At 54.5% G+C, this 96,998-nt stretch carries 84 protein-coding genes, 5 pseudogenes and 1 riboswitch (1 of these 90 running past the window's edge); of the genes and pseudogenes, 41 read left to right on the top strand and 48 right to left on the bottom strand.

The window, feature by feature from the left end; translation table 11 throughout:
- Positions 1-347 (bottom strand): IS5/IS1182 family transposase (locus HMPREF1487_RS20620; RefSeq protein WP_010798667.1); only part of this gene is annotated, 347 nt, incomplete at its 3' end.
- Between the two features lie 705 nt (positions 348-1,052).
- On the opposite strand from HMPREF1487_RS20620, the pseudogene HMPREF1487_RS28490 reads away from it, so the two are divergent.
- Both HMPREF1487_RS28490 and HMPREF1487_RS28485 read left to right on the top strand, forming a co-directional pair.
- Positions 1,053-1,421, top strand: a pseudogene (locus HMPREF1487_RS28490) (GrpB family protein); the annotation flags it as partial.
- Complete coding sequence (locus HMPREF1487_RS28485) at positions 1,388-1,564, top strand: GrpB family protein (protein WP_371106398.1); 177 nt, start codon at positions 1,388-1,390, stop codon at positions 1,562-1,564. The pseudogene HMPREF1487_RS28490 and the gene HMPREF1487_RS28485, both read left to right, overlap by 34 nt.
- Before the next feature lie 1,281 nt (positions 1,565-2,845).
- Here HMPREF1487_RS28485 and HMPREF1487_RS20605 read toward each other — a convergent pair.
- From HMPREF1487_RS20605 to HMPREF1487_RS20595, 3 genes are all read right to left on the bottom strand, one after another.
- Positions 2,846-3,040 carry a helix-turn-helix transcriptional regulator gene (locus HMPREF1487_RS20605; RefSeq protein ID WP_010798664.1) on the bottom strand — a complete coding sequence of 65 codons (195 nt, stop codon included), beginning with the start codon at positions 3,038-3,040 and terminating at the stop codon, positions 2,846-2,848.
- Positions 3,037-3,411, bottom strand: a complete 375-nt coding sequence (locus tag HMPREF1487_RS20600; RefSeq protein WP_010798663.1) for a hypothetical protein — start codon at positions 3,409-3,411, stop codon at positions 3,037-3,039. The genes HMPREF1487_RS20605 and HMPREF1487_RS20600 overlap by 4 nt, the downstream gene beginning before the upstream one ends.
- 311 nt (positions 3,412-3,722) lie before the next feature.
- Entirely contained in the window at positions 3,723-4,811 is a 1,089-nt protein-coding gene (locus tag HMPREF1487_RS20595) for an NADH:flavin oxidoreductase (RefSeq protein WP_010798662.1), read from the bottom strand.
- 156 nt (positions 4,812-4,967) lie between these two features.
- On the opposite strand from HMPREF1487_RS20595, the gene HMPREF1487_RS20590 reads away from it, so the two are divergent.
- The 8 genes from HMPREF1487_RS20590 (at position 4,968) to HMPREF1487_RS20555 (ending at position 13,065) form a co-directional block, all read left to right on the top strand.
- Complete coding sequence (locus HMPREF1487_RS20590) at positions 4,968-5,846, top strand: LysR substrate-binding domain-containing protein (RefSeq protein WP_010798661.1); 879 nt, start codon at positions 4,968-4,970, stop codon at positions 5,844-5,846.
- A 154-nt stretch (positions 5,847-6,000) separates the two neighbouring features.
- Positions 6,001-6,189 carry a hypothetical protein gene (locus HMPREF1487_RS20585; RefSeq protein WP_010798660.1) on the top strand — a complete coding sequence of 63 codons (189 nt, stop codon included), beginning with the start codon at positions 6,001-6,003 and terminating at the stop codon, positions 6,187-6,189.
- Positions 6,173-6,526 (top strand): hypothetical protein, encoded by a 354-nt coding sequence (locus HMPREF1487_RS20580; RefSeq protein ID WP_010798659.1) that lies wholly within the window; start codon positions 6,173-6,175, stop codon positions 6,524-6,526. The genes HMPREF1487_RS20585 and HMPREF1487_RS20580 overlap by 17 nt, the downstream gene beginning before the upstream one ends.
- Positions 6,523-7,140: a translesion DNA synthesis-associated protein ImuA gene (gene imuA, locus HMPREF1487_RS20575; RefSeq protein ID WP_010798658.1), complete on the top strand. Its 618-nt coding sequence runs from the start codon at positions 6,523-6,525 to the stop codon at positions 7,138-7,140. The genes HMPREF1487_RS20580 and imuA overlap by 4 nt, the downstream gene beginning before the upstream one ends.
- A 10-nt stretch (positions 7,141-7,150) precedes the next feature.
- Positions 7,151-8,566: a Y-family DNA polymerase gene (locus tag HMPREF1487_RS20570; protein WP_010798657.1), complete on the top strand. Its 1,416-nt coding sequence runs from the start codon at positions 7,151-7,153 to the stop codon at positions 8,564-8,566.
- Positions 8,542-11,634, top strand: coding sequence for an error-prone DNA polymerase (locus tag HMPREF1487_RS20565; protein ID WP_218186945.1), 3,093 nt, complete (start codon positions 8,542-8,544; stop codon positions 11,632-11,634). The genes HMPREF1487_RS20570 and HMPREF1487_RS20565 overlap by 25 nt, the downstream gene beginning before the upstream one ends.
- 397 nt (positions 11,635-12,031) lie before the next feature.
- Entirely contained in the window at positions 12,032-12,211 is a 180-nt protein-coding gene (locus HMPREF1487_RS20560; protein WP_010798655.1) for a hypothetical protein, read from the top strand.
- Between the two features lie 92 nt (positions 12,212-12,303).
- The gene (locus HMPREF1487_RS20555) at positions 12,304-13,065 is read left to right on the top strand and encodes a ParA family protein (RefSeq protein ID WP_010798654.1); all 762 of its coding nucleotides are present in this window, start codon (positions 12,304-12,306) and stop codon (positions 13,063-13,065) included.
- Between the two features lie 86 nt (positions 13,066-13,151).
- Here the strand turns inward: HMPREF1487_RS20555 and HMPREF1487_RS20550 are convergent, their stop codons facing one another.
- The 8 genes and pseudogenes from HMPREF1487_RS20550 to HMPREF1487_RS27405 form a co-directional block, all read right to left on the bottom strand.
- Complete coding sequence (locus tag HMPREF1487_RS20550) at positions 13,152-13,805, bottom strand: oxygen-insensitive NAD(P)H nitroreductase (RefSeq protein WP_010798653.1); 654 nt, start codon at positions 13,803-13,805, stop codon at positions 13,152-13,154.
- A gap of 17 nt (positions 13,806-13,822) precedes the next feature.
- Positions 13,823-14,482 carry a glycine betaine ABC transporter substrate-binding protein gene (locus HMPREF1487_RS20545; protein WP_245960708.1) on the bottom strand — a complete coding sequence of 220 codons (660 nt, stop codon included), beginning with the start codon at positions 14,480-14,482 and terminating at the stop codon, positions 13,823-13,825.
- Between the two features lie 4 nt (positions 14,483-14,486).
- Positions 14,487-14,600: pseudogene (locus tag HMPREF1487_RS28480) on the bottom strand (hypothetical protein); the annotation flags it as partial.
- Between the two features lie 16 nt (positions 14,601-14,616).
- A complete protein-coding gene (locus HMPREF1487_RS20540; protein ID WP_010798651.1) occupies positions 14,617-15,786 on the bottom strand; it encodes an L-dopachrome tautomerase-related protein in 1,170 nt (389 codons plus the stop codon).
- Positions 15,783-16,298 carry a DJ-1/PfpI family protein gene (locus HMPREF1487_RS26385; RefSeq protein ID WP_010798650.1) on the bottom strand — a complete coding sequence of 172 codons (516 nt, stop codon included), beginning with the start codon at positions 16,296-16,298 and terminating at the stop codon, positions 15,783-15,785. Before HMPREF1487_RS26385 ends, HMPREF1487_RS20540 begins: the two co-directional genes overlap by 4 nt.
- 21 nt (positions 16,299-16,319) lie before the next feature.
- Entirely contained in the window at positions 16,320-17,327 is a 1,008-nt protein-coding gene (locus HMPREF1487_RS20530) for a zinc-binding alcohol dehydrogenase family protein (RefSeq protein ID WP_010798649.1), read from the bottom strand.
- Between the two features lie 252 nt (positions 17,328-17,579).
- Positions 17,580-18,131 carry an ester cyclase gene (locus HMPREF1487_RS20525; protein WP_010798648.1) on the bottom strand — a complete coding sequence of 184 codons (552 nt, stop codon included), beginning with the start codon at positions 18,129-18,131 and terminating at the stop codon, positions 17,580-17,582.
- Between the two features lie 40 nt (positions 18,132-18,171).
- Positions 18,172-18,345: a hypothetical protein gene (locus HMPREF1487_RS27405; RefSeq protein WP_010798647.1), complete on the bottom strand. Its 174-nt coding sequence runs from the start codon at positions 18,343-18,345 to the stop codon at positions 18,172-18,174.
- Between the two features lie 145 nt (positions 18,346-18,490).
- Between HMPREF1487_RS27405 and HMPREF1487_RS20515 the strand changes: the two genes are divergently transcribed.
- Both HMPREF1487_RS20515 and HMPREF1487_RS20510 read left to right on the top strand, forming a co-directional pair.
- Positions 18,491-19,426: a LysR family transcriptional regulator gene (locus tag HMPREF1487_RS20515; protein WP_010798646.1), complete on the top strand. Its 936-nt coding sequence runs from the start codon at positions 18,491-18,493 to the stop codon at positions 19,424-19,426.
- Positions 19,427-19,578: 152 nt separating this feature from the next.
- Positions 19,579-19,920, top strand: a complete 342-nt coding sequence (locus HMPREF1487_RS20510; protein WP_026003721.1) for a carboxymuconolactone decarboxylase family protein — start codon at positions 19,579-19,581, stop codon at positions 19,918-19,920.
- A 100-nt stretch (positions 19,921-20,020) separates the two neighbouring features.
- Here HMPREF1487_RS20510 and HMPREF1487_RS20505 read toward each other — a convergent pair whose 3' ends face one another.
- A complete protein-coding gene (locus tag HMPREF1487_RS20505) occupies positions 20,021-20,398 on the bottom strand; it encodes a VOC family protein (RefSeq protein ID WP_010798644.1) in 378 nt (125 codons plus the stop codon).
- Positions 20,399-20,723: 325 nt separating this feature from the next.
- Between HMPREF1487_RS20505 and HMPREF1487_RS28475 the strand changes: the two are divergent.
- Positions 20,724-21,494: pseudogene (locus HMPREF1487_RS28475) on the top strand (PAS domain-containing protein); the annotation flags it as partial.
- An 18-nt stretch (positions 21,495-21,512) separates the two neighbouring features.
- Positions 21,513-22,034, top strand: coding sequence for a methyl-accepting chemotaxis protein (locus HMPREF1487_RS28470; protein ID WP_371106397.1), 522 nt, complete (start codon positions 21,513-21,515; stop codon positions 22,032-22,034).
- A gap of 352 nt (positions 22,035-22,386) precedes the next feature.
- Here HMPREF1487_RS28470 and HMPREF1487_RS20495 read toward each other — a convergent pair whose 3' ends face one another.
- A complete protein-coding gene (locus tag HMPREF1487_RS20495; RefSeq protein WP_010798642.1) occupies positions 22,387-23,163 on the bottom strand; it encodes an AraC family transcriptional regulator in 777 nt (258 codons plus the stop codon).
- Positions 23,164-23,268: 105 nt separating this feature from the next.
- Between HMPREF1487_RS20495 and HMPREF1487_RS20490 the strand changes: the two genes are divergently transcribed.
- The 4 genes from HMPREF1487_RS20490 to HMPREF1487_RS20475 all read left to right on the top strand — a co-directional run bounded on the left by HMPREF1487_RS20490 (position 23,269) and on the right by HMPREF1487_RS20475 (position 29,824).
- The gene (locus HMPREF1487_RS20490; RefSeq protein WP_010798641.1) at positions 23,269-24,231 is read left to right on the top strand and encodes a bifunctional Delta(1)-pyrroline-2-carboxylate/Delta(1)-piperideine-2-carboxylate reductase; all 963 of its coding nucleotides are present in this window, start codon (positions 23,269-23,271) and stop codon (positions 24,229-24,231) included.
- 7 nt (positions 24,232-24,238) lie between these two features.
- Positions 24,239-25,495: an NAD(P)/FAD-dependent oxidoreductase gene (locus HMPREF1487_RS20485; RefSeq protein WP_010798640.1), complete on the top strand. Its 1,257-nt coding sequence runs from the start codon at positions 24,239-24,241 to the stop codon at positions 25,493-25,495.
- Between the two features lie 84 nt (positions 25,496-25,579).
- Positions 25,580-27,214, top strand: coding sequence for an APC family permease (locus HMPREF1487_RS20480; protein ID WP_010798639.1), 1,635 nt, complete (start codon positions 25,580-25,582; stop codon positions 27,212-27,214).
- 390 nt (positions 27,215-27,604) lie between these two features.
- Positions 27,605-29,824, top strand: coding sequence for a beta-glucosidase (locus HMPREF1487_RS20475; protein WP_010798638.1), 2,220 nt, complete (start codon positions 27,605-27,607; stop codon positions 29,822-29,824).
- Between the two features lie 86 nt (positions 29,825-29,910).
- Here HMPREF1487_RS20475 and HMPREF1487_RS20470 read toward each other — a convergent pair whose 3' ends face one another.
- From HMPREF1487_RS20470 to HMPREF1487_RS20460, 3 genes are all read right to left on the bottom strand, one after another.
- Entirely contained in the window at positions 29,911-30,573 is a 663-nt protein-coding gene (locus HMPREF1487_RS20470; protein ID WP_010798637.1) for an HAD-IA family hydrolase, read from the bottom strand.
- Positions 30,574-31,053: 480 nt separating this feature from the next.
- Positions 31,054-34,101, bottom strand: a complete 3,048-nt coding sequence (locus HMPREF1487_RS20465) for a hybrid sensor histidine kinase/response regulator (RefSeq protein WP_010798636.1) — start codon at positions 34,099-34,101, stop codon at positions 31,054-31,056.
- A gap of 816 nt (positions 34,102-34,917) precedes the next feature.
- Positions 34,918-35,826 (bottom strand): LysR family transcriptional regulator, encoded by a 909-nt coding sequence (locus tag HMPREF1487_RS20460; RefSeq protein WP_010798634.1) that lies wholly within the window; start codon positions 35,824-35,826, stop codon positions 34,918-34,920.
- Positions 35,827-35,939: 113 nt separating this feature from the next.
- Between HMPREF1487_RS20460 and HMPREF1487_RS20455 the strand changes: the two genes are divergently transcribed.
- From HMPREF1487_RS20455 to HMPREF1487_RS20435, 5 genes are all read left to right on the top strand, one after another.
- On the top strand, positions 35,940-36,365 hold the full coding sequence (locus tag HMPREF1487_RS20455) for a VOC family protein (RefSeq protein WP_010798633.1): 426 nt from the start codon (positions 35,940-35,942) through the stop codon (positions 36,363-36,365).
- A complete protein-coding gene (locus HMPREF1487_RS20450) occupies positions 36,365-36,952 on the top strand; it encodes a glutathione S-transferase family protein (RefSeq protein WP_019364123.1) in 588 nt (195 codons plus the stop codon). Before HMPREF1487_RS20455 ends, HMPREF1487_RS20450 begins: the two co-directional genes overlap by 1 nt.
- Positions 36,953-37,140: 188 nt before the next feature.
- Entirely contained in the window at positions 37,141-37,761 is a 621-nt protein-coding gene (locus HMPREF1487_RS20445; protein ID WP_010798631.1) for a LysE family translocator, read from the top strand.
- A gap of 766 nt (positions 37,762-38,527) precedes the next feature.
- Complete coding sequence (locus HMPREF1487_RS20440) at positions 38,528-40,921, top strand: TonB-dependent siderophore receptor (protein ID WP_010798629.1); 2,394 nt, start codon at positions 38,528-38,530, stop codon at positions 40,919-40,921.
- Between the two features lie 748 nt (positions 40,922-41,669).
- On the top strand, positions 41,670-42,869 hold the full coding sequence (locus tag HMPREF1487_RS20435) for an N-acetylmuramoyl-L-alanine amidase (protein ID WP_010798628.1): 1,200 nt from the start codon (positions 41,670-41,672) through the stop codon (positions 42,867-42,869).
- A 163-nt stretch (positions 42,870-43,032) separates the two neighbouring features.
- On the opposite strand, the gene HMPREF1487_RS20430 is transcribed toward HMPREF1487_RS20435, so the two are convergent.
- Complete coding sequence (locus HMPREF1487_RS20430; protein ID WP_010798627.1) at positions 43,033-44,109, bottom strand: hypothetical protein; 1,077 nt, start codon at positions 44,107-44,109, stop codon at positions 43,033-43,035.
- A gap of 18 nt (positions 44,110-44,127) precedes the next feature.
- Positions 44,128-44,277: pseudogene (locus HMPREF1487_RS28465) on the bottom strand (hypothetical protein); the annotation flags it as partial.
- Between the two features lie 348 nt (positions 44,278-44,625).
- Between HMPREF1487_RS28465 and HMPREF1487_RS20425 the strand changes: the two are divergent.
- Positions 44,626-45,006: a c-type cytochrome gene (locus tag HMPREF1487_RS20425; RefSeq protein ID WP_010798626.1), complete on the top strand. Its 381-nt coding sequence runs from the start codon at positions 44,626-44,628 to the stop codon at positions 45,004-45,006.
- A gap of 23 nt (positions 45,007-45,029) precedes the next feature.
- On the opposite strand, the gene HMPREF1487_RS27800 is transcribed toward HMPREF1487_RS20425, so the two are convergent.
- Entirely contained in the window at positions 45,030-45,359 is a 330-nt protein-coding gene (locus tag HMPREF1487_RS27800; protein WP_256205766.1) for a ribosomal maturation YjgA family protein, read from the bottom strand.
- A 453-nt stretch (positions 45,360-45,812) separates the two neighbouring features.
- Between HMPREF1487_RS27800 and HMPREF1487_RS20415 the strand changes: the two genes are divergently transcribed.
- From HMPREF1487_RS20415 to ddlA, 5 genes are all read left to right on the top strand, one after another.
- Positions 45,813-46,706: an SDR family oxidoreductase gene (locus tag HMPREF1487_RS20415; RefSeq protein ID WP_010798624.1), complete on the top strand. Its 894-nt coding sequence runs from the start codon at positions 45,813-45,815 to the stop codon at positions 46,704-46,706.
- An 11-nt stretch (positions 46,707-46,717) separates the two neighbouring features.
- A complete protein-coding gene (locus HMPREF1487_RS20410) occupies positions 46,718-48,520 on the top strand; it encodes a glycoside hydrolase family 15 protein (RefSeq protein WP_010798623.1) in 1,803 nt (600 codons plus the stop codon).
- A 370-nt stretch (positions 48,521-48,890) separates the two neighbouring features.
- Complete coding sequence (gene dld, locus HMPREF1487_RS20405; protein ID WP_010798622.1) at positions 48,891-50,660, top strand: D-lactate dehydrogenase; 1,770 nt, start codon at positions 48,891-48,893, stop codon at positions 50,658-50,660.
- A gap of 373 nt (positions 50,661-51,033) precedes the next feature.
- A complete protein-coding gene (locus tag HMPREF1487_RS20400) occupies positions 51,034-51,225 on the top strand; it encodes a hypothetical protein (protein ID WP_010798621.1) in 192 nt (63 codons plus the stop codon).
- 135 nt (positions 51,226-51,360) lie between these two features.
- Entirely contained in the window at positions 51,361-52,455 is a 1,095-nt protein-coding gene (ddlA, locus tag HMPREF1487_RS20395; protein WP_010798620.1) for a D-alanine--D-alanine ligase, read from the top strand.
- Between the two features lie 60 nt (positions 52,456-52,515).
- On the opposite strand, the gene alaC is transcribed toward ddlA, so the two are convergent.
- Both alaC and HMPREF1487_RS20385 read right to left on the bottom strand, forming a co-directional pair.
- Positions 52,516-53,751, bottom strand: coding sequence for an alanine transaminase (gene alaC, locus HMPREF1487_RS20390; protein ID WP_010798619.1), 1,236 nt, complete (start codon positions 53,749-53,751; stop codon positions 52,516-52,518).
- A gap of 134 nt (positions 53,752-53,885) precedes the next feature.
- Positions 53,886-54,383, bottom strand: coding sequence for a MarR family winged helix-turn-helix transcriptional regulator (locus HMPREF1487_RS20385; protein WP_010798618.1), 498 nt, complete (start codon positions 54,381-54,383; stop codon positions 53,886-53,888).
- 87 nt (positions 54,384-54,470) lie between these two features.
- On the opposite strand from HMPREF1487_RS20385, the gene HMPREF1487_RS20380 reads away from it, so the two are divergent.
- Positions 54,471-55,667, top strand: a complete 1,197-nt coding sequence (locus HMPREF1487_RS20380) for an MFS transporter (protein ID WP_010798617.1) — start codon at positions 54,471-54,473, stop codon at positions 55,665-55,667.
- Positions 55,668-55,819: 152 nt separating this feature from the next.
- Here HMPREF1487_RS20380 and HMPREF1487_RS20375 read toward each other — a convergent pair whose 3' ends face one another.
- Together HMPREF1487_RS20375 and HMPREF1487_RS20370 are read right to left on the bottom strand one after the other, a co-directional pair.
- A complete protein-coding gene (locus HMPREF1487_RS20375) occupies positions 55,820-56,572 on the bottom strand; it encodes an SDR family NAD(P)-dependent oxidoreductase (RefSeq protein ID WP_010798616.1) in 753 nt (250 codons plus the stop codon).
- A 2-nt stretch (positions 56,573-56,574) separates the two neighbouring features.
- Entirely contained in the window at positions 56,575-57,735 is a 1,161-nt protein-coding gene (locus tag HMPREF1487_RS20370) for an aspartate aminotransferase family protein (protein ID WP_037031147.1), read from the bottom strand.
- Positions 57,736-57,903: 168 nt separating this feature from the next.
- Here HMPREF1487_RS20370 and HMPREF1487_RS20365 point away from each other — a divergent pair, with 168 nt between their 5' ends.
- Together HMPREF1487_RS20365 and HMPREF1487_RS20360 are read left to right on the top strand one after the other, a co-directional pair.
- The gene (locus HMPREF1487_RS20365; protein ID WP_010798614.1) at positions 57,904-58,803 is read left to right on the top strand and encodes a LysR family transcriptional regulator; all 900 of its coding nucleotides are present in this window, start codon (positions 57,904-57,906) and stop codon (positions 58,801-58,803) included.
- Positions 58,804-58,993: 190 nt separating this feature from the next.
- Positions 58,994-59,374: a hypothetical protein gene (locus tag HMPREF1487_RS20360; RefSeq protein WP_010798613.1), complete on the top strand. Its 381-nt coding sequence runs from the start codon at positions 58,994-58,996 to the stop codon at positions 59,372-59,374.
- A 6-nt stretch (positions 59,375-59,380) separates the two neighbouring features.
- Here the strand turns inward: HMPREF1487_RS20360 and HMPREF1487_RS20355 are convergent, their stop codons facing one another.
- Complete coding sequence (locus HMPREF1487_RS20355; protein WP_010798612.1) at positions 59,381-60,214, bottom strand: isocitrate lyase/PEP mutase family protein; 834 nt, start codon at positions 60,212-60,214, stop codon at positions 59,381-59,383.
- Positions 60,215-60,537: 323 nt separating this feature from the next.
- Here HMPREF1487_RS20355 and HMPREF1487_RS20350 point away from each other — a divergent pair, with 323 nt between their 5' ends.
- On the top strand, positions 60,538-60,789 hold the full coding sequence (locus HMPREF1487_RS20350; RefSeq protein WP_010798611.1) for a hypothetical protein: 252 nt from the start codon (positions 60,538-60,540) through the stop codon (positions 60,787-60,789).
- Between the two features lie 95 nt (positions 60,790-60,884).
- Here HMPREF1487_RS20350 and HMPREF1487_RS20345 read toward each other — a convergent pair whose 3' ends face one another.
- The 3 genes from HMPREF1487_RS20345 to HMPREF1487_RS20335 all read right to left on the bottom strand — a co-directional run bounded on the left by HMPREF1487_RS20345 (position 60,885) and on the right by HMPREF1487_RS20335 (position 63,957).
- Positions 60,885-61,244 carry a DUF5064 family protein gene (locus HMPREF1487_RS20345; RefSeq protein ID WP_010798610.1) on the bottom strand — a complete coding sequence of 120 codons (360 nt, stop codon included), beginning with the start codon at positions 61,242-61,244 and terminating at the stop codon, positions 60,885-60,887.
- Positions 61,245-61,305: 61 nt separating this feature from the next.
- Positions 61,306-62,925, bottom strand: coding sequence for an L-lactate permease (locus HMPREF1487_RS20340; protein ID WP_010798609.1), 1,620 nt, complete (start codon positions 62,923-62,925; stop codon positions 61,306-61,308).
- A gap of 12 nt (positions 62,926-62,937) precedes the next feature.
- The gene (locus tag HMPREF1487_RS20335; RefSeq protein WP_010798608.1) at positions 62,938-63,957 is read right to left on the bottom strand and encodes a 2-hydroxyacid dehydrogenase; all 1,020 of its coding nucleotides are present in this window, start codon (positions 63,955-63,957) and stop codon (positions 62,938-62,940) included.
- Positions 63,958-64,269: 312 nt separating this feature from the next.
- Here HMPREF1487_RS20335 and HMPREF1487_RS20330 point away from each other — a divergent pair, with 312 nt between their 5' ends.
- Both HMPREF1487_RS20330 and HMPREF1487_RS20325 read left to right on the top strand, forming a co-directional pair.
- The gene (locus HMPREF1487_RS20330; protein WP_010798607.1) at positions 64,270-65,160 is read left to right on the top strand and encodes an extended-spectrum class A beta-lactamase LUT-1; all 891 of its coding nucleotides are present in this window, start codon (positions 64,270-64,272) and stop codon (positions 65,158-65,160) included.
- A gap of 43 nt (positions 65,161-65,203) precedes the next feature.
- Positions 65,204-65,265, top strand: a riboswitch (Fluoride riboswitch).
- Positions 65,266-65,749: 484 nt separating this feature from the next.
- Entirely contained in the window at positions 65,750-67,057 is a 1,308-nt protein-coding gene (locus HMPREF1487_RS20325; RefSeq protein WP_010798605.1) for a glycoside hydrolase family 5 protein, read from the top strand.
- A 48-nt stretch (positions 67,058-67,105) separates the two neighbouring features.
- Here HMPREF1487_RS20325 and HMPREF1487_RS20320 read toward each other — a convergent pair whose 3' ends face one another.
- The 3 genes and pseudogenes from HMPREF1487_RS20320 to HMPREF1487_RS20310 all read right to left on the bottom strand — a co-directional run bounded on the left by HMPREF1487_RS20320 (position 67,106) and on the right by HMPREF1487_RS20310 (position 71,644).
- Positions 67,106-68,113, bottom strand: coding sequence for a TerC family protein (locus tag HMPREF1487_RS20320; protein ID WP_010798604.1), 1,008 nt, complete (start codon positions 68,111-68,113; stop codon positions 67,106-67,108).
- Positions 68,114-68,336: 223 nt separating this feature from the next.
- Entirely contained in the window at positions 68,337-69,884 is a 1,548-nt protein-coding gene (locus tag HMPREF1487_RS20315; protein WP_010798603.1) for a TerC family protein, read from the bottom strand.
- 337 nt (positions 69,885-70,221) lie between these two features.
- Positions 70,222-71,644, bottom strand: a pseudogene (locus HMPREF1487_RS20310) (OprD family outer membrane porin).
- Positions 71,645-72,352: 708 nt separating this feature from the next.
- Between HMPREF1487_RS20310 and HMPREF1487_RS20305 the strand changes: the two are divergent.
- Positions 72,353-74,410 carry a UvrD-helicase domain-containing protein gene (locus HMPREF1487_RS20305; RefSeq protein WP_010798601.1) on the top strand — a complete coding sequence of 686 codons (2,058 nt, stop codon included), beginning with the start codon at positions 72,353-72,355 and terminating at the stop codon, positions 74,408-74,410.
- Positions 74,411-74,564: 154 nt separating this feature from the next.
- The gene (locus tag HMPREF1487_RS27400; RefSeq protein WP_010798600.1) at positions 74,565-74,705 is read left to right on the top strand and encodes a hypothetical protein; all 141 of its coding nucleotides are present in this window, start codon (positions 74,565-74,567) and stop codon (positions 74,703-74,705) included.
- 74 nt (positions 74,706-74,779) lie between these two features.
- Here HMPREF1487_RS27400 and HMPREF1487_RS20300 read toward each other — a convergent pair whose 3' ends face one another.
- Positions 74,780-74,965 (bottom strand): hypothetical protein, encoded by a 186-nt coding sequence (locus HMPREF1487_RS20300; RefSeq protein ID WP_037031074.1) that lies wholly within the window; start codon positions 74,963-74,965, stop codon positions 74,780-74,782.
- A gap of 556 nt (positions 74,966-75,521) precedes the next feature.
- Between HMPREF1487_RS20300 and HMPREF1487_RS20295 the strand changes: the two genes are divergently transcribed.
- On the top strand, positions 75,522-75,890 hold the full coding sequence (locus HMPREF1487_RS20295) for a hypothetical protein (RefSeq protein ID WP_010798599.1): 369 nt from the start codon (positions 75,522-75,524) through the stop codon (positions 75,888-75,890).
- On the opposite strand, the gene HMPREF1487_RS20290 is transcribed toward HMPREF1487_RS20295, so the two are convergent.
- Both HMPREF1487_RS20290 and HMPREF1487_RS20285 read right to left on the bottom strand, forming a co-directional pair.
- Positions 75,874-76,212, bottom strand: coding sequence for a YceK/YidQ family lipoprotein (locus HMPREF1487_RS20290; RefSeq protein WP_010798598.1), 339 nt, complete (start codon positions 76,210-76,212; stop codon positions 75,874-75,876). The genes HMPREF1487_RS20295 and HMPREF1487_RS20290 overlap by 17 nt on opposite strands.
- A 19-nt stretch (positions 76,213-76,231) precedes the next feature.
- A complete protein-coding gene (locus HMPREF1487_RS20285; RefSeq protein ID WP_010798597.1) occupies positions 76,232-77,383 on the bottom strand; it encodes a dienelactone hydrolase family protein in 1,152 nt (383 codons plus the stop codon).
- A 338-nt stretch (positions 77,384-77,721) separates the two neighbouring features.
- On the opposite strand from HMPREF1487_RS20285, the gene HMPREF1487_RS20280 reads away from it, so the two are divergent.
- Entirely contained in the window at positions 77,722-78,771 is a 1,050-nt protein-coding gene (locus HMPREF1487_RS20280) for a DUF1615 domain-containing protein (protein ID WP_051370256.1), read from the top strand.
- 18 nt (positions 78,772-78,789) lie between these two features.
- Here HMPREF1487_RS20280 and HMPREF1487_RS20275 read toward each other — a convergent pair whose 3' ends face one another.
- Positions 78,790-79,164: a winged helix-turn-helix transcriptional regulator gene (locus tag HMPREF1487_RS20275; RefSeq protein WP_010798595.1), complete on the bottom strand. Its 375-nt coding sequence runs from the start codon at positions 79,162-79,164 to the stop codon at positions 78,790-78,792.
- A 111-nt stretch (positions 79,165-79,275) separates the two neighbouring features.
- On the opposite strand from HMPREF1487_RS20275, the gene HMPREF1487_RS20270 reads away from it, so the two are divergent.
- A complete protein-coding gene (locus tag HMPREF1487_RS20270; RefSeq protein ID WP_010798594.1) occupies positions 79,276-79,887 on the top strand; it encodes an NAD(P)-dependent oxidoreductase in 612 nt (203 codons plus the stop codon).
- A 47-nt stretch (positions 79,888-79,934) separates the two neighbouring features.
- Here HMPREF1487_RS20270 and HMPREF1487_RS20265 read toward each other — a convergent pair whose 3' ends face one another.
- The 6 genes from HMPREF1487_RS20265 to HMPREF1487_RS20245 all read right to left on the bottom strand — a co-directional run bounded on the left by HMPREF1487_RS20265 (position 79,935) and on the right by HMPREF1487_RS20245 (position 85,509).
- A complete protein-coding gene (locus HMPREF1487_RS20265; protein WP_010798593.1) occupies positions 79,935-80,171 on the bottom strand; it encodes a hypothetical protein in 237 nt (78 codons plus the stop codon).
- Between the two features lie 94 nt (positions 80,172-80,265).
- Positions 80,266-81,456 (bottom strand): GAF domain-containing sensor histidine kinase, encoded by a 1,191-nt coding sequence (locus tag HMPREF1487_RS20260; protein ID WP_010798592.1) that lies wholly within the window; start codon positions 81,454-81,456, stop codon positions 80,266-80,268.
- 429 nt (positions 81,457-81,885) lie between these two features.
- A complete protein-coding gene (locus HMPREF1487_RS20255; protein WP_010798590.1) occupies positions 81,886-82,401 on the bottom strand; it encodes a cupin domain-containing protein in 516 nt (171 codons plus the stop codon).
- Positions 82,402-82,563: 162 nt separating this feature from the next.
- Positions 82,564-82,812, bottom strand: coding sequence for a hypothetical protein (locus HMPREF1487_RS20250; protein WP_010798589.1), 249 nt, complete (start codon positions 82,810-82,812; stop codon positions 82,564-82,566).
- Between the two features lie 630 nt (positions 82,813-83,442).
- Positions 83,443-83,565, bottom strand: a complete 123-nt coding sequence (locus HMPREF1487_RS28035; protein ID WP_256205735.1) for a hypothetical protein — start codon at positions 83,563-83,565, stop codon at positions 83,443-83,445.
- Between the two features lie 198 nt (positions 83,566-83,763).
- Positions 83,764-85,509 carry a glycoside hydrolase family 5 protein gene (locus HMPREF1487_RS20245; RefSeq protein ID WP_010798588.1) on the bottom strand — a complete coding sequence of 582 codons (1,746 nt, stop codon included), beginning with the start codon at positions 85,507-85,509 and terminating at the stop codon, positions 83,764-83,766.
- Between the two features lie 416 nt (positions 85,510-85,925).
- Between HMPREF1487_RS20245 and HMPREF1487_RS20240 the strand changes: the two genes are divergently transcribed.
- Entirely contained in the window at positions 85,926-88,130 is a 2,205-nt protein-coding gene (locus tag HMPREF1487_RS20240; protein WP_010798587.1) for an OsmC domain/YcaO domain-containing protein, read from the top strand.
- A gap of 164 nt (positions 88,131-88,294) precedes the next feature.
- On the opposite strand, the gene HMPREF1487_RS20235 is transcribed toward HMPREF1487_RS20240, so the two are convergent.
- The 7 genes in view from HMPREF1487_RS20235 to HMPREF1487_RS20205 are tightly spaced (at most 59 nt apart) and all read right to left on the bottom strand, a layout consistent with a single transcriptional unit that may run on beyond the window.
- Positions 88,295-89,512: an MFS transporter gene (locus tag HMPREF1487_RS20235; protein WP_084213918.1), complete on the bottom strand. Its 1,218-nt coding sequence runs from the start codon at positions 89,510-89,512 to the stop codon at positions 88,295-88,297.
- A 59-nt stretch (positions 89,513-89,571) separates the two neighbouring features.
- Positions 89,572-90,456 carry a peptidylprolyl isomerase gene (locus tag HMPREF1487_RS20230; RefSeq protein WP_083603261.1) on the bottom strand — a complete coding sequence of 295 codons (885 nt, stop codon included), beginning with the start codon at positions 90,454-90,456 and terminating at the stop codon, positions 89,572-89,574.
- A 4-nt stretch (positions 90,457-90,460) separates the two neighbouring features.
- On the bottom strand, positions 90,461-91,018 hold the full coding sequence (locus tag HMPREF1487_RS20225; RefSeq protein WP_010798584.1) for a fused DSP-PTPase phosphatase/NAD kinase-like protein: 558 nt from the start codon (positions 91,016-91,018) through the stop codon (positions 90,461-90,463).
- Entirely contained in the window at positions 91,015-91,719 is a 705-nt protein-coding gene (gene narI / locus HMPREF1487_RS20220; protein ID WP_010798583.1) for a respiratory nitrate reductase subunit gamma, read from the bottom strand. Before narI ends, HMPREF1487_RS20225 begins: the two co-directional genes overlap by 4 nt.
- A gap of 11 nt (positions 91,720-91,730) precedes the next feature.
- Complete coding sequence (gene narJ / locus HMPREF1487_RS20215; protein WP_010798582.1) at positions 91,731-92,438, bottom strand: nitrate reductase molybdenum cofactor assembly chaperone; 708 nt, start codon at positions 92,436-92,438, stop codon at positions 91,731-91,733.
- 4 nt (positions 92,439-92,442) lie between these two features.
- Positions 92,443-93,975, bottom strand: coding sequence for a nitrate reductase subunit beta (narH, locus tag HMPREF1487_RS20210; protein WP_010798581.1), 1,533 nt, complete (start codon positions 93,973-93,975; stop codon positions 92,443-92,445).
- On the bottom strand, positions 93,972-96,998 hold the 3' portion of the coding sequence (locus HMPREF1487_RS20205) for a nitrate reductase subunit alpha (RefSeq protein ID WP_010798580.1). It continues 720 nt past the right edge of the window; only the last 3,027 of its 3,747 coding nucleotides appear in the window; its start codon lies beyond the right edge, outside the window; it ends in the stop codon at positions 93,972-93,974. The genes narH and HMPREF1487_RS20205 overlap by 4 nt, the downstream gene beginning before the upstream one ends.

Below are 96,998 nucleotides of genomic sequence, written 5' to 3'. Positions count from 1 at the left end.
GCCAGCTCATGTTTCTCCAGCAAACGACGGAAGTTGAGGATGGTGGTTTCGTCGGGAATGCGCTCCAGGCTCAGCCCGGCGAACTGACGCAGGATGGTCGTCTCGTAGAGCGCTTCTTCCATGGCCGGGTCGCTGTAGCCGAACCAGTTCTGCATCAGATGGATACGTAACATGGCCATCAGCGGATAGGCTGGACGACCACCTTCACCCTTTGGGTAGTGTGGCTCGATCAGGGCAATCAATCCCTTCCACGGCACCACCTGATCCATCTCGATCAGGAACAATTCCTTACGGGTCTGCTTGCGCTTGCTGGCGTACTCGGCGTCGGCGAAGGTCATCTGCTTCATGGAAAAACTCGGCTGGCGGGATCGGCGTATTTCACCAGATTCGGGAAGTCTTTTTCAGACCTTCCCTAGGTCGCTCCAGTGAATTAAGCGCTCATCTATCCAATTTTTCGTTCTCGGAAAAGCCAGCCATAAAAGGCCCGGTTTCTGACTCACAGTATTCGGTAGGCCAAGTGGAAATCACCCGCTCTACTCATGAGAGGATTATTGAGGTTTGCAACCGTGTCTGTGCTTCTCTGCAATAAACGCCTAACAACTGGTTCAGATTGGTCGCTTCGCTCATCAGGACGGGCTAAAGCCCGCTCCTTAACCAAGCGTTATGTTGTGCTAAGCCGATGACTAGGTTTTTAAGAATAGACCTCGCCCCAGGGTGGAAAGAGACGTTTTCGGCTTTTCCAGATGCCGAACCGTTTGATGCTGATGGAGAGCGCAATTACGACGTCAATGAGGATTTGTATCAAGCAGAGTTGCGAGCTAAAGATGGGTCAAATCTCATCTTAGACATCGGGTTTTATCAAACGGAATATAGAATTCTATTACTTAGGAACCATGACTGGACGTCGCCATTGATAAAACACACAGCCGAAAATAGAAGTGACGTGAAGAGAATTGCTGAAGAAATATCGAGGAGGCAGACAGATGTCCCAACATAACTCTTCGCTGAACCAGAACGCGCAAGCGCGCCTGTCAGCTTAAGCGCTAGCCGGCATGGCCATTGTCGTAGTTAGTCCATATTCTCATGAGTGGCCAAAAGCATTCTGCGCGATCCGCGAAGAGCTGCTGCACGTGCTGTCACCATGCACTATGGAGATTGAGCATGTTGGCAGCACCTCCGTGCCGGGCTTGGCCGCGAAGCCCGTCTTGGACATTTTGGTGGGCGCCCGAAGTCTTACGGCCATCGAATCGAAAGTTCCTGATCTGGTAAGCGCCGGTTACGAGTACGTCGCAAGATATGAACGGGAGCTGCCAAACAGGCGGTATTTTGTTAAGTCCACCGGCCCGCTGCGCGTGCATGTCCACGCGGTGGAGCTGGGCTCCGCCTTCTGGATAGAGCATCTGGTGTTTCGGAACCTGCTTCGTTCCGACAGAGTGCGCTTCGGTCGGCCTACCAGGAACTCAAGCTTAGTCTGGCGGCGCAATATCCATCGGACAAGAGCGCCTATCAAGCGGCAAAGGAGCCTTTCATCCAGTTGGCACTGGCAGCTGCTAAAGTGCGATGATGTGAGCTAGTAATTCATCCAAGCCGCTGCCGCTTTGTGGCGCGGCTTAACTCAGGTGTTAGGTACATAGTCAGCTGAACCACTTCGATATTGTTCGCAAGCAAGCTTATTGCCGGAACTCTAGCAGATGCTCTTTAATTATCTACTTGGATAATACCGATTTTAAAATATAAAGACGATGCCTATTCTAGTGAGTGGAGGAAAGTCCGAGAAGAGCCGGAGATTAATATATAAGCTTGGATAAATTATAAGAGCTAAATACTGGAAATTCTATCCAGTAAATAAAATACGTAAGAATAATGATGACAAACAAACTTTAGAAAATAATTTAATTATGAATATACTATTTATCTGTAGCCGTAATCAGTGGCGAAGTCCTACAGCTGAAGCAGTCTGGCGCAAACATCCAGGCATCAGTGTTCGGTCTGCAGGTACAAGCCCAAATGCTCGAAAAACGGTAGGTCCTTCGGACATACGCTGGGCGGACGTCATTATTGTCATGGAGCAAAAGCATAAGAGCAGGTTAGTGGCGGATTTTACTCGTCTATTGGAGCATAAGCCTATTCATGTACTGGAAATTCCAGACGATTACAGATATATGGACCCTGAGCTCGTAGCTATCCTGAAAGAATCTGTGGGCAGTTGTCTCTCTATCTAATAAAGGGTTCAGATTATCTGCTCCTGCTTACTAGGGCTTGGCTAAAGCCTAAACTTGCCCAAAAATTGTAAGGCTTGCATAGAGCTAACAGAGCTAGAAGAAGGCCAGCTTCTTGGGATTAAATTAGAGGCTGGCGAGTTGTTCGTACAGTTTACGACACTTACCTCCGATAATGAGAGAGTAACTGTCTTTTCTCATAATCGAGATACCTCAAAGATAAAGATTCGATTCTACGCATTATCGTTAAAGACAGGACTTTGCACAGTGGATGGCTTCGCGACTCTTGGAGAAATAGAGTCAATCTCATGCTGTAAGGGTCGCTATACTCTCGAAGGAGATTTTGGTGCAATTACAGTATTTGCAGATACAACCTTTATCCAACCAGCCCCTTTCTGAATGGGCGACGGGGCCTGCTAAAGCCTGCCGGTTATGTCTCAATCAGACAGCGTAAATGTCGCTCAAACCGCACAAGAATTTTGAGTTACTGCATCACATGATCCTTGCGCATAGCAGGCCAGGCGGCAGTTAGCCTGAGATTAAAGCTCAATGGCTGGCTGCGCTTGAGGCACTCGAAGCCATTTAGGCCATGAAAGTACACACATATCTGAATGTGTTAGTAACCCTTATTGATCATCATCAAAGATTGCCTCGATAGGCAAGGCAAAAATCCGTGCTATCTGAAAGGCCAGTGGCAGGCTAGGGTCGTAGCGGCCGTTTTCGATGGCATTGATGGTTTGTCGGGAAACGTCGAGCTGCGAGGCGAGATCGGCCTGGGACCAGTTACGTTCGGCGCGTAGCTCCTTGAGTCTGTTTTTCATCGGTAACGCAGCGTCGCTATTCTCAGCCCTATCATCCACATGAGTCCCATGATTGGCCACACCATGTGCCAGCTGATATGGGGAAAACCTACGTTTTCAAGAAACCCATAACTGAAGGTCAGCAGGGCGGAAGCTGCAAAGGCAAAGCCGAGCGCTTCAAGCTGGATGCGCAGGTACATCTCATCAAGACGGCGAAGCTGCCGGACGATTGCCCAGCACATCAACCCGGCCGGTACGATGGGCAATAAGGAAACCACTGTCTGTACTGCCAGACTGGCGCCTTCAAGATGCCGCAGTAGGATCAGGGATGCGACCAGAACGGTACTATAAAGAAGAAGTGCAGCGCCTAACTCATAGTGATACCGGGACATGTAATGCTCCTGATGTAAAGCCTACTTTCCATCATTGACCACTTTATGAGATATGTAAAGCAAACTTTACATAAATAATCGAATTTTGATTGGCCAGCCATACATGGCCTTGTGGGGATATACATTAAGAGAGCGAAGAGCTTGATTGCGTTGACATTCAAGGCAGAAAAATAAGGGGCTACGAGCTGTTGTCCAGTAGCGTAAGGCGGTAGCACGTAGAGCTGAAGCAAAACGGCCAGACAGATGTCTGGCCGTTTGGGTGGCTGTATCGCTTGAATATTACTTTGGTAGAGAAGTAATAGACTTGGATATCAAAGCGTTTCGGATTCTTTGATATGGGCAATCGGGCCTAGCAGGCTAGGATCGAATTCGGCCAGTGCCTGTGCATTCTCCACTTTTTGCGGCCAGTCGGGGTTGGCCAGCGCTCCGCGTCCAATGGCAATCAGATCGGCACCGTCTTCCAGCGCCTGTGCTGCCCGCTCCGGGTCATGCAATTTGCCGTTGGCGATAACTGTAACACCGGGTGCATAACGACGTGCCAGTGCTGCAAGGCTAGGACCTTCGCCAAAGGCAGGCTGCCATGCTTCGTGCTCGGTCACGTGGATGAAGTTGATACCCGCTTCGGCCAGCGTACCAAATACAATTTCTGCACCGGCTTCGCCTTCTTTCCATTTATGCTCGAAGTCGTTCACCTTGCCTTGGGAGATACGAATTCCCACCGGCACGTCAGCGCCGACTGCAGAGCGAACCGCTTTATACACTTCAAGGCTCAGCGAGAGACGCTGGCGAATATCGCCACCCCAGCGGTCATCACGCGTGTTGGTGTAGTTGGTAAAGAACTGATCGAGCAGGTAGCCATTAGCGCCATGGATCTCTATGCCATCGAATCCCGCAACCTCCACCGCCCGCTTGGCTGCCTGGGCAAAGCTGCTGATGACATCAGCGATGTCTGCTTCGGTCATTGCTTTTGGCAGGGGATAAGGGCCTTGACCACGGTAGAACGTCATCTGCTCGCCCTTGGGTTGGAGGGCAGAGGGGGCGAGGGTGTCGTTGCGAAAACGATTGCCCTGAGTCAGTGCGCCGGCATGCATGAGCTGTGCAAAAACCTTGCTGCCCTGGGCATGCAGGGTATTCACAAGAGGTTTCCAAGCCTGAGCTTGCACGTCATCGCTTATCCCGGGCTGATACGCATAACCCTGAGCGTAAGCCTGATCGGTATACAAGCCTTCCGTGATGATCAACCCAAACCCACCACGTGCAAAGCGCTCGTAGTAACGATTCATGGTGTCGTTCGGGGTCCCGTCCTCATTGGCACTGACACGTGTCATGGGCGCCACGGCGAGGCGGTTGTTTAACGATACGCCGTTTATATCGAAATGGGTGAAAAGTGTCTTGACCATGGGATGATGTCTCCAAAGGCTTTAATGCAAAGAGAAGTTTGCCAAGCCTTTATCGATAGGCTTGAAGAGGGGTCGTGTGGTTACGATAGCGAGATCTTGAGTGCTTCTGTAGTCTGCACAAGTGAGTAACCGGTATAACGGTAGGCGTTAAAGTCTATGGATATGAAAGATGTTGGCGTCCTGGCAGCCATTGCAGCGGCGGGGAGTTTGTCAGGTGCGGCCCGCCGCCTCGGCATGACTCCTATGTCCGTTTCACGTCGACTGGCGGCATTGGAGCGTGAGTTGCGGGTTCGGCTGATTCACCGCACGACCCGCTCCGTATCGCTGACGCCTGAAGGCGAGGCGTTTTTACCGTATGCCCAGACCATGCTGGAGGCTGAGGAAGCTGCACGTGCTACGCTTTCTCCAGAGGCCTCTGGTGCTCGCGGTGTGCTGAAGATCACCGCGCCAGCGGTTTTTGGCCGCACGGTGATTGCGCCTCTATTACCCCAGCTCTTGGCAGAGCATCCTGCCTTGAAGGTGGATTTGAATCTGAGTGATAACATTGTCGATATCGTGGGGAGCGGTATCGATGTAGCCATTCGCATTGCACCTTTGCGAGACTCGAACCTGATCGCACGTCAGCTGGCAGTCAATCCACGTGTGTTATGTGCCTCCCCACAATACCTGCGGCTCAACGGCACGCCTGTTAACTCAAGTGAATTGTCCCGTCACGCCTGTCTCCTGTTGAACGGCCTTCAGCACTGGCCTTTCATGGCAGGGCAGCAGGTGCGCTCGATTCGGGTGGAGGGGCGGCTTTCCAGCAGCAGCCTTGAAGGTATTCGTACTGCCTGCCTTCAGGGGTTGGGTCTGGCGCAGCTGACCTATTGGGATGTGCATGAAGCGCTGGCAGCCGGTTCGTTGATAGAGGTCAGCCTGGATGATGTACAGCCGCAGGCGCTGTCTATCTGGGCGCTGCTACCGACGCGGCGTTATATCCCACTTAGGGTAAAGGTCTTCCTGGAGTTGCTTGGAAATCGTCTGAACAGGTTTTGAAGGGTAGAGCATGGTATGGGTTCAGTGATGAGGTAAGAAGAATGCGTGCTAAATAAAAGCCTTTTGATATACCGTTCGTCGGAGTCAAGATTGCGAGATACCGTTTGTCTTATTACTGTTTATTTATACAGTAATAGCAAAGGAGGTCTCACCCATGTTCATGCTTGCCCTTTTACGACGACTCAGCCCTGAAAAACAGATCGACCCTGTCTGTTGGATGGCGCAGGAAGATTATCTTCATCTGGCGCACAGGCTTTCCGAGAGCACATTCCAACCAGCGGCTTGCAAGGATGCTGAAAACGTTGTCGTGCTCAAGGTAGGGCCACATGGACAAGCTCAGTGAAACGATCGACTCGCTTGATCTGCAAGTCATTCTGTTCCGACCACAATCATCACTGCTTCGTTATGATCACTTACTCAACGAGACGTTGGATAGGTTACGTGGCGTTCTAGCAAAAGCCCAGCAGGCCAATCACCTGCAAGGCAAGCCATATAACAAACCAGTCCTCGTTGATACTTACAACGGTCTGGTCAAGGCCCATCGGCACATCTCCCGCTTTAAGGCATTTAATTCGGTTCGGCATGCGCGCCTGGCTTTGCTCAGGCTACTGCTCAAGCCGCTGGCCGGAGACAATCTCCAGCTGACCCATGCCCTGCGCAAAGCGGGAGGCATGCCATGAGCAATGTGGTAGCGCTCGAGGGCCTGCTTGATAGTCGTCGGGTCTGGAAGGGCCACGGCGTTCAGGTCAGAATAGGCACTCAGCCAACCGGATATGCGGAGCTGGATGAGCGATTGCCTTTTGGCGGCTGGCCTGAGGCTGCCTTGACTGAGATCCTGTTGCCCTATACCGGAATAGGGGATATCAAGCTGCTTTGGCCTACGCTTGCCCGGCTGACGCAAAGCGGTGAGCGAGTTACCTTGATTGCACCCCCTTACTTGCCTTATCCCCAGGCCTGGATCGCCGCTGGGGTCGATATGGGCTTGGTAAGTATCGTCGAAGCCAAGGGGCGGGAAACCTTATGGGCTGCAGAGCAATGCCTTCGCTCGGGCAGTTGTGGTGCGGTACTGTGCTGGCCGGAACGTGCGGATGACAAGGCGCTACGCAGGCTACAAGTGGCGGCCGAGACCGGACAGACATTGGCATTTGTCTACCGCAGCCTTGAAGAGGCTGCCAATCCATCACCTGCTGCTCTACGGCTGGTGATAGAGCCCAGCCCGCTACAGCTGCGCATCCTCAAGTGCCGTAGCGGTCAACCGAAAGCACTGCCTCTTCCTGCGGCTGCCTGGCGCTAAGGGGGCCGCTATGAAATGGGCGTGTATCCTGCTGCCACAACTGGCGCTGGACGGTGTGCTGCGTCACCGTCCCGAATGTACCGAACCCCTGGTCTTGCTCGGAGGTACGCCACAACGGCGCGTCCTGCGTGCAGTCAATGCCCGTGCCAGGGCGTTGGGGCTGGCGCCAGGGTTGACCCTCGCCGCTGCACAAACCTTATGCCCGGGCTTTGCAACAGCCGAATACGATCTGGACGATATCGAGCGCAACCAGAATCTTCTGGCTGCCTGGGCATATGGCTTCAGTGCCCAGGTGAGTCTGCATTATCCGCGAGCGCTCCTGCTCGAAGTTGAATCGAGCATGCCGTTGTTTGGCCCCTGGCCAGCCTTTTCCAGACGCCTACGTGACGAGTTGGCGGCGCTCGGCTTCAGCCACCGTATTACCCTGGCGCCCAATCCTGTATCCGCGCGCATCATGGCCAATGTCTCGGATGATCTGGTTATCGCGAACGATACGGAGTTGTGGCAAAGGCTCGGCCCCTTGCCGCTGGACCGGGCTGGTCTGGATAACGCTCTGGTGCAATCGCTTGGCCGTATGGGGTTCAGACGACTCAGGCAGGTAATGGATCTGCCCAGAGCCGAAATAGCCAGGCGCTTTCCCGCCGGTTTGCTGACCCAACTCGATCTGTTACTGGGTAGAAGGCCATTGGCGCTGGGCTTCTACCGGCCGCCTGATACCTTTGATACGCGGGTAGAGTTTAACTTTGAAGTGGAGTCGAACCAGCAACTTCTATTTCCGTTACGTCGCCTGACGCTGGATCTGGCCATGTACCTGGCCGGGAGGGATAGTGGTGTGCAGCGCTTCATGCTGTATCTGGAGCACCGTGCGCAACCGGATAGCCTGATCACGGTAGGACTCCTGACACCCGAACGGGATGCGGGCCTGTTGTTTGAATATGCCCGTGGGCGGCTGGAAATCCAGCAGGTTACGGCGCCCATTCTGGCGTTGCGGCTGGTCGCGGAGCAACTTCCACCCTTTGTACCGGAGCACCGTAGTTTGTTTGAACCGCGACCGCAGCAGACGCTGTCATGGGAGCAGTTACGCGAACGCCTCAGAACACGCCTTGGTGATTCGGCCGTCTATGCGGTTGGCGGCCAGGGGGATCATCGGCCGGAGGCATCCTGGCGCCAGGATGCCAGATCATGTGATCTACAGATGCTTGCCCAGGGGAAGCGCCCGGCGTGGCTGTTACGTGAACCTATTCCACTGGGCGAGGCGGCACCCCGTATTCTGGCCGGCCCCGAGCGGATCGAGTCTGGCTGGTGGGACGGCAGCGATATACGCCGGGATTACTATCTGGTGGAGCTTCCCAATGGCCGCCTGGCCTGGGCTTATCAGGCAATCGCACAGCGGCCGGGTTGGTGGTTGCATGGGTGGTTTGCATGAGCGCTGGTTATGCGGAGCTGCACTGTTTATCCCAATTCAGTTTTCAGCGAGGCGCCTCCAGTGCCGATGAGTTATTTGAACGGGCCAAACGCCTGGGATATGAGGCGCTGGCCATTACGGATGAGTGCACGCTTGCCGGTATCGTACGCGCCTGGCAAGCCGCACAAGCACATGGCCTACCTCTGATTGTGGGTGCTGAATTCTGTATCAGTGAAGGTCCCAAGGTTGTGCTGCTGGTGGAAGACCTGGGCGGCTACCACCATCTGTGCCGACTGATTACCCGAGCGAGGCGCCGTGCGGAAAAGGGCCGTTATCGTCTGCTCAAGGAGGACCTTACCGATCACTGCTCGGGACTTCTGGCGATCTGGCTGCCTGACACGGACGACAATGCGCAGGGCAGCTGGTTGAGCGAGTGCTTTCCCGGGCGCCTATGGGTAGGTGTCGAGCGACATTATGGTCCGGATGATGCCGAAAGATGGGTAAGGCTTCAGGCGCTAGGCGCCGCCCTGGATTTGCCTCTGGTCGCCTGTGGCGATGTGCATATGCACGCACGAGGTCGACGGGCCTTGCAGGACACCATGACCGCCATTCGGCATCATGTAACGGTCGCCGAAGCTGGGCAGCGATTGTTCCCCAATGGCGAACGCCACCTGCGTACGCTGGAAACACTGTTTGAGTGCTATCCGGCAGCGTTGCTGGCCGAGTCGGTGAAGATTACCCGGCGCTGTCGTTTCAGGCTTACCGAACTACAGTATCACTATCCTTCGGAGCTGGTGCCCCAGGGGCATACGCCCAGTAGCTGGCTACGCAGGTTGGTAGAGCAGGGCAGTATCTGGCGGTGGCCGGAAGGTGCGCCGGACACTGTTACGAAACAGCTGGATCGTGAACTTGAGCTGATCTGCCAGAAGCGGTACGAGAGTTATTTTCTGACCGTGCATGACATCGTCCGCTTTGCACGAGAGCAAGGCATTCTCTGTCAGGGTCGGGGCTCAGCAGCCAACTCGGCGGTATGCTTTGCCCTGGGGATTACCGAGCTTGACCCGACGCGAATCAATTTACTGTTCGAGCGGTTTATTTCCCATGAGCGAAACGAGCCGCCAGACATCGATGTGGACTTCGAGCACGAACGCCGTGAAGAGGTCATCCAGTATGTCTTTCAACGTTACGGGCGCACACGTGCAGCCCTGACGGCGGTGGTCAATACCTACCACGCGGCTGGCGCCGTGCGTGACGTGGCCAAGGCGCTGGGCTTGCCGGCGGATCAGATCAATGCCCTGGCTGAATGCTGCGGTCGCTGGAGCGATCGTATACCGCCTCCGGATCGCCTGCAGGAGGCCGGCTTTGACCCGGAGAGCCTGTTGCTCAAGCGAGTGCTCGTCTTGGCCGGTGAGTTGATTGGCTTTCCACGGCATCTCTCGCAGCACCCAGGTGGATTCGTCATTTCGGAGCAATCACTGGAGACGCTTGTACCTGTAGAAAATGCAGCGATGGCCGAGCGTACCGTTATTCAGTGGGACAAGGACGATCTGGACGCCATGGGGCTGCTAAAAGTAGATATCTTGGCGCTGGGCATGCTTAGCGCGCTACGCCGCTGCTTCGATCTGATTGGGCACTATAAGGGACGTGAACTTACCCTGGCCACCATTCCCCAGGAAGACCGAAAGACCTATGCCATGATCAGTCGTGCAGACACTCTTGGCACTTTTCAGATCGAGTCACGGGCCCAGATGGCTATGCTACCACGGCTCAAACCACAAACGTTTTATGATCTGGTCATCGAGGTGGCAATTGTTCGTCCCGTGCCTATCCAGGGTGATATGGTCCATCCCTATCTGCGCCGCCGTAACGGCGAGGAGCCTATCGCTTATCCCTCCCGCCTGAAGCGTGTATTCGAGCGTACCTTGGGGGTTCCGCTGTTTCAGGAGCAGGTCATGGAGCTGGCAATTGTGGCTGCAGACTACACGCCTGGCGAGGCCGATCAATTACGTCGCTCCATGGCCGCCTGGAAGCGCCACGGCGGACTGGAGCCGCATCGGCAAAGACTGACCGAGCGGATGCTTGCCAATGGCTATACCCTGGAATTTGCCGAGCGTATTTTTTTGCAGATTCAGGGCTTTGGCAGTTATGGGTTTCCTGAATCCCATGCAGCCAGCTTTGCGTTACTGACATATGCCAGTTGCTGGTTGAAATGCCATGAGCCGGCCGCTTTTGCCTGTGCCTTGATCAATAGCTGGCCCATGGGGTTTTATAGCCCTGATCAGGTGTTACAGGATGCCCGGCGACACGGTATTGAAACGCGTCCAATCGACGTCTGTCACAGCCATTGGGACTGTAGTCTGGAGCAGGCAGACACCGACCAGCCTGCAATCCGGTTGGGCTTGCGAATGATTCGAGGGCTTTCGGAATCAGCCGGACGCGCTATTGAAAAAGCCTGTACGGTACAACCGTTTTTGAGTGTGGCCGATCTGTGCCTGCGAGCAGGGCTCGATGCCAGAGCGCGTGAATGTCTGGCAGACGCTGGCGCGCTCAAAAGCCTGGCGGGGCATCGCTACCAGGCCCGCTGGAATATGGCTGCTATCGAGCCGCAGTTGCCTCTCTTCACAGAGGGCGCAGTGGTGAGCGAGGAACACGTCAAATTACCAGAGCCTACTGTGGCAGACGATCTGTATACTGACTACGCCGCTACAGGTACTACGCTGGGGCCACATCCATTAGCACTGCTTAGGGCTGAGCTCAGAACTCGCCGGCTGCTTGATTCGCGCGAACTTGCCGAGCGATATCATGGGCAGCTCTCGCGCATTGCCGGCCTCGTCGTTGGTCGGCAGCGCCCTGGTACTGCCAGTGGCGTCACCTTTGTAACGCTTGAAGATGAGTATGGAATGGTCAATGTGGTCGTATGGCGTGACCTTGCCGAGCAGCAGCGACGCGAACTGCTGCAGTCGAGGCTGCTGCGTATCGATGGTACGGTTGAACGAAAGGAAGGAGTGCTTCATCTCATCGCGGGTCGTCTTACAGACCTGAGCGAGCTGCTTGACGGACTGGATACCCGGAGCCGGGATTTCAAATAGTGAGGTTAACTGCGGGTAAGGTGCGTTGGGTCTGAGCCTATCGTCGCGCTTGCCTAGCTGACCTTGAGCACTGTCGTATTTTTATACGAGAGCCGTCCGCCTAGTTGCAAACAACCTTTTTAACCCAATGCGTCAGTGTGAATGCTGATACACGTAAGGGCGTGCCAGAAGCCAATCAAGCAAGGCGTTATAATAGCTATGTTGATAGCATTATGATCTCATAAAGACGCAATGAAACTTAAATTTAATGCTATTGAAATAATAGTGTAATAAAACAACTGAATATTAAGCTTTGCTTATTTATTTATTATAGAAATATAGACAATCTATTTCTTGAAGGTTAAAAGGTAGGCGCAAAAACGAGAAGTCGATTTCTTTAAAGCTTAGAGCATGTGAAATGGATATACGCATAGAAAAAGTACAAGCTGAATCCACATGGGTTGTTTGGCTGAATAATATTCCGGTCAAGTTCTATACGGAATATGAAGCCGATGCTTTTGCTCAGACGCTTTCGACACGCATTGATGCGCTGCAAGACGTCCGGCTGACCAGGGAAAGTCTGGCCGAGGCAGTGTAAAACGCGGAAGCGGGACTCTGGTTAAAGAGTGCCGCTTTAAACGTGTTGTGCTCACTACCGTCTTACCATGCAAGGAGCAGTTTTCAAAGCAAATGATCAGAGCGGTTTTCAACAAAAAGGGAGGCGTGGGCAAGACCAGTATTGCCTGCAACCTCGCCGCCATCAGCGCCGCTGAGGGCTTTCGCACACTTCTGATTGACCTGGACCCACAGGCCAATTCCACTCATTATCTGACAGGCTTTATAGGCGACGAGATTCCGGCCGGTATTGCCGACTTCTTCAAGCAAACGGTTTCTGATTCGGCCAAGAAAGCCAAGGCTTCTATTCTCGAGACGCCCTTTCATAATCTGAGCATCATAACGGCTTCCCGCGAGCTGGAAGATATTCAGATGAAGCTCGAAGCCAAATATAAAATCCAGAAGTTGGGAAAATACCTCGAGAAGTTGATCGATGATTACGATCGTATCTATCTCGACACACCACCGGCTTTGAATTTTTATAGTGTATCGGCCTTGATTGCAGCTGACCGCTGCCTTATTCCTTTTGATTGCGATACGTTTTCGCTTAATGCGTTACGTGAGCTCTTTCTTGATATTGAAGAGATCAAGGAGGACTTCAGTGATCGTTTGCGTGTGGAAGGCATCGTCGTCAATCAGTTCCAGGCCAATGCCGGTGTTCCTCGAGCGCTGTTAGGTGAACTGGAAAAGACGGACATGCCGATTATCCCGACGTACCTTATGGGGTCGGTCAAGATGAAAGAGTCCCACCAGCAGAGCAAGCCGCTTATCCATCTGGACCCTGGCCACAAGTTGACCCAACAATACAAGGCGTTGTTCGACTGGCTGGAGCGATAGCGGCATATATGATCAAGGCAAGCTGCTCATGCCTGTATCCAAAAGGGTAGGCGCCAAACAGTTTCTTTGTCTGGCGCCTGGCCCGTTTATACATAAGTGAAGAGGCGCTCAGCTGGCAAGCGTGACTTGGGCAGACTCGCGTTGAAGTCCGAATCGGCTCGATAGCCAAGGCTTACCAGAACCAGACTCGTGAAGCCCTGTTCACGAAGGCCGAGCTCTTCATCCAGCTTGCGAGAGTCAAAACCTTCCATGGGGGTGGCGTCGACACCCAGACTGGCAGCACCCAGCAATAGCGTTCCCAAGGCCAGGTAGGTCTGTTTTTCCATCCAATGCTGCAAATCCTTCTGGTCGTAGCGATGCAGACTCACGTAATGACGACGGCTCTTGTTCTGTGTGGCCTTGGCTTCTTCAGACCGGAAGCGACCAGCGATATCTTCCTGCTCCAGGATGGCGCCAAGATGTTCTTCGGTCATATCGGTGCGTGTGCAGAGCACTATGACGTGGGACGCATTAAGCACCTTGGGCTGGTTGTAGGCAAACGTGTCTTGTGTCGAGACGGCTAAGCGAGCCTTGCCTTCGTCAGTTGAGGCAACCACGAAATGCCAGGGCTGTGAGTTCACGGAAGAAGGGCTCTGGCGTAGCAAACCAAGCAGTTCTTCAAGCGTGGCGTGCGGTATCTTTCGCGAAGGGTCGAACGCCTTGGTGGTGTACCGCTGACTAAGTAATGTAGATAGATTCATAGGTATCTTCTCTCAGGTCAGGTGAAAGATTGGGCCAGCCAGCGATCAGCCGCTTCCAGAGGCGAAAGCCCTTCCCGGCAGATCCAGTAATCGAGTTCGCTGACTGTGGCGTTTCCCAGCGAGAGCTGAGAAAGCTCATCAAGCAGTGCCGGCGCCAGATGGGCAGCCGTTTCTTCGCGCACAATCAGCGTGGCGTCATCCTGGCCACCCAGAAGGCCGCGTGGTTCGTGTAGCGCTCGGATGGCGTAGCGGTAATGCAGGAACTGAGGGTGCCAGAGGGGGACGACGATCCATTCGCGATGCTCTACGGCCTGCTCGAATCGCTCGAAACATTGGGCTTGCGTACCGTTGGCGAAGTGATAGCCAACTTGATCAAGGCCATACTGCTCAATGATGTCACGCGAAAAGCGGCTGATACCGGCTCCCGGATTGATGCCCTGTATCAGCAGACTCATATGTGCCGCAACGTCAGGTCGCTTTAGATCATCGATGCTTGCCACCGCCTCGGCAGGCACATAGTCCGGCACGCCCCAGATACAGTACGGCTGATATAGAACGCCCAGGGTATGGGTCTGTTCGGCATAGGGAGCCAGATAGCCCCCCATGACTGGCCGGTAGCCAGGCCGATACCAAAAAGTCCACTTCTCCAGCGCCATAGTGCTTGAACATAGCTTCATGGGGAGCAGCTACGCTCTCTACGCGATAACCATGACGCTCAACAATACGTTGTACCACGGCGGCACTGGCAGCATGAAAGCTCAGCCCAATATGACCTATACGAATCGGATTATGCATGATGAGCTCTCCCGTATTAGCGGGTTGGCGCCGGAGCGGCGTTGATCTTCACACGGAACAGGCTGTAAGGCTTGGTACGCAGATCCTTGCCGCCATGAAAGCCAGCCTGGCGATTTAGCTGATTAGCCGTGAAATAGAGATAGCCATCCGGCCCGATGGACAGGGTGTCAGGCCAGATTGCACGAGGATCGTGGACGATGGTCTGCCAAGTGCCGTCGGCAAGCCGTTTGCGAATACCGTTGTGCTCGTAGTCACTGGCATAGACGGCGCCATTGGCATCGGCTTCAAGGCCATCGGAGGCGCCTTTCTCGCCCATATCCAGTACCGCAGCCGATAGCTGTGCTTCAGTCACATGCTCGTCCCGTAACAGACGGGTTGGTACTGCATAAAGGTGGCGGCTCGAAAGTGGGCTGAAGTAGAGCGTCTGACCGTCCGGCGACAGGGCAATACCATCGGATGCCACACCAAACGGTTTAGCGGTTCCATCTGCGCCGCGTGCCAGCATGGCTTCGCCTTCCACGGTAGGAATAAAACGCTTGTCGGCAGAGGTCGAGATATCTCCATCAAGACGGCGAGTCGCCTTGCCGGTGGCGATATCCATGACAATGATGGCACCCGGCCCGCTGACAGACGAGTCGGTGACATACACCGTACCTTCCTTCCCGCTACGGAAGTCAAAGCGCATGTCATTGACATACGTACTCGGCAGGATGACGTTGGCAGGGAAAACCAGCGTCTTCACAACCTTATTGCTCTTAAGGTCGATCGCGACCAGTTTGGCGCCGCCAGGTTGAGGAGCACTGAACTTCGGCGCAGCAGTATCTAGTACCCACAAGCGTCCTTGTCCGTCCGCCACAACGCTTTGCACGCTGATGAAGTGCTTGGCGGGTGCCTTCTGATCAGGCGTATTGATGGCCTGATCAGGGTAGGGGACTACCTTGCCGTCGCGTATTTCGCCAACGCTGAAGGGCGCGTTGTCACCCCATTGTGGGAAATTGACAAAGAGGCGGCCTTGCTCGGAAACCGTAACGCCGGTCGGCATGGCGTCATAGAACGCAAACACAGGTTCCAGCTGGCCAATGGATGTCTCATGTGGCAGGTCCTGTGGTGCAGGAGCTGCCGCAAACGACAATGTACTCACGGCGGCAATGGTTGCGGCCAGCAGGGTGGGAATCAAATGCTTCATTGGGTGGCTCCTTGTAAATGAAAACGGGGTGCCTTAGCGGCGGCTAAGTTATCCAAAACGGCTTCGGCAAAAGAATGAGTGCCCCCTCGTGTCGCTGTTACGATCCAGCCGGCCACGACAGGTGATTCATTGCTGTATAGGGCGCCGTGTAGTTTGAGGTCAGCGATCACAGCGGGTGTTGGATTGCAGGTGGCACGCTTGCCAACCAGCAGGCCGGCATGGGCCAGTACCAATGCCCCAGTCCCTATGCCGGCAACCGTCTTCTTGATGGCATCGAAGCCTTGCACGCTATTCCATAGCGACTCGTTGTAACCGAGTGGGCAAAGCGTATCGCTGCTACCAAGCACTACCAGGGCGTCGAATTCGACAGGGTCAATATGTGCCAGAGGCGCTTGGTCATCGCACAAGAACATACAGGTTTCATGACCTGCCTGCCGCCAGAAGGACACGATGTCGAGCATGTCCTTCGGAAGCAGGGATGTTGTCGTGCTGACTGCAGCAATACGTGACATGGGGCTACTCCTTATCAGAGGCTAAAAGCCTTCCAGGACAAGCTTGCCTTTGGCCTTCCCGCTCTCGATAAGGGCGTGGGCACGGCGCAGGTTTTGCGCATTGATCCGGCCGAAATGTTCTCCCAGCGTAGAGCGCAGCACGCCTTGGTCGATAAGCTCCGCTACCCGGTTCAGCAGCTCATGCTGGCGGATCATGTCGGATGTTTCGAACATCGGGCGGGTAAACATCAACTCCCAGTGCAATGACAGGGATTTGCGCTTCATGGGTACTACGTCCAGCGTATCGGGATCGTCGATTAGCGCGAGGCGCCCTTGTGGGCGAAGCACTTCGATAAGGTGTGGGAAATGGCTATCGGTATGAGTCAGGCTTATAACATGGCTGACCTCCTTGAGACCGATGCGAGCCAGTTCTTCAGTGAGTGGCTGGCTATGGTCAATCACATGGTGCGCGCCAAGCGCTCGGATCCATTCCTGGGTTTCAGGGCGCGAAGCCGTACCGATAACGGTAAGTTGGGTGAGCTGTCGGGCCAGTTGCGTCAGGATTGAGCCGACCCCGCCTGCGGCGCCGACTATCAGAAGACTTTCGCCTTTGCCACCATTCTCCAGAATGCCTAGTCGATCAAAGAGCAATTCCCAGGCGGTTATGGATGTCAGAGGGAGTGCACCGGCATCGGCCGCGCCTAGCGAGGCGGGCTTACGGCCTACAATACGCTCATCCACCAGATGAAACTCACTGTTGGTGCCAGGGCGGGTAATCGAGCCGGCATAGTAAACGTCATCACCCGGTTGGAAGAGTGTCACCTCTGACCCCACCTCACGTACGATGCCTACCGCATCCCAGCCAAGCACACGCGGTGTGTCAGTGGGCGAACCACTACGGACTTTGGTGTCGACAGGGTTCACCGAAACGGCTTGAACCTCAACCAGAAGATCGTGTGGACCAGGGGTTGGCTTGGGCAGCTCGATATCAACCAGAGAGCGAGAATCATCGATGGACAGGCCGTGCTGGGTATAGGCAATCGCTTTCATGCTGGACTCCATAAGTGAACATACGAACAGTGGCGTTAACCGTGGAGCCATCATCGCGATTCACGACGGGAGCAAACAGCCATCGAAACGGGCAGGACTTTCACTGGCGCAGTGAAAATGGAGTGAAGTAAGCGGAAAGCAATACTGCATGAGTGCTTTGACGCCGCGCCAGGGATCCCCCCTGGAAAAATAAAGCCCCGGTTGCCTTGACGGAGCCGGGGCTGGAAAAAGATGACGTCTGGCGTGTAGCCGCTATGCTCCAACTACACCCAGTTGCTGCAAAAGAGTCAGGTTATCTTCGATGTGCCAGTTCTCCTGGATGCGGCCATTGGCGATGCGGTAGATGTCGGTCGCGATAAAATCAATCGGCTGTCCCTTGCCTTTAATACCCTGGAATTGCCCGCTGAAATGACCGGTAAAACGCAGATGCGCCACAACCCGGTCACCCGCCACGATCATCTGCTCGATCTGACAGTCCAGATCCGGTACGGCGGCGCGAAAAGCCTTCGAGGCCGCCAGAGGCCCTTCTACTCCTTGAGCTCTGCCTGGCGGCAGGGTGCGATCCATGAACTGAGGCGCAAGCGCCTCCCGGGCCAACTCTTCGTTACCTGTGGCCCAGAAAGTGCCATATCGGCGTGCTGCCTGGACCGCTGCATCAGCTTGTGCCGCCGGGTCAACAATCAGCACACGAGGCTCAATCAAGGGATTGCTAGCAGCCTGAGCCTGAGGGGTAAAGCCAGCAAGCAGTGCGGATAACGCAAATGCCGCTGTAGCGGCCAGGGAAAAACGAGAAGTGTTGGGCATGGAATATCTCCATTCTGAAACCGGATGGGTTTGTGGATGATCAAGGCAGACCATTGGTGATCCAGAAAGGCGGCTCTATTACCGCTTCGAGTGTTGGCAGCGTTGGGCTCTTGTCATGGCATGACGGCTTCGCCTCTGTACACTTCTCGGCTGTGTCGCGGTCTTTTTCGAACTGGGCTTTGGCGGATGTATCTTCATTGAGTAAGCGGCGCATGAGAATTCCTTGAGGTGGTGTCGGGATAACGGGATGGGTCGCTACGTTCGCATCGGGACGTTGCATGCCATGACCGCATCTTCACTGTCGCCAAGCTCTAAAAAAACCCGCAGAATCAAGCAGCACTTTCTCAGGAGGAGTGAAAATGATCCGTTTCGACGATCTGGCCTTGTTTGTTCGCACGGCAGCGCTTGGCAGTTTTTCGGCGGCGGCCAGAGAGGCGGATCTCCTGCCAGGGCAGGTCAGTGCTGCAATTCAGCGTCTTGAACGCGAGCTTGATATCCGTCTCTTTGCGCGCTCAACACGCAGCCTCCGGCTGACAGGGGAGGGGGAGCGGTACTTGCCCTATGCCAATGATGTGCTCAGTACACTCAGGGAAGGCCGTGAGCGGCTTCAGCCGGAAAGCACTGCTCTAGAGGGCGTCATACAGGTGGCTGCACCTTCAGACCTGGGACGTAACGTGCTCCTGCCAAGACTCACGGCATTTCGCCACGAGCATCCCCGTCTTGCGCTTCGGTTGTTTCTGTCCGATCAGGTGGCGAATGTCTTTCGCGATCCGGTTGATGTGGCCTTGCGCTACGGGATGATGGAGGACGCAAGCTTTATTGCCTTACCACTGGCGCCTGAGAATCGGCGGGTGCTGGCCGCGTCCCCTGCTTACCTCGAGCGGCACGGGCGGCCGGCCTCTCTCAAGGATCTGGCGGAGCACCCTTGCCTGCTTTATATGCTCAATGGTCGGGTGTATGACAATTGGGTCTTTCCCGACGTCAACGGTCGCCGTGAAACCATCGCCGTCAAAGGCCCACTGATGAGTGATGATGCTGATATCGTTCGCCGGTGGGCACTTGAGGGCGAAGGGATTATCTACAAGTCATGGCTGGATGTCAGTGCAGACGTATTGGCCGGGCGGTTGGAGGTCCTGCTGCCGGAGATTCCCGGTGAGAGTTGTGCGCTGCATATGGTTTGCCCGCACCGCAAGCAATTCTCTCCTGGCGTCAGGCTACTGTATGAGTGGCTCAGGTCGGGATTTGCAGATTTGATCCAGGCCTATTCCGAGCTCGATACGAAACGCATTGCCTGACGCCAGATTTTCCCGAATCGAGTGAAAGTGTTATCGCGTCATGGCGGTGTTTACCCGCTCGAAGCACTCCTACTATCGGCACAGACGTTCCCGATACTGCTTTTCAACACTGGGAACATATCACTCCAACCGATAGCAGGAGAATCACCATGATGTACGACTGGAACACCTATCAGAAGCAACTGGTTAGCACCATTGGCGAAATTGGCAAGCTGAGCCCTGATACGGTGCGCGGTTACTCGCTCTTGAGCGAGGCGGGTAACAAGACCAATCACCTAGATGCCAAGACGCGTGAGTTGATTGCGCTGGCCGTTGCCGTCACCCGTCAATGCGATGGCTGTATCACGGTCCATACCGATGCCGCTATCAAGAAAGGCGCCAGTAAAGAAGAAATTGCCGAAGCGCTGGGCGTAGCGGTAGCAATCAATGCGGGTGCGGCTATGGTGTATTCAGCCCGTGTAATGGATGCGTACGCGGCCAAGACTTCCGTGTAGCGAAAGCGGATCTCCTTGCAGTGCTCCTGGCCGCTGATCGAATTTTGACGATATCGATTCGCTGTCAGGATGCTTTCGTAAAAGTTACCTTTGAAGATAACTAATAATTCGATACCTTGATTAGGTTACCGTCCGGGTCTCGAAAATAAACCGAGACGATTGCTCCGGTGGCACCGGTACGCCGTACCGGTCCGTCAATCACTGTAACGCCTGTCGAATGCAGATGGGTCACGACATCCTCAATAGGCATACGGGTAATCAGGCAAATGTCGACGGCACCCGGTGCCGGCCTCTCGGCTTTGGGCTCGAGTTCCTTTCCCGCTTCATACAGGTTGAATTTCTGCTCGCCAAACGCCAAGGCCTTACGTCCTTCGCCAAATGTGATGACGTCCATGCCCAGCACACGAGTATAGAAGTCACAGGTCCGCTCAAGGTTGCAAACGGTCAAAACAAGGTGGTCGATCCTGTCGATCTGCATGGCGTACCTCTTGTGCATCGGACGCTGACAATGGTGCGATTTATAGAGCCTTTGCTGTGGCCTCGTCCAACAACGGCGCATTCAATAGACTTATCAAGCTATAATACCAGCCCATATATATGTACATACCTGAAAGACACATTTGAGCAAAGTAAACAGGTAACCAAGTTAGCCGCCGTTGCTCATGAGTTCTATGCTGAAAGCATTCAGCTAGAGCGATTTGATGTACCTTGGATATTAAGAAAAAAGTTGCCTTTGGCTACTCAAGAAATACTCCAGCCCTGCCGTTAACCATCGACCCCTTTCTTGGTTTAGCCGGTGCATCATGTTCAATGCTCGCTTGAAAAAGGACTTGCAAGTCCAGGCCGAAGAGCTGACAGCGTTACGTCAGATCATCAACGGAATGAACGATTCCATGGTCGCCTTGACCCTTGATCCTGAGTTCCGTATTCAGAGTGCCAACAGCAAATTTCTTCAGACGCTGGGCTACTCGGCTGACCAGGTGATAGGACGTCCAATGGCAGATATTGTGCCTCCCTATGTGAAGACGTTGCCATGCTTCCACAACTTTCGTGCAGCCGTTGCCAAAGGGCTCCCGGTCAGTGACGAATATCGCTATATCCGCAAGGATGGCGCGCTCGCTTGGCTAAGTATTCATTGGCAACCTGTCCGCGACCAAGAGAATAAGCTTTCCTATATCCAGGGCTTTGGCAAGGAAGTGACCAAAACCATCGAACTAGCCAAGGAGAACGAGCACTTCATCAACGCATTGCTGCGCTCTACGGCAGTCATTGAGTTCAACCTTGACGGTACGGTGATCAAGGCTAACGACTTGTTTCTGAGGACGATGGGGTATTCAGAGCCGCAGATAGCAGGTAAGCACCACCGCATTTTCTGCACACAGCAAGAAGCATCCTCTGCAGAGTATGAGGCATTCTGGGCCAAGCTGAACCGGGGCGAATTTGTTGCCGGCCGCTTCAGGCGAGTCGATAGTCACGGTGCCGAAGTCTGGCTCGAGGCTACGTACAACCCAGTCTATGACTCACATAACCGACTTTACAAGGTCGTGAAATTCGCAACGGTCATTACGGATCAGGTACTTCGGGAGGCCGAGGTGCGCGAAGCGGCCAGAATAGCCTTTGATATCTCCAGGCAAACAGACATCATCGCTCAGCGGGGCGCTGCGGTCGTGAATAATGCCGTCGAAACCATGCAGCAGATTTCGGTTGAAATGCAGGCTGCTGCCGAGGGGATCGAAGCGCTAGACCGGCAGTCACTGCTGATCAACTCCATCGTCCAGACAATTGGCGGCATTGCTGCACAAACCAATCTGCTGGCGCTTAATGCCGCAATCGAAGCCGCTCGTGCCGGCGAGCAGGGGCGAGGCTTTGCCGTGGTCGCTGATGAAGTACGACAACTGGCAGGGCGTACCAGCTCGGCGACTGAAGAAATTGTAGGCGTCGTGCAGCAGAATCAGAAAATGACCGAAACCGCCGTACGCGGCATGGCCAGCAGCCGTGAACAGGCCGCGCGGGGACTGGATCTGGCTGCACAAGCCGGTACGGCGATCGTCGAGATTCAGGAGGGGGCAAAACAGGTCGTGGGAGCAGTCAAACGCTTTGCCAGCGAGCTCTAGTCGGCATAAGTCTGGTGTAGGGCCAAGCTGCTTTATCTATAGCAAAAGGCTTACACAAGCGTGGGAAAAGCAGCGCTATTACTCAGCTAAGTCATGTCCTAATCTACACATATTGGATGGAGCGCAGGACGCGCTCAGTCAGGTCAAGGATGATGACCAAGCCAGGATGGCAGCTTGATACGGATATCGAGCACGGTCAGCAAAAACCCGCTTCGGCGGGTTTTTTGTTTCCTACAAAATAGCCTCGCTTTAGCAGAAAAAGTCTGTCGCACAGGAAAGGCCGGATTAATTGTAGGAGTCTTGGCTAACATTGGATGTTTGACTCAGATCAGTTTTAAAGCCTCTTGCTACATTAATTCGCTGCGCTGGGAGCATGGCCAAAATGGCGGCGAAAGGCCCGGCTGAAACTGGCGCCGTCCGAGAAGCCCACCCGGTGAGCAATAGTAATCAAATTAAACTTTCGTTCGTTGATCAGCTGTTGTGCCTTGAGCATGCGTCGGGCAGCTATGTATTGCTGAGGGCTCAGGCCTGAGAGCTGTTTGATCAACACATACAGATGGCTTGTGCTGACATGGCAGAGGTTGGCCAGTTCTTCGTTCTCTATAAGCCGATGCATATGATGATCTATATAATCATCAAGGCGGGCTTTTTCGAGCCTGCCTGATTTTAGAGAGGCAACGGGTGTATATGCTCCCTGTAGTATCAATTCTCCTAGAAAAGCCGAGATCAACTGATATTGAAGTACCGGCATGGTATGGCTGTTCAGGTGGCGAACCTGATAGTCCGTCCAGCTTAGCAGATTTAGCACACCCGGACTTGGAGGCAGTAGAGCAGGCTCGCTCAGCAGTCGCGATTCGATAGAGACCGTGCAGGCCTCCTCAAAGGCCTTGATGAAGGCGTCTTCGACGTTGAGGTCGATTACCAGCAACTGGCACCGCTCGGAGGCACCGCGATACCGGTGTTCGGTATCGCAGGGCAAGAGGCCAATGGCGCCACGCGCGACCTCTCCGCTGTTGGCAGGCAGCTCACAATGCATAACTCCTTGTTGACCAATCAGTATCTGGGGATAGCTATGGGTATGGACGCCATGGCTGGTCGCAATGAGATTAGTTCGGAAGGAAGTCTGCACAGCGCGTAAACCTAATAGTTTGAGACAAGGCTGTCATAATCTGGGTCAACATAGGCTTGCATTAGCATACTAGGCTGGGGGCTCGTTTGATGTCGAGTACCTACTATGTATCTAGACGCAAAACAGTTGGCTGAGGCCTTGCCTTGGCCTGCGCTTATCGAGGCCCTTTCCCGAATCTTCACGCGTACGGCCCACTCGCCGGTGCGCCATCATCACCGTATCGAAGTACCTGGAGATCCTGCTGCCATGCTGTTGCTGATGCCCGCCTGGATCGAAGGTGAGTATGTGGGCGTCAAGCAGGTCAATGTCTTTCCTGGTAACAACGCTCGAGGCAAGCCGGGCTTGAGTAGTCATTACCTGCTCAGCTGTGGCAAGACAGGTCTCCCGCTAGGTCAGTTCGACGGAAATGAACTGACGGCACGCCGCACCGCAGCAGCTTCGGCACTGGCATCAACGTATCTTTCCCGGCCCGACTCGAAAACACTGCTGATGGTTGGGGCTGGGCGTATGGGACATTATCTTGTTCCTGCCCATCTCTCGGTAAGGCAGATCGAACAGGTCAGAATTTACGATCGAAACGAGGTTTCTGCCGAGCGTTTTGCCCAGGAACTCATCCAGCAGGGAATAGTAGCGCAAGCAGTACGGCCGGATGAACTTGCGCAGGCTGCCGTAGCCGCCGACATCATTAGTTGTGCAACGCTTGCTAATGAGCCTGTGATCAAGGGCGAATGGTTGAGCCCCGGGGTGCATGTGGATCTGGTGGGCAGCTTTACTCCTCAGATGCGTGAGGCAGATGATGATGTGGTTCGCCGCTGTGCAATTTTTGTCGATACGCGCGAAGGTACACTTTCCGAAACGGGTGATTTGATCACTCCCATCAAACAAGGCGTTATCACACCGCAGTCCATTCAAGCCGAATTCAGCGACCTCTGCAACGGTAAGCACAAGGGGCGCGCTGCGCTGGAGAGTCCTGATGCTGCAATGACATTGTTCAAGTCTGTCGGCGCCTCTGTGGAGGACTTGGCTGCCGCCATACTGGCCTATGAACGTTCATCAGCAAACAGGTAGGCGCATCATGGAGGCTTTAGATTCGTTGCGCTGTGCGGTTATTGGGGCTGGCCTGGTTGGACTTTGCACGGCGCTAGCGCTGCAACGGCAGGGCCGTAAGGTCACGTTAATAGATGCTGGCAGGCCGGGTGAGGGCGCATCTTGGGGAAATGCAGGGTTTCTTGCAACGGAGTCGATTGATCCATTATCCACTTGGGGCACACTCAAAAGTGCGCCACGTCTGCTGCTGGACAGGCATGGGCCATTAGTTATTCCCAAGGTGAACCTTCCTGCCAGTTTGCCCTGGCTTGCACGTTTTACTCGGGCAGCCGGTCCCGCCATGGTCAATGCTTCCCGAACAGCCTTGGCCGACTTGAATCGCCAGGCAGTACCGGCTTGGCAAGCGTGCCTTTCCTCCATTGGGCAATCCGATTTGTTGGTGAGGTGCGGCTATTTGCTGGCCTGGGAGTCGGCTGCGGGCCTATCGGCTGCTCGCCGCGAGGTTAAGCACCTGCAGGCATGGGATCAGCCTGTAGAGCTAATCGAGAGACAGCAATTGGACGATATGGAGCCTAATCTAGCGGGCCGTATGAGCCATGCCCTGCATTTTCCCGAAGCCTACCGTGTACGTGATCCCGCCTGGTTGGGTGCGGCGCTGTTTGAGGCCTATACCTCAGCAGGCGGCGTGTTTATGCAGCAGCCAGTTGCTGCGATACGGGTAGTTGATGCTCACCGTATCGAGCTTCAGCTTGGCCTGGAAACCCGAATGTTCTCCAAGGTGGCCCTTTGTGCCGGCGCAAGCAGCGGTGAGCTGCTAAAAACGCTAAGCATAAGCGTCCCGCTGATGGCTGAACGGGGCTATCACCTGAGCGTGCAAAGCTCTGAAACTTTTCTGAATCGCCCAGTCTGTTCGGTTGATCGTCGGGTGTTTTTAAGTCCGCTAAATAGCGGTTTCAGAGTTGTCGGTATCAGCGAGCTGGGCGGGCTGACCTTGCCGGCCCAGCCGGCTCGATTCGAAACATTACGCCATCATGCTCGTCAGTTATTTCCACACCGTAGCGAGTTGATCAATCAGGCCAGTGAGTGGATGGGCAAGCGGCCTACGCTTCCTGATTCGCTTCCGGTCATCGATGTACATCCGGATCATGCCCATCTCGGGTTTGCATTTGGTAACCAGCATTTGGGTCTTACCCAGGCTGCCATTACGGGGCGGTTGCTTAGTCAGCGGCTGATGGGTATGCCTTGTGACCTCAACCTCAAGCCCTTTCGAATAACTCGATTCTAAGCGGCCAGCGGATCGGCCGCCCTCGCAACCATAACACCGTTGCGTTTCAACACCTGCCTATAAAACTTATAAAGGGTAATAACTATGCCTTCTCAGGGTAGATTCAAGCGGAACCTGTCACTTGTCGATCTGACCCTCATAGGGTTGGGCGGAACCTTTGGCTCCGGCTGGCTCTTTGCGGCCAGTCACGTGTCCTCCATCGCAGGGCCGGCCGGAATTCTGTCTTGGCTTATTGGTGGCTTTGCTGTGCTGCTGCTGGGCATTGTCTATTGTGAGCTGGGTGCTGCTCTGCCAAGAACCGGAGGGATCATCCGGTATCCGGTATATTCCCACGGACCGCTGATGGGGTACCTCATGGGCTCGATCACGGTGATTGCTTTCACGAGCCTTGTAGTCATCGAAGTCGTTGCTGCGCGCCAATATGCGTCTGCCTGGTTTCCCAGCCTCACCCAGGTGCAAGGGGGTAGTCCAACACTACTCGGATGGCTGGTTCAATTCGCGTTATTATGTCTCTTCTTCAAGCTCAACTATTCAAGCGTCAAGACGTTTGCAAGAGCGAACAACTTTATCAGTGTGTTCAAGTTCTTTGTGCCGCTGGCGGTAATCGTGGTGCTGTTTGCGTTTTTCAAACCTGAGAACTTTAGCGCACAAGGGTTTGTGCCTTTTGGGCTTTCAGGGATTGAAATGGCGGTTTCGGCAGGTGGGATCATTTTTGCTTATCTGGGCCTGACACCGATCATCTCGGTTGCAAGCGAAGTGAATAATCCGCAGAAAACCATACCGATTGCACTGATCCTATCGGTTCTGTTTTCTACGTTGATCTATGTCTTGTTGCAGATAGCCTTTCTGGGAAGTGTTCCTGCCGAACTGTTAAGCAAGGGATGGCAAGCGGTCAGCCAGGAAATGAGTCTTCCCTTCAGGGATATTGCGATTCTGCTTGGCATGGGCTGGCTGGCTTTTCTGGTGGTATGTGATGCGGTAATTTCACCCACTGGATGCGGAAATATCTATATGAACGCCTCTCCCAGGGTCGTTTATGCTTGGGCCAAGAGCGGAACACTGTTTAAGCTCTTTACCAAGGTCGACACCGAGTCGGGCATTCCTCGACCAGCGCTGTGGTTGACATTCGGGCTATCGCTGCTCTGGACACTGCCGTTTCCCTCCTGGGAGGCCATGATCAATGTGGTATCGGCAGCGCTGGTTCTGAGCTATGCCATCGCACCACTTTCAGTGGCAGCCTTACGCCGTAACGCGCCTGACTTGCCACGTCCTTTCAAGGTCCGGGCGTTCGGAGTAATCGGGCCGGTTTCATTCATGGTTGCGGCGCTTATCGTTTACTGGTCCGCCTGGAGTACCATAGTCTGGCTGCTGGGGCTGCAAATGGTAATGGCGCTGATCTATGTGTTCTGTGGAAAGTGGGCGCCGACTCGTGACGTAAGCCTGAAGCAGCAGATAAAGAGCGCGGCCTGGTTGGTTGCGTTTTATGCTGGAATGATTGGCCTTTCCTACCAGGGAAGCTTTGGTGGCACTGGTTGGCTGACCCATCCCTACGACATCGCAGTCATAGCCTTGTTTGCGCTGGTCATCTACTACTGGGGCGCCGCTAGCGGAGTGCCTTCGCATCTAGTGGACCTGGACAGCGATGAATCGAATGCGGGCGCGGCAGTCGTCGAAGAACACGGCCCGGCTAAGAATATTCCTGTCATGCCGTTACGGTAGTTGATGCTGAGCCTCTGTAAGGTACCGCACCTGTATTGCCTGAGCGTTATAAGCAGCATCATGGATTTGATCGCCTGGTTATCCTGTCCTTTGTCTCCCGGTTGGTCACGCCGGCCGGCTCTCCTCGGCTAGAAGGAGGAGGGCCTTTCAGCCTCTAGACGGAAGAGCGGTGTGTTAAAGAAACGTAAGCTGAGCCGACCGGTTGAGTATCGATCAAGGACAGAGAAGAAGGATTGAATTCAAGGATCAGTGAGGGCTCGGCGTCATCGTCATCTATTCCCTATATCCCATTCATTACGCTCCGGACAAACGTGTTTAGGATAGGTCTTTGAGCAGTGATACATCCCAAGCACATTCAATAAGAAGGTAATCGCTCGGCTCGGATAAGACATGAAAATAACAAACCTGCGTAGTTGTTTTTCGCTTGCAATAGTAGGTGCTGCTTTATTTAACGTTGAGCATGGTTGGGCGGCCCACTCAACTGACCATAAAGATTCAGCAGACCGTCGTGCCGAAGCTGCTGTCAAGGCGATGACGATCGACGAAAAGATTTCGCTCTTGCACACCCAGGTGGGCTTTCCGTTTCCAATCGGCAATACGCCCAAGCCAGACGGAGCTGTCGGCTCGGCAGGCTATGCTCCTGGGGTTCCTCGCCTTGGCATCCCTGCGTTGCAGGAAAGTGACGCCAGCATGGGTGTGGCCAATCCTTCAAACATCCGCCCAAACGACAATGCCACGGCCTTGCCTTCCAGCATGATGCTGGCTGCTACGTTTGACCCTGATTTGGCTTACCGAGGTGGCAAGGTTATCGGCACCGAGGCTCACGCCAAGGGTATCAATGTCATGTTGGCTGGCGGCGTCAATCTGGTTCGGGAACCCCGCAGTGGTCGTAACTTCGAGAACGTGGGAGAGGATCCTCTACTGGCAGGCATCATGGGAGGCTACTCCATCAAAGGGATACAGAGTAAGCACGTTGTCTCGACGATCAAGCACTATGCCTTGAACGCTCAGGAGACGGGCCGCGTGGCGGTGAGCTCCGATATCAAGGAAGGGGCCGCACGTGAGTCCGATCTCCTGGCCTTCGAGCTGGCTATCGAAAAAGGTCAGCCGGGCTCGGTGATGACTTCCTATAACCAATACAACGGCACCTATACCTCGGAAAATGCCTTTCTCATCAATCAGGTCTTGAAGGGTGACTGGAAGTACAAGGGCTGGGTCATGTCCGACTGGGGCGCTACTGCCAGTACTGAGAAAGCAGCACTTGCAGGACTGGATCAGGAGTCCGGTGAAAATTTGGACCCAGTTATCTACTTTGGCGAGCCTTTGAAGCAGGCTGTGCAGGAAGGACGTGTATCCCAGGAGCGGCTGGATGATATGGCCATGCGCGTGGTGCGCAGCCTGTTTGCTGTGGGCGCGGTTGATCATCCGCCCAAGCTGACCGACATAAACTTCAAGGCTCATGCCAAGGTGGCCAAGGCGACGGCAGAGCAGGGTATCGTACTTCTGAAAAACGACCGTAATCAGTTACCGCTCTCACGTACGTTAAGACGTATCGTTGTGATAGGTAGCCATGCGGATGCCGGTGTTTTATCAGGTGGCGGCTCTGCCCAGGTGACACCCATCGGAAGCCTGGTTCTGCCGGCGGGTTCTGATTATGTCAGCCAGGTCTATCATCCCTCATCACCTTTAAAGGCTATTCAGGCTGAAGCGCCGCGCGCCCAGGTTGTGTATGACAGCGGAGAGGATATTCAGCAGGCTGCCAGACTGGCCAAAGGCGCAGATGCCGTTATCGTCTTCGCTCAGCAATGGGCAACCGAGGGAGTCGATGTTCCTGATTTAAGCCTGCCTGATAATCAGGATGCCTTAATTGAGGTGGTTGCTAAGGCCAACCCAAGAACAACCGTTGTGCTTGAGACAGGCGGACCCGTAAAGATGCCTTGGCTCAACCGAGTGCCAGCAGTACTGGAGGCCTGGTATTCCGGAGCCAAAGGCGGTGAGGCCATTGCGGGTGTCCTGTTTGGCAGTGTCAACCCATCTGGTCGTTTGCCGGTTACCTTTCCCCAGGATGAAAGCCAACTGCCACGGTCTACCATGCGTGACCCTTCAACTACAACCTCCAGTCCCTTTGTAGTACCTGAGGAGTTTTTCTCAGAGAACTACAACATTGAAGGTGCTGACGTGGGCTACAAATGGTATGAGCGAGAGGGCAAGAAGCCGCTATTTCCGTTCGGCTATGGACTGTCCTATACCCAGTTCAAATACAGTAACCTCAATGCCGAAACACGTGGCAGCAAGCTGGTGCTGAGCATGGACGTCACCAACCGTGGGCGGGTTAAGGGTATCGATACGCCGCAGTTCTATATCGAAAACCCATCCAGGAAAAACGGATTCACGAGTCGCCTGGTAGGCTGGGATCGCGTTGAGCTCAAGCCAGGGCATACCAAGCGGGTAAAAGTGACGGTTGATCCGCGTCTGGTTGCCCGGTTCGATGAGCGGTTCAACAGCTGGCATATCCATGCAGGGAGTTACAACGTAAGTGCAGGCGCTAATGCAATGGATCGTCCGCACAAGGTGCGAGTACGGCTCGACGAACGCTATCTGGCACCCTAAGAGGTAAGCGCCGTAGCCTGTGCTGCGGCGCGCCTGCCAGTTACGGGTAGGCCTGACAATGACATCTGGAGGCCTGCCCTGTTATTTCAATTGCTCGCCGTAACCAGCCGGAACCGGCCTTCCGCCTCATGCTCAATACGCACGTCCGCGTAGTGCGCAAGGCCAGGATGGGCGACATCCAGTGGTGTTTTGTGAGTGGCCGTAATGACCACTACATCGGCGCCAGCAGCCTGCGCCGCCGTAATGCCTGCATGAGTATCCTCAAATACCAGACACTCACTGATATCGACCCCAAGGGCTTTGGCGCCTGCCAGGAAGCAGTCAGGGGCGGGCTTGCCATGCTCCACGTCCTCAGACGAAATGATGACGGCAGGCAGCGCCATACCCGCCGCGGCAAGGCGTGCCTCAGCCAGACGACGTGAGGCTGAGGTCACGAGTGCCCAGCGGCCTTCCGGCAGGCTGGCAAGAAAGGCTGCCGCTCCCGCAATTTCCCTTACATCCGAGGTGTCGGCTATCTCGGCCTCGGTAATGGCCCGCGTCTCTGCCTCAATGTCCGCGCCGGGTGGCGCAAAACGGCGAACGGTTTCCACGGCGCGTACGCCATGCATGACGGCAATAAGGTCGGCCGGGTCAAGGCCATGACCCAGTGCCCACTGCGTCCAGGCACGCTCAGCGGAGGCGATGCTGGTCAGCAGCGTGCCATCCATATCGAAAAGAAAAGCAGAATAGGGTCGCGTGGGCAATGTCATCCGTAGCTCTCGGGATAAGTGAATGAGTGGCGTACCGCATAGTACCGAACCCGTCCCCGGTGCGTCAGTAGATGTGTTCCGATCTGCATCGCCGGAGCCGGCCTCTGCTGGTGCTACGTTGCATAGTCCGGTTCATGACGATCCAGCATCTGTTTGATACTGGCACGGTGCAGACGAGCGCTTTCCAGGTCGCCTTCGCGCATCTGCTCGGCGGTCTTACGTATGATCGCAGGGCCACGCGAGCAAAGAGCTTACCTGCCTGTGCTCATTGCACGTATCTGTACCTTCGCTAACCGCTCCAGGTAATACAGGCCACCCCAGGCTTCGGCGATGGCGCCCGCTATGCAGTCTTCCTCATGACAACCAGAGCAAGGCCACTGAGCGTCTGCCTCTTCGATGCGATATGGCCCGCCGGTGCTCCAGAGCAGGGTTTGAAAGTGTCATGCTATGAGCCATGCGTTCTTTCCAGATAACGTTTGGCTATTGGAGCAGGGCATAAATATCGGCAATGCTTACTGGCTTGGTAAAGTGGTAGTCGAAGCCGGCCTGTAGGGCCTTTTCCTTATCCTGATCCTGTCCCCATCCCGTGATCGCGATAAGCAGCGTGTGTCTGCCCTCCGGCAATGCCCGAATAGCCTGAGCGACCTGATGCCCCGTCATGCCGGGCATACCTACATCCAGCAGCATCACGTCGGGCTTGAGCGTTTTGAACAGCTCCAGCGCCTGAAAGCCGTTGTAGGCTAATGAGACCTCATGGTCTTCCAGGCGCAGTAGCTCGGCCATGGTTTCCGCTATGTCAGGGTTGTCATCGGCAACTACGATGCGGCGATGGGCCGCTGTCGAGATGGCAGGCGCTGAGACGACGTCGTGCGGTGCCTCCAGCGTCTCATCATAAGGCAGGCTGAGGGTGAAGCAGGCGCCCTTGTCTGAGCCCTCACTAGCAACAGTAAGCGTGCCGTCATGCAGTTGAGCCAGGGATTGAGCCAGTGCCAATCCAATACCCAATCCGCTATTGGTTTCTTCGCTGGATCTGGGAACCTGTACAAACATCTCGAACAGGGAGGCCAGGGCGTCATGCTCAATGCCAATCCCATTATCCGAAACAGTGATGTGTGCCTTGTTGCCACTAAGGGCTGTGGTAACTGTAATCCGACCTTTCTGGGGCGTATATTTGGCTGCGTTGCTCAACAGGTTGATCAGAATCTGTTCCAGTCGTAACGGGTCCACATTCAGAGCGACAGAGTCTGAAGGGAGCTCTACAGTCAGTGTGTGCCCCTTCGTCTCGAACAGAGGCTTAGTCGTTTCGACGGCGGCACGTATCACAGAGGCTAGCTGCGTGGGCTGCTTACGCAGTTCGATCTTGCCGCGGGTTATCCGGGAAACATCAAGCAGATCGTCCAGTAGCATCCCCATATGGGTCACCTGACGCTTGATGACGTCCTGGCTCCACCGGCGGTGCTCTTCGCTGATTTGACCTGTTTCCAGCAGGCTGACTGCCTGACGAATAGGCGCCAGCGGGTTTCTCAATTCATGGGCCAATGTCGCCAGGAACTCGTCTTTCTGGCGATCAGCCTCGCGAAGCTGCTGCTCCTGAAGTTTGCGCTCACTGATATCGGCAAACCAGACAGCAATATTGTTCTGGAACGGCGTGGCTACGATATGGAACCAGCCCTTGCAGGTGCTCGTTTGTACCAGCGACTCGAGCGATCTAGGCTCGCCGCTGATCATTGTTTCACGCATCGCATGATAGATGTCGCCCTGCGCCCAACCAGACAGCACTCCGCTAACGGGCTTGTCTGTAAGCGCCGCTGCACGGGAGCGTAGGGCCGTCGCCCCAGCGTCATTGATATAGACCAGGGTGAAGTCTTCAGCCGATGTTTGTGCCTCTGTAGCAGGAGAGAGAATGGCGAAGGGAATAGCTGAAGAGTTAAGCGCTACGTGAAGTTGCTGTTCGGAGCGCCGGGCTTTTTCCTGTTGGCTGGCGCGATCTATAAAGAGGGCAGCTGTCGCTGCGCAGATCTCGACCAGCCGAATCTCCCGTGGTGAAAGCTCATGGGTCTCTCTGAACAGCACCGTTAGCCAGCCCAGTGTGTCCTGACCATCACGCCGTATCGTTACATCGTGATGCGTTCTGAAACCCTCAGCGCGCAGCCGGCTTGAGTGCTCTACCAGGTTGCCCTGCACCTGATCATGGAGACATGACACCGGTAGGGCAGCATTTGATATTCCTTTGCTGACCAGCCGATCGGGCGCTGGTGCTGTACCTTCCAAACCGATGAACCCTCCAGGTGCGTTCAGCAGCTCGCAGACCAAGTTCAGAATCGCACTTAACTGGTCGTACAGCGACGATAACTGCAGCAGGCTTTGACTGAGCGCATAGAGTCCTTCCAAATCTTCGACTTGCTGTGAGAGAGCCGTCTGGGCTTTTTGCAGGCGTGATACTAAAAGGTCACGTTGGTGCTCGCTCTCCTGGCGTGCCGTCGCCGATGTGATCAGCGCCTGGGCCACGTCATCGATCTCTCGAATCTCGGTTTCCGGTAGATGAGGTGCCTGGTTCTGACCCATGGCCAATGCAGCATGCCGCAAGGCGCGCATCGGGTCATTGATGCGGCGCGAGGCATATCGTGTGGCCAACAGCGCGACAATCAGGGACAACAGAAGGCCTCCACCATAAATGGCAAACGCCTTGAGGGCCCCCTTGGCAATATCGTGTGCGGGAATGCCCGTTGCGACAAACCATCCGCTCTGCTTCAAATGCACATAGGCGGAATATACCCTTATACCTTCTACCGTCTGTGTCAGCCCGCTGCCTTCGTTTGTGTTCTGCTTGACCATTGCCATCAGTGAAGGGGCAGCAGGTTTGCCCAAGGTTTTCTCATGGTCGCGCGTACGCGCAATGCGGCGCCCATTGGCATCGACTACGGTGGCGACCCAATCGCTGGGCAGACGTCGAAGGTTGATAACGTTAGAGATCACCTCAGGCTTGAGCACCGCCGTTAAGACATAAACCAGCTTGCCATTGCGCATGACCGGCATACGCAGGGGGATGGCCAATGTGCCTGAGGGGCCTGCCGCCAACTGGCCGATCGCAGGTTTGAGAGTGCTTACGACCTGCATAAAACTTTCCGGTTCTGCCAACGGGCCGTCTGCACTCACATGATGGGCGGTAATCCTTCTCAGTACCTGACCATCCGGTGTGGCAATAATGACGGTTTTCCAACCAGGCACCAGCGGGACGACACGGCGGACCAATTCCTGATAGCTGTCGAGGTTGCCATCATCAAGAAAAGGAGACTGCGAAAGGGTTTGTAGCAGGTCCAGCGAGCGGTTAATTTCAACGTCTACTGCCGTTGCTGTCAGGCGCGTGGCCTCAAGGCTCCGCTGCTCGGCTATCGACTTCTGCTCATGAATGATGGCCACCAGGCCAAGCCCGGCAATCAGCGCAATTGGCGCAATGCCTGCCAATGAAAGCGTCAGAAGACGTCTGCGTAGACGAACCTTGGGGGTGGGCTTGCCGGGTAAAGCCAAGGGTAGATCCTCAACAAAGGTAAAGCCTGCTGCGCACGAGCATTCCAGCCAAGGCTGACTAGACGAAGCCCTTTTATGATACGACATCTAGCGCAGCGGCCGGTGCTTTTGATCATCCGGCCATGTACAAACTATTCGAAGAGGTAGAAACACACGACTCCTTTTTTCTGAAGCGCAGGCGGCCATTCTCTACGAAGGGGTGCGATGGAAACAGGCAGCGGAGCATGCAATAGAAGGGAAAGCTAGTCGAGCAGGAGTCTATTACCTAGATGAAAACCATTTGCGGGGTGGATGGCCACTGGTAGTTTGCACAGCATTTCAATCTTCGCAGCCTTGAGCCCGCCTTATACCTTCTTTAATACCTCTTGGTAATAGACGGCTTGGCTGGATAAGCGCAGTATCAAGGTGGCAAACGGCTATTCCCTTTTACGCGTTTTACCTTTTTACTAGTGTCGGCTGGCTTGGTTGGCTCTAGAAAAGCCTTCAGGACATGAGGCCGTCCTGAATTCCATGCTGTCTGCCTCTAGTAACAACCGACTCATATTAAATGGATGTTCTTATGTCTGGCATGCCTGATGATGACGATGACCAACTGAACCGTCGTGTCGAGTGCGAAGAGTGCGGTGAGCTCCGGGCTTGTATTTATTCGCTTCATCCGGAGAGCGACTCGCTTGCCTGGCTCTGTCCTTTTTGCAAGGCCGAGCTCCAAACTCAATAGTGTATGGACAACAAGGCGTATCGCTTGAGCGGGTAGCGTTATGTTATGCCTCTGATTCTGCGTGTTTGAAAGTGTGAAAACCTGAGGCCGCCTGGTTTTTACAGGCGGCGTACCCGCGGATCAGGTGTACGTTTTTCCAGCTGCGGGCAAGCCCAGTCCACGAAGGCGCGCACACGGGGCGAAAGCTGCAGCGCGTGCGGATAGACCAGATGAATGGGCAGGACCGCAGGTTCGAACGATTCGAGGACTCTGATCAAACGACCCTCAGCAAGCTCATCGGCAACCTGATAATGCATCAGCCGGGTGATGCCCAAACCTTGCAGGCAGGCGAGGGTGGCTGCTCTAACCTGGTTGCAGACCAGCCGAGGTGTGATGGATTCGGCCAGCTCCTTTCCGTTGTGCCGGTAGTACCAGTGCCGGCCTTGTGATGACAACAGGATGCAAGCATGTTCACGCAATGAGCCTGGGTTATCAATGACAGGTGAGGCGCGAAGGTAATCAGGGCTGGCACAGGTAACGAGGCGGGTACCTCCTATTCTCCGTGCGATCATGGTCGAGTCACGAAGATGGCCGATCCGCAGGGCAAGATCGAGGTGCTCATCCAGCAGCGGGAGGATCTCGTCGCTTAACGTCAGTTCGGCGCTTGCTTCTTCATGCTCCTTAAGAAAGCCGTTTAGGACAGGTGCAACGTAGCGTTGTCCGAATTCGACAGGCGCCGTTAGCCGGAGCACGCCTCTAACTATGCCATCGCGAGCTTCCAGGCGCTGCTCCATGTCGTCGACATCAGCCAGCATCCGCTGACTCCAGGCAAGATACTCCTCACCCTCGACGGTAAGGGCCATACGGCGCGTACTGCGGTTCAATAGCCGAACCCCCAGATGACGCTCCAGGGCCGCCAGTGAGCGTACAAGCGACGCCACCGACTGGCCGGTTGCCTCTGCCGCTGAACTCAGGCTGCCGTTTTCCACTATCCGAATGAAATTGGCCATCGTCTTGCGCTTGTCCATTGCTGCGCCTTTATCTGTGCAATTACTGCATAAGTCTTCTCAGGTTCACGGCATAGGTGAAACGGATGGATCAGCAGAAACTAGAACGCCTGATGTCAACCGGAGTGCAACCTATGAACCAGCAACCAAGTCCTGCTCGCATTCTCTCATACGACCACATCGGGATTCGTGTCAGTGATAAAAACCGAGCGATATCGTTTTATCAGGCCCTCGGATTTATGGAGAGCGAACATTTTCCTCGGTATGAGGCCAATGAGATGCTCAGCCCTGATGGGGTTCGTATAAACCTGATCTTTAACGGGACCCGTATACCCCATGCTCACAATGTTTTACTGGATGAACCGATAAAGCTGCCGGGTATGACTCATCCTGCCTTTATTGTGGATGACCTTGAGGCACTCCAGAGGTGGTTGAACGAGCAGGGGATCATGATTACGGAAGGGCCGCATCCTATTGGTCCTAGACGCGTCGCGCTGTTTATCCGCGATCCTGATGGCAACGTTCTCGAGTTCAATCAGCTTGTTGAAGGGGATGCATGATGAAACTGTATGATCTGGAGGCTTCCGGAAACTGCTACAAGGTGAGGCTTTTTGCGTCATTGGCCAATATCGAGCTTGAACGTGTGCCAGTGGATTTTCTAAGCGGAGCACACAAGCAGCCGCCGCTGTCGGAGCTGAATCCGTTGGGCCAGTTACCTATCCTGGAAGACGGCAAGCAGGTCGTCAGAGACTCGCAGGCCATTCTGGTCTATCTGGCGGGTGTATATGGTGGTTTGGCATGGTGGCCAGCGCATCCGCAAGGCCAAGCCGAGATCGTTCAGTGGCTCTCGTTTGCTGCCAATGAAGTGCAGCACAGCGTATGTGCTGCACGGCTGGTGCAGAAATTTGGCTACGACCTGGATAAATCGCAGGCGCTTGAGAAAGCGGTGGTAACGCTCTCGCTACTCGACAAGCATCTGGAGCACAACGACTGGCTTGCAATGGGCCGCCCAACCATCGCAGATTGCGCGGTCTATCCTTACGTCGTGCTGGCGCCAGAAGGCGATGTGGATCTAGAACCTTATAGTCATGTTGCACGGTGGATGAGGCGGCTGGAAGCGCTGCCCGGCTATTTGCAAAAGCCTTGATCAATCTATGGGCGTGGCACCTATGAGGCAGGATTTTGCCTTTGAGGATCGGTTAGTCAGGCAGGGGCGCTACACACCGTAATGACAGAGTGTTGCGCTCCCGGAAAGGAATTACTCCACGTGCGGTATGGTCGGGTTACGCTAAAACGCGCTAAGGTTTGGTTTTCATCTCTACCGTTCTTTGAGCCATGCCCATCATTGATAACGTCGTTGCGTTTACCTTGGCTGCTACCTTACTTACATTAACGCCAGGGCTTGATACTGCCCTGGTGTTACGCACAGCGGCTGTTGAGGGAAGAGCGCAGGCCATCCGGGCGGCACTGGGCATCAATGCGGGGTGTTTGATCTGGGGCACCGCCGTTGCCTTTGGCCTTGGGGCTTTAATTGCCGTATCCGAGCTGGCTTATGATGTGCTCAAGTATTGTGGCGCTGCCTACCTGTGCTGGCTGGGCTTGAACATGATGGTGCGGCCCCGCAACTCAATGGTCGCCGACGACACTACCCGCGTGCAGAACACGAACTGGTTTCTCAAAGGGATGCTGGGCAACGTATTGAATCCCAAAGTTGGAATTTTCTACGTCTCCTTCCTGCCTCAATTCATTCCTCAGGGACACTCCTTGATCCTCTGGACCTTTGGCCTGGTAAGCATTCACGTGGTGATTGGATTCATCTGGTCCATGGCGTTGATCGGTGCGACTCGCCCATTGGCCCAGATTTTACGTCGTGAAAAAGTGATCCAGTGGATGGACCGACTCACTGGGGGCGTTTTCCTCCTCTTTGCCGCCCGCCTGGCGCTCAGCAAGCGCTGAAAGTCTCTAATTTTAGCGATGCAGAGCGGCTTACTAGGTAGCCTTTCTTTCTTGAGGCTAGATCTCGTCTATTGTGTTCTAAGCTACTGAAACAAAGCAGAGGCACCTATAATCAGAGTATCGACTTCTTTGATACTGTCTTCTGCATGCTGCGCAATCGAGCGAGTCAGGTTGAATGTATTGGCTTCGGCTTGCTCAAGCGCTTCGTTGTAGCCTGTCCATACCTGCCAACATTCCATAATTGTCAGGGCAGAGACAACGAGCGAAACAAAGACAAGGTCAGGCGTTGCGTCGACAGGCGCTTGGCATTTATCTCAAACCGGCGTTGTTGTGGCATCGTTAGGGTCCAACTGCCGTTCCATTATCTGATTGGAGAGCCGTAGGGCTGTAAAGATTTACAAGCCAATCTCGCACCAGCAGATATAACCGGCAACTTGCCCGCCTGCGGCCAGAATAATCCTTCCGTTACTTCAATCCATACGCATTCATGCCGTTTTGCATTGGTCATCATGACATTGATCCAATGTCGATTAGCAATTTTTCAAGCGTTTTTCCACTACAGGGACAACATGAAGTCACCATGGCATCCGTCATATGTCTGTAATGATTATTAATTGTTAATATTTATCATTTACATTGACAGGTCACTTTTATAGCATCTTGCCAGTTTTGCCTGTACGCCGTTTTTCATATGTACAAAACGTCCCAGATCGACATCGTTCGGCCTGGTATAGCGGTGCTCGCACTTTTCAAGGACTTCTGAATAATGAAAGCGTTTCCTCTGCGGCTGTTGGTGTTCACCGTTTCGCTGTTAACTACCGGTACAGTACTTGCCGCCCCGATCAGAATTGATCTTGCGTCCCAGCCCTTGGCAAATGCGTTGAGACAACTGGGCCAGGCCAGTGGTCTTCAGGTTTCCTATACTTCGGCAGCAGTGGCCGGCAAGACAGCGCCTGCCGTACGGGGCCAGATGGAGCCTGCAGTGGCACTACAGGCGCTGTTGGCCGGGAGTGATTTGGTAGGCAGTGTTCAGGGTAACGTGCTGACTATCGCCGAGGCAGGATCAGCTGCGGGTGAGGAAGTGGCGCAGCTGGGTATCACTCAGGTAGTAGCGGAGGGCTCAGGCAGTATTACCAGCGATATAGCTGCAACAGAAGGGTCCGGCTCCTACACGACAGGTAGCATGAGTACGTCTACCAAGTTGCCTCTGTCGATACGCGAGACGCCTCAATCGGTAAGTGTAATGACGCGCCAGCGTATCGACGACCAGGCCCTTAATGAACTCAATGACATCGTCAAATACGCACCCGGCATACAACTGCGTAAACTCGGTGGAGACCGCCAGCAGTTTCTCGCGCGTGGATTCACCATCGACAACCTGATGTACGATGGCTTGCCCACCAGCATTAGCACGTTTACGCTCGATACCATCAGCAACGCTGATCTTGCCATCTATGACCGCGTGGAAGTCGTGCGCGGTGCTACAGGCCTGATGACTGGCGCTGGCAGCCCTTCAGCGACATTGAATCTGGTGCGTAAGCGTCCCACCGCTACTCCGCAAGTCAGTATCACCACCAGCGCTGGCAGCTGGGACCGTTACCGTACCCAGCTGGACGCATCCAACAAGCTGAACGAAAGCGGTACGTTGCGCGGGCGCGTGGTAGCAGCCTATGAAGACGATGGCAGCTTTGTTGATGAGCGAGAAAAGCAGCGGCAGACCTTTTATGGCATCCTCGAAGCCGATCTCAGCGACGCCACCACCTGGACTCTGGGAGCCTCAAAACAGCGCGACGATGCCGTATCGGACTGGGGAAGCCTGCCCGCCGGGCCTAATGGGGAAAATCTGCACCTGTCGCGGTCGACCTTTCTCAGTAATGACTGGGCATATTGGGATCGGGATAACATTACCGCCTTCACCGATGTCACCCACCGTTTCGACAACGGCTGGAGCGCCAGGCTGGCAGCTGCTCGAATCTGGGCGGAATCGAATACCTTCTCCAGTTACCTTAATCCCCCGGTGGGTAATGCCTATACGCAGTCTTCCGGTCAATACCACAGCAAGGACGTACAGACTAACCTGGACGCAACCGTATCCGGCCCGTTCACGTTGTTTGGACGCGAGCATGAACTGGCATTGGGCGCCAGCCGCCGGCAAGAGCGGTTTGATCAAAAAGGAGGATACTGGCCGACAGCAACGCCGGTTGATATCTACAACTTTGATCCCGGTGTCATTGCTAAGCCCAGCCTGAGCGACCGGCTTCCCTATTCGAGCAAAAATACGGCAACGGAAAAAGCTGTTTACGGTGTCGCCCGGTTTAATCCCATTGATCCGCTGCACGTTATCCTGGGTAGCCGCGTGACGTGGTACGACTACGATAACCGTGCGAGCGATACCGGGGATTACACGGTAACCCGAGAGGTGACGCCTTATGCGGGGGTTATCTATGACCTGAATGACACCTACTCGGTCTATGCCAGCTACACCGAGATTTTCAAGCCGCAGACCGAGCAGGACTTGGGTGGGTCCACGCTTGAGCCCATGACAGGGGAGAGCTACGAGATCGGCCTGAAGGGCGAGTACATGGAGGGTAATCTGAACGCCTCCATCGCGGTGTTCGATATGACCCAGCAGAACCGGGCATACGCAGTACCAGATCAGCCCACGCTTTGCCGAAACCAGAACCGCACCTGCTATGAAGCGGCAGGGGAGGTGCGCAGTCGTGGTATCGATACCGAGCTGTCAGGTGCCTTGACGCCCAACTGGGACATCTCGGCCTCCTACACCTTGGTGCTCAGCCAATACGTGAAAGATCAAACCTATAATAAGGGTACCTTGTTTGCCCCTGAGCAACCCAAGCACTTGTTCAAAGCTGCTACTACTTATCGCTTGACCGGAGCGCTGAGCGACTGGCGCATTGGTGCAGATGTGCTTGCCCAGAGCAAAACCTATAACCGTGTTGGTACCGGTCGCGCCGTTCAGGATTCATATGCTGTGGTCGGGCTTATGGCGGGCTATCAATTCAATGAACATTGGGATAGTCAGGTAAACCTGAACAATGTGTTTGATGAAAAGTACTGGCAAGGCATACCTAACTCCAGCGGTACAGGTGTCTATGGTGACCCGCGTAACGTCATGTTCAGTTTGAGGTGGAGCTTGTAACGCATCTCTATGGGCTGGAAAAGAGTTTCCAGCCCATAGGAATGTTTAGCGTTCTTTGGATTGATAAGGCGATTGGGTGATATCCATAACGAACAAACCAGGCGGTGACTAAGCGCGTCTGGTTTGTCAGCTCCATGGGTGCAGCGCTATGGCAAGTCTTGGCCTTGCGTTGATGTAGTGACGAGCCGCGTACTAAGCGACGGTTTTCAACATGCCTCCATAAGGGATGTATAACGCGGTTCTGGACTGAAGATCAGTCGTTAGCCGTGCGAGCAGAGATCATCTAAAAGTACCTTGCCATCCACCTAATCGTTGCGTTGGTAACCGTATAAGGCAGATGAGCAGAATAGGGCGGTACTCCACAGTGTTACAGCCCAGATCAGAAACGACCCCGCTGGAATACCTCTCAGTTAGTTGCCATTTAGAGTCACTAGTGTGTGATTGATGAAGATGAGATTAGCTAACGTCTCAACTTAAGAGATACGTACATCTAACTGTGGGCATATAACTATCCATTCGGAACGTTACGCGCGGCAGAATGGTTTACGCAGACTATTCCCTTCATAACAACCCCACTCTAGAGCGCCTGGCGTTTCGATGCTGCCACGTGAGTGTAGAAGGTGGGCCTTCCAGTAAGTGACAGGATCGATAAATCAGGAATATAGCGCATTGTGCCCACCATAGCCTTGGCCTGCTAGTTCGATATGTTATATTGTTACAAATTGTTTCGCCGAAATGTGTTGTAGTTATGAACCGTCGTCACCTTCTAAACTTCATCCTGGCAGGGCTGACGCTGCCAGCCTTCCCTAATGCCTTTGCTGCTTCAAGCGAGGTCCGCTCCATAAGGAGCTCACGGACCGCTGGTCGCTTTCGCCTGGTACTGGATCTCAATGGCCCGAGCCACTATCGCACGTTCACGCTCGACTCACCTCATCGATTGGTCATCGACTTACCTAACACGACGTTAGCCACCAATGTTTCAAAATTGGATGTTACCGGCTCAGCAATCAAAACGATTCGGGGTGGAGCCCATGGTACGACAGGCAGTCGTATCGTCCTCGAATTGAAGCAGCCAGTAAAACTCGACAGCCTGGTACTTGGCCCGTCCGGCTCCTTTGGTGATCGACTGGTGTTTGACCTTCGCCCAATGGGGCCTGCAAACACACAGGTGGCGCATGCGGCATCGACACCTCGCGCCAAGAAGAGTCCCGGCCGTGATCTGGTGGTTGTCGTAGATGCTGGTCATGGTGGCAAGGACCCTGGATGCATCAGTGCTAAAGGTGCCTATGAAAAAAAGGTCGCCCTGGCGATTGCTCATAATCTAGCCAAGCGGATCAACAAGGAGAAAGGCTACAAGGCCAAGCTGGTACGGACCGAGGATATTTTCGTTCCACTGCGCAAGCGCGTGGACATCGCTCACCAGTATGACGCCGACATGTTTATCTCGGTCCATGCCGATGCAGCACCCAGCCGCCGTGCCCGTGGGGCTTCTGTCTTTGCGCTTTCCAGCAGCGGTGCGACGTCTGCTATGGCTCGCTGGATGGCGAAGCGGGAGAACGATGCCGATCTTGTTGGAACCAATAGCCTGCCTCTGCAAGACAAGGATCCAGACCTCGCCAACGTTATTCTGGACATGTCCATGAGCACTACCATTGCTTCGAGCCTGGATCTGGGACACAGCGTACTAACGAGTCTGGGTACCGTTGCGAAGATACATCAGAAGCAGGTCCAGCAAGCTGGTTTTGCTGTACTCAAGTCACCTGACATCCCGTCGATTCTGGTAGAAACGGGGTTCATGAGCAATGCTCAGGACAGCAAACGGTTGCTCAATCCCCGTCACCAGCAAGTAGTCGCTGATCGTATATTCCATGGGGTACACACCTACTTCAGCCAGCGGCCACCGGTGGGGACTTACCTTGCAGATCAGAAGACAGCCGCAACGGCATGAGTTGATTTGGACTGACTGGAAATAAGCCAGTCAGTCCAACCAGGTCCCAAGAGTCAAGAACGCTGAGCTAGGAGCGATACCGAACAGGCCACCCTGCTTATTGCTTTATCAAGACCCGCACCGCTCATTGTTGATAAAGCGTAGCGGTGTTACCTGCTCCGCTCTACATGACCGTTGCTGAATTAGCCGGCCCGGTAAATAACACTGTAGGTCCGCGTTGGGAGATAAAGACTTCATTGGCAGTACCAAACTGGTCGACACGTGCCTGGCTATTGATGCCGGCCTGATCGACAGTGAGCTGATTGGCGTCTCCTTCCTGTGTAAAATACAGCGTGGTAATGGATGTTTCCTGGCTGATGTCTGCAAAATTGCTGGCGCCGGTAGATCGACCAATGAGGGTCCCGGCTATTGTGTCCTGGTCGACGGTCAGCTCGTTTCCGTTACCGTCCTGGGCGACGTCTATCACGTTTAGGCCGCCTCCTTGAGTGAGGGAAGCAGTGTTGGCATCCCCCTCTTGAGCCAGACGGGTGGAATAAGCGCCATAACGACTCCCTGTCGACTGCTCAACTGTTGCGCTGTTTTCGTTGCCGTTTTGCACAACACTTACATCAGCTTCCATCGGGCCGCCACGTTGGGCCAGTGCGATCTGATTGTTATCGCCTTGTTGGGAAAGCGTGGCTGATTTGCCTTTTTCCTGAAGCGCTGTAATGGTATTTCCGTTACCCAGGGTATTCGCCACCAATGTTGTTACGCCATCGTCGATTTGATCGATCGTGTACAGGTTATTGTTGCCTTCCTGAGACAGCGTGGCGGTTTTACCTGGGTTGTAACCCAGTTGATTCAAAGTAAGTACATTCGCATCGCCATTTTGCACTACAGAAGCGTTGTCTCCCTCTCTGTTATTGCTATAACCGCTCTGCTCAAGTGTGATCTGATTATTTTCACCTAGCTGAGTAAGGCTGGCCGATACACCCGTTCGTTGTAATGCATTAATCGTGTTGCCGTTACCCAGGGTATTGGCTGTCAACGTGGCGCGCCCATCGCCTGCTTGCTCGATCGTGTGAGTATTGTTGTTGCCCTCCTGGTATAAGGTGGCGTCGTAACCAGAGTCACCGCCCTGCTGGTTTACAATGACAATATTGGTATCGCCAACCTGCAGGATCGAAGCCTCGCTTCCACTCCCGGCGGTAGCTTGATGGACAGCAGCGCTATTGCCATTACCCGTCTGGTCAAGCGTCATTTTATGGCCAGAGGCTTGTTACAGTACGTCGGCGTCATTGTTATTGCCCGTTTGTATAACGGTTGAGCTCTGGTGGTCTGCTAACAGCTGCTCCTGTGTCGCGTTATTACCGTCGCCACGCTGCTCCAGGGAAGCCTCATTGTCGAATCCACTCTGCGTTTGTGTGGCGCGGTTGTTTTCAGCTACGACAAGGCTGCTGAACGAGGCAAGGACATAAGCGCCAGGGGGGTGAGCTTGAACATGATAACTTTCCTTGTGTGTCCATTAGGGCTCAGTCAGTCACAAGACCGAGAGAGGAACCTATAGACCACCTTCAACAGGCTGGCAAAGCCATTGGTCCTGAAGCGCTGACAAGCAGGAGCACTTGCCAGCTGAGCGATGACGTTATGCAAAGTAGGAGAGTGCAGGCCTTGACTTCTGGCCATGGTTGGTCATTACGTTTCATATCAATGAACGTGGCTGTATTACATAGGCATAATGATCGTCAGGCGTCGCTAATCGTATTCGGGAGAAGACATGCGAAACTGGGTGTTAATGACGTTGGCCTTGCTGGTGCACGGAGTCGCCTATGGTGCCGGTGACGCAACAGCAGGGAAAAAGTATTTTACGTCCTGGTGTGGTAACTGTCATAAGGTGGGGACCTATGCCAGGGGCTCGTTCGGCCCCGAACTCAACGCTATTTTCGGACGCAAGGCAGGGACTACTGAAGACTTCAACTATTCCGAGGCCATGAAAGCGTCAGGAATTGTCTGGAATGAGGAAACCCTCGCTGCCTACTTAAAGGATCCGGACAAGGTCGTACCCGGCACAAAGATGCGTTTCTGGGGAATGAGTAATGAGCAGCAGATTGCCGACCTGCTTGCCTATCTTGCGACCTTCCAGAACAAAGGACAGTAAGCGCTTGCTGCGCCAGAATCATTTCAGGCGTCTGCTTTGAGTGAGTGGCTAGCCTTTACTGTGAGTCTGGCCAGGCCATCGATCAAAACGCCCGCCAATATGCCGATACCGTAAGCAACGATATCCATCCAGGAAAACGTAGTGCCCAAGGCAATATGGCCTAGCGGATGGTGGCGAATCGCATTGATCCAGGGCGCCTGGTAAAGCTGCGTTGCCTCCACGGCACATGAAATACCAAACGCTGTTACCGCCAGGCATACAGCATTGGCGCGGCGCGCGATCAAAGCCAGACCTGTAAGGATCATGAGCGCCCAAAGCGCATCGCCTGGGTATTTTCCAAGAGCGTCAGGAATGATGATAGGAAACTGGCGAGAGGTTAGCCCGAGCGCTATTACAGCACAAAGGGCTAGACCAAGATGGAGTCTGTTACGGTTCCTTTGGGCGCAGTCAGCAGGAGCGCGTAATGAGTTGAGAGTAATTTTATGTAGTCTCGATTACTGGTATGAATATGCTGTAGCAAACCCATCCTGTGGACGAGCCAGCTAAAGGCTGGTGAATTTTTCTAAATATCTTTTGCGGGACGATTTTAAAGCTTCAGACCGCTTTTTATTTCATATCTCTCTCGTCACATTACGTCCACTTAGGATCGTCAAGCACTTAATGCATTAAGTTCGATCCAAAATCGGACGGAACCATCTCCTCAGTCAGGCTTTCCCATTTTTAGACAGCACTTGGACACGTCCGCTGTTTTTATCCAAGCCGCCTTCATCTTTTCATCGCGGCGTCACTGACGAGAGGACTATTTTATGCCTACTGATAACCAGTACACCATGCAGAATCCCCTGACCCAATATCCCCAGCCAGAATTTCCGAAGCAGCCGCAAAATCCGCCCGGTCTCGCTCAGGACATGCAGCCACGCCCTGACCACGGTGAAACCAGTTACAAGGGATTTGGACGTCTTGCGGGCCGCAAGGCGCTTATTACCGGCGCGGACTCGGGTATCGGACGAGCAACGGCGATCGCTTATGCGCGCGAGGGAGCCGACATCGTGCTGAATTATTTGCCTGAAGAAGAGGCGGATGCGAAAGAAGTTGTACAACTGATCGAAGCGGAAGGTCGTAAAGCGGTTTGCGTTCCGGGCGACCTGAAAAGCGAGGCCTTTTGCAATGAATTGATTGGCAAAGCCAAGGATGTACTAGGTGGACTGGATATTCTGGTCAACGTGGCAGGTAAGCAGACAGCCGTTGAAGACATCGCCAATTTGACCACTGATCAATTCGACGCCACTTACAAGACCAACGTGTATGCGCTGTTCTGGCTATGCAAGGCGGCAATTCCGCATATGCCGGCCGGTGCCGCTATTATCAACACCACGTCCATTCAGGCCGTGCAACCGTCGGAAACCCTACTGGATTACGCGCCTACTAAAGCGGCGATCACTGCCTTTACCAAGGCATTGGCCAAACAGGTCATTTCCAAGGGTATCCGCGTCAATGCGGTAGCTCCTGGACCCTTCTGGACTCCACTTCAGCCCAGCGGCGGCCAGCCTCAAGAGAAGATTCCGTCGTTTGGCAGCGAGACTGTCTTCAAGCGGCCTGGCCAACCGGCAGAGCTGGCTCCGATTTACGTCATTCTGGCTTCTCAGGAGTCCAGCTATGTGACGGGTGAAGTATACGGCGCAACCGGCGGCATGGCCTGACGGATCGCATCATGCAGACGTTCGAGACGCACCGCATTGAGGGGTACGCGCCCCTGGAAAATTATGCTGCGTTAAGTGATGGCCGCTCGGTCGCCCTGGTCGCGGCTGACGGCTCCATCGATTGGTGGTGTGCCCCCAATATGGACTCACCCCCTCTGTTTGATCGTCTGCTGGATGCGCCCAGCGGTGGTTATTTTTCGATTACCCCTGTCCAACCTTACACAGCCCGACGTGCCTATCTGCAAAGCAGCAATGTACTGGAGACGTTGTTTGAAACCGACTCGGGTCAGGTCCGCCTGACCGAGTCGCTTAACAGTGGATCTGCTGGCCGGTTGCCCTGGTCCGAGCTAGGGCGACGTATTGAGGGCGTACAGGGTGAGGTAACGCTTAGTATCGAGTTAGTGCCTGGTACGCGAGGCCAGACCATCTCACCGTGGATTCGCCAGACACCGAACGGTGAAGTGATGCATATCGATGGTCTGATGGCCATGCTGTGCTACGGCGATGAGGTGGTGATTGATGAATGTACCGACCGGCTGGTGCGTGCACGCGTTACGTTGAAACAAGGGGACCGTACCGTATTGGCGCTGATGGCGGCCGAGAATGAGCCGTTGGCTGTGCCAACACTTGAGGAAGTCGACAAGCGTATTGATCGCAGTGACATGGCGTGGCGGGAATGGGCTGAAGGTCTGCAATACCAGGGGGTGTTCAAGGAAGCAGTCATTCGTTCGGCTCTCGCGCTAAAACTTCTCTTGTATTCGCCAAGTGGCGCTATCGTGGCGGCACCTACATGTGGGCTGCCTGAAAGATTGGGAGGCGACAAGAATTACGAGTACCGCTATGCATGGGTACGAGATGCGGTGTTTACCATCAAAGCATTCCTGCGCATTGGTGCTATGGCAGAAGCACAGGCTGCGCTGGCGTGGTTGCAGAACGTCATCCGTCGGCACGGCCACCGTCTACATACCTGCTTTACTCTAGAGGGCGATAAGGCGCCGGAAGAGCGGGTGATCAATGTGCCGGGCTATCGAAAGTCCAGCCCTGTTCGAGTAGGCAACCGAGCAAGTTATCAATGCCAGCTGAGCCTGTATGGCGATCTTTTAGTAACCATCCTCATGTATATGGAGGGCGGTCATATCCTGGATTTTAATACCGCCGGAATGCTGGTCGAGCTGGCCAATCTCTGCGCTGATCAATGGCGTTGCAAGGACGCCGGGATGTGGGAGCTGGAAGAAGAGCAGCATTACACCATGTCCAAGTTAGGCTGCTGGTTTGCCTTGGATCGAGCAGTCAAGTTGGCAGAAAAGGGTCACATTCCCGATACGATGCAAAAGCGCTGGGAGCGTGAGCGTGACCGTGTCCGTGACTGGATTGATGAACATTGCTGGTCCGAGGCCAAGCAGGCTTACACCTTCTATGCCGGTACTGACAAGCTGGACGCCGGTCTCTTGCTTGCTATTCGCTTCGGCTTTGAGAGCAAGCAGCGGTTGATCACCACGTGTGAAGCAATCCATCGTGAACTGGCGCGCGGCCCGCTGGTGTATCGCTATAGCGGTGCGGAGAAAGAAGAGGGCGCGTTTCTGGCCTGTTCGTTCTGGCTGGTTGAAGCTTATGCTGTGCTGGGTGACAACGAGCGCGCCAAGGCATTGATGGAGGACGTGCTGAAGGTATCAACCAACGGGGTGGGGTTGATGACTGAGATGATGGACCCCCAGACCGGCGAAGCACTGGGCAACTTCCCTCAAGGTTTAAGTCATCTTGCCATGATCCATGCCATTCTGGCCGTTGATGACCCTGCCAAGACCGAGTCCTGAGTAAGAGCGGTTAACAAAACCTCTCTAATGAGCGCAGACAGACGATGCTAGGGATTGGGAATAGCAGAGTTAATAGATATCAAGCCTGCGTTTGCCTGCACAGGCCTGACTAAAAGTCAGGTTTTGTAGCGACTCTAGATATTTTTCTTCCCAAGTGGCCTTATACCCGCTCAAACCTGTAATTAACGTTTTCTTGAAGATCTCGACTTCAAATCGCAAAGCCTGACAATTACCAGATTATTTCTTCTTCTCTGGTGGATAACGGCAGTTTCTACTGGAATTAGACCTTCGCCGCGAGTAGGTGGAAGCGCGGGTAGGCCAGGTCTACCATGGAAGAAGCCAATCTTTAGCTACTGCCTTTGGAGTTCTTATGCACGCGTCATCGCCCGTCGCTCTTGCTGTAGACGACGCCATTGCCCGTGACAGGGAAGCGCTTATTCACCATTTGAAAGGGGTGGTCGGCCCTCAGCACGTATTGACCGACCCCTCTCGCACAAAGCGATTTCGCAGCGGGTATCGCTTTGGTACGGGTGATGCGATTGCCGTCGTTCAGCCAGGTTCGCTTCTGGAACAGTGGGAGGTGGTCAAGGCGTGTGTGAAAGCCAATACGATTATCATCATGCAGGCGGCCAATACAGGGCTTACAGGCGGATCAACGCCCGACGGCAACGATTACGACCGTGACATTGTGCTCATCAATACCATGCGCATGAAGAAGATCCAGCTGATCATGAATGGAGACCAGGTGATCTGTTTTCCTGGGTCCACCCTTGATCAGCTGGAGCGAGAGCTGAAAGTTCACGGCCGGGAGCCTCATTCGGTGATTGGCTCCTCTTGCATCGGTGCGTCCGTGCTGGGTGGTGTCTGTAATAATTCAGGCGGTTCGCTCATCCAGCGCGGCCCGGCGTATACCCAGATGGCGCTTTATGCACGTCTGGATGAACGTGGTGAGCTTCATCTGGTCAATCACCTTGGTGTTGCGCTAGGCAGTACGCCGGAGGAAATCCTGACGCGGCTGGATAATCACCAGTACAGTGAAGCCGACATCGAACGTGACGCAGGGGCCGGTTCTGACAAGGGCTACACCAGCCATGTGCGGGAGGTGGATGCCGATACCCCGGCGCGCTTCAACGCCGACACGAGCCGCTTGTACGAGGCTTCTGGCAGCGCAGGAAAGCTGGCTGTTTTTGCGGTTCGGCTGGATACCTTTCCCATCGAGAAAGATACCGCGGTTTTCTATATCGGCACTAACGATACCGCCGACCTTACGGAAATCCGGCGGCATATGCTCGCCAACTTTCCGCAATTACCCATTGCCGGTGAGTACATGCATCGGGATGCCTTCGATGTCGCAGAAGCCTACGGCAAAGACACTTTTCTCATCATCGACCGCCTAGGCACCGAACGGCTGCCCAAGTTGTTCTCGCTCAAGAGCCGTTTCGATGAGGTATTCAACCGTTTCAGCTTTCTACCATCGCACCTCGGTGACCGGGTTCTGCAGGCACTGAGCCGGTTGTTCCCAAGCCATCTGCCCAAGCGAATGAAAGCGTATCGGGATCAGTATGAGCATCATTTGATACTCAAGGTCGCGGGCCCTTTGATCGATGAGACGCAGCGTTACCTAGACAGCTTTTTCGGTCAAGCCCGTGGTGCCTATTTCAGGTGTACCGCTGAGGAAGGGCGCAAGGCGTTCCTGCATCGCTTTGCCGCTGCCAGCGCAGCGATACGTTATCGGGACGTTCACCCTAAGGAGGTGGAAGACATCGTGGCGCTGGACATCGCATTGAGACGCAATGACCGGGAGTGGTTCGAAACGCTTCCCGCTGACCTCGATGGCAAGCTTGTTCATAAGCTGTACTACGGTCATTTCTTCTGCCATGTTTTCCATCAGGATTACATCGTCAAGAAAGGTAATGACTGTCTGGCGATTGAGCATCGCATGTGGGACTTACTGGATCAGCGTGGTGCAGAGTATCCGGCAGAACACAACGTGGGCCATCTCTACCATGCCAAGCCGGGCCTAAAAGCGTTCTACCGCAAGCTCGATCCATGCAATAGCTTCAACCCAGGCATCGGTCACACCAGCAAGTGCAGCCATTGGGCAGAGCCGGGAATACAGGCGGGAAGGGTGATTGAGTAAAGAAATTAGATGCTGAGTTAAATCAGGCGAAGAGAATAAATGACCGCCTTAGAACGGGTAACCGTGGGGAAACTAAAGCGGTCGATATAAATGTTACGTATCGAATGTTAAGAAATGATGAATGCGCGATGAAGGAAGCATGACGGCTTACCAGTATGTCTCCGATCATCAAGAACAAAGACCCAGGATTGGCATGTCTGTTTTTATCTTAGAAGAGGTAAAAGATCATAGCCATATCGCTAGATATCATTTTGATATTAGTCAATGATAAAGCCGCTGAACGGTCTAAAAGGATAGATAGACGGTATTTTCGTAATGTGATCTGCAGCACATAATAGCCCGCCTCTTTTCAGGTCTCATGGAGGGTGATGGCGTGGCGGAAAGAGATAAGGCGAGACGGCTCGTAGAGCTGCAGAAGGAAATTCGTCAGTACCAGATAAAGGTAGACCAGGCCCGCCTGCTCGTCCAGAAAACTTTTCTGGATTACTCGGAAGCCTATAATACCTTGAGTTTGCTGGAGGCTCAGCTTGAAGCCGAATGGCAGCATCAGGGCGTTAGTGCCTGACAACTGTGTTTTATTCAGGCTGGGCGATTCTGGTTCGCGTAATCAGTTTTCTAATCGATAATTCAATAGCCCCGATTTTCAAATCGCTTCTGCCCTGTATCCTATGGCTGCGTATAACGCTTGAGGAGCAGGGTCGTGAGCAAGACGCGAGTAGGGGTCATCTTTGGCGGTCGCTCTTCGGAGCATGAGGTTTCATTACAATCCGCCAAAAATATTGTCGACGCCATCGACAAGGCGAAATTCGAGGTCATTCTTATCGGAATCGACAAGGAAGGCCGATGGCATCTCAATGATGCGTCCGATTATTTGCTTCACGCTGAGAACCCCGCGCTCATTGCACTCAATCGGTCCAATCGAGCCTTGGCCCTTGTGCCAGGACAGCGTGAGCAGCAACTGATTGAAACCTCTTCTGCCCAGGCGCTGGGGCAAATTGATGTCATTTTCCCGATTGTGCACGGCCCCTTGGGCGAAGACGGTTCTCTTCAAGGGCTTCTCCGCATGGCCGATTTGCCTTTCGTGGGGTCTGGCGTGCTGGGGTCTGCTGTCTGCATGGATAAGGATGTTACCAAGCGGCTACTGCGTGATGCGGGATTACCGGTTACTCCTTTCCTAACGTTCAGCCGCCTGACCGCTGCCCGCACTTCATTCAGTGAGGTCACCGCAGCGTTGGGGACGCCGGTGTTCGTCAAACCTGCCAATCAAGGTTCGTCCGTAGGTGTCAGCAAGGCGGAAACGGAAGCCGAATACCTTGATGCGATGGCTCAGGCATTTGCCTACGATACCAAGGTGTTGGTGGAGCAGGCCGTCAAGGGCCGTGAAATCGAGTGTGCAGTTCTCGGAAACGAGGAGCCGGTCGCCAGTGCGTGCGGAGAAATCGTTGTGCACAGTGGTTTCTACTCATACGACACCAAATATATCGATGATGCAGCGGCTGAGGTCAATGTCCCGGCGGATCTGCCGTCTGCGATCAGCGAGCGCATACGCTCACTGGCGTTGGACGCATTCAAGGTGCTGGGATGTTCGGGATTGGCAAGGGTCGATGTGTTTCTGACAGCCAGTGGCGAGGTCTTGATCAATGAAGTTAATACACTCCCGGGCTTTACCAATATCAGCATGTATCCCAAGCTCTGGGAAGCTAGCGGGCTGTCTTATCAGGATTTGATCACCCGGCTGATTGAGCTGGCGCAGGAGCGTCATGCCCAGGAGCGTGCACTTAAGCATTCACGTTAGTCGAGAAGAAGGCTAAGGCAGTCCGCCTTAGCCTTTGTTCAGCCTTACAGCCTTACAGCCTTACAGCCTTACAGCCTTTTGAGCCGCGGGTTTGGCAAGGATGCCGTCGGCCCGGAACATGGCCTTGATACCCCGCACGGCCTGACGAATACGGTCCTGGTTTTCGATCAACGCGAAGCGGACATGGTCGTCCCCGTAGTCTCCAAATCCAATCCCGGGTGAGACCGATACCTTGGCATCCGCCAGCAGCTTCTTGGCAAATTCAAGCGAGCCCAGGTGCGCATAGGCTTCAGGGGTTTTGGCCCAGACATACATCGATGCCTTTGGGTTCTCAACCATCCAGCCCGCTTCATGGAGACCTTTCACCAGCACATCCCGACGTTGCTGATACTGCGTAGCAATGTCACGAACGCATTGCTGATCGCCTTCCAATGCCGCAATCGCAGCTACCTGTAATGGCGTAAATGTCCCGTAATCATGGTAGCTCTTGATACGCGCGAGCGCGTTGACCAACTCGAGGTTGCCTACCATGAAGCCGATTCGCCAGCCGGCCATGTTGTAGCTTTTGGACAGAGTGAAGAACTCGACGGCGATGTCCTTGGCACCCGGTACTTGCATGATGGACGGTGCCTTCCAGCCGTCGAACACGATGTCGGCATAGGCGAGGTCGTGAACGACCAGAACGTTGTATTGCTTGGCCAGGGCGATGACGCGTTCGAAAAACTCAAGCTCAACGCATTGAGCCGTGGGATTGGATGGAAACCCCAGGATCATCATCTTTGGCTTGGGAATACTTTCGCGAATAGCCCGCTCAAGCTCGGCAAAAAAATCCATACCCGGTACCAGCGGTACGGAGCGTACCTGGGCACCTGCAATAACAGCACCATAGATATGAATCGGATAGCTGGGGTTGGGTACCAGTACCGTGTCGCCGGCGTCCAGGGTTGCCAGCATAAGATGGGCGAGACCTTCCTTTGACCCAATCGTGACGATGGCTTCGGACTCCGGATCAATTTCGACTGAATAACGATCCTGATACCAGCGCGAGATGGCGCGGCGCAGGCGAGGGATGCCTTTAGAGCTGGAGTAGCCGTGAGTGTCTTCACGCTGGGCGACCTGGCACAGCTTTTCCACAATGTGAGGCGGTGTGGCGCCGTCCGGATTACCCATGCTCAGGTCGATGATGTCCTCGCCACGACGGCGAGCGGCCAGCTTGAGTTCAGCGGTAATGTTGAAAACGTAAGGGGGGAGACGATCAATACGCGTGAAGCGACGCATGGAGCTGGAGTCAGCCATGTTTTCCTCGATAGACGTAAGCGCCCGGAACCGTCCGAGCGACGCAGGTCACAGCATGTGACGTGACATGACTGTAGCCGAGAGAAAAGCGAAGCGGCATAGACAGTTTTCTTTTTATTTAATGACCTTCTGTATTACACACCCTTCGAAAGGCCTGCGATCAGCTTGCCCAGGAGCTGATCCAGTTGATGCTGTTCTGCAGCGGTCAGTGCGGCCAATACCTGGCGCTCGTTTTCAACATGTGGCGCCAGCATCTCATCGATCAGCATTCGCCCTTTGTCTGTCAAGGCGACCAGTGTACCGCGGCGGTCAGAGGGGTGTTTGCGCCGTTCTATCAATTCGGCGCGCTCCAGACGATCCAGGCGGTTGGTCATGCCACCTGAGGAGATCATTGCCGCCTCATAAAGCGCCGTTGGCGTCAATGCAAATGGCTCTCCCGAGCGCCGCAGGGTGGCCAATACATCAAACTCGCCCGGATGCAATTCATAGCGGGCAAAGTAGGGGTTGATGTAATCCCGCGTAATCAGCTGGGCAAGCTCGCCAAATCTCCCCAGGACCTGCATAGGGAAGGGGTCTATATCCGGCCGTTGAGTTTTCCATTGCTGAGCAGCAAGCAGGGCTCGATCAGTCATGTTGTATCCTCATATCTTGACGTTAAGATACTTTGTATTAAGGTAATTATAGAGAGGTCAATCCAGACAATCAAAAAGGAGTTGTGCATGACTGCCTCGAACCACACCTGTAGAACCTGGCCAGTAGTGTTGGCCCTGATGCTGGTCAGCCTTAACCTAAGGCCCATCCTGGCTGCGATTGGACCATTGCTCGATGAAATCCAGCATACGACTGGGCTTACCAATGCTTCGGCAGGTCTGCTGACGACATTGCCCGTATTTGCAATGGGCGTGGGCGCCTTGTTTGGCTCATGGCTTCAGGTGCTTTTGGGGGAATATAAAGGGGTTATGGCTGGCGTAACGGCGATTGCGCTGGCAGGTGTATTACGCTGGCTGCTGCCTTCGACAACCGGGCTTGTCTTGACGGCCATGCTTGCAGGGCTGGGTATCGCGTTGGTACAGGCGCTACTGCCCGCTTATATCAAACGTCACTTTCCTACCCGTGTAGGTATGCTGATGGGCCTTTACACCACCGGTATCATGGGTGGGGCCGCGCTTGCTGCAGCGTCAGCGTCGCCGCTGACACAGATCACCGGTAATTGGGAAATCACTTTTGCCCTGTGGTCCGTTCCTGCAGTCCTGGGTGCGCTGGCGTGGAGGCAGACTGCCTCACATGAAACTGCACCAGCCGCCACCGCGCCCGTCCGGCTCCCGTTGGGTGCCGGTAGAGCCTGGTTGCTGATGGCGGCTTTTGGTATCGGTACTGGTGCGTATACATTGGTACTCGCCTGGCTCCCGCCGTTCTATGTTCAGTTGGGGTGGTCTGCAGCTGACAGCGGCTATCTGCTCGGCGCACTGACGCTAACGGAAGTAGCAGCAGGGCTTTCCGTATCAATGTTCATTGGTCGCTTTCCTGATCGGCGTGTTCCGTTATTAGGTATGTTGCTGCTGATATTGGCGGGGTTGGCAGGACTCGTGATCGCGCCCTTGTCAATGGCCATTCCCGCCGCCGTATTGCTCGGTATCGGAATCGGCGCACTGTTTCCGCTCTCCCTGATCGTGACTATGGATCACGTCAGCGATGCCAAAGGCGCCGGCGCATTGATGGGGTTCGTACAGGGGGGCGGTTACATCATTGCCAGCGGTATGCCCTTCCTGGCGGGGTTGATACGAGAGCACTCAACCAATCTTTCCCAGGCATGGCTGCTGATGGCATTCGGTATTGTGGTGCTGATGGCAATCGTGATGCGTTTTAAGCCTGCCGCTCAGTTCGAGTCTCATAGCTGGCGTTTACAGCCTCGCTAGGTGCTACCTTGGCGGTCAGTCTGGTCCAGCACCGACCGCCTTTCCTTTTAGGGTAGCTGACTCGCATCCCGGTTTGAGTCGAGCGGCTGCGTGGCAGAGGCAACGAAGCCTTTCTGGACCCTCTGGAGATAAAATCAGATAGGGTTCGTATGTCAGTGTGCAAAATAATGCATACCGCCATCTACCGGAATAACCGCGCCGGTGATGTAGCGTGCCAGTGGTGAGGCGAGAAACGCGATCAATGCAGCAACGTCTTCAGGCTCGCCAAAATAACCGGCCGGAATATGACGCTGAACGAAGTCGGCCCTGGCTTCAGCAGAAGGGTGCAGCTGGGTCATGACCTGCCTGCTATGGATTCGACCCGGCGCAATACAGTTGACGGTAATGCCTTGCACGGCGACCTCACAGGACAGTCCCTTCGACCAGAGATGCAGCGCACCCTTGGCTGCGCTCGCCGCGTTCAGGCTGCGCGGCTCCATGGACCCGCTGATTGAAATGATCCGACCCCAACGTCTGTTCTGCATAGCAGGAAGTACGGCATGGGTCAGCCGCCGGGCTGCAATGAAATTGAGCAGAAAGGCTTGGCGCCACTCCTCTTCGCTTGCCATCAATGCGACAGGACGCGAGGCGCCCGCTGCATTGATCAGAATATCAATGACGCTGCCTTCGATCGCTTCAAGCACGCTGTGCAACGCATCTTCATCAGCCAAGTCCCCTGTAAGAAGCTTTACGGTAGGGGCGCCCAGTATGGACGCCTCACAAGCAACGGCCTGCAACCGCTCCGTATCCCTGGCAAGCAGAACGAGGTTGACACCCTCGGCAGCCAATAGCTTTGCAATACCAGCCCCTATACCAGCGCTTGCATCTGTGACCAGCACCGTCTTGCCATCAAGACAGATATCCATGGTTACCACTCCTGGCTAATCAGATCGTGTATGGCGTCCGCAAGCGTGTCGACTTCCGCTTCGCTGATGATCAATGGCGGTAACAGGCGAATAGTATTTTCCCGCGTAACATTGATTAGCAGGCGATGCCGGTCAAGCGCCCGTTGCATCAATGATCGGCAGGGCTTATTCAATTGAATGCCCAGCAGGAGACCATGGCCGCGTATTGCCTGAACCTGTAGGAGGTGGCTCAAGCGGTTCTCGAGGCGGTCCTTGAGCTGTGTACCCCGTTGTGCCGCATGCAGGACCAAGCCTTCTTCCTCGATAACATCCAGCACAGCACATCCCACTCGGCATACGAGCGGATTTCCACCAAAGGTACTGCCATGGCTTCCTGGTGTGAAAAGATCGGCAGCAATGCCAGCTGCCAGGCAAGCGCCAATAGGCAAGCCATTGGCAAGCGCCTTGGCGATTGTAACGACGTCGGGTTGGATGCCTTCATGTTGATAGGCGAACCAGGCACCTGTACGACCCATGCCGCTCTGAATTTCATCCAGCATGAGCAACCAGCCGTTGCGCGTGCAATGCGTGCGTAACGCGGTGAGGTAACCCACGGGTGGCGTTATCACGCCGGCTTCTCCCTGAATGGGCTCAATCAGCAATGCTACAATCTGGTCACCATACCGTTGGGTTACGGCGTCAAGTGCGTCCAAGTCACCAAACGGTATCCTGACAAAGTCATTGATCAACGGCCCGAAGCCGTTGCGAACACTAGGGCTGTCGCTGGCGGATATCATGGCGAGTGAGCGCCCATGAAATGCATTTTCCATCACGACCACCTTGGGTGTTAAGACGCCTTTATGCTGAGCATACCGACGGGCAAGTTTAAAAGCGGCCTCGTTGGCCTCCGAGCCCGAATTGCCAAAGAATACGCGCTGCATACCCGTAAGTTGTGTCAGACGCTCGGCCAACTCGTGCTGCCAGGTAATGCTGTAGTGATTGGAGGTGTGCATCAGCAGGTCGGCCTGCTCCTGAATGACTTGGGTAATCCGCGGGTGGGAGTGACCTATATTGGTTACCGCAATACCCGCAACAGCATCCAGATATTCAATTCCTTGCTGATCCCAAACTCGCGTTCCCTTGCCCCTTACAAAGCTGACCGTCAACGGGCTATATGTCTGCATCAAGGGCAGGGATGAGCCTGTAAATGCAGACGTCTGGCCAAATGCGAAGGTAGAGGTTGAAGAGATAGCTGTCATAAAGCCTCCTATTAGAGAAGGCTTGAGTATCTTTATGTAGCAATATGAGATAAACGCTATGATTGTTCTATCACTTTGAATTCAGGCTTTAAAATGGATCTTTATCAAGCCATGACGGTGTTTGTACGTGTAGTCGAAAGCGGCAGCATGACTGCAGCAGGTGAACAGTGTGGATTGTCCACTACGATGGTCGGCAACCATTTCCGCGCGTTGGAGAAGCGCCTCGGCATGAGTCTTTTGCGCAGGACTACTCGGCGGCAAAGCCTGACAGAGTTCGGGTCGGTCTATTATCAGCGGTGCGTCGAGGTGCTGGGTCTCGTAGCCGATTCGGAGCGTCTGGCTGAGCAGGCGCAGGCTAACCCTCATGGAGTCTTACGTCTCACGGCACCGCCCACGTTTGGCTCGGAATGCCTGATGCCTGCCTTGGCAGACTATCTGGCCCAGTACCCAGAAATCAGGCTCGACGTGGTATTAACGGATCGAGTGGTCGATCTGGTTGAGGAGGGTTTCGATGTCGCCATTCGCCTGGGCACGCTGGATGCGTCACGGCTCATTGCCCGACCACTGATGGACTATCGCCTGACGATATGTGCATCGCCTCAGTATCTACAGCGGCATGGTTACCCAGAACGGCCGGAAGAGCTTTCCCACCACGAATGCTTGTCCTTCGCCTATCCTGCCGGCACGGAGTGGCGATGGACCGAAAAGCGTTGGTGCTTGAGCGGACCGGAAGGCGAGGTTTCCATCGATATCAGTGGCCGTGTCATAGTCAATAGTGCCCAGGGGCTTCGGCAGGCCGCGCTCAGTGGGATCGGGATCGTTATGCTACCTAACGTCCTCGTGTGGCAAGATCTGCAGCAGGGCAGGTTGGTCAAGCTGCTGGACCATTATCAATTGCCCAGCAGACCCATGCACCTAGTCTATTCCCAGGACCGTTATCGCTCACTCAAACTCCGCAGTTTTGTTGATTATGCGTTAGAGGCATTTAGGTAAGGAGGCTGCTCTCCGCTCAAACATAGCTGTTGCCAACTGGCACAACTGTTGCTTTTATCCTGCTGCCCTTAAGTTAACGCCTCGATAACCGATACGTATAACAGGTGGATCATGTGCTTAATGACTTGTCAATAACACTGGTCGAGCGAATTGATACTGAACATTCAGATGTAGTTCATCACGATCAATCATGAAAACACGTTATACAGGCACGGCGGACAGATTGCTAAATCCTGCTGCACAGCAGGAGGGTAGCGCTTTTGATCTTACAAAGGATGAATATGCGTTCATCAATCTGATCCTGAGGGAACACGCGTCCAATGATGGACGTGCAGATGGTCAAGCGACAGACGCCAATTTAATGACTGATCTTTCAGATACAGAGCTGAGGAATGAGTTTTCCAATCAGGCCCAGATGCTTGATGCTGCCATGACGCTGATCGATGCTTCCTCTTTTTCCGGTCAGGAAACACTAGAGCAGGCGGCCCTCGAATGCCTCAAGCTGGCACGTGCCCTGGTTGGGCAGTTGATGGGCCAGCCTGGAAGCAATGAGGTACCTTCAGTAGGATGATGCGTTTTACTCTCCGTCTCTGTTCATCCAGCTGTTGATTTCTGCGAAAGAAACGGCGCTTTCGGCAAAGCCGAATGTGCCTTCATCGCGAGCTTCCAACGCCGCTGCGATAAATCCACTCCATGCCGCTCGCGCCAATGAGCTACCCAGACTTATCCGTTTGACTCCCGCTTCGGCCAGCTCACTCACGCTATAGTTCGCTCCAGACAGGCCCATCACAACATTGACTGGCTTGGATACGGACTCGCAAATCAGCCGTATGGCTTCCAGATCAGGCAGCCCGGGTACATACAAGACATCTGCTCCTGCTGCTTCGTAGGCTTGGAGACGCCGCACCGTATCATCGAGGCTTGCACCACCACAGGTATAGGTCTCAGCACGTGCGACCAGCATGAAAGGGTAACCCAGCTCCTTTACGGCTTCAGCTGCAGCCGCGATACGCTCCACCGCATGGTTGAAATCGTAGAGAGGCGAGCTTGCGTTGCCGGTGGCATCCTCGATCGAGCCGCCTGCCAGTCCTATTTCAGCCGCCCGCTGTATCGTTTCGCTCACTGCTTCTGGCGAGTCACCAAAGCCGTTTTCCAGGTCTGCGCTGACCGGCAGGTCGGTTGCCAGAACGATACTTTCCGCATTGGCCAACACGCAATCACGGGAAAGGCTCCCGCGTGCATCCTGGCGCCCCAGGCTGAAGGCTAATCCTGCGCTGGTCGTTGCCAAGGCCTCGAAGCCAAGCCGGCTCAATATGCGGGCGCTACCGGCATCCCATGGATTGGGTAGGATCAGCGGTTGATCATACGTATGAAGCTTCTTGAAGAGTGCCGCTTTCTCGAAAACATCCATGGCTAGGTCCTTTCAGGCTCAATAGTCAGGTAATTCTTGCAGCTGCTTTGACGACGTGCAGTCAAACCGGGGCCTGCATCTTGACGCAGTCATTGCTGGAGCAGACCGCCGTCTGTCAGCGGAAACAAGGGATGCGATTTCCTGAACTGAATTGAGACGGAGTCGACTAATCTCATCAATGGCCTATGGAAGCGACAGCTGGCACTAAACTCTTTTAAACGTCGTGTCTCAAAGCTCGCGTACAGGAATCCATCGTCAGGATCTTCACTTTCAGGGCATTTTTATCAGAGCCGCGCCCAGGCTCAACATTATGGATATGCCGAATGGACGCCTACGCCGTGCTTAATGAAGAGCTTACCCTTTTAGCCAGCAGCGACTCACTGCCACCCTATGACCGTAAGCTTGCCTCATCGATTCTCTATCGCCTGCTGATGGAAGAGTCAGGCGAGATGTCTCAGATCTGCCGGTCCTCCATTCTGACCGTTCTGGCTATGTTGATTCGTGAAGATGTTGAAAAGAACAACAAGCAAGCCATCGCAACGACCAATCAGATTCTTGAGCGTATCAAGCAGTAATAAAAGTCCGCCTCATGCGCCTGAGTTCTAGAGCTCAGGTAGGCATCGACTCGGACAGGCGATAAAGCTGGAGCTGTTAAACGCTCCCTGACAGCTTACTCACCACCTACCAACCGGTCGAGATCTATGGGATCTCCCGGCTGGGTATGCAGTTTTCCTCTTAAATCTTCAAACATCTGGTCGTAATCCTCGTGATGCGTAAAGACGCTCGCCTTGGGTAGAGGCACACCATAGCGGCGCAGGCGATGATCAATTTCCGCCAGGAAGTTATAGGCTTCGTCTCGGTGCATGGAAAACTTTTCTTCTACCGCACGTTGGCCCACGTGGCCTGAGAGATGAAAGTGAGCATGCTGGTTTGAGGAAACAGGGTCGACCGTATATTCCAGCAGCAAATGCATGGCAGGAAGGTATCCATTGGCAACCTGATCGACTTCAATGCGGCCGGGCACGAACATGAGCAAACTCCTGAAGAAATGATCACTAACTTTTCAACGCTGCTGGTGGATGATGTAACCGTCAAATCAGCAGCGACAGTATGAATGTCCAGACGCAAACATACGCCAACAGTGCCAGGCTGTACTGAAGCACCATTCTCATAATCGAAGATTCAGCGCCTACCTGATCCACGGCGGCTGCGGCAATGGCGATCGACTGTGGTGAAATCAGCTTGGCCATCACGCCGCCGCTGGTATTGGCGGCGACAAGCAGTGCCTGGCTGGTGCCAATCTGAAGCGCTGTCACGGATTGCAGATGGGCAAACAGCGTGTTGTTGTTGACCACCGAGCCGGTGATAAAAACGCCCAGCCAGCCGATAGCAGGAGAAAGCAGTGGAAAGATGCTTCCGGTTTCTGCCAAGGCAAGCCCGATGGTAGAAGAGGCACCTGAAAAATTGGCGATATAGGCAACACCCATGATGAGGCAGATCATGATCAAGGGACGCCACAGCTCTTTTATGGTCTGCTTCAACTGCTCGCCTGCACCCTGCCATGAAAGCGTAGGAGAAAGCAGTGTGGTTAACAGTACTGAAAGTAGAATGGCTGTTCCCGGCGCGCTGATTAGCGCAACGCTCCAGGTAGCGGGTAAGGTATGAGCTACAGCGGCAATTGGTGGAATTTCTTCGATCTGCTGATGAAGAAACGGGGCATTCAGTTTGAGCACACTGGCCGCCAACGGGCCCTGCGCTGCAAACAGCGATTTGAATGCGGGCAGACTCCACAGCAGCACGATTCCGGTCAGAATATAAAAAGGCGACCAGGCTGCCAGAACCTGCATCAGAGACCAACGCTGTGTAGAGCGTGGCGGTGCGTCAGACTCGCGATAGATACGCCTGGGCTGCCAGACCTGCATGAACAGCGCAAGGGCTCCCATGGATACAAGCGGGGCGATGATATCCACCAGCTCCGGTCCTAGCAGATACAGCGTAAGCGTCTGCAGACCACTGAATAGCACGCCGATCAACAAAAGGACCGGCCATGTTTCACGGATGCCACGCAACCCATCCAGTACCAGGATCAAGAGCGTCGGAATAAGCAGGGTGGCTGGCTGAACAATGGCGATCATCATCAGCGCCATGTCATCCAGCGGCACAGAGCCTTGTTGCGCGCCAACAATTACCGGGATTCCGATGGCGCCATAGGCGCCAGCCGCAGCATTGGCCAGCAGGCACAGCATGGCAGCCTTGAGCGGCTTGAAACCCAACTCGACCAGAAGCGCCGCGCAGATGGCAATAGGTACACCAAAGCCTGCAGCACCCTCGAGAAAGCCACCAAAGCAGAACGCAATCAAGATGACCTGAATGCGCTGATCTTCAGAAATGGTGGCAATACTGCCACGGATGACATCAAACTTGCCGCTCTTGACTGCCAGTTTGTAAAGCCACACCGCCATCAGCACGATATAGCCAATCGGCCATAAACCGTTGGCGATGCCCAACAGTGCGGCGCTCAGGATTTTGCCAAGGGGCATGCCGAACAGAAACAGAGAGGAGACCACGGCAATGCCCAGGGTCAACAGGGAGGCGGTCAGCCCTTTCAACTTGAGAAGCGTCAGTGCTGTCAGAAAGAACAAGATAGGAACAGCGGCCACCAAAGCCGAGAGATAGGCGTTACCAAGCGGGTCGTATAGTTGTTGCCACATGACGGGGCTCCCTTAGCGGCCGGCCGGATCCCTGTTGATCAGCACATTGGAGCATGCTGTCCCGTTCACCAGGCATTCCAGGTTACGGAGTGTCACCTCGGAAATCTCGCGTAGCGCTTCGACGGTAAAGAAGCCCTGGTGTCCGGTCACAATCACATTGGGAAAGGTCATCAGCCGCTGGAAGACATCGTCATCAATGATGTCGGATGAGCGATCATGGAAGAAGAGGAAACTTTCCTGCTCATACACATCAATGGCCAGGGCGCCTAACTGACGGCTCTTCAGTGCCTCTATAACAGCGGCCGTGTCCACCAGTCCGCCGCGGGAGGTATTGACGAGCATGGCGCCGGGCTTCATCTCGGCCAAGGTGCGTTCATTGATAATGTGGCGGGTTGCGTCCATCAAGGGGCAGTGCAACGTCACGATGTCCGATTGTGCCAGTAGCATGTCGAGGTCAACGAAATCCCCAAGCGTCTTGAATTCAGGCGCAGGCATGGGATCGTATCCCAGCAGGCGACAGCCAAATCCTTTCAGGATGCGGGCCGTTGCCAAACCGATTTTGCCGGTGCCGATAACCCCGACCGTTTTGCCATGCAGCGTAAACCCCAGCAGCCCCTCCAGCATGAAATTGCCTTCGCGGACGCGGTTATAAGCCCGATGCGTATGCCGGTTAAGCGTAAGGATAAGCGCAATGGTGTGCTCGGCCACTGCTTCGGGTGAATAGGCAGGGACACGCGCAACAAAGAGTCCTAGTCGCTCGGCAGCGTCGAGGTCTACATTATTAAAACCTGCACAACGCAGGAGAATCGCATTGACCCCATATTCCTTGAGTGTTTCGAGAACAGGCGCATCGAGTTGATCGTTGACGAAGGTGCAAATGGCGTCGCTGCCCTGCGCGAGCGCAACGGTTTGAAGCGAGAGCGGGACATTTTGATAGGTGAACTCGAAGTTGTGATGAGCGAAATGGTGTCTATTGGCTTCGTCAAGAAACCGCTGATCGTAGGGCTGGGCGCTGAAAACAGTGATTTTCATGCGATCTCCTCAAGTCACAAAAGAACGAAGTGGTCGTCCCACGTCTGCTACTGCACGGCCAGTATGGCAATGCCCACGTCTGATACAGATACCCCAAGCCTAGACGAAACCGTCTAGGCTGCTACTTCAACATGGGGTTCACTGAGCCTAAGCACCAAAACTGCGAATTGTGCAAACATCCTGAGAAAGCTTGTGCTGGTAAGCCGACTTCCATCAGCGCTACGCTTGCACCGTTTCCCTACTGGTTACCGGCGACGTGACGTCTGTAACCAGTAGGTTGTTTTCCTACATAGTCGATTACGAGCCCGCGCCATGAATGTCATCCTGAACCGTCGAACGTTTTTATTGGCTAGCGCTGTGGTGTCTGCGTCTTATTCGCTAGGTACGCTGGCTGGCGCTAATCGGGATGATGCTTCCTTTCAAGATCGGCTGGCTAAGTTGGAGCAGCAGCTGAACGGACGGCTTGGAGTATGCGCCATCGATACCGCAAATGGAGCACAGTTGGGCTATCGCGCCAATGAGCGGTTTGCCATGAACAGCACGTTCAAGGTCATGCTCGCCTCAGCGTTTCTCGCCCGAAGCCAAGACGAACCGGGGCTCCTCGAAGAACGGCTCACGTACACCCGGGCCGATCTGGTCACATACTCTCCCGTGACGGAAAAGCACGTTTCCACTGGGATGACCGTTGCCGAATTGTGCGCCGCAGGCATTCAGTACAGTGATAACACCGCGGCCAATGTGCTCATGAAAAAGCTGGGGGGCCCTGAAGCGGTCACCGCATTTGCCCGTTCGATAGGCGATACGCATTTTCGCCTCGATCGGTGGGAAACCGAACTCAATTCGGCTATTCCGGGAGATCCTCGTGATACGAGTACCCCTCAGGCCATGGCAATGAGCCTGCAACGTCTGGCATTGGGTGACATGCTGGCTGCGGATAAACAGCATCAGTTGCAGGCGTGGTTGAAAGGCAATACCACAGGTGGCAAGCGTATCCGGGCCGGGGTACCGGCTGGCTGGCAGGTAGGCGATAAGACAGGTACGGGTGATTACGGCTCGGCCAACGACGTGGCTATCCTCTGGCCGCCTCGCCGTGCACCCGTTGTGCTGGCTCTCTATTCCGCTCTTGAAAACCAGCAGGCGGAAGCGCGCAATGACGTACTGGCCGATGCGGCGCGCATTGTGGCTGAATGGGTGACAGGCTGATTCCAGCCCATACGCTACGCTCATGCGCAGCGGGTAGTTAAACTGGTGTACAGGAGATGGTATTTCTCCTTTAACTGCTCTTGGGGTAATGATGCCTAAGAACCCTGTCTAGAAGGGTTCGTAGGCATGTGCCTGTACCTTTCCGCCCACATCAGGAAAGGTCAATCATGTACGTTTCTTTTCCCGCCGTTGTAACCAGTAGCTCTCCTAGCTGCGCGTTGCACTTTTGGCTTGGTGTAACGCTGAATGGGATGTTTCCCTCCTTCCTATTGGAACGCTATTCACGACCGGTCTGGGGCCTTGGATCATCGATACGCTATTCAGAGAATGTCGCACGTGGAGGTGTGATCAATCTTCTAGGCCGGCTTCGCCTGAACCCAAAAGTACATCTGGCGCACAACATTGCGTCAAATCTCATGAGGCATATCGTGAAAGCTAAATAACTATGACGCTGCTATCACTTTGATTTCAAACGTAGCGCGTATAGTTCTTCCTGGCCTTCCTGCGCTGCGCTGGAGAGGCCTTTACCTCCGCATTCTGTTTACACAGAGGCGGGAAGGGAGACATCAACTCATGCAAGGAAGCTGCTATGAAGGGTGCGATCTTAAAGCCCCGAGGTTTTGCCGTGGCCGCCATAAAGGTAGTGCTGGCTGCTGGATTGTTATCCGCGTTGTCAACGGCCGAAGCAGGCATCGACCTGGTAAGTCTGAACATGTCGGGTGCAAGTTTTGCAGCCGAGGTGCTGCCGGGCGCTAATGGCTTTAACTACATCTTTCCTACGGAGCAGTATTTCAAGGCGTGGAGCGCAAAGGGCATAAAGACCATTCGTTTCCCCATCCTGTGGGAACGTCTGCAGAAAACCACCTACGCATCGTTTGATCCAACTTATGCTGGGCTTGTAACTCAGACGCTGGACTACGCCCATAAATACAATATGCGGGTTATTCTGGACCTGCATAACTTTGCGCGGTACAAGAATCAGCTGATTGGCAGTCGAAACGTCCCGCTAGACGCGTTTCGTGATGTCACGTATCGAATGGCAATAGCATGGGGAAGTCACCCTGCCTTATTCGCCTATGACGTGATGAATGAACCCTATGCGACCTCGGGTACGGTGGCGTCCATCATGCAGGCGGGTATCGATGGTATTCGCCGCATCGATAATACCCATTACATATTGGTGGAAGGTGAAAACTTCTCCAGTGCCTGGCTATGGTCGTCGTCTTCAAGTGCAGGTCTGCTTTCCGTCAAGGATCCGGCCGACAAGATTCTTTATTCAGCGCATACCTACCTGGACGATAACAACTCTGGCACTTACACCAATCCTCGGGATGCTGGGATGAATGATCCTATGGTTGGTGTCAATCGGGTCAGGCCGTTTGTAGAGTGGTTGAAAGCCAACAACAAGAAAGGCTATCTGGGAGAAATCGGCGTTCCGAACAATAATCCTGCCTGGTTACCTGCGCTCGACAATACCCTCAAGTACCTCGCTGAAAATTGTATCCCTGCCTCTGTCTGGGCTGCCGGGCCAGGATGGGGTGACGACTATGTATTGAGTGTGGAGCCTGTTGACGGCAAGGACCGTATCCAATGGCCGATCTTGCGTAAATACGTGGAGACTAGTAATTCGTGTGTGTCTATTGGGCCACAAAAAGCGGCAAGCCCAACTCCGCCTGTGCCCCAACCCAAGCCTGAGCCGCAACCTCAACCAAAGCCCGTGCCCATTCCACAGCCAGTACCGGCTCCACAACCGCAGCCCGTACCTGAGCCCGCGCCAGTACCTCAGCCTGCACCGGCTCCCCTACCTAAGCCATTCGTTTGTCAGTTTGCACTGACATCATGGCTTCCAATCTGCCAGGCAAAGACAAACACGCACGCCTATTGGTGGCATTGGTAAGGCAGAAGCCCTGGCGAGTAAGGCGCCAGGGCTTGAGCATTAACCTGATCAGCGCTCAGCGTTGGGGCGCTCGATCTTGGCAGGTTCCGTTGACCGGGTTTTCCAGAGTGATACCAGTACGCCACCCGCCAGCAAGCTCAGCGTTACACTCAATGACAAGGCGGCAGGTATTTTGCCAATGATGCCCACCAGGAAGATCTTGCTTCCGATGAACACCAGAACCAACGCCAGCGCATACTTGAGGTAGGCGAAGCGATGAATCAGGGCAGCCAGCGCAAAGTAGAGTGCACGCAAACCCAGGATCGCAAAGATGTTCGAGGTGTAGACAATGAACGGGTCCTGTGTGATCGAGAAGATCGCCGGTACGCTGTCCACCGCAAACACCAGATCAGCACACTCAATCAGAATCAACGCGAGGAACAACGGTGTTGCCCACCAGACTGTGTGACCGGCAGCATTAGGTTTCCTTACAAAGAAGTGCTGCTCGTGCAGCTCATTCGTAACGCGCATCCGTCTGCGCAAGAACTTGACCAGGACGTTATCTTCCAGGTTTGGAGCTTCATCCACCTTGGCGAACAGCATTTTGATGCCGGTGACGACAAGAAATACCCCGAACACATAAAGGATCCAGCTGAACTGATGGATAAGGGCTGCGCCCAGGCCAATCATAAGCGCTCGGAGGACGATTACACCCATGATTCCCCAGAACAGCACCTTGTGCTGATACTGTCGAGGAATGCCAAGAAAGCTGAAGATGATCGCCATGACAAACACATTGTCCATGGAGAGCGACTTTTCGATTAGAAAGCCGGTCAGGTAGTCCATGCTGGCGTCACTGCCTTTCTGGAACCATACCCATACGGCAAACAACAGGCCCATGCTGATATAGCCTGCCGAGAGGAATAGACTTTCCTTGATCCCTATCTCGTGATTGTCACGATGCAGAACCCCAAGATCAAGCGTGAGCAGGGTGATGACGACAGCCAGAAATGCAAGCCACAACCATGTGGCCGTACCAAGAAAATCGGCGAACAGAAACGCTTCTAGGGTGTTCATGAGCCCCTCCTTACAGTCGAAGTTGTACCAGCTGTGACTCCGACATGGCGGTAGGAACCGTCAGAGGGGCCCGGCGTCACGCTGATTACGTTAAGTCCTTTCCTGCAGCGTCTCAACTGACAAGTTTGACAAAACGTTGCAACTTTATGAGGGGAAAGAGCAAATGCGGGCGAACAGAAAAGGCGGCGTGAAGCCGCCTTTTTCAAGAGGCCTGACAATGGCCTTATCGCTTGCGAAGATAAACGCGGCTAACGCGTCGCTCGTCAATATCGGTCACGGTGAGACTCCAATCTAGCCATTCCACGCGATCACCTTTGACAGGCAACCGATCCAGCAGGCTCATGACGAGGCCGGCCAGCGTCTGATAGTCCTGAGTGGCCTTGGCCTGAAAGCCCAGGCGCTGCCTGAGAACATCCAGCGGGAGTCCACCACTGACGATAAAGCCGTCCTTGTCCTTGCGGATATCGGGCACTTCCATTTCGCTGGCGTCTGGAAGATCACCTGCAATGGCCTCAAGCATATCGGTAATGGTCAGCACACCTACGAAATCACCGAATTCGTTGACTACAAACGCGATGTGCGTCGAAGCATGGCGAAGCTGTTCCAACGCATGCAAGGCCCCGCAGGTTTCTGGCAATACGATAGGGACATGAATAGCGCTATCGAATGCTACATCGTGTCCTGCCAGCAACTCACGAAGCAGGTCTTTCTTATGAATGAATCCCAGCGGCTCATCAACTTTACCGTCTCGTATGACCGGCAGGCGTGAGTGAGGGGAGTCCATCAGACGCTGGCGATTGTGCTCATCTGTATTGGCCAGGTCGATGTAGTCCACATTGGAGCGTACCGTCATGAGGCTGCGAATCGGCCGTTCGGACAGGTTCAATACACTGCTGATCATGATGCGTTCCTGGCGATGGAAGACGTTTTGATCTCGGTCATCATCCAGCAGGTCAGTGATCTCGTCATCCACCTCGTCCGTTTCAAACTTACGCCCGCCCAACAGGCGCATGACCGCGTATGCCGTTCGCTCCCTCAAGGGATGGTTTCCGTGCAGCTTCTTACGACGTCGCAGGCGTGCGATCTGGTTGAGCAGCTCGATCAGAATCGAGAAGCCAATCGCGGCATACAGGTAGCCCTTCGGAATATGAAAGCCCAAACCATCGGCGGTCAGGCTCAAACCGATCATCATCAAGAAACCCAGGCACAGCATGATGACGGTAGGGTGTGCATTGACGAAGTGGGTCAGAGGCTTGCTCGCAACGATCATTACCCCGATCGAGACGATCACCGCGATCATCATGATGGAAAGATGGTCGACCATGCCGACCGCGGTAATCACGGAATCCAGTGAGAAGACCGCGTCCAGCACCACGATCTGAGCGACGATAGGCCAGAAAGCCGCGTAGGTTTTGCTGTTTCGTGCCTGAACGACATGTCCTTCAAGGCGTTCATGCAATTCCATCGTGGCTTTGAAGAGCAGGAAAATACCGCCAAACAGCATAATGAGGTCGCGCCCGGAAAAGCTCTTGCCAAATACCTCGAACAACGGAGCGGTAAGGGTTACCAGCCACGAAATGCCGGCCAGCAGACCCAGACGCATCAGCATCGCCAGCGACAGGCCGATGATGCGGGCGCGGTCACGTAAGTGAGGCGGCAGTTTGTCTGCCAGAATGGCAATAAAAACCAGGTTATCAATGCCTAGGACCAGCTCAAGCACGATCAGCGTGGCAAGCCCCAGCCACGCGGTGGGATCAGCAATCCATTCCATTTGGATCAGGCCTCTATCTGTTGGAAGTTGAATAGCCGAACGTGTACAGCGTCGGTGTGCGCGATGGGATGATCAAGCAGGCACCGTGGCAACGAGAGGGCGTTGTGAGGTAAACAGAAAGGGCGTAAGGAAGTGGCAACGTGACGCTGAGCAGGGCCGCTCGATATGGAAGGGAAGCGTCGACTGGGAGGTTCGGAGGACGTGTTCATAACACCTTGGATAGAGTGGAAAGCCTAGAGCTTAACCGGGCGATAGACATTTGCCTAAAGCGAAACTATTACAATTTGCTATGGACCAGCAGGGTGAGAAAGGACGCGCCGAAGCGCGTCCTTCGGTATTACAGGAAGTTGAATGGCAATGTGGAAACGAGGCGGATCTCCTTGAAGCTGCCGTCTACCTGATTCTGGCTAGCCTTGTGACGGGTCAGCATCAGGCGGAACTTGCTGTCCTTGATTCGGCCAGGACTGGACCTGGTATGTGCCGACCAGCCCGAGTTCGTGGTGGGTTTCCCCGTCCTGTTGTAGTACTTCGGCATAGTTAGCGTAATTGCCACTGCCGGGATTGTAATGCGTACCGTCGATGTCCCAGCCCTTAACGTACCAGATGCCCGTTGTCAGACCCGGAACACCGAAGTAGCTCCAGTCGGTCTCGTACCGGACCTGGGCGGACTTCTCGTTTGGCCCGTTATAGTCCGAAAACATCGAGTTGCCCAAGTAGATCGCAGCGGTCTCGTGGGCATAGTCGAAGTACTCGTTTCCTTCAATCTGCTGATACACGAACGTCAGGCTGTGAGCCTGATGGCTACCGGTAAGCGCCATGCTCCAGGCAGTATTGTTTATATTGCCAGCCTTCGCATCGCCTTGATCGAGGGTACGATAACCATTGAATGCAGCTTTCCAGCCAAACGTCTTGATATCACCGCCGGTCTTGCTCAATCCCAAGTAATACTGGTTCCAGACGTCTTCAAACTGTGCGCCGTAGAGGCTGATCTCGAACCCGTCCAGCGGCTTGTAGTTACCGCCCAGATAACTCAAATGATCACCAATGACTTCGCGTGTACCGTATTCAGTCGTGAATTTCTCATCGCCTGCACCGGTTCGCGGACTGGCACGGCGGAAGCTGCCGGCTTGAAGCGACAGGTTGTCCCATTCATCGCTGACGATCCCGAAACCGGTAAAGCTGGAGGGCAGAGCGCGGTTGTCGTTATAGCTGGCTACGGGTGTATCAATCAGAAAGCGACCGACCTTAAGCTCGGTATTGGACACACGCAAACGGACATCAGCTACCCCTAGCTTTGACCATTCATCGTGGCCATGACCGTCACTGTCTGCCAGCGTACGGTTGCCGCCACCACCGATTCGTCCCTTGCCTCGCTCCAGGTTGATGGCATTGAACCCAGCAACATCGATACCGAACCCCACGGTACCTTGCGTATAACCGGAGCTGTATTTGAGCGCTGTGCCCTGAACCCAGGTATTACGAGTATGAGTGAAGTGACGGGAGCCGTTCTTGGGATAGGTGAAACCGAAACGGTCTTGCCCGATCTCCCGAGCAGCAAAGTTCCGCGTGGTCAGCGTTAGCGTATCGTCTTCAAAAAATCCTTTGGCACCTGCCTGGCCTTTGACCGGCTTCTGTACATTGGGAAGGCTTTGGACTTCATTGATGTAGCTGGGATCATCAGGGGCCGGAGATTGAGCCTGAGCTGCAAGCGAAAGTGCAAGTAGCGAAAGGGTAAAACCGGCGCGGTACAAAGTAGACATCTATTTTCCTTATGATTTTTATAGGAGTTCGAGTGAAACGCCCCATGGTGCTTTTCCTGCTGACAGGCAGAAGGAAAGTGTCCGCGGCGCGGCGCTATACGCTCTGCCAGGACGGTTAACGCAACGCTTACGTATTTGCTCTCCCTCAATCGAGACGTACTAGGCCCATGGCTTAGAAACCCGTCTCGCCGAGTCAATTTGAATAAAATGGGTTTCTGCTTCTATTGCGCTTTGCTCACTTCCCGAATGGCGTATCGAGACAGGGCCAAGGCAACCAAGCAGGCCGTTTAACGGCATGGAGATCCATGGAAACAGTTCCAGGATTTCATGCCCGTCGCAGGGCTCTATGCAGAAGCTGTACCTAAGGAAACATGACTGATTAGTCAGGTTTATGTTTGTCCGTTACACATATATTTATGGCGTAAATGCATAAAATCAGGGCAGTTTCGATATCATTAAGCCTGTATACATTTGGTAACAGTCGCTAAACCATTGTTACGCTTGAGAAAGATATTGGTAATGAAATGCGCACCGACTGTGCACAGGTGTGCTCTGTAATGGTGCATGGTTTTTCAAAAGGGTGCTTGGGTGCCGGTAGTTTGCTTCTGCTCGTTGCAGCCACACTGAGCATTCCCCTGATTATCTATCCAGCACAACGAGCCAAAACGCCGTATCATTGAGGGTGAGTTTCAACCGGATAGAATCCACATGCTGTCTGCTGTTAAACGCTACCTGGCAGGGGAGTTATCGAACTATTTTCCACGTACCACGGAGTACCTGCAGAGCAATGGTGATGGCCCGCTGTCTCATCCCAAGCCAAGCAAGCAGGCGGGCTCGTTGCTGACCAATAAACTCAAGTCCATGGTCACCCGTAAGCCCACCCAGAAAGTCAACCCACGCAAAAAACCTGAAACCGGTGCAAAAGGTTCTCCAAAGCGTGGCAAGGCGGCTCCCACGGCTAAAAAAGCTCAAAGCAAGAGTGTGACTGCGACCAAGCGATCAACGAAGCCGAGCGGACGAGCCAAGAAGCCTCTGGAGTCTGAGCCCAAGGCCCATAGAGCTACCACGGAAGGACTCTATGGGCCCGCGTTACTGTCTATAACCGAGCAGCACGTTCAGGCGATGCATGAGCGCGTAGCCGAAGCCGTCAAAGCAGGAGTGATCCGAGCGCCGTCAGACGAGCAGTGGGGTATGATTGTCAGCCGCAGCCCGGCTACGCGCATCTTTGCAGGTGCAGGGTCGGGCAAGTCCACTACGCTGGTGCTGCGCGTAGTCTTCATGCTGTGCCATCTGGATATCAAGCCCGAACAGCTCACAGTCATATCGTTTACTAACGACTCCTGCGCGCAGCTGCGCGAGCAGCTTATCAAGGTATTGTCCTTCTGGAAGTTCTCTTTTTCAGCTGAGCAGGCGCGCAGCTGCGTACGGACCTTTCATTCGGCGATGGGTACGCTCGCCAAGGACGCATTAGGTGCGCCGGTATGGTTTGAGCAGCTGTCCGATCGCAAGGCATCAGCTACCGAGCTGGACAATCCATTGACAGGCGGCCGTCTTCATCCTGTGCAGTTGGACCTGCTCAAACAGGCCTACCAGCGTGCCTATTCAGACGTCCCGGCGTTCAAGAGGAAGGTCGACAAGCTGCTGAATATCGCTAACGAAAGCGATGAAAGCGAAGGAAACAGGCCCGCTCCACTCAAGCCGTTCAAGCTGGAGGGCGAGTTCGTAGCGGTTCCGCTTTTTGAGGCGTTCTACGTCCAGGCGGGCTTTATCGAAAGCCTGGGACTACGGGTAGATCGTTTGCAAAGCGATAGCGTGCAGTGTTCCGTTCGCGAGCAGATCTTTATCGAGGCCCTAGGGCTCTTCTGGAAAACGTTTGAAGCCTGTCTGAAAGAGAGGGGCCTACTGACGTTCAACCGTGCGTTTCAGGAGCTTACCGATCGGCTCAATCGAAACGATCGGAGCATCCGTCCGGAAATGCTGATGCCGTTCAGTCATCTGCTGATCGATGAATTTCAGGACATCTCCCCACAGATCGTATTGTGGCTGCAAGCCGTCCATGGATATCTGGCCCGTCAGAAGCGGGCAATCAGTCTTATGGCGATAGGGGATGACTGGCAATCCATTTATGGCTGGCGAGGAAGCTCTCCCGAACTCTTTATGAACTTCGACCGTCATTTTCCAAGCCAGGGGCGAAACAGAAAAAGTACCGTTCTGACGCTGGCTACCAACTACCGCTCCGTGGAACCCATTATTCGGGACGCTGAGAGAGTATTGGCTGGCGTAATATTCAAGCAGGAAAAGACCTGCCAGGCCGCCAGGACTGTCAAGCGAGGTGATCATGGCGTGCAGGCGGTTACACGGTTCGATTTCAAGAGTCGTCTGCCGGAAGTGGTAAAGGAGATCGAGGCTCAGTGCGTCCACGCTGCAAGTCGGAACTCTTCGGAGCGGACTGCGGTGTTGGTGTTGAGCCGACGCAATGAGACGCTCAAGACCCTTCAAAGCCATCTCGACAAGGCGCTACCTGTGCGCTGCTATACCATCCACCGGGCGAAGGGATTACAGGCTGAAGTAGCCATTGTTGTCGATGATGGAGCCGGTGCCTTACCGCATCCGCTGCGCAACGCATTGTATAGAGCGTCTGGTTTTTTTCAGAACACCTATGATCAGGCGATGGCCGATGAGTCATCAAGGCTCTCTTATGTCGCGATCACACGAGGAGTTAGTCGTGTACTCTGGTATACGACCAAATCCAGAGGGCCATGTTGATAGCAGCTAAACCCTTGAAAAGGAGTCTCTTTCTCTGATTATCGATTTGGCTGATGATGACTAGTGCTACAAAACATTTCTAGCCTGTTCCTGCGCTGCCTATGGTGAACCTGTCTCTTCCTTGAAGAGCCCACCAGTTAAAGAGGGTAGCGCCATGACTCATCAATTGTTTCGTAATCCAGCCAATGCCTTGCATATCCACACCAGTTTTGCCGAAAAAGCGGCTTTTCTGCTGGGTACGCAAAAACAGGTGCAGCTTGAAAAGGCGACTGGTACTACTGATCCAGTCCGTTGAAACGGGTGCCATCCCTCGTGCTTGATGCGAGCTGTTGCGTAAGCACAAGGGATGACACATTAACCTAACAGCGATTAGCGCTTTTGATAAAGATCCAAAAAAGCAGTGGAGCCTTGTCTCAAATGTCTGGACAGGCGAACGGGGCCCAACTGCTCATGCTGGCGCTCCTGGGCCAACATTGTTCCGGCTTGTAGATCGCAGCCGTGGATCATGAGTTGGAGCAGGGACTGGGCTGGTGACTGTTTGATAAGTATGTTCATGGGCAGGGACCATGTAAGATTTCGTCCATAGTTACGCTCATGTAGAGCGTCTGGTACTGATTTACATCAAGGCTTGTGCGTGCTGTATACATACCGCTCTTTTCATTTCAGCCTTATTTCACCGCCAGCAATCATGACCTTGGCTATGTAGGTAACCGACGTGCTGTACTACAGACTGCCGTTTGAGCGGAGCGCAGTAGCCTGGGACATGTCAGTCACTTCCGTAGGCCCCACTTGAACGTACCTCCAAGCTAAGCACTCCTTTGCGTCATATGCGAAACCTGGCGACGTATGGATAATCGGCGCTGCCGATCTCCATAACTGGGGGCAGGCTGAGAAACACCTTCTACCTGGGTGACATCACGTGCCGTGATTTATGATGTCCTGCAACACGCAGGTCTGCTTCATTTCCTTGATATGTATCAAGCCTTGGCTTTACAGGCGTATGACGATAGTGGCATCAGGTAGGGGGAGAGCCCCAAGGAGCCGCGGCATGAATCGCTATCAACGCCTCCTTCTTGTGGTGGACAACAGCTGTTAGCGGACTGCTGCCTTTATGCGTGCCCAAGCGCCGGCGCAAGCCAGCCGAGCAGCATTGCACCTGGTTATGTTTGATTATGTCGAGGCGAGGCGATTACAGCCCATTGCTGCAGTAACCAACTATTGCAGCCGTGATGAGGTGGATGTGTTGGTAGTTGGTCGTACGGAGCACCATCCCTTGCCCTGGCTGGGAAGTTTTGCCGAGCCACTGCTGGCTGCGCCCCCATGCAGTATTCTGGCCCCTGGGCCGTTCTTCTGTCGATTCCTAGTTCACGCTGTAAGCATTCGTACTCGATCACACCTGGTTAACCGAGTGCAGATCCGAACGCTTACGAGCGGGCACTACTGGCTGCAAGGAAAAGGAGAAACTATTTCTGGCCCTTGATTTCCATACTGCCGTATTTGTTCTGCTGATAGATCGTGTAAGGCAATACCAACGTATCCAACACACCAGAAAGCGCCATATCTACCGCAATCAGTGGAACAGCATGTTTTTCCTGAGGTGGGGGATAGATAACGGGCGGAGCGTTGAGTGAGCAGAAATCGTACGCCACGCCGCTATAGACCCGGCTTATGGACTCGCAATAGGTTTTCTGCTGCCTGAGCTTGTAGCTAGTAGTCGCATCGTCTTGGAACACCGTATTGAGGGTTCCACACCCAGTCAGGCTCAGCGCCAGGACGCCAATGGCAATCGTGTCAAGCTTCATGCCTATCGTTCCTTCTATATCAACGTGGCTTGAGCCACTGATCAAGCCAGACAAAAGCGGCTTCCTGTTGCTCCTGCACAAACACGTGGCCAAGTTCGGGCCACAGCTGTGTGGTGAGATTCAGCTCGGCCTGTTGAGAACGCCAGATGCGGTGCACCTTGGCGTAAGCCGCTTCGACCGATTCTGAAGAGAACAGCGTGTCCTTTCCACCGTTGAAAAGCAACAACGGACGGGGTGCAGCAATTCCGGCAACGTCTGGAATATCGAGCCGGGCCGGTATGCCTGGATGCAGCATGTAGTACGATGACTGGCCGCGTAATGTGTTATTCCCCGGCGTCATCAGGCCTTGGTAAGTCCCAAACCAGGAAATGGCAGCAGTTGCCGCAACCTTGTCTGAAAGGGCTGCCAACTGCCAGGCGCGAAAGGCCCCCATGGAGAACCCGACAACGCCGATGCGACGTGCGTCGACCATGGGGAGCGTTGCCAGAAAATCGACCGAGCGCATGTCTTCATAGGCCATTGTTCCGGCAAGGGAACGTCCCAAATTGAAGAAATTGCTGGCAAGCGCCTGTTGCTGTTCGTATGTCACCGGGCCGCGCTCACCCCAACCAAGGGCATCGACCGAAAGCACGACATAGCCCCGCTTGGCCAGCTCATCGCCAGGAAAGCGGCCAGAGAAATATTTGTCGGCCCACTGCTGCGCGGAAGCAGATACTGTTTGATCACCCCATGGTTTGACCATCTTCTCTTTGCCAATATCAAAGCGCGCCCCATGGTCATGCAGCATTAGCACCGCGGGATGAGGGCCGGGCGTATCAGGCAAAAGAAGCAGAGCGTTGACACGACTTTCATCCGTCAGCGTGAACCTGATCTTCTGAGCGCTGTAGCCTGAACGCTGCTGCTGATCAATAACCTGAGCGTTGAAGGCACGCTTTGAATCTGGCGTTAGCAACGCCTCGCGCAGTAGCGTTTGGGCATAGGTACGCCATTTTGAAAAGTGCTTGTAATGACCTGACAGCCAGCTATCTGGATAGGTCATCTTCTGTTTGAGCAGCAGGTAATTGCCGGGAAGTGCGTCGGCCGTAATGGGAGCGGAAGCTGACTGGGCCTGGGCATTTGCCGTTGCGGCAAGGCTGATCCCGCAAAGCACGAGAGATTTCAGAATATTCAAGGTGCGACTCCGGCTGTTGTTGTTATTGAGGCGAGAGTATAGACAGCAGTATGACAACTTAAAAATGGATGGGCCATCTGGCAATCCGGATCTCAGCTGTTCAGGCCGATATCCGATAGGATGAGGCAGGCCGTTACGTTTGCTATCGAGGTGGAATTCTTTCGATAGGGGGCAGGTCTCACACGCATCTCACCTCGACACGGGAACCATAATCCTTGCAGACCCTCCGTCTCACACCCACGGTGGCCACGTTCCTTGTATCATTCCACTCCATTTCCAGGGGCCTGGATAGCGGTTTACGCTATGGCCGGTACGCTCTTGGACTTACAGCCCTATTGATGCTGGCAGGATGTGGAACACACTCTCCGCAGCAGGTAACTGCGCCCAGCCCAACTGAAGTACAAGCCAGGATTGTCAGGCTCATGCCTGGTAGTGTGTCTGAGCGCCAGGGCTGGGCCAGGGATATTTATATGGCGTTCGATGCGCAAAAAATTCCTCCAACGACCGAAAACATCTGTTCCGTATTGGCGGTGACTGAGCAGGAGTCCACGTTTCAGGCAAACCCTCGAGTGCCAGGCATGGGCTCGATTGCGAAAAAGGAAATCGATCGCCGCGCCGGCAAGTTGCATATACCGGCCTTTCTGGTCCGTACCGCATTAAGCCTACGGTCACCCAACGGCAAAACCTATAACGAGCGACTTGCTGCGGCGCATACCGAAAAAGAGCTGAGCGATATCTTTGATGACTTCATTGGCATGGTTCCGCTGGGCAAGACACTCTTTGGCAGCTTCAACCCTGTTGAAACTGGCGGGCCGATGCAGGTCAGCGTAGCGTTCGCTGAGCGCCAATCCAGAGGTTATCCCTATACGATTGACGGATCGATTCGTAACGAGGTCTTTACCCGACGCGGCGGTGTCTATTTCGGGACGGCACACCTGCTTGGCTATCCGGTCAGCTACACCCAACAGATCTACCGATTTGCCGATTACAATGCCGGTTGGTATTCGAGCCGTAATGCTGCGTTTCAGCGGGCAGTGAGCAGTCTGACAGGCGTTTCTCTTGCGCTGGACGGCGATCTGATCCGCTATGGCTCACTGGAGCCGAGTGCAACCGAACTGGCCGTCCGTAAGCTGGGCAAACGACTGGACATGAGTGAACTGGCCATACGACGTGCGCTTGAAAAAGGAGAAACACTCGATTTCGAGGAATCCAAATTGTACACCCGCGTTTTCGAGCTGGCTGAGAAGAAAGCGGGTAAATCGCTACCTCGGGCCATATTGCCAGGCATTACGCTCGAAAGCCCCAAGATTACCCGCAAACTAACCACCGCCTGGTTTGCCAAGCGTGTCGAGGAGCGCTACCAGCGCTGTCTGGCGCGTGCAAAGTAACGTGCAGCATGCCTTGGTTTACCGAGGCGTGCTGTCGTAGCGCAGTTGGGCCTGATCGATCGCCTCCATATTCGCCTCTGCCCACAACCGAAGTGGCTTGAGCGTCTCGGCGAGGGTAACGCCCAGCTCGGTGATACGGTATTCCACGGTGACCGGAACGGTGGGAAATGCCGTACGCAAGACCAGACCGTCCCGCTCGAGCGTTTTCAACGTCTGCGATAACATCTTCTGGGAAAGCCCGCCGATTCGGCGCAATAGCTCATTGAACCTTAGGGGACTTTCCAGCAGAAGATCAAGTATCAGCACCGTCCACTTATCTGCAATTCGATCCAGTATCCGTCGGGTTGGACAGTCAGCGCTAAATGTGTCGGGTGCCAGAGCCGCTTGATTCATTGGCAGTCACCTCAGGGTAACCAAGTGAGAAAAAAGTGCGTTCTTGTCGGAACGTACCGCGTCAATTAACGTGGTTTCCGAAAGTTACTAACTAACGGAAGGGGACTATACATGAAGGTTGCATTAATTGGCGCGTCAGGAAATGCCGGCTCGTGCATTCAGGATGAGTTGATGAAGCGAGGGCATCAAGTGACTGCAATTGCCAGAAATGCCTCTCGTATAAAAAAGGCAGCAGGCGTACTACCGGTAGCGGTCGATGCGAATAACGAAGCTGAATTGACGGGTGTCCTAAAGGGTCATGACGCCGTTATCAGTGCCGTCATGTTTACCAGCAGCAACCCGGAAACTCTTATCTCAGCGGTAAAAAAGGCTGGGATCAGACGTTATCTGGTAGTGGGTGGCGCGGGAAGCCTTGAGGTGGCACCCGGAGTCAGAGTAATCGATACGCCTGATTTCCCAGCGGAATACAAGCCAGAGGCTTCGGCGGGTGCGCTCTTTCTCGAGCGATTACAAAGGGAGCCAGCGCTTGACTGGACATTCCTTTCGCCCTCGGCCGAATTCGTACATGGGCCACGCACTGGGACGTTTCGACTGGGTGAAGACAGCCTACTGGTAGATCAGAAGGGACGGAGCCACATTTCATTCGAAGATTATGCAATCGCCATGGTTGACGAACTGGAGCAAGGCAGGCATCTCCGCAACCGGTTTACCGTTGGGTACTAAAACGAGGACAGAATCGTTACCGTTCGCTTGCTTGTAAGCGGTTGCGCTTATAGATCCCGTGCAACGGCAGAACTTTTGCGACGGAGCTCATGGATGGCATCTTCAATGATGGTGTTCATGAGTTCCTGATTCGCGGCATGACGATTAAGCAGGCTCCGCTCAACCTTGGCAGGCGTTCGCGGGTCGATGAGCGTAATGACAAATACATCGCCGCGACTCTCAAGTGTGTACTTGACCGGTGGATCGAGCGAGGCAAGGCGGTATTTCAAGGCGTTCACTGTCATAAAACCATTCTGTCGTTGTTTTCACTTCGACAGGTACAGCACCGCCGATGTTCCTACCATTCAGCTCGAAAGGCGATGCTAGAGCGCTTGCTTGCTAGCGATTTACTGGCATGGTGAGGGTGAATACCGTCCCGCTGTCTCGGTTGGAATTTACCTTCATATGGCCACCATGGGAGCGGGCAATTTCATTGACGATGTACAGCCCGATACCCAGCCCCTGTTGCAGGTTGGTCTGAAGCGTCGTTCGGCTGGCCCGCCAATACGGTTGGAACAGGCCAGACAGGATGTTTTCAGAAAGAGGCTCGCCATCGTTGTGGACGGATAGCGTCAGTAAACCATTCTCCACCTCTGCACGGATCAGAATAGGGCTCTGCGGATTGCCGTGCTGAATGGCGTTGGCTGTCAGGTTCGACAGAAGCTGCGCCAGGCGGTCGCAATCGCAATAGACCGTCCCCAATGTATTTACCGCGCTTTCAATGCAGCGATCAGGGTAGGTTGCCTGTAGCTCATTGACGACCTGCCGAAGGTGCAGTTCCAGGTTGCCGCGCTCCTCCTTGGCTAGCGGGATGCCGTTACCCAGCTGTCCTCTGGAGAAATCAAAGATGTCTTCCACCATTCGTAGGGCTCGCTGGGCAGAAGCGTGGATCAGTTCGACCAGCGAGCGCTCCTGATCCTCGCGCGGTGTTTTCAGCAGCCGCTGTGCACCCGCACAAATGGAGAACAGTGGATTGCGCAGATCATGGCCAACCAAGGCAAGAAAATGCTCTCGGGATTTGGCCGTCAGCTTTTCATCAAGCAGCTTGCTTTCGGTTTCGATAAGGTTTTCCTGGGTTTCTATTTCCAGCGAAAGCAGATGAGTAAACGAACTCATCATTGCCAAGGTTTTCGTCTCGTCCAGATTCGCGGGCTCTGGATCCAGTGCGCACAACGTGCCGAAGAAACTGCCATCGCGCCGGAAGATGGGAACCGAGATATAACTTTCAAAACCATACTGCTTGGGGGTTGGGTGGCTGCAGTAGCGCGTATCTGCACTGGCGTTATTGATCAGGATCGAGTCCTGGCTTGCATGGACTTCGCGGCACAGTGTTGTGGTGACATCCAGAGGATCGCCTACCTTGAGCCCAAAGCCGATCAGGTCCAATACGGCACAGGTTGTCCAGGAATCTTCAGTTACCCGTGCGATTGCGACAAAACGAAGAAGGGTGCTTTCAGATATGACCTTGAGAATAACACCAACAGCACTGATTCTAGCGATGATGGAAAGATCATTCGCGAGTGTACGCATTATGAGTTATACCTTGAAGCGAGGCGTACTTCACGGCTGCCCCTGACGATAGATCAGGGTAGTGAACGCGATTATCGTTTCGTTGACAACCTTTGGACGTATACAGTTTACACAGGTGAGACTCCTGGCCAGGGAGACGACTTTCAAAGTCGCTTGCCATTGCCGTCTTTTACCCTCGGATGGCTCAAGAGCCGCCTGCATGACACATCCCTGGCTTAGGCGTGCCCGGAGGCTTACACAGTAGGACGCTGTTGAGCGTGAAGCGCTGCCGTATCAGCAGAACGGCGTTCTATAACGACCGTGCCTGTAGCAGGATGGCTGCTGGCTGGAAATGGAAAAAGCGCACGCCCATACAGGTCACGGCAGCAAGCAATGCCTCTCTAACGACATAACCTCGGGCATAGAGAGGCCTCCAGAACACAGCCGTGTTCAGATTTCACCTTCCCAATAGTCCAAGTTGGCCTCGGTCCTCTGTAGGGCGCGAAACGCCTTGATTCCCTTGGCACTGGCAGTCGCAAGGTACTTACCCGAATCTGGATACTCCACGACTTCGGGCGACTCTTTCGTGCTGATTGACAGGTATTTCAACTCAGCGTGAGACGTATTGATGATCTGATGTGGATAGTCAGGGCCGGCGGGAATAAAAAGCACATCGCCGGCCTGTATCGGCACATGCTCGCCTGCTACCCGCAACGTACCCGTGCCCTCCAGAATGAGAAATGCCTCCTCCTGAGCATGGTGAAAATGATAGGGACATGAGCGCTTGCCTGGCGGAACGATATCCAGCGAAAAACCAAGCTTTTGTGCGGCTGTTCCTTCAGAAAGGCTGCCGCTCTGACTTTCAAACAAAGGGCCGTAGGTTTCATGCGTCAGCGACGCATTGTTCAGGTTGCGAATAAGCGCTTGAGCCAGTACGGCTGCCTTGTTGGAGGGAATTGTTGTCATGGCTGCGAGATCCGTGGGGCGTCTGGTTATGCAGCATAGACAATCATAGAGCGATGACGGATTCCGTTTTTGCTCCTTTGTGCAAGCGATACCATGAAGTGCGATAGCTAACCGCGTCAGCGATCAATGGTGCCGATCGTATAGGAAGCAGTAATGTAAATCTCATTCCTCTTCCGGCACCAACTTGCGGCGCGCAAACAGGCTTTCCAGAATCTTGTTCAACAGCACGACCAGCGCAATAAACACCAGGAAATAAACAACAACATTGTCAGTACCCATAAGCCTGGAAAGCTTACCGGCAATCATTGCAGACAGCGCCAATACACAGACGAAGCGAATGCCCAGTACTAATGCAGACGTGTACTCATGAACCACATTGTCAGGTTTCACGGGGCGATCACTCGTTTCCATAGTCCAACTACCTGGCAAGTCTGATTGCTTGCCTGGCTACTTTAATAGCATTGCAACGATGCTTTTCCGAGCATCATCCTCCGAACGATCACTTATGGCCGATAGGCGCCAATTACAACGGTGATTGATACGCTTGATGCTGGGCCCGTCAGAAAACCGGCGTGATCTGAAGAAGGAGAGATCTTAACAAAGGAAGTTGGCTTCGCCTGATGAAGAGTGGTCAAGTGAGATGAGTTATTGGAGCGGAAGCAATGATAACGAGGTTTGCTGGAGCATGCAGGGCTTCGTGCTGCCCGCTGTCCCTGAGTTACTGACCCTGCAAAAGTATGCTCCGCTCCTTCCAGTTCTTAGCCAGTTGCCGTTGAAAGCTTGCTAGTAAAGAGCGCTTGGTTTTCATTCCGTGGCAAGGCGGGTGTTCGGTTGTAAGGATAAGGCTTCTCTGTATATCAAACCTTATCAGTCGAAAAGAAAAGGGCGTTATCCGATAAAGCAGAAGCTTTAAGCTTGAGGCAGCTTTCCTCTCACGAATCGCATCATGGGGAAGAGGTGGCTAACGTTATATTAAGCGGATAAAGGCTTTTAACACGGCAAACTACAGAAAATGAAGCATACCGATAACGCCTCATACGCTTAAAACTCCACGTCAGTATCGTCACGCTCATCTTCAGCGCTACGTGCTTCCAGATCACCTAACCAGTCCCAATCACTGGTGCGCTCGGGTTTACTCAGCAGCCATTCTATAAAAGCATTCAATAGTAGGTTCACCTAGCTGTATTTATGAACGTGTTGGTTCATTTAAAGACAGTAACTACAAGGATGCCTGATTATTACGCTTATAAATGCTTTCATTATGTTTCAAGGACTTATGATGAACCGAATCAATTGCTATGCAGGACAACGATTAAGTTCCAGAGCCTCTTGGCGAAAGAGGCTCTGGAGGCATAGCTCCGATTAGTTGGCTAGCGCCGCCAATGTCTTGGGATAACCTACGGTCGATCCATTTACCGGAGCGCCCTCGAGATAAACCCCAAGGTTTTTACCTGCCTGGACATAGGTAATCTTGCGAACCTCGCCATTGGCAAGGCGTACAGATTTTCCTACCTTGAATGCCGCCTGGTTGGTTGAGGTGCCAGGAATCGAGAAGCCAGCCTTCTTGCGGTACACACCGTTGAGCCAGTCAGCATTGGTAAAGTCATTGATCGGGCTTGTGGCGAGTACTGCCGATACCAACGCCAGCTTATTAGGATAGCCTACGATCGATCCATTTACCGGAGCGCCGTCCAGGTACACCGCCATATTGGTACCGATCTGGACAGCAGAGATCTTTCTGACCTCTCCGTTAGCAAGTCGCACCGAAGCACCTACTATGAAGGCAGCCTTATTAGCGGCCGTAGCAGGGATCGAGAAACCGGCTTTCTTGCGATAAACACCATTGAGCCAATCGGCGTTAGTAAAGTTGTTGATTACACTACTAACTGCACCGTCTACTCCAGCAACAGGTGTGGTGGTTATTGGAGTTGCTGCCGGTGGTACCGAAGTCGACGGTGCTGTGGAAGAGCCAGTACCCGTAGACGGTGTGGTCGCAACCGGAGTTGTACCCACAGACGGAGTGGATGGCGTTGGCGTCGTGGAGGCGCCTGCCTTCTTCGGGCCTATTTCCGTACAGCTGGTGTTATCCATGTATTTCTTGAGCGTCGGCCACTGCGGGCGATCCTGCCCATTTACCGGCTCAACCGACATGAAATAATTGCCCCAGCCCGGACCTGCCGCCCAGTAGGATGCCGGTACGCAATTCTCTTTCAGGTAGGCCAGCATGTTGTCCATCAGGATGTTCCAGCGCGGGTTGTTATCCGGTACGCCGAACTCACCAATATAGCCACGCTGACCATGCTTCTTCAGCCACTCTACGAACGGCTTGACCCGATTCACGCCATACATCACGTCCAGCTTGTTGACGTCTACGTCACCATAGCTGCCACCGGCGTTCTCATCGAAATACGAGTGCGCCGAGAAAATGATGTTGTTGGACGGATCCTTCAGGTTCAGCAAGGGATCATTCCACTCCGCCCAGCGCGTAGCGCTCGACCAGCCGTTACCTTCCACAATGATCGGGCGGGTCTTGTCTACGGCGCGCACACCGTTGATACCGTATTGCGCAGCGGTCGCCCAGTAGGCCAGGGCCCCGTTGGGCTCGTTCATGATGTCGTAGGCGTACAGGGCGGGTTGATTACTCCACTGCTGGGCAATCTTGGTCATGATCTCCTGGTAGCGCGCATACGGAACGCCACTGGTCCCAATCACCTGGCCGCGATAGCGTGCATAGTTATGCAGGTCCAGAATGATCTTGATGTTGTGCTTTTGCGCATAACCAAAGGTGCGGTCTATCAGGGCTACATAGGTAGGATCAAGAGGACCGCCCAGCTTGGGTTGCAGGCGCTCCCAGATGATGGGGAAGCGGAATGTCTTGATACCCCTGGCGCTCCACTGCTGGAAGTAGGATTCCACCGGAAAAATATAGTTGGTGCCATTGATTCCAGGTAGAACATGGGGAGCAAATCCCGCACCGGACAGGTTCAGACTAACCAGATCGACCGGTTCGGCTTGGGCGGCTACCGAGCCAAAGGTAAGACCCACGAGAAGGGGCAGGCTCTTGAAGAATCGCTTAGAAAAATGAATGGACGTGCTCATAATCACCATACTGCTCTGCTAGTGATGGGCTAGGTCTCGCGTCCATGAATACGAGGGGGCTGCCCTAAATAAAAAGTAATGAGGTCTTGGTACTAGGAGATACCAAGAGGCGCATCCTGACGCTTGTGCCCTTGATTACAAGTGACGTGCCAAAACCTTTACATATAAGGAAACATTTAGGATTAAAGTCCTGATAGCTTTGCTAAATACTTGATGGCGCAATGCTTTCAGCAGGAAGACCGTTTATCGGGTTTGATTTTTCAGGTCGAGTAGGCAGTGCCTGGTCAAGAAGGGACCCCTTGGGCAGTCAGAAATCTGGCTTTCAGGCGAGACCATTCTGGCGCTTTCGTCCAAAAGCAAAAACTTCTTGTCGAGATGCGGGATAATGGCAGCCAATTCGCTTATTCACGTTTCGGTAGTTTTGCATGGAAATCAAGGTCAATTTTCTCGATAACCTTCGGCTTGAGGCTAAGTTCGATGACTTCACGGTCATAGCCGATCAGCCTATCCGCTACAAGGGGGACGGTTCGGCGCCTGGGCCTTTTGATTATTTCCTGGCTTCATCAGCGTTATGTGCTGCGTATTTCGTGAAGCTGTATTGCCAGACACGCAACATCCCTACCGACAACATTCGTCTTTCGCAGAACAATATTGTTGATCCTGAAAACCGTTATCAGCAGATTTTCAAGATTCAGGTCGAGTTGCCGGCAGATATCTCTGACAAGGACCGCCAGGGCATTTTGCGCTCCATCGACCGTTGTACGGTAAAGAAGGTGGTGCAAACCGGCCCGGAATTTGTCATTGAGGAAGTGGACAACCTGGATGCCGATGCTCAGGCGCTGCTGATACCGAGCATGGCCTCTGACACGAACACCTTTATTGCAGGCAAGGATCTGCCGCTTGAGCAGACTATTGCCAACATGTCGGGGATTCTGGCCGACCTGGGCATGAAGATTGAAATCGCTTCATGGCGAAATATCGTTCCCAACGTGTGGTCGCTGCATATACGCGACGCTCATTCTCCGATGTGCTTTACCAATGGCAAGGGGGCCACCAAGGAAGCCGCGTTGGCGTCAGCCTTGGGCGAGTTTATCGAGCGTCTGAACTGTAACTTCTTCTGCAACGATCAGTTCTGGGGTGAAGACATTGCCAATGCAGAGTTCGTGCATTACCCGAACGAACGGTGGTTCAAGCCAGGCCGTAAGGATGCATTGCCATCTGAAATTCTCGATGCATACTGCCGGGAAATCTACAACCCTGATGGGGAGCTACGCGGCTCGCATCTGTATGACACCAACTCCGGCAACGTCGAGCGCGGCATCTGTTCGCTGCCCTTTGTACGTCAGTCGGACGGCGAGGTGGTGTATTTCCCGTCCAATCTGATCGAAAACCTGTACCTGAGCAATGGCATGAGTGCTGGTAACACGCTGGCTGAAGCGCAGGTGCAATGTCTGTCGGAAATTTTCGAGCGCGCGGTGAAGCGTGAAATCCTGGAAAGGGAACTTGCCCTGCCTGACGTACCGCAGGACGTGCTGGCAAAATACCCGGCTATTCTGGCTGGCATCCAAGGACTGGAAGAGCAGGGCTTCCCGGTATTGGTAAAGGATGCATCGCTCGGAGGTGAATTCCCGGTGATGTGCGTCACCTTGATGAATCCACGTACCGGCGGCGTATTCGCCTCGTTTGGCGCGCATCCAAGCTTGGAGGTAGCGCTTGAGCGCAGCCTCACAGAACTGCTTCAAGGGCGCAGCTTCGAAGGTCTCAATGATCTTCCTCAGCCTACGTTTGAAAGCCAGGCCGTGACCGAGCCGAACAACTTCGTTGAGCATTTCATTGATTCCAGCGGTGTAGTGTCGTGGCGTTTCTTCAGTGCCAAGGCGGATTTCGAATTTGTCGAATGGGATTTTTCAGCCGAGGGTGAAAATGCCAATGCTGAGGAAGCCGCGACGCTGTTCGGTATCCTCGAGGATATGGGTAAGGAAGTGTACATGGCGGTATATGAGGACCTGGAGGCAACGGCTTGCCGTATCCTGGTGCCGGGCTATTCGGAGATTTATCCGGTAGAGGATCTGATCTGGGATAACACCAACAAGGCGCTGTCCTTTCGCGCTGATATTCTGAATCTGCACCGTCTGGATGACGCCGCTCTGGAAGCATTGGTTGAGCGCCTGGAAAACTGCGAGCTGGATGATTACACCGACATCACTACCCTGATCGGCATCGAATTTGATGACAACACGGTTTGGGGACAGCTCACGATTCTTGAATTGAAGTTGCTGATCTATCTGGCACTGAAGCAGTTCGAGGAAGCGCATGAACTGGTCGGTGCCTTCCTGCAGTTCAACGACAATACCGTTGAGCGTGGCCTGTTCTATCAGGCTTTGAATGCAGTACTTGAGGTATCGCTGGACGAGGAGCTGGAGCTGGCCGACTATGAAGTCAACTTCCGCAGGATGTTTGGCAATCAGCGCATGGATGCAGTGCTGGGCTCAGTGGATGGAAGCATCCGCTTCTTTGGCCTGACGCCCACCAGCATGAAGCTGGAGGGGCTGGATAGACACCTGCGACTGATCGACAGCTATAAGAAACTGCATACGGCACGTGCCAGGGCCGCTGCTTCTGCCCATTAGCTGTCATTGAAGGCGCGTAGTGGCTAGGGTCGCTCCCAGCGACTATACACCTGGCGGATGCCAGCAGTGCAATCGCCTGATTACCTGCTATTTGAGTAATCAGGCGCACTCGCAAGACGGACCTGTTACTGCGTTGGGGCAGAGGAGAACTGCCCTTTGCCCGGCTACGAATGATGGGTCTGCTCTTTAGAGGAGGTACCCAATGGAGGTGATCGTCGTACTTCGGTGATGTAGATCAGGATCAGCGACACCCACACGATGCCGTAGAGCAGCATGAAGCAGCTTGAGTTGATACCCAGGAAGTCGAGCAGTGTGCCAAACAGGATAGGCAACAGGAACCCTCCCAGTCCTCCCGCCATGCCGACGATGCCTGAAACGATGCCCATGTTTTGTGGAAAATCATCGCCGATGTACTTGAAGGTAGAAGCCATGCCGCAGGCAAAAGCGATACCTAGAATAAACAGCAGTGCTGTTGCTCCCCAAACCGGAAGGCCAAGATGAAAGTTCATCGGTCCCCGGATAGTTTGAACAGTAAAATCGGTTTGCGGATAGGAAAGTAGAAATAGACTGATCCACGCGATCCACAATACCCACCACGTTACAGCATGGGCACCAAGCCGGTCTGACAGCAAGCCGCCGAGCGCTCGAAGGGCACCTCCAGGAAGGGAGAAGCAGGCTGCCAGCAGTGAAGCCTGAGCAATCGAGAGACCGTACTCGTTCAGGTAATACTGTGGCATCCAGATCGAGAGCGCTGTGAAGCCCCCGAATACAACGGAATAATACTGACAATATTTCCAGACGCGCCCATCCCGCAGAACAGCCAGCTGCTGTCTAACCGGAACGGAGCGTCCAGGGGCTCTGGTATCCGGTGCGGCAATTATCCAGAACAGAACCGCCGTCACGAGAAGCGCCACGGCATACACACGCGGCACGCTCTCCCAGCCGTAGCGGGCAACAAGGGCGGGCGCCAGGAACATGTTGATGGCGGCGCCAGTGGTACCTGCTCCGAATACCCCCATCGCAAATCCTTTGCGCTCGCTGGGAAAAAAGCGAGCCACGTAGGGCGTTCCAACCGAGAATGAGGCTCCCACAAGCCCAAGTGCCAGCCCCAACAACAGGAATTGCCAGAGCTGGTTTGCGTAGGAGGCTAGCCAGAGGGGAACGGTGCACGTCAGAAGCAGCAAGGTCATCACTGTTCGACCACCGAAGCGGTCTGTCCAGATACCCAGCGGCAACCGGAAAATGGCGCCGGTCAGGACTGGCGTGGCGGTAAGCAGGCCGAACTCAGATGCACTGAGCCCTAGGGAGGTCTGAATGGGGATGCCGATCACGCCAAACATCATCCAGACGGCAAAGGAGATCAGAAATGCCAAGGTGCTCATCACGAGCACACGCAAGGACTGTGTGCTGTTTGAGGATGCGATTGCTGCCGATCCGGTTTTCAAGAGCAGTTCCTCGCGGGAATGATCACGGGATCTCGGTTCGGGGCGTGGCCAGCGGAAGCGCCCGCGGCGGTGCACGATGATCCCGCCGGCCACGCTGAGGGTCGAGCAGGGGCGCTCTCGCCTGCAAAAAGGTCGAAGCCCTTGATGCTGGCGCGTGCGGCCAGTGAGGCGATATAGCCCTGCACGGCCTGCCGCCAACTGGTTTCCTGCAAAAAGGCGATAATTCGCGGGCGTACTGCCTGCAGTGGCGGTACCCGTCCTTTATGACAAGCCAGCACACGGATGATATGCAGGCCGAACCGGCTTTGAACAACTGTGGGGCATACCTCACCTGCTGCCAGTCCGGCAAGGTGGGTTTCGAATTCCGGCACTGTGCTTCCACGCTCAATCAATCCCAGATCGCCGCCCTGCGTTCTTGAAGGACAGTCAGAGAAGCGGGCCGCCAACACGGTCAGTGCTGTCGGGTCATCAAGCACTTCTGCAAGCATCGTTTCTGCCTTTTCCCGTGCCGCCCCAATGGCGCGTTCATCACCGGGGTTCGCTGCGATCAGCAAGTGCTGGACCTGCCAACGGTCAGGACGCTTCAAACGATCAAGGTTGTGCTGGTACCAGCGCTCCAGCTCTGTCTCGGTTGGCTCTGGAAGCTTCAGCTCAGTTTCGAGCAGACGCCTGATGGCGGCCTCGTCGGCCTCCTCACCGGGCTCAGCATCCTGACCGGTGATACCGTGCCGTGTAGCCTCGGCCAAAAGCAGCTCTCGAACGACGAGTGCGCGTGCGGCCTGTTCCCAGGCAGCGGCTGGGTCATCGGCGTCCTGCAGTTGGGCCTCCAGCGAAAGTAGGTCATCAGTAATGGCAATACCGTCAACGGTGATCATTGTCATGTCCCTACTTTTTTTTATGTTCGTCGAGCCGGGTACGGACAGCAGAAGTGCTCTGCTGTAGTCCGGCTGTTATGCCGTCGTCCAGCGCAATGTTGGGCGGAACGCCGAGCGAGGCCCTGTACAAGGCCCACATGGCACCGGGCTGGTCGGTGGTACCTCCGTGCAGTAACAGCGGTAGGTTACTGCGATCGGCCAGCAAGTCCGAAAACTGCTTGACCTGCTCCTGTGTCGGCAGGTCCTGAACGGGAAGGTTGGCGTAGCGGATGCGTGCGAATTCCGCATGTTGTTTTTCGGATGCGATTTCTTCCGCTGGCCTCAGATCCACAATCATGGCGAAACCTACGCGCTTGGCTTCAACCACACCCTCGTCCTCAATCGGACCAGCGATAGCCACAAGCGGCGCAACACGGTGGTACAGCGGCAGACGCTGCTCGGCAATCTGATCCCCGAATGGCGCGATCCCCGGCTGCGGCGCTACATCATCGGCAGCGCCTGCTGCCAGGGCTGCCTCCATGAACAGAACACCGGATAACAGCCAGAGCATTCGCTGGAAAGGCGTCATACGCCCTCCTTGGAAATGTTGGCGTTCTTGCGAACGATCTGCCATCCAGGGCGGCCCAGGTACCAGACAGGCGCAGACCAGACATGGACGAGCCGGGTAAAAGGCACAAGAAGGAACAGCGTCATACCGCAAACCAGATGCAGCTTATAGACCCAAGGCACGTCGGCCACCAGCTGCGCCGAGCCCGGGCGGAACAAGAGAATGCTGCGAGACCACTCGGCAAGCACCAGCATGTAGGTGCCGTCCAGATTTTGCGACGATTCGGGCAGCGTGCTGATCCCGAGGCAGAGTTGGAAGAAGATGAAGAGCAGGATGAAAATATCGGTCGGCTTGCTGGTCTGGCGAATGCGGGCATCCGTCAGGCGCCTATGTATCAACAAAATTCCGCCCACTACGCCGAGGGCGGCGAGCGCACCACCCGTCACGATAGCCAGGATCTGCTTGGCTTTCACGGTCAGGCCGAGGGCATGGTAGACCTCAGGCGGCGTAAGTAACCCCGCAGTATGCCCGACAAAAAGGCCCAGAATGCTGATGTGAAAAAGATTACTGCCCCAAACCAACTGGCGACGTCTCAAAAACTGGCTTGACTGACTTCGCCAGGAGAATTGGCTGCGGTCAAATCGTGCCCAACTGCCCAGAAAAAAACAGATCATGCACAGGTACGGGTAAAACCCGAACAGGAACTGGTTGAGCCAATTCATGCGGCATACCTCTAGCGTTCTATGAGACGGATGGGTGAAACCTGCACATCGCGTTCGAACTGTGCAACCAGGGCGGCTGCGTTCGAGCAGGCACTATCGGCAGCTACGGGCTCCATAAAGCTGACAGGTGCTTCTTCGTAGCGGGCATCCAGTGCCTCAGGGGTATCTTCCTGTTCTCCCTCGGCCAGCCTGGAGGCGACTACCTCGGCGTCAGCTGGCCGTGAACCTAATGCCTCGATAGCGCGCAGCACTGCAGCATACGGTGTTTCGCGTTTCTCGAGACGACTGGCCAGAAGCGCAACGATCTCTACAATCTCACCGAGCAGGACGGCGGCGTCGGAGGGTGCATGACACGAAACGTATTCCAGAAAGACCGGTAGAAAATCGGGCAACTCATCGCCTGACAGCTCTAGCCCAACGGCCCGATAGTCTTCGACGAGGTTGGCCATGGCCTGGCCCCGGTCCCGTGAGTCACCGTGCACATGACCGAATAGATAGAGCGAGAGGGAGCGTGAGCCGCCATCAAACAGCGACACATAGTTCCCTTGCGCCTGTATAGGGTCAGTCGCTGCCAGATGGTCGCAAAAGGCGATGACCTGGTCACGCTGTGTGACGGGTAGCGGTGAGTCATTCAGGATATATCGAATATCCGGCAGGGCCTCCATGAGGGCCTGGTCGGGGTAAAGCAACAGTCCGGCAAGTGCCTTGCACGTTATCATCACGTTACTTCCTGTCGAGAGGGAAGCGCTCACCCCGGGTCTTGCGGGTGTCCTGGCCCCACAGCATGAAACGGCTGTTCCCTTCGGAAGTCATCTGCCCGAAATGGAAGCCGGCAATGCCGCGCTGGTCGTAAGCATTTTCGGCCACTTCCTTATGCGAGGTCGGGATCACGAACCGGTCCTCGTAGTTGGCGATTGCCATTACGCGGTACATCTCTTCGGCCTGTCGCTCTGTCAGACCGACCGCATCGAGCATGGTGGTATCGACAATCCCTTCGATATTGCGCCGACGCATGTAGGCTCTCAGCGCCAGCAGCTTGCGTAGCGTGTCGCGGATGGGCTCCTCTTTTCCCGCCGTCAGCAGGTTAGCCAGGTAGCGGACCGGGATACGCAGGCTGTCTACATCCGGGATGCCTTCAAGGGTAGCCAGGGCGCCTGCATCGGCCGCCTCCTGAATCGGCGACAGGGGAGGGATGTACCAGACCATCGGAACGGTTCGGTATTCAGGGTGAAGCGGGAAGGCCACCTTCCACTCACAGGCCATTTTATAAACGGGCGAGCGCTGGGCCGCCTCGATCCAGTTATCCGACACGCCGTCTTTGCGAGCCTGCTCGATTACAGCCGGGTCGTGCGGATCAAGAAAGATGTCCAGCTGCGCCTGATAGCAATCCTGAACATTGGCCTGAGAGGCAACCTCAAGAATCCTGTCGGCGTCGTATAGCATCACGCCCAGGTAGCGAATACGGCCTACGCAGGTTTCCGAACACACGGTCGGCTGACCGCTCTCGATGCGCGGATAGCAGAAGATGCACTTCTCGGACTTGCCCGTATGCCAGTTGTAATAAACCTTCTTATAAGGGCACCCGGTTACGCACATGCGCCAGCCGCGGCACTTCTCCTGATCGATCAGGACAATGCCATCTTCTTCGCGCTTATAAATAGCCCCTGACGGGCACGCGGCAACGCAAGTAGGGTTCAGGCAATGCTCACATAGACGAGGGAGAAACATCAGAAAGCTGTTTTCAAACTCTCCATAGATCGCTTTCTCGACTTCCTTGAAGTTGTAGTCTTGCGAGCGTTTGTGAAACTCGGTACCGAGTGACTCTTCCCAATTGGGCCCCCAGCTGACCTTTTCCATCCGCTCGCCAGTCACAATCGAAACCGGCTGAGTCGTTGGGGCAGCCTCGCTTTCACCTACGCCATGAATGTAGGAATATTCGTAATCGAACGGCTCGTAGTAATCATCGATTTCCGGCAACTCCGGATTGGCAAATATCTTGGACAGAATCCGCCATTTGCCGCCAGTCTTCGGTCGCAGTTCACCGCCCTTGCCAAGCACCCAACCGCCGCGCCAGCGCTCCTGGTTCTCCCAGTCTTTAGGAAAGCCAATGCCCGGTTTGCTTTCTACGTTGTTCCACCAGGCGTATTCGATTCCCTGGCGGGTCGTCCAGACCTGTTTACAGGTCACGCTGCAGGTGTGGCAACCAATGCATTTGTCGAGATTGAGAACCTTGCCGATCTGCGCCCTGACTTTCATGTCCGCTGCCCTTCCACGCGAGATTCCTCTTCGGTTTTCATCACGGCGATCTTTTCGGACAGCGGTCGGTCGCGCCAGTCGACGTTTCTCATCTTGCGCAGCACGATAAATTCGTCCCGGTTCGATCCAACGGTGCCGTAATAGTTGAATCCCCAGGACAGCTGGGCGTAGCCGCCAATCATATGTGTGGGCTTAAGCACAACACGGGTGACGGAGTTGTGTATACCGCCGCGATTCTGCGTGACCTCGCTGCCCGGCACATTCGCCGTACGCTCGGCCGCGTGATACATGAACGCGGCCCCTTCAGGTATGCGTTGGCTGACGACCGCACGTGCGACCAGTGCACCATTACGGTTGAACGCCTCAATCCAGTCGTTATCTTCAATGTCTGCCTTGGCGGCATCACGCTCGCTGATCCAGACGATTGGCCCACCCCGCGCCAAGGTCAGCATGATCAGATTTTCGGTATAGGTACTGTGGATGCCCCATTTCTGGTGAGGTGTGAGGAGGTTGAGAGCAAGCGGCGGATTGCCGTTGTCATGCGCCTGAGCTAGCTCAAGAGACGCCGAGCGCGTATCGATCGGAGGGCGATACGTGGCGAAGCCTTCGCCAAAATCCCGCATCCAGGGGTGATCCTGATAGAGCTGTTGGCGTCCGGTTAGTGTTCGCCATGGGATCAGCTCGTGCACGTTCGTCCAGCCAGCGTTGTAGGAGATCTCATGGCTTTCGATGCCCGACCAGACCGGCGATGTCAGGATGGGGCGGGGCTGGGCGGCGATATCACGGAACTCGATCTTTTCACCGGCACGTCGTTCAATCAGGTGAGTGTGATCACGGCCGGTTACCTCCGAGAGGACCTGCCAGGCTTTATAGGCTACCTGTCCGTTGGTTTCGGGTGCCAGCGCCAGCACCGTTTCGATCGCGTCGAGATCCGACCGCATGCGTGGGCGATTGTTTGCGCCGGGGTCAGGTAGATTGACGTCACGCAAGTGTGCCACCTCCGCCTTCGTATCCCACACCATGCCCTTGGTACCGTTCCCGCGTTCCTCAAGCAGGGGACCCACGCTGACAAAGCGGTCGTAAGTCGCGGGATAGTCGCGGGTAACCAGGGTAACAGCAGGCATGGTGCGCCCTGGAATGCCAGCCGGTCCTCCATGCTTCCAGTCTTGCCCTCCATAGGGCTGGGACAGTTCGGATGGCGTGTCTTTCAGGGTTGGGGTCAGCACTACGTCTTCCTCAACGCCCAGTTGACCAGGCGCAAGCCGCTGGAACGTATTCGCCAGTTCTCGAAAAATGGCCCAATCCGTGCGTGCGCCCCAAACCGGGTCCACCGCGGCTTGCAGTGGATGGATAAAAGGATGCATGTCGGAGGTGTTGAGGTCAGCCTTTTCGTACCAGGTGGCAGTTGGCAGGACCACATCGCTGAAGAGCGTGGTAGTATTCATGCGAAAATCGATGGTAACCAACAGGTCTAGCTTGCCCTCTGGAGCCTGCTCTCGGTAAACCACTTCTTCGGGCCGCTGATCGCTTTCCTCGTTAAGTACATTGTTGCGTGCACCTAACAGGTGTTTCAGAAAATACTCATGACCTTTGCCGCTAGCGCCGAGCAGATTGGAGCGCCAGACGAACAGGTTGCGTGGCCAATTCTCGGGCGCGTCTGGATCTTCGCAGGCCATTTGCAGGGAGCCTGCATGAAGGGCGTCGGCCACGTACGCAGCCGGGTCTTGGCCTGAAGCGCGTGCGGCACGCGCCACATGCAAGGGATTGGTCTTGAGCTGCGGCGCACTGGGCAGCCACCCCATGCGCTCGGCTCGAACATTGCAGTCGAGCATGGTTCCAGACCACGCCGTGGGATCTGCCAGTGGCGAGATCTGCTCGCGTAACTCCATACGCTCATAGCGCCACTGATCAGTGTGGGCATAGAAAAAACTCGTCCCGTTCATCTGTCGTGGGGGACGCGACCAGTCTGTCGCAAACGCGACCGGCAGCCAGCCGGCTTGAGGCCGCAGCTTTTCCTGCCCGACGTAATGCGCCCAGCCGCCTCCGGACTTCCCTACGCAACCACACAGGATGAGCATCGACATGATGCCGCGGTAGGTCATGTCCATGTTGTACCAGTGGTTCAAGCCCGCACCGAGGATCACCATGGAACGTCCTTGGGTCGCTTCGGCATTGGCTGCAAAACCACGAGCTACGGCAATGCAACGACCCCGCGGAACGCCTGTGATCGACTCCTGCCAGGCGGGCGTTCCTGGAATATTTTCGTCAAAACTGCTTGCGCCGTCCTCGCCCAGTCCGCGACTGACGCCATAGCTGCCAAGCATCAGGTCGAACACAGTCGTGATTTCGACCTCGCGTCCGTCCTTGAGCGTCACACGACGTACAGGTATCCGGCGTTTCTGAATAGGGGCATGGTCAGTAAGACCAAACTTGCCTTCGCTGCCAAAGTAGGGGAAAGCAACGGTTGCAGTCGCCTCGCCTAGCAGCGTTAGGCGCGGGGAGATCTCTGCTCCGCTGGCGCCATCCTTGGGTTCCAGATTCCACTTGCCTTTCTGACCCCAGCGGAACCCGGCGCTGCCCTGTGGCGCTACGATAGCATCGGTCGTTTCGTCAATCACAACGGGTTTCCAGTCGGGATTGTTGTCCTGGCCGAGGTTATCGGCAAAGTCGGCGGCACGAAGCATGCGGCCAGCAACGAGCCCTTCGGGATGACGTTCGAGCACAATCAGGAAGGGCAAGTCGGAGTATTGACGGACGTATTCCTGGAAGTAAGGCACTTGCCGGTCGACGAAGAACTCCTTGAGGATTACATGACACATGGCCAGGGCAAGGGCCGCGTCGGTGCCCTGCTTGGGATGTAGCCACAAGTCGGCGAAGCGGGCCACCTCGATGAAGTCTGGCGCGATCACCACACTTTTGGCCCCGCGATACCGGGCTTCGGTGTAGAAGTGAGCATCGGGCGTCCGTGTCATGGACACATTGGAGCCCCAGAGCAGCAGATAGCCAGAGTTGTACCAGTCTGC

Source organism: Pseudomonas sp. HPB0071, from assembly GCF_000478505.2.
In the GTDB taxonomy this organism is placed as follows: domain Bacteria; phylum Pseudomonadota; class Gammaproteobacteria; order Pseudomonadales; family Pseudomonadaceae; genus Chryseomonas; species Chryseomonas luteola.
This window is presented reverse-complemented; position numbering and strand designations above follow the sequence as displayed.

Bases quoted from the DNA above. Each gene is read 5' to 3' on its own strand.
- HMPREF1487_RS20605 (WP_010798664.1), bottom strand. From the start codon at position 3,040: ATGAAAAACAGACTCAAGGAGCTACGCGCCGAACGTAACTGGTCCCAG.
- HMPREF1487_RS20600 (WP_010798663.1), bottom strand. From the start codon at position 3,411: ATGTCCCGGTATCACTATGAGTTAGGCGCTGCACTTCTTCTTTATAGT.
- HMPREF1487_RS20595 (WP_010798662.1), bottom strand. From the start codon at position 4,811: ATGGTCAAGACACTTTTCACCCATTTCGATATAAACGGCGTATCGTTA.
- HMPREF1487_RS20590 (WP_010798661.1), top strand. From the start codon at position 4,968: ATGGATATGAAAGATGTTGGCGTCCTGGCAGCCATTGCAGCGGCGGGG.
- HMPREF1487_RS20585 (WP_010798660.1), top strand. From the start codon at position 6,001: ATGTTCATGCTTGCCCTTTTACGACGACTCAGCCCTGAAAAACAGATC.
- HMPREF1487_RS20580 (WP_010798659.1), top strand. From the start codon at position 6,173: ATGGACAAGCTCAGTGAAACGATCGACTCGCTTGATCTGCAAGTCATT.
- imuA (WP_010798658.1), top strand. From the start codon at position 6,523: ATGAGCAATGTGGTAGCGCTCGAGGGCCTGCTTGATAGTCGTCGGGTC.
- HMPREF1487_RS20570 (WP_010798657.1), top strand. From the start codon at position 7,151: ATGAAATGGGCGTGTATCCTGCTGCCACAACTGGCGCTGGACGGTGTG.
- HMPREF1487_RS20560 (WP_010798655.1), top strand. From the start codon at position 12,032: ATGGATATACGCATAGAAAAAGTACAAGCTGAATCCACATGGGTTGTT.
- HMPREF1487_RS20555 (WP_010798654.1), top strand. From the start codon at position 12,304: ATGATCAGAGCGGTTTTCAACAAAAAGGGAGGCGTGGGCAAGACCAGT.
- HMPREF1487_RS20550 (WP_010798653.1), bottom strand. From the start codon at position 13,805: ATGAATCTATCTACATTACTTAGTCAGCGGTACACCACCAAGGCGTTC.
- HMPREF1487_RS20545 (WP_245960708.1), bottom strand. From the start codon at position 14,482: ATGAAGCTATGTTCAAGCACTATGGCGCTGGAGAAGTGGACTTTTTGG.
- HMPREF1487_RS20540 (WP_010798651.1), bottom strand. From the start codon at position 15,786: ATGAAGCATTTGATTCCCACCCTGCTGGCCGCAACCATTGCCGCCGTG.
- HMPREF1487_RS26385 (WP_010798650.1), bottom strand. From the start codon at position 16,298: ATGTCACGTATTGCTGCAGTCAGCACGACAACATCCCTGCTTCCGAAG.
- HMPREF1487_RS20530 (WP_010798649.1), bottom strand. From the start codon at position 17,327: ATGAAAGCGATTGCCTATACCCAGCACGGCCTGTCCATCGATGATTCT.
- HMPREF1487_RS20525 (WP_010798648.1), bottom strand. From the start codon at position 18,131: ATGCCCAACACTTCTCGTTTTTCCCTGGCCGCTACAGCGGCATTTGCG.
- HMPREF1487_RS27405 (WP_010798647.1), bottom strand. From the start codon at position 18,345: ATGCGCCGCTTACTCAATGAAGATACATCCGCCAAAGCCCAGTTCGAA.
- HMPREF1487_RS20515 (WP_010798646.1), top strand. From the start codon at position 18,491: ATGATCCGTTTCGACGATCTGGCCTTGTTTGTTCGCACGGCAGCGCTT.
- HMPREF1487_RS20510 (WP_026003721.1), top strand. From the start codon at position 19,579: ATGTACGACTGGAACACCTATCAGAAGCAACTGGTTAGCACCATTGGC.
- HMPREF1487_RS20505 (WP_010798644.1), bottom strand. From the start codon at position 20,398: ATGCAGATCGACAGGATCGACCACCTTGTTTTGACCGTTTGCAACCTT.
- HMPREF1487_RS20490 (WP_010798641.1), top strand. From the start codon at position 23,269: ATGTATCTAGACGCAAAACAGTTGGCTGAGGCCTTGCCTTGGCCTGCG.
- HMPREF1487_RS20485 (WP_010798640.1), top strand. From the start codon at position 24,239: ATGGAGGCTTTAGATTCGTTGCGCTGTGCGGTTATTGGGGCTGGCCTG.
- HMPREF1487_RS20480 (WP_010798639.1), top strand. From the start codon at position 25,580: ATGCCTTCTCAGGGTAGATTCAAGCGGAACCTGTCACTTGTCGATCTG.
- HMPREF1487_RS20475 (WP_010798638.1), top strand. From the start codon at position 27,605: ATGAAAATAACAAACCTGCGTAGTTGTTTTTCGCTTGCAATAGTAGGT.
- HMPREF1487_RS20470 (WP_010798637.1), bottom strand. From the start codon at position 30,573: ATGACATTGCCCACGCGACCCTATTCTGCTTTTCTTTTCGATATGGAT.
- HMPREF1487_RS20460 (WP_010798634.1), bottom strand. From the start codon at position 35,826: ATGGACAAGCGCAAGACGATGGCCAATTTCATTCGGATAGTGGAAAAC.
- HMPREF1487_RS20455 (WP_010798633.1), top strand. From the start codon at position 35,940: ATGAACCAGCAACCAAGTCCTGCTCGCATTCTCTCATACGACCACATC.
- HMPREF1487_RS20450 (WP_019364123.1), top strand. From the start codon at position 36,365: ATGAAACTGTATGATCTGGAGGCTTCCGGAAACTGCTACAAGGTGAGG.
- HMPREF1487_RS20445 (WP_010798631.1), top strand. From the start codon at position 37,141: ATGCCCATCATTGATAACGTCGTTGCGTTTACCTTGGCTGCTACCTTA.
- HMPREF1487_RS20440 (WP_010798629.1), top strand. From the start codon at position 38,528: ATGAAAGCGTTTCCTCTGCGGCTGTTGGTGTTCACCGTTTCGCTGTTA.
- HMPREF1487_RS20435 (WP_010798628.1), top strand. From the start codon at position 41,670: ATGAACCGTCGTCACCTTCTAAACTTCATCCTGGCAGGGCTGACGCTG.
- HMPREF1487_RS20430 (WP_010798627.1), bottom strand. From the start codon at position 44,109: ATGACGCTTGACCAGACGGGTAATGGCAATAGCGCTGCTGTCCATCAA.
- HMPREF1487_RS20425 (WP_010798626.1), top strand. From the start codon at position 44,626: ATGCGAAACTGGGTGTTAATGACGTTGGCCTTGCTGGTGCACGGAGTC.
- HMPREF1487_RS20415 (WP_010798624.1), top strand. From the start codon at position 45,813: ATGCCTACTGATAACCAGTACACCATGCAGAATCCCCTGACCCAATAT.
- HMPREF1487_RS20410 (WP_010798623.1), top strand. From the start codon at position 46,718: ATGCAGACGTTCGAGACGCACCGCATTGAGGGGTACGCGCCCCTGGAA.
- dld (WP_010798622.1), top strand. From the start codon at position 48,891: ATGCACGCGTCATCGCCCGTCGCTCTTGCTGTAGACGACGCCATTGCC.
- alaC (WP_010798619.1), bottom strand. From the start codon at position 53,751: ATGGCTGACTCCAGCTCCATGCGTCGCTTCACGCGTATTGATCGTCTC.
- HMPREF1487_RS20385 (WP_010798618.1), bottom strand. From the start codon at position 54,383: ATGACTGATCGAGCCCTGCTTGCTGCTCAGCAATGGAAAACTCAACGG.
- HMPREF1487_RS20380 (WP_010798617.1), top strand. From the start codon at position 54,471: ATGACTGCCTCGAACCACACCTGTAGAACCTGGCCAGTAGTGTTGGCC.
- HMPREF1487_RS20375 (WP_010798616.1), bottom strand. From the start codon at position 56,572: ATGGATATCTGTCTTGATGGCAAGACGGTGCTGGTCACAGATGCAAGC.
- HMPREF1487_RS20370 (WP_037031147.1), bottom strand. From the start codon at position 57,735: ATGCAGACATATAGCCCGTTGACGGTCAGCTTTGTAAGGGGCAAGGGA.
- HMPREF1487_RS20365 (WP_010798614.1), top strand. From the start codon at position 57,904: ATGGATCTTTATCAAGCCATGACGGTGTTTGTACGTGTAGTCGAAAGC.
- HMPREF1487_RS20360 (WP_010798613.1), top strand. From the start codon at position 58,994: ATGAAAACACGTTATACAGGCACGGCGGACAGATTGCTAAATCCTGCT.
- HMPREF1487_RS20355 (WP_010798612.1), bottom strand. From the start codon at position 60,214: ATGGATGTTTTCGAGAAAGCGGCACTCTTCAAGAAGCTTCATACGTAT.
- HMPREF1487_RS20350 (WP_010798611.1), top strand. From the start codon at position 60,538: ATGGACGCCTACGCCGTGCTTAATGAAGAGCTTACCCTTTTAGCCAGC.
- HMPREF1487_RS20345 (WP_010798610.1), bottom strand. From the start codon at position 61,244: ATGTTCGTGCCCGGCCGCATTGAAGTCGATCAGGTTGCCAATGGATAC.
- HMPREF1487_RS20340 (WP_010798609.1), bottom strand. From the start codon at position 62,925: ATGTGGCAACAACTATACGACCCGCTTGGTAACGCCTATCTCTCGGCT.
- HMPREF1487_RS20335 (WP_010798608.1), bottom strand. From the start codon at position 63,957: ATGAAAATCACTGTTTTCAGCGCCCAGCCCTACGATCAGCGGTTTCTT.
- HMPREF1487_RS20330 (WP_010798607.1), top strand. From the start codon at position 64,270: ATGAATGTCATCCTGAACCGTCGAACGTTTTTATTGGCTAGCGCTGTG.
- HMPREF1487_RS20325 (WP_010798605.1), top strand. From the start codon at position 65,750: ATGAAGGGTGCGATCTTAAAGCCCCGAGGTTTTGCCGTGGCCGCCATA.
- HMPREF1487_RS20320 (WP_010798604.1), bottom strand. From the start codon at position 68,113: ATGAACACCCTAGAAGCGTTTCTGTTCGCCGATTTTCTTGGTACGGCC.
- HMPREF1487_RS20315 (WP_010798603.1), bottom strand. From the start codon at position 69,884: ATGGAATGGATTGCTGATCCCACCGCGTGGCTGGGGCTTGCCACGCTG.
- HMPREF1487_RS20305 (WP_010798601.1), top strand. From the start codon at position 72,353: ATGCTGTCTGCTGTTAAACGCTACCTGGCAGGGGAGTTATCGAACTAT.
- HMPREF1487_RS27400 (WP_010798600.1), top strand. From the start codon at position 74,565: ATGACTCATCAATTGTTTCGTAATCCAGCCAATGCCTTGCATATCCAC.
- HMPREF1487_RS20300 (WP_037031074.1), bottom strand. From the start codon at position 74,965: ATGAACATACTTATCAAACAGTCACCAGCCCAGTCCCTGCTCCAACTC.
- HMPREF1487_RS20295 (WP_010798599.1), top strand. From the start codon at position 75,522: ATGCGTGCCCAAGCGCCGGCGCAAGCCAGCCGAGCAGCATTGCACCTG.
- HMPREF1487_RS20290 (WP_010798598.1), bottom strand. From the start codon at position 76,212: ATGAAGCTTGACACGATTGCCATTGGCGTCCTGGCGCTGAGCCTGACT.
- HMPREF1487_RS20280 (WP_051370256.1), top strand. From the start codon at position 77,722: ATGCTGGCAGGATGTGGAACACACTCTCCGCAGCAGGTAACTGCGCCC.
- HMPREF1487_RS20275 (WP_010798595.1), bottom strand. From the start codon at position 79,164: ATGAATCAAGCGGCTCTGGCACCCGACACATTTAGCGCTGACTGTCCA.
- HMPREF1487_RS20270 (WP_010798594.1), top strand. From the start codon at position 79,276: ATGAAGGTTGCATTAATTGGCGCGTCAGGAAATGCCGGCTCGTGCATT.
- HMPREF1487_RS20265 (WP_010798593.1), bottom strand. From the start codon at position 80,171: ATGACAGTGAACGCCTTGAAATACCGCCTTGCCTCGCTCGATCCACCG.
- HMPREF1487_RS20260 (WP_010798592.1), bottom strand. From the start codon at position 81,456: ATGCGTACACTCGCGAATGATCTTTCCATCATCGCTAGAATCAGTGCT.
- HMPREF1487_RS20255 (WP_010798590.1), bottom strand. From the start codon at position 82,401: ATGACAACAATTCCCTCCAACAAGGCAGCCGTACTGGCTCAAGCGCTT.
- HMPREF1487_RS20250 (WP_010798589.1), bottom strand. From the start codon at position 82,812: ATGGAAACGAGTGATCGCCCCGTGAAACCTGACAATGTGGTTCATGAG.
- HMPREF1487_RS20245 (WP_010798588.1), bottom strand. From the start codon at position 85,509: ATGGTGATTATGAGCACGTCCATTCATTTTTCTAAGCGATTCTTCAAG.
- HMPREF1487_RS20240 (WP_010798587.1), top strand. From the start codon at position 85,926: ATGGAAATCAAGGTCAATTTTCTCGATAACCTTCGGCTTGAGGCTAAG.
- HMPREF1487_RS20235 (WP_084213918.1), bottom strand. From the start codon at position 89,512: ATGAGCACCTTGGCATTTCTGATCTCCTTTGCCGTCTGGATGATGTTT.
- HMPREF1487_RS20230 (WP_083603261.1), bottom strand. From the start codon at position 90,456: ATGACAATGATCACCGTTGACGGTATTGCCATTACTGATGACCTACTT.
- HMPREF1487_RS20225 (WP_010798584.1), bottom strand. From the start codon at position 91,018: ATGACGCCTTTCCAGCGAATGCTCTGGCTGTTATCCGGTGTTCTGTTC.
- narI (WP_010798583.1), bottom strand. From the start codon at position 91,719: ATGAATTGGCTCAACCAGTTCCTGTTCGGGTTTTACCCGTACCTGTGC.
- narJ (WP_010798582.1), bottom strand. From the start codon at position 92,438: ATGATAACGTGCAAGGCACTTGCCGGACTGTTGCTTTACCCCGACCAG.
- narH (WP_010798581.1), bottom strand. From the start codon at position 93,975: ATGAAAGTCAGGGCGCAGATCGGCAAGGTTCTCAATCTCGACAAATGC.